The organism is Bacillus sp. CECT 9360, from assembly GCF_918741275.1.
Lineage (GTDB): Bacteria > Bacillota > Bacilli > Bacillales > DSM-1321 > Peribacillus.
On sequence record NZ_CAKKNA010000003.1, the window covers coordinates 230685 to 333983 of the forward strand.

Here is a 103299-nt window from a genome sequence, read left to right on the forward strand (position 1 = left end):
TAAGCTCGTTCGAACTTTTGAAACGATGCTGAAACATCTGTTCAACAAGCGGCTCTACGTCGGATAGGGCCGCCAGCACATTACGGATATCACCGGGTGCAGGAATGTCCAGCTCGTTCCTCAATCGGCCCGAGCTGCCGCCATCGTCCGCTACCGTAACAATTGCCGTGATATCAACCGGATATTTTTTTAACCCTCGCAGCAAAACAGGGAGGCCGGTGCCTCCTCCAATTATGACGATTCTTGGCTGTTGAGTTTTATTTGGTATCAATTTTGCTCTTCCTCTTCTCTATATCACGGTGAGAAACATGTGTCACATAATCGTCTTCAAAATATTTGGCAATATACTCAGCGAGCGCTACTGAACGGTGCTGTCCGCCTGTACATCCAATCGCGATAACAAGCTGCGCCTTACCCTCCCGTTTATAATGGGGAAGCATAAAACTTAGCAAATCGGTTACCTTCTCTAAAAACTTGGTCGTTTCATTCCACTTTAAAACATAGCCTGACACTTCTTCATCCAGACCGGTTTTCGGACGCATGTGTTCAATATAATGCGGATTCGGAAGGAAGCGAACGTCAAAAACAAGATCGGCGTCAATTGGTAGTCCATGCTTAAAGCCGAATGACATAACGTTTACTGAAAAGACAGGTTTATTTCCGTTAGCATACTCCGTTAAAATCTTTTCTCGCAATTCTCTTGGTTTTAATTTTGAAGTATTGTATATCGTCTGCGACCGCCCCTTTAGTTCCTCTAACAGGCTGCGTTCGAGATGAATACCCTCAAGAGGACGCTCTGAAGGCGCAAGCGGGTGCGTCCGTCTTGTTTCCTTGTATCGACGGACAAGGGCCTCATCATCGGCGTTCAGAAATAGAATTTGCGGGGTAACCCAAGAAGTCTCCGCGAGATTGTCGAGCGCCTTAAATAAATGGTCAAAAAACTCACGTCCACGCAAATCCATAACAAGGGCCACTTTATTCATCTTATTGCCGGATTCCTTCATTAACTCAAGAAATTTCGGCAGTAACGTCGGCGGCAAATTATCGACACAGAAAAACCCTAAATCTTCAAAACTTTGAATCGCTACCGTTTTACCGGCACCTGACATCCCCGTAATAATCACTAATTGCGTTCCGCTTACCGAACCTGTACTCATTTCACTTTTCCCCCTATCAAAAGAGCAAGCAGCATCTATTTTGAATTAACCTGGATCCAGTCTGTACGAAATCAAATCAAAATCAGGTGTATATGTAAACGTCCCGTAAATGATGCCGTTTCCATGAATCATATATTCCAAAATATGATGATCTCCTTCTGCCATCGGAAGCTTACTCACTTCTTCCACACGGTGCCAGAATAGTTCCCCTTCATCAGACTGATCAACATTCACTCCGTCAGCCTCTGTTGCCAGAAAGGTGAACATCATCCACTCGTTGAGAACTTTATCTCCCTCTTTTATGATGAAGGTAAAGATTCCTTTAATGGCAGGGTTCTTTATATATACTCCGGTTTCTTCGCGATATTCCCGGATACAGGCATCTCTTACTGATTCTCCCGGTTCCATTTTTCCACCCGGCGCGACCCACCAGCCGCGACGCGGTTTTTTTAATAGCAGGATTTGATCATCCTTAATCAAAACACAATTCGTTACACGCTGCATTTCCTTCACCTCTGGTCGCCCGAACTCGGCGTCTAAAACGTAATTTATCATGAACAAAGTATCTGCAATAAGCAAAAGACCAAGATGTATTCATGTTATTATACTATTTTTGCAAACCACCCACAATGAACAAAGACTGACAGATTACAAATACTGGTTTGATGCAAGTTTAGAGAAAATTGGCCGATTAAAGGAACCAGTCTCAGACTTCGTGGTAGAACCTTCAAATAATGTAGCGAGTATCCTGCTGATTGTAGCCCAGTTGAGGATTTTTGGAGCGAGAATCTTAATTTGTAACCCGTTTAAGATTTCGTAGCGAAGATTTCAATTTTGTAGCGAGTAGAGGGCATTTTGCTCTTATTCGCAAAAAAATAGGCACGGACTTTTGTCCGTGCCAGCCAAGGGTTATATTTATTAAAGGGGGTCAATTTCTATATCTACTATACCCAATCTTTATTTCACATATGTTACAGCATAATTAAAACAGAGTTACGAATTATTAAGCTTGTAATTTAATCTGTTCTTGTACTTCTTCCACATAATGCTGCGCGGCTTGAGCAGCGATGCTGCCGTCACCTGTGGCTGTTACAATCTGGCGAAGCGTTTTTTCACGGATGTCTCCCGCCGCAAAAATCCCAGGTATTTTCGTTTCCATTTTTTCGTTGGTTACGATATAGCCATTTTCGTTTGTGATTCCAAGGTTTACGAACGGTTTTGTCAATGGCAACATTCCGATGTAAATGAACACACCGTCGGCTTTGAATTCCTGTTCTTCGCCATTGATCGTGTTAACAAGCGTTACACTGCCGACTTTTCCGTCTTTGTCATTAATTTCTTTGATTGTATGATTCCAGATGAAATCAATTTTTTCATTTGCAAACGCACGATCCTGAAGAATTTTTTGCGCGCGAAGCTCATCCCGGCGATGCACAATGGTTACTTTTGAAGCGAAACGTGTCAGGTATACGCCTTCTTCCACGGCAGAATCCCCGCCGCCAATAACAACTAGCTCCCTTTGCTTAAAGAAAGCTCCGTCACAGACCGCACAATACGAAACACCGCGTCCTCCCAGTTCTTTTTCACCCGGCACACCGATTTTCTTGTACTCTGCACCAGCGCTTATGATAACGGAACGGGCTTTATATTCCTTTGAGCCAGCAACGAGCGTTTTATATTCTTCGCCATCAATGATTTCTTTTACATCGCCATACGCGTATTCCGCTCCGAATTTTTTCGCATGGTCGAACATCTTCGTAGAAAGCTCAGGTCCTAAAATGTGATCGAATCCGGGATAGTTTTCCACTTCCTCCGTATTCGCCATTTGACCACCCGGAACGCCGCGTTCAAGCATCAATGTTGAAAGGTTTGCGCGGGAGGTATAGACAGCGGCTGTCATACCTGCGGGTCCGGCACCGATTATAATTACATCATAAATTTTTTCTTCAGTCATGATGTTCACTCCTTCATTCAATCATTTCCACTAGCTCTTTACAGTTTTCTTTTACTAGTATTTCCTACCTACTATCCTATATAACAAATAAATCCTAGTCCAAATATTTGCTCATTGAAGCAGAGTATTGACTGATTTGATGTACTTGGAAAGAGTAGAGACCGATATGAAATGCTTTTCCGCGATTTCCGGCTGTGTTTTTCTTTCATTGCGAAGTCTTTGCCATACATATTCCAGCGCAGCCGCCCATCCTGCGGGGTTCGTCAGCTTAAGGTTAGCTTTCTCCGCTTCTACAAATACGGAGAACCACATTAAGTACAGCCCAGCCTCTGTATGCTGCACAGGTTGAAAATGATGGTACAGCATTTCCGCTGTCCGGTCAGCAAAATCAATCGCTGACTGCTTTCTTCCCTTGGCACTACCCTTAACGGCCGCAGCGTATTCCTTTTCAAACATTGTAAAGAGCGGATTTTTTTGGAATAAAGGATGGTTAAACACCTGCTCTTTTTGATTGGAATGCTTCGTTAAAAAGATCGCAAACAGCCTCTCTTCGATAAACTCGCTTTCCAGCCGTTTAATAATCGAAGGAAGATGGTGTTCAAAGCCATTAACTGCAGAATTCGCATCGCTCCACGGCTCCAACCCTTCTTTTTCGGGATTGGCTTCCAGCACTTTTTTCCATGCCCGTTTCGCGGTGCTTTCATGTCCTAAATGGAAGGCTGAATTACTAAGCCAGTAATAGAACGACCCGTCACCTTCGAATCCCTGCTTTTGCAGCTGCCGTAGCCACCTATAGGCGAGGGCATACTTCCCGACTAAAGCAAAGGTAGCTCCAAGCTTAAAGCGGTGATCTACTAAAATGGGGCGGATTTTTTCCAGACCCTTCACCAATTCTTCGACCTTCTCATCATTTTTCCGATAATAATGGAATACTGTCAGATTACAAAGGGCATGCAGATTGCCGGGGCTCTTAGCAAGAACGTCCTCCAAGGTACTGAAAGCCTCTTCTATTTCCCCTAAATAAAAGTAAGCGAGGGCCAGGTTATTATAAGCAGACCAAAACTCCGGATGCTCTTTAATCGTTTCATTCAGCACTTCAATCGCTTTCTGAAAATTACCTGCCTCCAGATATTCACGGGCTTCCTCTTGCTTAAAAATCAACCCGTCTTGCTCCGCAAGGCTTTCTTCCGTTTCATCAGCCTCAAAAGTGATTAAATCGAGCAAGTCTTCCGCATCTTCGCTGAATTCCCCATCTTCTTCTTTATCGAGGTACGCACTCGCATGGCGGTACGCTTCCTTGAACATACCCAAATGAGCATAATTATTAGCCAAAAAGTAATGGCATTCTGTCATATATGGATCAATTACATCCAAAATGTTCTGAAGCAAATGGTTAGAGCGGCTGTATTCGCCGATTTCCGTACAAGTAATCGCAAGCTGACACGCAATCATCGGTTCAGCGGGTTCCAGCTCAAGCGCTCTTTCGAAGTATTTCCTTGCTTTATATAAATCATGTCTATGATATGCTTTTAAACCCTTGGCGAAATAGTATTCTCCTGTCGGGTGAAATGATAGTATTTTGGCTGGCTTGCCAAGCTTAGAGTCTTTGCTCATGAAATCCTCCATCTTCAAGTTCTTTAACTATAGTAGTATACCATAACGGATGGGGTTTGCGTAACTTTGAGAACCCACAGGGGTTGTAGGGAAAAATTGTGTGTATAACTTATTAAAAATGTTCTATTGCTCATTATAGTGAGCTCGGTTAGTTTAAAATCAACTTTATATCTTTGTAATTATTTATTACAAAATTTATCTGATTCGATTATAAAAAACAAAAAATGTGTTATAATATTACAAAAGGAGGGGTTCTAATGTTAAATCAAGAGATTGGTTCAAAGATTAGTTTCCGCAGGAAAGCATTAAATTGGAGCCAAGAAGAACTTTCAAAAAAATTAGAAGAAAAAGGGCTTCCTTTGAGTAGAGAAGTCATAAGCAATATAGAAAAAGGCAAAAGAATTATTAATGTCGTTGAAATGAACGCCATCATGGATGTATTAGGATTAGACATTAACACGTTCTTGCATCAAGAAGAAGAAACAGATTTAATTACATTGTTTAGACAAAAAGAGGAGTTAGATCAGGAAGATGAATGGTTTTTGGAAGACCTACAAATGATAGCTGCTGCATTCATCGGACAGGAAAAAATAATTCAAGGGCTTTAGCCTAGTCTATAAATGGTGGTGAAAATATGAATAAAAAGAAGGCTACAGAGATCCCTCAATTCTTAGGTGAAAAAAAACGTTTAGATGCTAAAAAAATGGCACGACAAGTAAGCCTGGAAATCGCTCTATTAGGGATAACGGATATATTCGATGTTATTGAAGAAAAAGCATTACTTATAAAGTCTCCATATAAAAATTCAGAAGGAAAAGCAAGATTCTCCGGATTCTGCAGCTATATAGACAATCACTTTGTTGTATTTATTAACTCTGCATATTCACTTGGCCATCAACGCTACACGGCTGCTCACGAACTGTATCATGTGTACTTTGATACGGAAAAATTAAAAAAAAATAAATTGTTAAAAAGAGACGATAATAGCAATGAGGAATTGGCCCAAACTTTCGCAGCGGAACTGCTAATGCCGGAAGATCGCCTCAAAAGTAGCTTTCTAGAAGAAGTTGGCTCTAAGGAAATGGATGTTTATCATACTATCCGTCTTCATCAAACTTTCAAAGTTAGTTACCGGGCAATGGTTACAAGATGCCTTGAATTGGGATTAATCAATGAAAAAGCTTATTTAAAACTTACCGAATATGGAACAATTGAGAATAAGGAATTACTACAAACGCTGACAAAGGAAAGTGGATATAAAATCGATCTCCTTCTTGCAACTAATGAACGATATGTTTCAAGAAAGTTTGTTGATTTCGCAATTGATAATTTCTCCAATAATAAAATTTCTGAAGGACGACTTAAAAGTCTGCTAGAATATGCTGGTGTTGAGAATTTTGAATCCATTGTAACAAAACACAATAAGGAGAAAAATTCCTGATGAAATTGTCTGCGGCTATTTCTGATACAGATTTATTGATTCACCTATTTGAAACTGGGAATTTACATATTATTGAGACATTATTTGAAAAGATATATGTTCCCAGGCAAATTATGAGGGAATTACAATATAAGAACAAAGAGGTTGTTTTTCTTGTAAGAAAAAATCATAATTTAAAAAACATATATGTAAACACCGAAGATCAAGAATACGAGATATTTAATAGAACAGCTTCCATAAAAGCACGAGAAGTAGCTGCCTTCATTGATAACGGCGAAGCTCATTGTGTAGGCTATTCATTTGCTATGCAAATTCCCATTGTTATTTCAAACAATCGAAAGGAATTTGAAATAATGGAACAACATGTAGTCCCTTTGAACTTTGCTAGAATTCTTTTTATTTTGGAACAAAAAGAATTTATAAGTTTGGAGGAAGCAAAACGTCTATATACTGAAATTAACACAAATATGAGTTACCCTTCATCTTGGTCATATCAAAAATGGGCGGCTGAAATGAATCAAAAACTACAAAACCCCATCTGGAAAAAAGCATTGGACTTATAAACCTCATTTAGCTATGAAACTTCGCAATGTACACCTTAAGAGTTGATTTTATTTAAATGAAAAAACATCTAAGCGAAATATTCACCATTCAAATAAAAACGAGAAGGAGAGTTCTATCTCCTTCCCGTCTTTATTCTTTTACGGCGTGTCTTTGCTTAAGAACCGTTAGTACGGATTCCAGAGGCAATTCTTGTTCTTGAAGCAATACAAGCAAGTGGTATAATAAGTCCGCTGTTTCCAAAGACAATTCTTCGTGGCTTCTATTTTTAGCGGCAATAATGACCTCGGCTGCTTCCTCTCCGACTTTTTTCAGGATTTTATCGATTCCTTTTTCGAATAAATAGGTGGTGTATGAACCTTCCGGCAGCGATTTCTTTCGTTCGGCAATCAATGCCTCTAATTCTGATAAGAAGGTGGCATCGGTTTGATTATCAGAAGCGTTATCCGTTTGATACACTGTTTCTGTAAAGCAACTTGTCGTGCCGTTATGACAGGCTGGCCCAGTCGGCTTGACTAAGACAATCAAAGCATCACCGTCACAATCCAATTTCATTTCAACGATTTTCTGGGTATTACCGCTCGTTTCTCCTTTATGCCACAATTCATTCCTTGAGCGGCTAAAGAACCAGGTTTCCCCTTTCTCAAGCGAAAGCTGAAGTGATTCTTTGTTCATATACGCAAGAGTTAGGACTTCCTTTGAGTCCGCATCCTGAACGATAGCAGATATTAAGCCATTCTCATCAAATTTGACGTTATCTATATTCATCTCACTACCACTCCTTGGTGTTTAAGAAACGTTTTTACCTCTTTAACCGAAGTCTCTTTATAATGAAAAATGGACGCGGCAAGCGCAGCATCCGCTTTCCCCTCTTTAAAGGCATTTTCAAAATGTTCAGCGTTTCCGGCTCCGCCCGATGCAATAACCGGGACCGTTACCGCCTCGCTTACTGCTTTCGTTAAGTCTAAATTAAAGCCGCTTTTTTCGCCATCATTATCCATGCTCGTCAGCAATATTTCGCCGGCTCCCCGGTCAACCGCTTCCCTGGCCCAGCTAATCACATCCCGCTCCGTCGGTTGTCTGCCGCCATGTGTATAAACTCTCCAGGTGCCAATCGATTCGTCATATTTGGCATCTATCGCAATGACGATACACTGAGAGCCGAAATAGCCAGCTCCTTCATCTATTAAATCCGGACGCAATACGGCGGCTGTGTTCAAGGAAACTTTATCAGCTCCCGCCCGCAAAATCCGCTTCATATCCTCAAGCGAGTTGATTCCCCCGCCTACGGTAAACGGAATTGCCAGGCTTGCTGCAACAGCCCTTACAACTTCAACCATCGTCTGTCTGCCTTCATGCGATGCTGAAATATCAAGGAAAACCAGTTCATCTGCTCCTTCTTGATCGTAAAAAGCGGCGAGCTCAACTGGATCACCTGCGTCCCGAAGCGACACGAACTGAATCCCTTTTACGACACGTCCTTCTTTTACATCGAGGCAGGGAATGATTCGTTTAGTAAGCATTTAACCACGCACCTTTTCTAATGCCTCTTTAACCGTGAAACGATTCGAATAAATCGCTTTCCCGACAATTGCCCCGATAATTCCATGTGACTGGACAGCCTTCAGTGTGGTTAAATCCTCAAGACCGCTAATGCCACCTGATGCAATCACATGCTTTCCCGTTTCGTCTGCCATCCGAACAACTCCGTCTATATTCGGGCCCGACAACATGCCATCCGTTGCAATATCGGTTACGATAAATACCTCCGCCCCGGCATCAGCGACCGCTTTCCCAAGCTCATATGCATCGGTCTCAGATGTTTGCAGCCAACCGTGTGTTGCCGCTTTTCCATCCTTCGCATCGATTCCGATAGCGATTTGCTTCCCGTATTTTCGGATCATTTCCTTTGTGAAAATCGGATCCGAGACAGCAACACTGCCTAGGATTACTCGTGATATGCCATTTTCAAGATAATAGGCAACATCCTCTTCTGTCCGGATGCCGCCGCCAATCTGGATCTTAGCAGATAATTGCTTAGCCGCCTGAATCACGTATGCATCGTTCACGCGTCCACCTGCTTTAGCACCGTCCAGGTCAACCATATGAATCCATTCGGCCCCCTGATCTGCAAAGCTATTAGCCATATCAAAGGGAGAATCACCATAAACGGTTTCCTGATTATAATCTCCCTGAATCAAGCGGACGCATTTCCCCCCGCGCATATCAATTGCTGGATAGATGGTGAAATTGCTCATCGGCTAACCTTCCTTTCCACTAGTTCCAGGTAACTCTTTAAAAGTGATATCCCCATTTCTCCGCTTTTTTCAGGATGGAATTGCATGCCATACACTGAATCCTTGCCAACTATTGCGGGAACTTCTTCATAATAGCGGGCGGAAGCTTTAACTACACTTTCTTCTGCTGTTTTCACATAGTAGGAATGGACAAAATATACATAATCCTCTTTAAGACCTTTGAGCAATTCTGAGTCGTTCTTAAAATTTAGCAGGTTCCACCCCATATGCGGAACTTTATAGCGTTCTCCTTCGCCATCTGTTCCAGGAAAGCGGACAACCTTTCCAGGCAGCAAAGCAAGCCCTTTGGACAAACCATTCTCTTTACTTTCTTCGAATAGCAGCTGCATCCCAAGGCAAATCCCAAGTAAGGGCTTGCCACTGTTTGCATAATCTTTAATAAACCCTGTCAATTCCTGTCTGTCAAGCAAAGTCATCGCATCTTTAAAGGAACCGACACCCGGCAGGATGAGTCCCCTAGCATTTCCAAGCTCCTCGGGGTTATCGGAAATGAACCATTCCGTACCAAGCCGCTCCAATGCCTGGCTAACGCTAAACAAATTACCCATGCCGTAATCGATAATGCCAATCATCTACAACATTCCCTTCGTCGAAGGAATCCCCTTTACCCTCGGGTCAATCGACGTTGCCTCGTCAAGAGCGCGAGCCAACGCTTTAAAAATCGCCTCAATAATATGGTGTGTATTCTGGCCGTAATGGACAATTACATGCAGGTTCATTCTCGCTTCAAGCGCTAGCTTCCAGAGAAATTCATGCACAAGCTCCGTATCGAAGGTTCCCACTTTTTGCGATGGAAAAGAAGCACGGAACTCCAAGTGAGGCCGATTGCTTAAGTCAACAACAACCTGAGCTAAAGCTTCATCCATCGGTACGAAAGCATTCCCGTAGCGCCTGATTCCTTTTTTATCACCAAGCGCCTTTACAAGGGCCTGGCCAAGGCATATCCCAATATCCTCAGTCGTGTGATGGTCATCTACATCAATATCACCTTTAGCATCGACGGTCATATCGAAGTGCCCATGCTTTGTGAATAAATCGAGCATATGCGTCATGAAGGGAACGCCCGTCTCAATCACAGACTTGCCTTCCCCGTCTATCGAAAAATCCAATTTTATCTTTGTTTCATTTGTATTCCGCTCTATTTTAGCAACTCGTTCCATCTTGTCATACCTCCTATATAAGAACCCTCAAAACCCGTATTTATAGAAAACCCGTCCCGTTATTTCCTTGCTTCAACGGCCCGGGCGTGAGCCTCAAGGCCTTCCAATCGGGCAAAAGAAGCAATTTTTGCAGAGTTAGCCCTAAACGCTTCTTCACTATACATAATGATGCTTGATTTTTTTTGAAAGTCATCGACGTTCAAAGGACTCGAAAACCTGGCTGTCCCATTCGTCGGGAGCACATGATTCGGTCCGGCAAAGTAATCTCCCACCGGCTCTGTGCTGTATCGCCCAAGAAAAATCGCACCGGCATGGCGGATTTTCGCCATCACTTCCAACGGCTTTACAGTCAAGATTTCCAGATGTTCCGGTGCCAGCCCATTGACCGCATCAATCGCTTCATTCATATCGGCACAGAGAATTATCCGTCCGTAATCGACAATCGCTTGTTCTGCGATTTCCCGGCGCGGAAGCAACTCAAGCTGTCTTTCCACCTCAAGAGAAACTTCCTCTGCTAATTTTTGTGAAGTTGTTACCAATATACTGCATGCCCGCGGGTCATGCTCTGCCTGCGAAAGCAAATCTGCGGCAGCTTCCGAGGCTATCGCTGTCTCATCTGCAAGAACCGTGATCTCGCTGGGACCGGCGATCATATCAATGGCTACGTCGCCAAATACCTCCCGTTTTGCCAGCGCTACATAAATGTTTCCAGGCCCGACAATCTTATCGACCTTCTCAATCGATTCCGTTCCATACGCAAGGGCCGCAACTGCCTGTGCACCGCCTACCTTATAGATCTCTGTGACACCCGCTATTTTTGCAGCAGCGAGTACGGCTGGGGCCAGCTTGCCGTCTTTTCCAGGTGGTGAGACCATGACAATCCGCTTTACTCCGGCAACGAGCGCAGGCATGACATTCATCAAAACAGATGATGGATAAGCAGCCGTCCCCCCGGGAACATAAACTCCGACCGCATCAAGTGGCGTAACCTTTTGGCCGAGCATACTTCCTGTTTCATCCGTCGTCATCCAGGAATTGCGCTGCTGCTTTTGATGGAAGGATTGAATATTCGCAGCCGCTTCACGAATAATTTCGATATATTCTTCGCCAAGTGCCGCCATGCCTTCTTCTAGTTCATGATTGGTAACCCTAAGTCCAGACAATTCTACTCCATCAAAACGCTCCGTATATGTAAACAAAGCCGAATCGCCGTTATTTCTTACCTCTGAAATGATTTCCTGAACGGTCTTCCTTTGCTCTTCTGTACCGGAGTCAACCGATCGTTTCAAGGATATCCCTTCCGTATATCTCTCAATTTTCATACTCTCACCTCCAAGTCATTTATTCTCGGTCAACGATTCAATAACCGGCGTAAGCCGCTCGACAATTTCCGTTATTCGCTGCTCTTTAATCCGGTAGCTCACTGGATTCGCAATCAGTCTAGATGTAACATCCGCGATTCTGGCGTATTCGACTAAACCGTTGTCCCTCAACGTTTGTCCTGTCGATACAATATCGACGATTCGGTCAGCGAGGCCGATTAATGGCGCCAATTCGATGGAACCATTCAATTTAATGATTTCTACCTGCTCCCCCTGTTCACGAAAATAACCGGAGGCCACATTCGGATATTTGCTGGCAATTTTCGGAGCGACATCACTAAGCTTTGTGCCAGGAAGTCCCGCAACCGCTAAGTAACAGGCACTTATTTTCAAATCGAGGAGTTCATATACGTCCCTCTCCTCTTCCAGCATAACATCTTTTCCGGCAATTCCGATGTCCGCCACACCGTGTTCGACATAGGTAACGACATCCATCGGTTTCGCCAGCATGAAGCGGAGGTTTTCCTCCTCTACCTCAAGAATTAATTTCCGGGAATCATCAAACTCCGGAGGCAACCGGAAGTCCGCTTTTCTTAATAACTCTACCGCTTCCTCAAAAATTCTTCCCTTTGGCATCGCAATCGTTAAAAAGCTACTCATTTTCGTTACCTCCTTTGCCAATGAAGTGTTGCACTTTAGAGAATGTGGCGGTAAACGAATCCACATTTTGAACCGCATTTAAATCCTGAATCGTTATTCTTTTTCCTTCAAGACGTCTTTTCTGCGCATAAGCGAGCGCTTCTTTTCGATATTCAGAGGAAAATAGAACGCATTCAATCGGTTCCCCCCCGCTTTTCAATTCTCCTAGTGCTTCGGCCAATTGATCCATCCGGATCGCAAAACCGGTTGCCGGCACATTCCAGCCAAATTTTTGAAGCAGGCTGTCATATCTGCCGCCGTTGCCGATCGGCGATCCGATTTCCGCGGCATACACTTCAAACAGTGTCCCCGTATAATAGCTCATATGGCTGACAAGCGTTAAATCGAAGCTAATATATTGTTCGACGCCAAACTCTTTTAATTGGGCGAGTAATTCTTTTAATTCAAATAAAGTGTTTTTGCCCTTGTCATTTTCAAGGAGCTTCAGGGCACTGTCTATGGACTCCTCTCCGCCTCGGAGCGAAATGAACTGTATCAACCTTTGCTTATCAATAGAAGAAAGCGGAAGGGATTTTACATGTTCCCGGTAGCCCACGTAATTTTTTTCATATAAAAACTTCCGCAAATTTGCGGCTCTTTCTTCATTACCGAGAATGCTGATAAACAATTCCTGCAGAAAGCCTATATGTCCGATAGAAACCTTAAACCCATCCAGTCCAGCTGCCTTCAGCGCTGAGATCAATAAAGAGATAATTTCTGCATCTGCGCTAATTGAATCGTTGCCAATGCATTCAATGCCAATCTGCTCAAATTCTGCCGGCTTACCGCCTTCTCTTTGCTGGGCGCGATAGACATTTTCAGAGTACGCCAGGCGGATCGGAGTTTGCTGCTTTAATAACTTGGAAGCAGCCATTCTCGCGATCGGCGCCGTCATATCGGGACGCAGTACAAGGGTATTTCCCTGCTGATCCAGGAGCTTAAACAATTGAGCATCCAATATCGCCGAAGCCTCCCCAATCGTTTCATAGAACTCCAAGGCAGGCGTTTCAATAAATTGATAGCCCCACCTACTCATTTCCTCGCTCATCTTATTTCGAATGACTGCTTTTGTCTCATATAAAAGCGGAAGAGTGTCTCTCATTCCGAGTGGTTTTTCAAACATAAATGGCTTAGTCACTGCGACACGTCCTTTTTATTTCATTAATAGCTTCTATTTTATTATTTCTCATTGCACAATCTTTTTCCTATTAAAAAGAAAGAATTTTTCAAAACGCTTTAGTTCGCTAATAAAGTGAAGTTATAAAATAGTTTACCTTTGATGACTTTTTCAGTCAAGGGCAGTTACATTCAACAGCCGATTTTACGAGTATATTTTTAAAAAAATTCCAAATATTACTCTATTCCTTTTTCTGTAAATCGATTATAATCTTCTAGTAGATATTATTCATAGAGAACAAGGGGGATTAAGATGAAAAAGTTTTTGATGATTGTTATAAGTAGCGTTATCGTGCTCATGTCCAGTATCCCTGTTTTTGCTGCTGTTTCTGACCAAGAGCTGAATGATTATTTAGCTGGTACTATGACTAAATCAGAGTTCCTAATATATTTAGAAGATTATGATCTTAACTATCAAGATTATGAGTCCATTGATGCGTTGCGTGAAGAAATAGGGGACCCACTTACACGTGCGAATCTTGATATCTATTTAGAAGAAAATGGTATTACAGAGGAAGAACTTACAACCATTTTAATAGAAAGTGGTGAAATAGAAGAAGGCCAAAGTATTTTGGATGCTGAATATTTCCATTTCACTTTCGAGTTGGACTTCTATCTAGAAGAACCCCTTACGGATGAAGATTATGAAACTCTTAAACCAGAGGTCTACGCAGATTTGAAAGAAACCTTGGATGAATTAAGTATCACCCAGGAAGAATTTTATAAATTCTATGATCATGTAAATAATGTTCGTAAAGGAACAGACATTACGAGTGCATTAGAAGAACTGAACCTGCTTGCCGAAGACTTATTATCTGTCGGTGAATTTGAGTCCATTGATGATATTTCAGAAGAAGAGATTGCCGAGATGTTAGCCATCTATGAAGAAATACAACAAATCTTCCAAGTGGAATTTTCATATGCGCTTGTCCAAAATGGCACAGAGACAGATTTATCTCTTCAAGCATTATTGCAGCTGGATGAGTTAAGCAAGGATACTGTATTAAAGGTAAATGTTTACGCTCTTAATACAGGAGAGAAACTTCTGGATTTAATCATCACTCCTGAAATGTTTAATGACGACCTAATAGAAGATGTCGGAGATGACCTCAAGGATGCAACACAAACTGCACCAGTAAAGACAGAAAAAGGCGGCAAGCTTCCGAAAACAGCCGGTGACTATATGGCTGGAATGCTAATGGGACTGCTTCTAATTGGCGGATCCGTTGTATTCATGAAAAAAGCAGGGTCTGTTAAATAAGATGAAAACGAATAAAAAACAGCATTCAAAAAAGAAGACGGCGCTTATTGTTTGTGCAGTATTGCTGTTTTGCGGCGGTTTCTATTTTACGACAACCAACGCTTATACTTTTATTAAAGGGTATGCAATCTATAAGTTTAATAAGCCAGATGTTGCAGCTGAGACCAAGCCACAAAAGAGCGGCACAGTTTCTAGTGAAAAGAAGGATAAAGAAAAAGAAGAAGGCGTTCTTTATCCGGAACGTCCGAAAAAAGGGGATGTGGTAGGAGAGCTTTATATCCCTAAGCTTGAGAAAGGCCTGCCCATCTATCACGGCACAGATGAAGACGAATTGGAAAAAGGGGTTGGCCATTACGCGAAGTCGGTTCTCCCCGGCGAGAAAGACAACTCTGTCTTATCAGGCCACAGAGACACGGTTTTCCGCAAGCTAGGTGAAGTAGGCAAAGGTGACTTACTTGTAGCGAAAACAGAAGCCGGAACGTTTACCTATAAGGTCAGGAAAGTGCGCATTGTAGATGCGGACGACCGGACCGTGATCGTTCCGAAGCCTAAGGCTACGCTGACCGTTACGACCTGTTATCCATTTAACTTCATCGGCGATGCACCAGAACGTTATGTTTTAGTCGCTGATTTATTGAAAACAGAACTGAACTGAATTGCAAAGGCTGCTGAAGCGGCAGTCTTTGCAGATCATTCACCTTTTCGGTGATATATCCTGAATTTCGTTGATATATTTCAAACTTCGGTGATATATTTCTATTTTCGGCGATATATCTCAAATTTCGTTGATATATTTTCAATTTCGGTGATATTTCCTGAATCTCGTTGATATATTTCTATTTTCTGTGATATTCTAATTTTCGTTGATATATGTTTGAAAGACTACCAATCAGGGAAACTATCATTTGTAGCATCGATTATTTTGGAGGAAGAATAATGGACAAACAAAAACAAGAGAGCTTTTTTCAGCTGCTCCAAAGCACATATGAATCTACAGCGAATCGTGATGATGTTTCACTGGAAGATCTAATGACTACATTAAAAGATCAACTATCCATCTTATTTGCTGAAAAAAATTAAGGATTTGCCCAACAAAGGCAAATCCTTTTCTTTTACTCCAATAGTCCCCGCTGTGCTACTTCTTCTTTCGTATAAATCACTCTCATCGGGTTCCCTCCGACAAAAGCTCCTTCCGGCACATCTTTATGAACGAGGGTACCGGCCGACACGATCGCACCGTTGCCAATCGTTACTCCCGGCAGAATCGTTGAATTGGCGCCAATCATCACCTCGTCACCAATGTGGACCTCACCCAGACGATATTCCTTGATTAAATATTCATGCGCCAAAATCGTAGTGTTATATCCAATTACCGAATTCCGCCCGACCGAGATTTTTTCAGGGAACATGACATCCAGCATGACCATGAGTGCAAATGAGGTTTGCTCGCCGACCTTCATCCTCAGAAATGTGCGGTACAGCCAGCTTTTCGTCGCTAAAAATGGCGTATACCGCGCCAGTTGGATCACGATGAAGTTTTTGACAACCTTCCAGAACGGCACTGTTTTATAAACATGCCATAACGAATTTGCCCCCTCGACAAAATGCCTTTCGGTGCGTCTCATTTTCGTGAAGCCTCGGGAATCCGTAATAAGTCGCCCATGTGATCAAGCATATAATCCGGTTCAAAGCCTTCAAGATATTCACGGCCCTTTACTGTCCAAGCCACACCCGCAGTCAGTGTCCCGGCGTTTTTTCCAGCAAGAACATCGTGATGATTATCACCGACCATGATCGCCTCCGATGGAGATGATCCTAAAAGATGTAACGCTTTTAGTACAGGCTCCGGATCCGGTTTGGCGTTCTCAACATCGTCCAACGTGACAATCACTTCAAAGAACTCATCGAGCTTGCTGAGCTTCAGTCCTCTTAATACAACATCGCGTTTCTTTGTCGTAACGATGCCAAGCTTATATCCTTCTTCATGCAAAACCCTTATCGTTTCATACACGCCTTCATATTGTGTAACCATCACATCATGATTTTTAATATTGTGCTCGCGGTAACGGGCAATCATCTCCTCCACCCGTTCTTTGTCGATTGAATGGAAAGTTTCATAGAGAGATGGCCCAATAAACGGCAAGATATCTTCCCGTGTATATTGACCAGGATAATAATAATTCAGTGTTTCCGTGAAAGAAGCAATGATCAAGTCGTTTGTATTAATCAGTGTTCCGTCTAAATCAAAAAGTAATGTTGTAATCTTATTGCCCATAAGTGGCTTCCTTCCTTCTTGTAATATCAGCACGATTCCATAAGAACCCTACCGTTATCGTTAATATTAAAGCAACAGCAAGCCTAATAAGTAATAACGGCAAGACAGGAATGCCCAGGGGAACAAATATCAAGGTATCTTCCACAACGGCATGGCAGGCGACCAAAAAGATAAATGCCAATGTGATATCTTTTTTGCTTACATTGTCTTCTTTAACTGCCTGAATCATCACGCCCGCACCATATGCAAGGCCAATCGTCAAACCGGCCACGAGCGTCATTGAAGCGTTAGGTTTCATTCCAAGAACCCGCATAAATGGGGCGAGCAGCCGTGAAAAGGCATCAAGCCATTTCAAATCTTTCATAATTTGAATAATGACCATAAGCGGAATCACAATGATCGCCAGCTGAAGAATCCCCGCAAGCGCTTTTTCAATCCCGTACAAAACGATAGCTCCAGCACCCTCCAACTCCGGTGCAGCGCTACTTACAAAACCGTACTGTGCTGTTTCGCTCCCGCCGTTCCAGACAAGGTTGATCACAATAGCCGAAATCACCGCAAGGCCGATCCGCACCGCGAGGATCATCCAAAGCTTGACACCGACTTTCATGGCGACGCCGGATTCAATCAGCAAATTGTGGGAAAAAGAAAGCATAACGGCAATGATAAATACTTCTTTCACTGAGAGTTCGAGCGTCAATATTCCAGCAATCCCGGCGTATAGATTCAAGAAATTACCGAGTACAAGCGGGATCGCTGCTTCTCCCGGAAGTCCAAACAGATGCATCAATGGAGCGATGATTGTCGTAATCCAGCCCAGCACGGGTGTATATTGAAGTATTGAAATAATGAGTGTGACGGGGAAAATGACTTTCCCCAGTGTCCATGTCGTATGAAGCCCGGCAAGCAGTCCCTTTTTAACAGATTCCTTCGTCATTTCCCTTCCCCCTTGCCTGCTATATGCTTTATGATTCTAAATATCTCTTATCGGCATAGCCACGCATTCTTCTGACAATTATTAAACCTACCGCGACTACTAGTAAGACAACCGAGATTACCTGTGCGATCCGAAGTGTTTCCGTAAGCATTAAGCTGTCTGTACGAAGGCTCTCGATAAAGAAACGTCCAATAGAATACCAAATGACGTAGCCAAGAAAAAGTTCTCCCTGACGCAGGTTGGCTTTCCTTAATAGAATTAGAATGACAACCCCGACAATATTCCAGACAGATTCATATAAGAAAGTCGGATGATAATAGGCACCGTTTATGTACATTTGATTAATGATGAAATCCGGAAGAAAAAGACCTTCCAAAAACGCTCTGCTGACTTCCCCTCCATGCGCTTCCTGATTCATAAAGTTCCCCCAACGCCCAATTGCCTGCCCTAACAGGATACTTGGCGCCGCAATATCAGCGATTTTCCAAAAAGACAACTTTTTAATCCTGGCAAACACGATGGCGGTCACAACAGAACCAATGAGTGCTCCATGGATAGCAATTCCACCATTCCAAATGGCGATGATTTCCCCGGGATTCTGGCTATAATAATCCCATTCAAATAACACATAATAAATTCTAGCACTGACAATCGCAATAGGAACTGCATATAAAATTAAGTCCACAAACGTGTCCTTGTTGAGCCCTCTTCTTTCTGATTCCCTTACAGCCAGATAAAGCGCAAGCAGCACACCGGTACCGATAATCAAACCATACCAATGTACCTGAAGCGATCCCAATTCAAAGGCAATCGGATTTAAAGGCTTTATTCCTTCTTCCATTCAAACTCCCTCTTTTCGCTCGTTTCTTAATATCGATGTGTAGTTTATAGTTCCTCATGGTCTCCCTCGGCGATGGCATTGTTTAAGCGGCTCGAAAACTGCTCAGCCGCGTTGACGCCCATCCGCTTCAATCGGAAGTTCATCGCTGCAACCTCGATAATAACCGCCAGGTTCCGCCCGGGCCGGACAGGCACAGTCAATTTTGTGATGTCCGTGTCAATAATTTTCATCGTTTCCTCGTCCAGTCCAACCCGGTCGTACTGCTTATTTTTTTCCCATAGTTCAAGGTTGATCACGAGCGATATTTTCTTATTGCTGCGCACCGCCCCCGCCCCGAACAACGTCATGACGTTAATGATCCCAAGGCCACGAATCTCCAGCAGATGCTCAATCAACTCAGGAGCATTGCCAACCAGCGTATCCTGATCTTCCTGCCTGATTTCAACACAGTCATCGGCGACAAGCCGGTGTCCCCTTTTCACCAGTTCAAGAGCGGTCTCACTTTTACCAACGCCGCTTTTCCCGGTAATCAAGACACCCACTCCGTAAATATCAATCAAAACCCCATGTACCGCAGTAGTAGGAGCCAGCTTACTTTCGAGAAAATTTGTCAAGTGACTGAACAATCTGGTTGTCTTCATGTTCGATCTCATGACCGGCACCGATTCACGCTCTGATGCCTGAATCAATTCTACGGGGATATCCTGGCCGCGGGTAATGATAATCCCTGGAGTGATATCACGGCAAAGCTGTTCCATTCTGATCTTTTGTTCCGGTTCACTCAGCTTATCGTAAAAACTCATCTCCGTCATCCCAAGCAACTGAAGTCGTTCAGCCGGATAATAATCGAAAAAGCCGGCAATCTCAAGTCCCGGACGCGACAAATCACTGGTCACAATTGGTCTGTTGACCCCCTCTTCCCCGCTGATCAATTCTAAATGAAATGTATCGATGACATCTTTTACGCGTACTTTAGCCATTTATGTAATTCCTCCCATTGGAGTTGATTGTAAAGTTCCTTCTCTATTTTAGCATTTTTTGTGAAAGAACCAAATAAAGCAGTTCAAAAAACATTCTGACAAGATATACCTTACATATTCTAATAAGCCCTATATGAACATTTCTTAATAAAGACGCTACTTATTACGCATTCATTTATATGATATGGACGAGACAACGCTTTACAACAATTTTATGGAAAGGAGGAACGATAATGAAAATTATGCTAGATTCGGGCCACGGTTATCAGACGCCTGGAAAACGCACACCCGATGGGATGCGGGAGTATGAATTTAATCGCGCCGTCGCGTCCGAAGCTAAATCTTTGCTGGACAAGTATGCAGAAGTTACGGTCTACTTTGCTCATTCCGATCGCGAGGACATTCCCCTTCGCCGAAGAACCGACCAGGCAAATGCGCTAAAAGCTGATGTGTATATTTCCATTCATGCAAACGCATTTGGAAATGGCTCTTGGAACGATGCAGGCGGAATCGAGACGTTCGTGTACGAAACAAAACCGAAAGAGTCCTTTTCTCTCGCGAAAAAAATTCAAAATAATATGACAGACTTGACTGGCCTTTTAGACCGCGGTGTGAAAACAGGCAATTTCCATGTTCTTCGCGAAACAAAATGTCCTGCTGTTCTTGTCGAATGCGGCTTTATGACAAACCGCCATGAAGCGTCTCTCCTCCGTTCCGAAGATTATCGGAAGCTCTGCGCGAAAGCGATTGTCAAGAGCATTGTTCAGCATTTCCGACCTGAACTTTCCGAAAATCAAGGGAATACGCCCATTTACCGTGTTCAGACAGGTGCATTCAAGAGCAAGAGTAATGCCGAAGAACTTGTAAAAAGATTAAAAGCGGCTGGCTTTGAGAGCACGATTATCTAGAAAAAAAGTCCGGCAAAGCAGTTTCCCTTTGCCGGACTTGCCCTGGATGGGCTGGCATCGACGTAAGACATATCGATGTGGCAGGTCTTAGTCGATGTTCCTTACTTCCAGGGCTTGCGTTTTCTAATTTAGTTGATTGTTATAGAACCTGTCTTGGTATCAGCAAAAATATGCAGTGCCGGTTCATCGGGACGTGAAGTTTTAAACGTAAGCACCTTTTGGACCACTTCATTTTTTTCTTCTACAACTTCAATACCCGGAAGGTTCACATGCAAACTGCCGATATTGGACTTTAACTCTCCATGAACAGCCGTACCTGACTCCAGGTTCACGTATATTTTTCCGGTTACGGTTTTTGCATGAATATAGTCTCCCTGACGGCCTGGAAAGTCGCAGGATATATCACCTGAAAAAGATTGGGCATCTATTTTATTAAAATAACCATCAGTAACAATCGAACCGTTAAGTGTCTCAGCCTCGATTTTTTCTAAATGTGCATGTTCAACCGTAATTGCCCCGTTACCGGTTTCAAACTCGGCTTTTTCACCGGAAAGCTGGTTGAAAGTAATCGTTCCATTAGCTGTTTTTGCCTTCATTTTTTCAAACTGCAGATTTTTTCCGCTTATAGAACCATTGAATATCCTTATACTCACTTGGTCATAATGGGATTTCGGTACATAGATATTCGCTTCGATCTTCATTGACTTTTGTCTTGCAGCGAATTGAAAGCTATATTCGTTTGCTAAAAAAAGGACATCCCGCAAAAAGATGCTTCTCGCTTCATCCTGATTGTTTACCCTGTATATTTTCGCTTGGCATTCTACCCGCAAATCCTGCTGATCCCAAGGGATAAGATTAACTTTTCCGTTTGCTATTTCAATGTTGATTTCTTTAAAGAAGGTCTGATTTTGCTGGAATATATGGGCAATGTCTATGGAAGCTCCAAAGTTAAAATCCAAATCGGCTTCCTTCATTTTTTTGATGGCGCTATCGATAAAATCGATGACTTTGTCTTTTGAAGAGTGGATTTTTTTCTGAAAGGAATCATGAGATTTTTCGTCAGATTCTTCAAACTTAGTTACTGTTGCAAGCTCATGTACAAGGCTTTCTTCTTTTTTTCCGCTTTCCTGTTCGGCTTTATCCAATTCTGCCAGCAGAGCCAACGCGTCATCAGCTGATAATTTCCCTTCCTGAACTAATTTCAAAATCCGTTTCTTTTCCTCCTGCATTTACTTCCCCACCTTTACTATAAGTAAAAAAATGAATTCACTTATAATGTTTACGCTACCAGTTGCAAAAAGTTTCATATTGAATTTGTTTTATCATTGTATCAGGTAATTCGACAGTCGTGTCTCGACAACTTACTTCCGGGAATACATCCGAATTTCCCCGGAAATATTATCTTTCATATCGTTTCAATCAAACGATTGATTAAGAACCTAAGAGACATGAACAGACAGAAAACTCGTCGATTGACGAGCCGCAAGGCGGAAATTAGACGAAGTTGAGGCTCACAGGACAAGGAATTCTACGACAACGATGCATCACTAGCGCAGGATGCGCTGGCGTCGGTGTAAGACATAAGGACGTAGCAGGTTTTAGCCGACGTTTCGCCTTTCCTTGACAGCTTTTCGAGGATGTGGGTCACACAGGCGAAGACATAAGGACGTGGTGCACTTAGTCTGTGTTCGGCTTTCTGCCAAAAATAAAGCAAGCCCCATGGCTTGCTCTACTTTACATGTTCATGTTCTTTTTCTTCAATCCATTTTTCCATACGAATCTGGTCACGGGTTAAAACTGATTTTAGATATTTGCCTGTATATGATTCTTCTACCTTAATGATTTTCTCTGGTGTTCCCATTGCCACAATCGTTCCGCCTTTATCCCCACCTTCAGGACCAAGATCGACAATATAATCCGCTGCTTTAATCACATCGAGATTATGTTCGATCACAAGAACGGTATCGCCATTCTCGACAAGCCGTTGTAAAACAATCAACAGTCTGGAAATATCATCGACATGCAGCCCGGTCGTCGGTTCGTCCAAGATATAAAAGGAACGGCCATTTGATCGTTTATGCAACTCCGAAGCAAGCTTCACACGCTGAGCTTCTCCTCCGGAAAGCGTCGTAGCCGGCTGCCCAAGTGTAATGTATCCAAGACCGACATCATAAATCGTTTGTAGCTTCCTTCTGATTTTCGGAATATTTTCAAAGAATGGAAGAGCGTCTTCCACCGTCATTTCAAGAATTTCAGAAATATTTTTGCCTTTATATTTAACTTCCAGCGTCTCGCGGTTATAACGCTTTCCATGACAAACTTCACATGGAACGTAAACGTCAGGAAGAAAATGCATTTCAATCTTAATAATTCCATCGCCACGGCATGCTTCACAGCGGCCGCCTTTCACGTTAAAGCTAAAGCGTCCTTTTTTATAGCCGCGAATTTTCGCTTCGTTTGTGGAGGCATAGACATCACGCATATCATCGAAAACACCTATATAAGTAGCCGGATTGGAACGCGGTGTCCTGCCTATTGGCGATTGGTCTATATCGATGACCTTTTCAAGATGTTCAATGCCTTTAATCTCTTTAAACTGTCCTGGCTTTGCCTTTGCACGGTTCAGCTTTTGGGCAAGCGTCTTATGAAGGATTTCATTAACCAAGGTACTCTTACCCGAACCTGAAACACCAGTAACGGCTATAAAGTTACCAAGCGGGAATTTAACGTTAACATTCTTTAAGTTATTTTCATTTGCACCTTTAATTTCGACAAACCTTCCGTCGCTCTTGCGGCGCTCAAGTGGAAGTGGAATGAATTTCTTCCCTGATAGATATTGTCCCGTTATCGAGTTCGGATCTTCCATTACATGTTCAGGAGTTCCGGCGGAAATGATTTCTCCCCCATGCACACCCGCACCAGGACCGACATCAATAAGATAGTCGGCAGCCATCATCGTATCCTCATCATGTTCAACCACAATCAGAGTATTGCCGATATCGCGCATATTCTTTAACGTATCAATCAGCCGGTCGTTATCCCGTTGATGAAGGCCGATTGAAGGCTCATCGAGGATATAAAGAACTCCGGTCAGGCGGGAGCCGATCTGGGTGGCAAGGCGAATACGCTGAGCCTCCCCGCCGGAAAGTGTGCCTGCCGCACGGCTTAACGATAAATATTCAAGCCCTACATTCGAGAGGAAACCCAAGCGTTCTTCAATTTCCCGCAAAATCAGATTCGAAATTTTTCTTTCCTTTTCCGTTAACTCAAGATTATTATAAAAATCCAAAGCCTCTTTAATGGAAAGTGAAGTGGTCTGGCTAATATGCTTCCCTTGAATCAAGACAGCAAGACTTTCACGCTTCAGTCTGTATCCCTTACAGGTTTGGCAATCATGCTCAGCCATGTATTTCCCCATCTGCTCCCTAGTCCAATCAGAGCTCGTTTCCTTGTAACGGCGTTCTACATTTTTTAAGATGCCTTCAAATTGAAGATAATTTTCCCGGACCTGTCCAAAATCATTTTCATACCTGAAGTAGATTTTATCTTTTTTGGAACCGTATAATATTTTATCCAGAGCTGCTTCGGACATATCTTTAACCGGGACATCCATATCAATGCCAAAATGATTCGCGATCGCTTCGAGCAATTGCGGATAATACTGTGAGCTGGTCGGCTCCCATGGAGCAATTGCATGCTGGCGAAGGGTAAGACTCCTGTCCGGAATCACAAGTTCTATGTCTACCTCGAGTTTAGAACCAAGGCCGTCACAGTCGGTGCAAGCCCCAAAAGGACTGTTAAAAGAAAACATTCTCGGCTCAAGCTCTCCAATTGAAAAACCGCAGTATGGACAGGCGTGATGTTCACTGAAAAGAAGCTCTTCCTCACCGTTCACATCGATAATCACTTTCCCCTCGCCCAGCTTCAATGAATTTTCCAATGAATCGGCAAGACGCGCAGAAACACCCTCCTTTACAACGATTCGGTCGATGATCACCTCTATTGAATGCTTTTTATTCTTTTCAAGGTTGATTTCATCGCCTAGATCATGAATTTCTCCATTAATTCGAGCCCTGACATACCCTTGTTTCTTAATATCCTCAAGGACCTTAGCATGAGTGCCTTTTCTGCCGGATACCAGCGGAGCAAGTACTTGCAGCTTGGTGCGTTCAGGATATTCCATAATTCTGTCAACCATTTGCTCAATGGTTTGCGATGTGATTTCTATATGATGAATCGGGCATGTCGGCCGGCCAACACGCGCGTACAATAAACGTAAATAATCATAAATCTCCGTTACGGTTCCCACAGTAGAACGAGGATTCCGGCTCGTCGTTTTCTGGTCGATTGAAATCGCTGGCGATAAACCTTCAATCGAATCGACATCCGGTTTGTCCATTTGCCCCAGAAATTGGCGGGCGTAAGCAGACAACGACTCCACATAGCGTCGCTGCCCTTCCGCATATATCGTATCAAAAGCTAAAGACGATTTGCCAGAACCTGATAACCCTGTCAGAACGACCAGCTTATCTCTAGGAATGGTGACATCAATATTTTTTAGGTTATGCGCTCTGGCGCCTTTAACGATGAGTTTATCCATTACCATTGTCTCGTCATCCTTCCGCTTTTAACTCTAGCAGCAAATCACGAAGCTCTGCGGCGCGTTCGAAATCCAATGCTTTCGCCGCTTGCTTCATCTCTTTTTCCATACTAGCAATCATCTTCTCGCGTTCTTTTTTCGTCATATTAGCAAGGCTTGGTGCAGGATTATATTGTTCCTGTTCTTCCGCGGCATGGGTAGCCCTGATTCCTTCCCTAATATCCTTTTGGATCGTTTGTGGAACAATGCCATGCTCTTTATTGTGTTTCTCCTGTATCTCCCGGCGCCGTTTTGTTTCACTTATCGCCAGTTCCATCGAGTTCGTTATTCGGTCTGCATACATGATGACACGGCCATTTTCGTTCCGGGCAGCACGACCGATCGTCTGAATCAATGACCGCTCTGAGCGAAGGAAACCTTCCTTATCAGCATCCAAAATCGTAACTAGGGAAACCTCCGGGATATCCAATCCTTCCCTGAGCAGGTTGATTCCCACCAAAACATCATACTTCCCCATCCTGAGCTCGCGGATGATTTCAATCCGATCTAATGTCTTTACCTCAGAATGCAGATATTGAACTTTAATGCCGATTTCTTTTAAATAATCGGTCAGGTCTTCGGACATTTTCTTGGTTAAAGTCGTAACAAGCACGCGCTCATTCTTTTTAACCCGCTCCTGGATTTCGCCGATTAAATCATCAATCTGCCCTTCAATGGGGCGGACATCAATAATTGGATCCAATAAACCGGTAGGCCTGATGATCTGTTCAACCATCTCAGGGGAATGATCAATTTCATAAGGTCCTGGAGTCGCGGAAACATATACAGCTTGACCCACTTTTTTCTCAAACTCTTCAAATCTGAGCGGCCTGTTATCCATCGCGGAAGGCAAACGGAAGCCGTGATCAACAAGCACCTGCTTGCGGGCTTGGTCTCCATTGAACATCCCGCGTATTTGTGGAAGCGATACGTGCGACTCGTCCACGACAAGTAGGAAGTCTTCTGGAAAATAGTCCAACAGCGTATAAGGTGTCGAACCGGAAGGCCTTAATGTAAGATGGCGGGAATAGTTTTCAATGCCTGAACAAAAACCCATTTCGCTCATCATTTCAAGATCATATCTCGTTCTTTGTTCAATACGCTGGGCCTCAAGGAGCTTTTCGTCTTCCCGAAGATCGACTAAACGTTCTTCTAGTTCTTTTTCGATATTGGCAATTGCCAATTTCATTTTTTCTTCCCTGGTAACAAAGTGGGACGCCGGGAAAATCGCAATATGATCCCGCTCACCGATAATTTCTCCTGTCAGTGCATCCACTTCACGAATCCGGTCGATTTCATCGCCAAAGAATTCAACCCTCATGCAATGTTCATCACGTGAAGCAGGGAAGATTTCGACTACATCTCCTCGTACACGGAATGTCCCGCGTTGGAAGGCAATATCATTTCTTTCATATTGGATGTCGACCAGGCGATGCAGCAGCGTGTTTCTGTCCATTTCCATGCCGGTGCGGAGTGAAACGACCATCTCTCGGTACTCTTCCGGAGAACCGAGACCATAAATGCAGGATACACTGGCAATAATGATGACATCCTTGCGTTCGAATAAGGACGAAGTGGCTGAGTGCCGTAGCTTATCAATTTCATCATTGATGCTCGCGTCCTTTTCAATGAATGTGTCTGTAGATGGCACATACGCTTCCGGTTGGTAATAGTCATAATAGCTGACAAAGTATTCAACGGCGTTATTTGGGAAAAATTCTTTAAATTCACTGTACAGCTGGCCGGCCAGCGTTTTATTGTGGGCAATGACAAGCGTCGGCTTGTTCACTTCCTTTATAACATTCGACATAGTGAACGTTTTGCCCGTACCCGTCGCCCCAAGTAATGTCTGATGTTTTTTTCCTTTATTTAAACCATCAAGGATCTGCCGGATCGCTTCCGGCTGATCTCCTTGAGGTGAATATTTTGAGACTAGCTCAAATACGTCCTTCACTTGGTTAACCTCCCATCGTCTTTACCATATAACTTTATCTCTATTAAAAGAAGAAGGATCTTCTAGAATCCCTCTCTGCCTGTATCTATATATTTATAGCCATTTTCTTGACTTTCATATACACATTCTACCACATAGTCACAAAAACAAACCAGTAAAAAGCGAACATTTATTCGTTTTTCTTTCGACATTGGCTCATTCATTGAAGATAGGTTTCATAAAAAAAAGCACCTTACTAGGCGCTTGACGCGTTTTTCTCAATCATTCTTGAGGATAACCAAAAGCCAACAGTCAGTGAAAATGCGTCTATGATAATTAGCCACCACTCGTGCGTATACCCCTTATACGCAGATGCCGCAATTAATGCGACTGTCAACGCAAGGCCAATGACGCGATTATAGGTCACTCTGGTAAACAGCATAACGAGCAGAGCCGGAAGTATGAGTGCAGATAGTAGCTTAATCATTTCTCTATCTCCCTTCAGAGAACCAATCATATGAACTGAATATATCAAAAGGTAAAAACAGAACATACTTATTTTAACGGATTATTGCTTTTTTTGCCAGTAAATTGACCGACATATTTATGTATAAAAGGACCTTGCCAACCGTTACCGGAGTCAAGGTCCTTGCACTTTCAACCATTAAACTTAATAAGGATCCTGGGAGTGGCCTTTTTCTTCCGCTTTTCGAGGTGCGTCCTCCGCTCCTTCAAAGCCTATCGGTTCCCGGCTTGAAGTGTTAGCCGGATCAGCATGTCGCAGCCCTTCTTCCACTCTTCTTCCATAATCCTCATCGCACTTATAAAACATTTCGATCATTTTCGTTTTAATTCTTTCATCACACGGTGTCAACGTATTCACAAGGTTTGTGATCAATTCGTCTCTTTCCCAATCTTCAAAGTGTCTGTATGTCTCACCAGCTTGTCCAAAGTTGTTTTCGCGATCGATGCTTTCCTTAACAAGATTCCCTTCAATATGAGGCGTATGCGGCTTGCCACCTTCTTTTGCTTCTTTCAAGCCGTCAAGTGTTGATGGCTCATAGTTGATATGCGGATTGTGGTCTTCTCCGAGATCCACTTTATATTGCATCTGGCCCCCTCGTTGGTTGGTAGCCACACGTTTCTTTGGTGCATTGATCGGCAGCTGCAAATAGTTAGGTCCCACCCGGTAGCGCTGGGTATCAGAATAAGAGAATGTTCTTCCCTGGAGCATCTTATCATCAGAGAAATCCATTCCATCTACTAATACACCTGTCCCAAATGCTGCCTGCTCGACTTCAGTGAAGTAATCTTTCGGATTTCTATCCAGCACCATTTTCCCGACAGGTTTCCAAGGGAACTTATCTTCCGGCCACAGCTTTGTATCATCAAGCGGATCGAAATCCAATTCAGGATGCTCATCATCACTCATGATTTGTACAAGCAGCTCCCATTCCGGATAGTCGCCTTTTTCAATTGCTTCATATAAATCCTGGGTGGCGTGGTTGAAGTTTTTCGCCTGGATTTCTTCGGCGTCCTTCTGGGTCAAGTTTTTAATGCCTTGCTTCGGTTCCCAGTGATATTTTACAAGCACTGCTTTTCCTTCCTCATTGACCCAGCGGTACGTGTTTACTCCCGAACCCTGCATTTGCCGGTAATTGGACGGAATGCCCCACGGCGAGAAAAGGAAAGTAATCATGTGCATCGTTTCAGGGGAATTGGAAACAAAATCAAACTGCCTTTCTCCATCCTGGAGGTTCGTTACGGGATCCGGCTTAAAGGCATGAATAAAATCCGGAAACTTAATCGCATCACGGATAAAGAAAATTTTTAGATTGTTCCCTACTAAATCCCAGTTTCCGTCTTCTGTATAAAACTTGACTGCAAATCCGCGCGGGTCACGCAAGGTCTCCGGGGAATGCGTTCCATGAATAACTGTTGAGAAACGGACAAATAAAGGTGTTTTCTTGCCTTCTTCCTGAAAAAGCTTTGCGCGGGTATATGTTGACGGATGCTCATCCCCTACCTTTCCGTATGCTTCAAAGTACCCGTGAGCCCCTGCTCCTCTCCCGTGAACGACACGCTCAGGAATCCTTTCCCGGTCAAAATGACTGATCTTTTCAATAAAATCATAATTTTCTAACGTAGCGGGCCCTCTGTTGCCGACTGTTCGCATATTCTGGTTGTTTGAAACCGGATGACCCTGGCGGTTTGTTAAGGTTTCATCGGTTTCGCGCTCAGACTTTTTTTGGTTGTTGGATGATGGATCTTTTTCCACTTTTTCTCCTCCTTTTAGGTGATGTAGATACACTTACTACTTTTCCCTTATTTATATAAAAAATTCCAATTTTTTAAATGGAATTTAAAATAGGAAATAGGGAGCATTAAATTTCTTTTAAAGAAAAATAGACCTAAATTAAAAAACTATAAACCTAGTAAAATAATCCTATATTTCTACAAAATACTTAAAAATACGACAAGTAATCCGATAATTTCTATGTAACTTAAGGATCATACGCTAAAAAATAAGACAAAAGATTCTGGTTTTATTTGTCAAAATTCGACATATGAAATTTGTATCATTTTACTAAGTTTGTCTGATTTTTCAGTAGCTTTAAGTTATAGTATTTATGGAAGATGTCGTATATTGCTGTATTTGGAAAAAATTAAGGAAAGGGGGCGACAACATGACAAAGAGATTCGGAGCTCTCTTACTAGCTACCACACTCTTAATATCGTTATTCACTATCTCTGTTCCTCTGAATCAAGTATTTGCCTCTACAACGGCAAAAGTAAATGCAACTACTCTCAACATTCGGGAGAAGCCGACCACGTCGTCCAAGGTTATCGGGAAATACAAAAAAGGGCAGACGATTACCATCACACAACAACAAAATGGATGGTCCAAGGTTCCTGTCGGTAAAAAAACCGGTTGGGTATCCTCAAAATACGTCACGGTGATAAAGCCAACTGCATCTAAAGCAGCTGTCTCCACCGGTACCAAGTATTATGTGACAGCCACTACCTTAAATATTCGGAAATCACCAAGCACTTCTGCTGCTCGGGTTGATTTAGTGAAGAAAAATGCGGCGGTCACATTGTACGAAAAGAAAGGCTCATGGGGAAGGGTAAAGACGGCATCCGGCAAAATTGGATGGGCTTCACTTTCCTACCTTACAACGAAGGCACCTGTTGCACCTAAGCCTGCATCTAAACAGCCGGTTATTACTCCTTCTGGTAAATCGTATGTAGTTATTAGACAAAACAGTGTCAATATCCGGAAAAGTGCATCTACTTCTGCAGCTATCGTAGATAAAGTAAACCGAGGAACTAAACTTGAAAAGATTTCTACAGATAACGGATGGGTACAGGTCAAAACCAGTTCCGGACAAACAGGATGGGTAGCGAACTGGCTTGCTACTACAGCGGGTATAGGCGTTAGAGACAAAGTGATCGTTCTTGATCCTGGCCATGGAGGTACTGATCCTGGTGCCGTTGGAAGAACGCACAATGAAAAAACCATCAACTTGTCGACTGCCAATGAACTAAAGGCACTGCTTGAAAATGCCGGTGCAAAGGTCATCATGACCCGCACCTCTAATACGAGTCGCAAATTAGAGCTCAGTGAACGTGTCGCAATCAGCCATAAATACAAGCCGGATGTTTTCATCAGCATTCATTACAATTCCGGCGGAAATGCAACTGGAATAGATACCTTCTATGACACGAAATATGGCAATGAAAAAGAACTTGCTAGCAGTATTCAGAGTGAGCTTATCAAGAGTACTGGAAAGAAAAATCGGGGCGTGAAACCAGCGGAATTCTACGTTGTGAAATACAACGAAATGCCTTCCGTTCTTGTGGAGCTTGGCTTCATTTCAAACCCGACAGAAGAAAAAGAAATTGCCACAAAAGCCTACCAGCAAAAAGCTGCACGAGGCATTTATAACGGATTAACAAAATTTTTTAATCTATAAGAATATGAAAGAAACCTTCAACCTAGGGACCATTTCCCGAGATGAAGGTTTCTTTTTATTTAGGCAAAAAGCGTGGTATTCCCAGAACTTATTTGAACAAAAATCAAGAGTTATATAATGAATCCTTTATTTATGAGCAATAGTTTCCATAATCGTTGTTTTTTCACGCAACCGCTCGAGATTGCTCCTGAAATAATGAAACGATCGTTGAAAAATAGGGCTCTGAATGAAAGTATAAAGAAAGCTGACAACGAATACAGGACCGCCCAAAATGAAACCGATGACCAACACTACGCTTTCAACAATGATTCTTGCCTTGCTAACGGAAAGGCCGGTCTTATCTGAAATCGAAAGCATAAACCCGTCTCTCGGACCTGCACCAGCCCCGGAAGCGACATACAAACCTCCACCCGTACCTGCAAGCATTATGCCCCCAAAAATAATCAGATAATCAAGCCACGAATGCGTCGCCTTTGGCAGCATATCCGTCCATAGAAAAAAATCCATGATCGGACCAATCAGTAAAGCATTCAGAAAGGTTCCTAGACTAATATATTTCCGGTCCATGACAAGCGTGATCATCACAAGGAAAAAACCGCATAAGACTGACCAAGTTCCGATTGTGAAGCCAAATCTTTCAAACAAGGCGACATTCAATACCTCCCATGGATGGAGACCGAGAAATTGCACCTCTACAGCAATTGCATTCCCTAATCCAAAAAGGATTAATCCACCAAAAAACATAACCCACTTTACAAAGACATACATCCTCTTGCCCCCGCTGTTCTGTTTTAAAAAAATAATAAAACAAATATAACACATTATGCTTTGTTGTTTAATCCCTGCTTTGCGTAAACTTACCAATTACTAATGTTTCATTGTGAATCGAAGAAAGCCAACTACTTTAGCTGGGGGAGTATTAGCTCAACTTATCTCAGCTTTTTGCAGTCGGTCTGTTTCTTGAGAAACTGATGAAGGGGTTACTTAACGACTTATTGGGAGACCAACAGCTTTGTAGCTCACCTCGATTGCGATATACGCCAGTATCGCTATCTCTGTATTGTGGCGCTGGATCGGCTATGGTGTGGCGGCAACCATCATACTCGGCGGTTTGGCATTAGCGGTAAGAATTTTGCGGCAATATTTGTAAAAGCTGGGGAAATAGATTGAAAAAAACGACTGTGAATAAGAAATCGGAATCAAATTGGGCTCGATGATCTGAGTTTGTGTTCGAAGATATGAATTTGCGGTCGATGATCTGAGTTTCTGCTCGATAATTTGAATTTGTGCTCGATTTCCTGAATTTGTGCTCGTTAATCTGAATTTCTGCTCGATTTCCTGAATTTGTGCTCGTTAATCTGAATTTCTGCTCGATTTCCTGAATTTGTGCTCGTTAATCTGAATTTCTGCTCGATTATTTAAATTTGTGCTCGTTAATCCAGATTTCTGCTCGATGACCCTAATTTCTGCTTGATGACCTGAACTTCTGCTCGATGATCCTAACCGAATTTCCGCTCGACTATCTTTCTCATTACAAGGATAGACCTACTATTTAATATCATGATAAAGCTAGAGCCCGTCAGTTTAGGCCGGTTCTTTTTTTGGATTATACAAATATAAGTCCGGGACCATTTGATTGACTTCCTATTTTTGTATGACGTACAATGAGCAAATCATCTATACGGCCATTTCGTGGTCAAACAATTGAGAATTTTAGTATTAGTATCATGAAACGGCGGATACTAACTGCCAAAGAAAGTTTAAATAAAATGAATGAGGTATACATAATGCGGCTCCCATCAAAAAAGAAAAACCTGTCACTAATTTTATTATTAAGTAACCTATTTATCGCGTTTTTGGGAATTGGCTTAGTTGTCCCGATTATGCCTTCTTATATGAGAGCCTTGAATTTATCCGGCGAAATCATGGGGTACCTGGTGGCAGCTTTTGCCTTTGCTCAATTGGTCGTTTCGCCGATTGCCGGTGTTTGGGTTGATAAATTCGGAAGAAAAAAGCTGATTGTTTCGGGTCTATTCATTTTCGCTTTTTCGGAGCTGCTTTTCGGGTTAGGGAATCATGTTTCGGTTCTTTTTTTATCGAGAATTCTAGGTGGAATTGGTGCCGCGTTCATTACGCCAGCAGTTACCGCGTTTGTGGCAGATATAACCTCGCTTGAGGAAAGACCTAAAGCTCTCGGGTATGTCTCGGCCGCAATAAGCGCGGGCTTCATAATCGGGCCAGGGGTCGGCGGATTCATTGCTGATTTAGGTGTACGGGCTCCATTCTTCTTTGCTGCCGGCATTGCGCTTGTAGCTGCTATCTTCTCTTTAATCCTTCTGAAAGAGCCTTTATCGAAAGAACAATTAGCTGAAAATGGAAACACTAAAGTCAGGATAAGTTTTACGGGAGAGTTAAAAAAATCGTTTCACCCTTTATATTTTATCCCATTAATCATCGTCTTTGTTCTTGCTTTCGGATTAGCCGCCTATGAAACCATGTTCGGACTTTTTGTAGATGAGAAATTTGGTTTCACTCCGAAGGATATATCCATACTTATTACAGTAGGCGCGATTTTTGGGGTCATTGCACAGGTAGTCATATTTGGAAAGCTCGTTGAAAAAATAGGCGAGAAAAGACTCATTCAAATCACTCTTCTGGTAGCTGCCATCTTTATATCGCTCTCGGTGTTCATCAGTGGCTATTGGGTAGTTATGATCGTAACCTTTATTGTTTTTTTAGCTTGTGACTTACTACGCCCTGCATTAACAACCCTGCTTTCAAAGCTGGCAGGAGACGAGCAAGGCTTCGTCGCGGGAATGAACTCCACCTACACAAGCCTGGGAAATATCATCGGGCCCGCTTTAGCAGGGATCCTCTTTGACTTGAATATCAACTTGCCTTATATCTTTGCCTCAATTGTTCTCATGGCTGGATTTATCATGACCACAATATGGAGAGGGCAACAAAAAGTGGAAGCATAAATAAGAAAGTATAGCAGACACCATCCGGTTTTCGGATAATCCCCGCTGTTTTCGCTACCCTTTTGAGGAAATGGTTATTTTAGACATCTATAACCGAACAATGGGAAAATGGCTTTAATTACTTTTATCTTGCTCCTGATCACCATGGCACTGCCTATATAATTGGAGTCTCCATTAGCGGCGACTATACTAACTGGTTGTACTAACCTTAAACATCTGTAACCGCAGCAGTATTTAATCTTGTATGCTCTTTTGCAATCATGCCTCTAACCGTTGCGGCTTCTTGGTTTTATCTAATTCTCTTAAGGGTGGAAGGACCTCGCATTACACCATCTACAAGAGTGCGAAAGACGACTTTAAAAAGGATTGGTAAAATCTTCATCTTATCTAAACATATTTCTTAATGAAGATCCTTCCGAATATTCTTTATTGGTAAATCCAGCCAGATTAATCTGGTTGGTTTTTTTACTCTCCTTCAGATTTCTACCGATTTCGACAAAAAATTCCAAAAACCGCTTGCGAACCTATGTGCGTTGTGATAAAAATAAAGAATAATCCAATAATTAATAGGGTTATAATTTCTTTCTAAGGAGTTTTTAAAATGAACAAAACAGAATTCGTTGGTCAAGTTGCAAAAACAGCTGGTCTTTCACAAAAAGATGCAGCTAAAGCAGTAGATGCAGTATTCACAACAGTTTCAGGAGCATTAAAAAAAGGTGACAAAGTTTCACTTATAGGTTTTGGTAACTTTGAAGTTCGCAGCCGTGCTGCACGTAAAGGCCGTAACCCACAAACAGGTAAAGAGATTTCTATCGCTGCAAGCAAAGTACCTGCTTTCAAAGCTGGTAAAGCTCTTAAAGAAGCTGTAGCTGGTAAGAAGAAGTAATAGAATCGTATTCATTCATACGATCACAAAGTAAGAGGGTGTCCATTAGGACACCCTCTTACTTTTTCCCCGTCTATTTCCTGATCGTATAATTCCCATGGCGAACGACAGTATTTGGTGTTTCGTAATCCAAAACTTGGGCCATTTCCTTTGAGATTTCGACCAGAACACTATTTTCTCTTACTTGAAATACAGTTCCTTCACAAGAGATTTCTTTTCTTTCAAAAAGAATCGTATCGCCTACTTTTGCTTGTTTTTTGCTATATGGAATCTTATTTGCTTCTTGCATAATAGAATTCTCCTCATAATTTTCTTCTTTGGAGATTAACGAACCACAAGCTTTTCGCATGCGTTGGACAGATTTTGCAAGCATTCCACCCGATGTTTTTCGTCCCCTACGAAATCATACAAAATTTCATACTCCAATCCGGAATTTATGATAGATATATAATCTTCCCTAGTCAACGCTCTAATTTGGTTCTTTTCCAGATAACTTAGGATTTCACTTTCAAAGTACTCTACACTTCCGTATAACACAGTCAACTTCCGACTCACCTTTCAATTCGAATTTCTCTTTTTTATTAATAATTCTGTCATTTAAAATTAGATTGCTGTTTAGTGAATATCTATATATCTATTAATGATAAAACTTTAGAAGTGAAATTTCAACAATTTTCGCCATTTTTTAACAATTTTTTATCTTTACCCCTGGGATGAATCTCTAAACTTGCTAATATGCTGACTTCTAGCAAACAAAAAAAACCGTCCGGTGCTTAGACGGTCTGGAAATAGAAGGTTCCCAGATGACTTCCTAAGAGTTGGAATACACATAAACTTCCTGCTCTGTTAATATAATCTCCTTCTCACAGTTCATCCCTACTTCTCGTGATGCCAAATTTCCAGGTTGAATCAATGTAATCAATCTTTTTTTGCCTAGTTGATTGATTCCATGATCCCTGATGGCCTTCGCTGCTTCTGTCGCATAACCCTTACCCCAATAATCACGGACAATCCAGTACCCAATTTCGATTTCCTCCTCCCCATCGATTAACTGGGGAACTAGACCGACATGCCCAATTGGCATGTTTTCTTCTTTCCTGACTAGTACCATCAATCTCATATCCGGACCGGCTTCGTATGTACTATATATCCAATCCAAAAATTTCTTTGCACCATCACTATCTTTCGTTTGCTCATTCCCAATATATTGAACCATCTTCCGGCTCGGAAACAGGTACTCTGTATCGCTCATCTGAGCCGTATACTCCTCGATGTCTTCCCTCAGCTTCATCGGCAGCATAAATCGCTTCTGGTTATCTTGTTCAATTGAACATTTAAAAATTATTATTTTCCTACTGTATCGATTGTAGTAAATATTCTTGTGTAAACATCCTTGATATTTGTTTCATTAAAGGTATCATTATAAAGTCCATAATCCCAAGATTTATATATCTCTCCATCATGTAAATACCCTGATGCATAAGTTTGACTGTTTATTTCTGGAGCGTTCTCATAAGTTATATCCTCGTAAACAAAGGGTAAATATCCTTTTGAAGACTCTATAAAGAAAGTTGGGATACTTAAAATTTTGTACACATTTGCATATTTACTCTCGGCTGCTTGAGATAGATGTTCTTTCATAATAAAAACAGCATCAAATTCAGTTGAAATTTTTTCTGTATTTGTTTCTAATTCATCAAGGGTAATACTTTTAAATTTCACATTGTCTTCTCTTACATTAGGATTTTTTCCTACAACACCAATGTCCAGGTTTTTACCACTGTAAATAGGTGAGTCGGTTTCTTCTGAACTACATCCTGTCAAAATTATCATAATTACAAGGAAAAATAAAAATAGCTTATTCATATAAAAACTCCTTTACCTTAATATATATCTGAATTGTATCATTTCTCTATAAAGTAACCATCCATTCATTACATAAGAATAATTAAATAAGTTCTTTTGTTAAAGTAAATGAAAAATAACGCAAAACAACATAAATCGCTAAAAAAATTTCATACTCAATCCAAGATAGACAGTCTGATAAACTACTAAGAAAGATAAAGAAAAAACCAAGTAGTCTTTACACTTTAAAAACTACTTGGTTTTTTTACTTATTCAAGACTCATAAATAGTTCTACTTATTAGAGAAAATTAAAAATTTGTATACCCTTCTTTATAGAAATACTTGTAGAAATTAGATGAACTATATAAGTTGAACTATAGATTTTCCTGAATTGCACTTGATTCCATCCTTATACACAGTCGGTCAATGACTGTCATAGGATTTATATTCTTCATAAAAGCCTGGACGTTCTTGCGAATTTCAGCTGTGGTATAAAGAAAGGCGCCTGATTATGGAAAATCATCCCCTGACCAATTCATATAAGCAATAAAAGGCATTTCCTTCGTATCTTTACTACGAGAGGTTTAAAGCAATATTTTTGATGGCGTACATAATACTAATTCATATGACCTTCAACTAAGTCATAACATCTCTCTTCTGTAATCCGTGCTTGTATGCTTATATATTCTAATGATTCCATAGTGCCCCCTTCAAACTTCAATGATTCTTTCTGTGCCGTTTCATCTCTGTATATGATCCATTCTCGCTGTTCTTCTCTTAACCTATCCATTTCATTAGCAGAAAGTTGCTTCTCTAAAGTTCCATAGATATCATTTAAAGCATTATCCCATCTTGTGAAAATTTCCCCATAAGCCTGGCCCATTTCTACTTGTGTTCCAGTTTCCAATACTTTATCAAATTCACCTAAGCTTTTTTTTATTTCATTAAGTTTTATAATATATTTTGCCTTTTCACCTAACACAGGGGAGGATGTATTCTTTTTTGACGCATTGGTTTCTTCATTGTTTTTTGTATTAGGTGATTCAGTATTGTTTTTTTTACTTTCCGTACTTTGTGAATCTGCCTTGGTTTCTTTTTTGTTTTCCGTACTTTGTGAAACCGTTTTGGTATCTTCATTACTTTTTATATTTTGTGAATCTGTCTTAGTGTCTTGATTACTATCCGTATCATTTTCTGACACTGGCTTTTCCTCTTCCGCAGCCTGATCATTTGCTGTAGTTCCGCATCCCGCTAAAAGTAGAGAAATGCCGAGCAACATTACTATTAATTTCTGCATGATTTTTTCCTCCATATTGAAAGATTTAGATATCAGTCATGAGTGTTTCTTCTTATTCATTCCATTTAAAGGCAAGCAAACAAGTACCGTTGTTCCTGTACCATACTCGCTTTTCACTTCGATGGTTCCCCCATGTTTATCGACGATATTTCGGGTGATCGCTAATCCAAGCCCTGTCCCAATTGATTTTGAATCAATTTTGTAAAAAGAATCCATTATATATTTTAATTTTTCCTGTTTGATCCCAATACCATGATCTTGGATTTTCAGGACGACCATATCTTCTTTTAAGTACTGATATATTTCAATTTCGCTGCCTCTATCAGAAAACTTAATTGCGTTATCCAACAAATTTAATAATACCTGTCTTATCTTGTTGCCATCAGCATTAATTAAAACAGGGGTACATACTAGCTTCATCTGAACGTCCTTCTCGTTCGCCGTATTTTGAAGCTGTAGCGTTACATCTTTAATGAGTCCGTCAAATTCGATTACGGTTGGGACAATTGTGATTCGATTTGACTCGTACCTTGAGAAATCTAATAGATCTTCAACTAAATTCATGAGCCGTTCAGATTCACTGTTAAGCATACGCAGGCCGAATTTGTTTTCTTCTTCCGTTAAGCCCTCCGGTGATTCCATCGTCTCTACCCAACCCTTTATCCCCGTCAAAGGCGTTCGAAGCTCATGTGAAATCGAAGAGATGAAATCTGTTTTTAACCGATTCATTTTAACGATTTCTTCAGCCATATAATTAAGTGTTTGCGACATTTCTCCAAGTTCATGAGGAAACGTTTCTTCTATTCTTTTCTCAAACCGGCCCTTTGACATCTCCTGAGTGAATTGAATAATTTTATTAACCGGCCTGACAATGGAATCAGCAAGGCGAAGACTGACAAGAAAGACAATCGCTGCGACACTTAGACATATTAAGAATCCATAGCCTAGTAAACTGCTAATTAAATCCTGTACCTTACTTATAGAAGAAACATAACGAAGGACACCTACTGTTTGTCCATCAAACAGAAGAGGTGTGTACACAGCCAAAACTTTCCCTCCTGATTGTTCAAGTTCCTCTTTTTTATATATGGTCTGATAGGAAAAGACATCTGGATCGATGGAGTAGGTTTGATCTTCGTAAAAGCCTGTTGATGATTGGATAAGTTTGCCATCATAATTCAATAGCTGTAATTCGGCTCCATCATATTGATAGCTTTTAATTACAAGATCGCTATAATCGTCAAGACTCCGATAACCCTGCTCACTTCCCATTTCCCAAATCGGGTTGATGGCTTCAGCGTGGTTTTGAAAAGCATTGGCTATACCCTGGTAGTAATACTTTGTTAATGCTCCCCCATACACAGCCATTACCAATCCTAAAGTCAGGGTGATAATAATCATGAAATATAGAATGACTTTACGTTTCATCTTCTAACCCTTCCATAGATATCCACGTCCCCAATCGGTACATAAATAGACTGGGGAGGAAGGATTACTCTCTATTTTCTGGCGAATGCGCCGAATGTTGACGTCAACTACTTTTAAATCACCTACATAGTTTTGACCCCACACTTCATCTAACAGTTCGTCTCTTGAAAACACTCTGTTCTGATGAGTCATTAAAAAATGGAGAATCGAATATTCAGTTGGTGTTAAGTTGATTTCTCTGCCTGAGGATAGCAGTTTTTTGTTTTTTAATTCTAACTGGAAGGGACCTGAAGCAACCTTTGCACTGTCCTCTAATGAAACTCTGCCGCTTAGATTGATCCTGCGCAAAAGCGAGAAAATTCTTGCTTCTAACTCCACGATGCTGAAGGGCTTAAACAAGTAATCATCGGCTCCGAGTATAAGACCTTCCACCTTATCTTCCTCTTGAGTTCTTGCTGTAAGCATAATAATCCCAACCGTCTGATTTAACTTTCTAATTTCCTGACAAACTTCAAATCCGTCTATCCCCGGAAGCATGAGGTCAAGCAGCACGACATCATACTGTTCCTTTTGGAAAAAACTCAATGCATCTTCTCCTGTTTCCGCTTCCCGTACATCGTAACCTCTCTTTTTCAGATTTAAGCAAACGAAACTGCGTATAGATAGTTCATCTTCAACAACAAGGATTCTATTCATTTTTCCCCCTGACTTAAAACTCATCTTCCAACAAATGAAACTGACTAAAAGGAAACGTTTCATTTTCTTTGCGACCTGAATAAAAAACGGTATCCTTTGTTTTCTGTAAAACTACTTTTTCTTTTGATGGTTCAAGGGATTGTTTTTTTTTCCATTTCACCTCAAATACTGGTTTCTGATTAGAAACCGATAGTAATTGAATTCCATTTTTGATCTTTTTCACTGTAACCTTACCATGCCATTCAGAGGGAATCTCTATATAAAACCTGCGTACCCGCTCGGTAAACCGTTCGGTAATCTTTTTGGGAGCCCCCTCTATGGAATACGTTGAATAAAATTCGATAAATGGGATGTCCTCGAATAAAGCATCCTCCCAGCCTTGAGGGATATACATCCCGCCTACCTCTGTTATACCGTCATTATTTATATCCTTGCTGTACAGGGGATATTTTTTCATTTGTAAACTACCATGTTCCTCCCCGACTTTCACAAGTTTCCCATGATCATACGCTATTATTTCAGTGAGCATGGAATGGACGCCAATCATGCTATCAATAAATAATGCCTGATGGCCGTCGTTTAATTTACCGTTCACCATATGCTCATGAAAGGAAAATGCTTCTAAATCTACGGCCGAAAGAGACTCTAGATTACTGTCTTCATAACGGAACAAATCTGCTGTAAAGGATTCTCTTCTTTTTCCGTCTACAAGGAGAATATCCATTTTTGTATCGCCGTCGTAGTCCGCGATGTCTAATAAATGGTAGCTTCTCTTCATTTGTTTCATGAGCCCAGCCGTATCCCACTTATATATGACCAGCTGTTTCTCGGTTTCGAAATCCGAAGTCCCTAAACCCATGGTTACCTCCATTACTCCATCATCATCCAAATCGTGAAGCCCAAAATAATCAAGATTGATATAATCCATTTCGATATCTGATATTTGTATCCAATCTTGTTTTTTTTTCTGTAAAACGAGTAAATGAACTTGCTCGTTTTCCTTTAAATTTCTATATAAAATAAAGGCTTCTTGTTGTTTCCCGTCACCATTTACATCTTCAATGAATATGGACTGTTTTATCGCAGCTTGTTTGGGTGTTATAAACTCTATGCCAGATGGCAAAAGCTGATTGAGTGCAGCCCTGACTTTCAGCTGTTGCCCGTCATGCAGCTGAGGTGATTCAATTAAATCACCGGGTGATTTTACCATGCTACAGCCTGATAACATCAACCCAGTCAAGATATACATCAATATCTTCCATTTCGCTCTATTATCCACGCTGTATACTCCTATCATTTAGTCCATTATGGGTTAACTTTATTATAAAATTCCTTGACAGTTAAAAAGTTACAAAAAAATTACAATATTAGTAGTAATGAAGATTTAGATAAATAGATTTTTCCAAACCTTCTGCCACACTATAATGAGACTTTACCTGAAGAATCATTGATCATACTATTTTTTAACTCAATCGAGTGACACTTAAGTATAACACTTTCAGCGTATGCTGAGAGGTTCTTGCCCCTGAATACAATTGGAGGAATCTTGTTTTCTCTTTCGTCTCAGGGACAGCAAGTAAATGAAATCAAAGGTCATCTGAGTTATTGAAAAGAGATTATAAAGTAGCGAACCACAGATTTCATATCAATGTTCCTATCGACGCATTCTGTAACTATTTTGTAACCACTTACGGCATCCATGCTTTTATACTAATTTAAGTGCGATGAAATGGAAAAATATTAAAGACGTTCTGCACAACCAATTAGAACGACAATACAAAAAATGAAGTAAGAAGCAGGTGGAGAGAATGTGCGGTTTTGTAGGATGTTTAAGCAGTCATCCCTGGGCGCTGAATAACGAGATTCAAGAACAAGTAAGGGAAATGAATCATTCAATTATCCATAGGGGCCCCGATGATGAAGGGTATTTTTTCGAAGAATATGTGAATTTTGGTTTTAGAAGATTAAGTATCATAGACGTGGAGAAGGGCAGTCAGCCTCTCTCTTATGAAAATGAAAGATATTGGATTATATTTAATGGAGAAATATATAACTATGTCGAGCTTAAAGCAGAATTGATGAAATACGGGCACAAATTCAGCACGGATACCGATACGGAAGTCATCCTTGCTCTCTATAGCAGAATAAAGGAAGAAACCGCTCGTAAACTGCGCGGCATGTTTGCCTTTGTCATTTGGGACAAGCTCGAGGAGAGACTGTATGGTGCCAGGGACCATTTCGGGATCAAGCCTTTCTTTTATTGTGAACAGACTAATATCACTTATTTCGCTTCCGAGAAAAAATCGATATTAAAAGCCATTGAAGATGAGTTGGACATACATTCTTTCCAGCATTTTTTAAGCTTTCAATATGTTCCTGAACCTAACACGATGACTAAGTCTATTAAAAAATTGTCACCTGGTCATTATTTCACCCAAAAGCCTGGAGAAAGAATGAATTTTCACTCTTATTGGGAGCCGAAATTTAAACCATCTAACACGGAAAACTCTAAGTTAATAAAAGAAATCCAAGACACGTTAATAGATTCAGTAAACGTTCATATGAGAAGTGATGTACCTATTGGAGCCTTCCTTTCTGGAGGGATTGATTCTTCCTTTATCGTTTCTTTAGCAAAAGAAGTAAATCCAAAGATAAAAACCTTTTCTGTAGGCTTTGAAACGAAGGGGTTCAGTGAAATTGATATTGCCAAAAAAACAGCTCATCATTTAGATGTCGAAAATATATCATATTTAATCAGTCCGGAAGAATTTATGAATAAATTGCCGAAGATTATTTGGCATATGGATGATCCGCTAGCTGATCCTGCTGCTGTTCCTTTATTTTTCCTGGCCAGAGAAGCCCGGAAGCATGTAAAGGTAGCCTTATCCGGAGAAGGAGCAGACGAATTGTTCGGGGGATATAATATATACAGGGAACCCCAATCATTACAAGCGTTTACCTACATACCGTCTCCCATTAAAGCTCTATTAAAAATTGCCTCTAGTTGCATTCCGGATGGGGTCAGAGGGAAAAGCTTAATTGAGAGGGGCGTTACCCCCCTGAATAAACGGTATATCGGCAATGCTAATATATTTAATGAAAAAGAAAAGAAGCATCTATTAGTTCAATATCTATCTAATGCAGAAAATGAAAAAGTAACGGATCTGCTATACTCCAATTCTTTTTCCTATGATGATGTCACAAAAATGCAATATATTGATATCCAAACCTGGTTGAAAGGAGACATTTTATTAAAGGCAGATAAAATGTCAATGGCTAACTCATTGGAAGTAAGAGTGCCTTTCTTGGATAAAAAGGTGTTTAGCATCGCTTCAAAACTAACCAGCAACCAAAAAATAAAAGATGGTCAGACCAAATTCCTTCTGCGTGAAGCAGCAAAAGGAATAGTGCCACAACATGTATGGAACAGAAAAAAACTCGGGTTTCCAGTGCCTATTCGACATTGGCTAAAAAATGAAATGTATGATTGGGCTATCCAGTTAATCAATGACAGCCAAACAGACTCGCTATTTAACAAAGGTGAGATTTATAAATTACTTGCTGCTCATGTTAGCGACGAGAGAGATAACAGTCGAAAGCTATGGTCAATCTTCACATTCATGATATGGCATCAGATTTATATCGAAAAAGTATATCAATTTGATACACAAATAGTAAGCAAAGAAAGATTTACATTTGTGACATCATAAATAGAAACCAGCTCAAACCACCTAAAGGAAATTTGGAATGTTGTGGTTTCCTTTCCTTTTACATTATAGAATCGAACTCTTAAATCGCTAATCTATAACAAACCAAGGAATGAGCCACTCTTCTTTGAAAGAGTGGTTCATTCCTTTATTTAAAAACAAATCCTTAGAATTTCCTTTTTCTTCAAATAATGAAAGATTTGTTTTTCAACTAACCTGCCCCGTTAGCCACCCATGCAGCTCAAAATCGGCGCTGCACCACAGAGAATGAAAATGGATCAGGCAGTCTATACTGTTTTAATACTGGCGAAGAAGGTCTTTGAACTATGGTGCCTTTGAGCCCATCCGTTAGTCTGACTCCACCGACTGTCGCGCCCTGTAGGGTAGCACTCATGGGAGATTAATCCTTTTACTGGTTGTTGCGCCAGCTTTACTTGATTTCATTTTAAGTAGAAGGGTATGACAATTTGATTTTTATCAACCAATCCTATATTCCATTCTTCAAGAGGCTCAGCCGTTCCGCGAATTTCTGAAAATTAACACTCACACAACCCGCCCCTTACTCATTTTCGTCCCTTCCACAAACAAAATCCCAAGTTCGTGGTGCTCACCTTCAAAAAGCGCGCGCTGGGTGAAGCGGATTTGGCTGTTATTCCCGATGACTTCAAGCTTGCAATAGGCCCGATTGACTTGGAGGGCTTCATAGAATTCTCGATCGTCACGGACAATGACTCCGTTTACTTTCGTAACAATTTCGCCCATTTCAAGGCCCATCTTTTCTGCGGGAGACTGCGGAATGATGCCAAGAATACGGACCCCGAGATTGCTTCTTGAAAAATAGAGCGGCATTTGCTTATCATTGCCTTTAGAAAAATACGCAATCAGTTCCCTGACAAGCATTGCCAGCACCACTGCTGTTACCGTCAGGGCAGGATACCAGTTACCAACGATGGAAATCGCGGTGACCACTATGCCCAGAATCGTGACCTTCCTTCCATAAGCTGCGATGGCCCGCTTTGGAAGTTCACCCTTTACCTCAAGGGAAAAGCCGAGTAAAAACGGAACAAACAACGGCGATACGTGTATGCTACCTGCCGAAAATACAGGCCACCATTCAAACGGGGCAGGGAGGCTCCCGCCCGGCACAAGAATAAACATCGGAATCAGCCACAAACGTTTGGAAACATAAGCACCGACTGTAAAGCCCCGTTTCGAAATCAGCAGTTTCGGCGAAGCCTTCTTCTGCCCACTCCTGCTTATCAGAGAGCCTTCCGCTATCAACAACAGACCAAGCAGGACGGCTAGCGCCGGATAAACCGGTTGATCGAGACTAGCAAACGTTTCTTGAAATATTGGAAGCTGCAAATCACGGCCATAAAAAAAGAAAAGGAAGATGATAAAAAAGGCCAGTCCAAAGTTGTACGCCGGCGAGAGCAGCCTGAATTGCATCGTAACCGACAGGATAAGGGACAACAAGCCGATCAGCAGCAACGAAGCAAACGGGATGACAAGGCCCGCTCCGAGCGTAACCAGCGAAAGGATAAGTCCCCAAACAATTCCCAGGGGCAACAGAGAACGAAGCTCCTGAAGCATATCATGGACGCGGACATGGAAGTCGCTTCTTTCCCGTTTAATCCGAAGATAACCCATAATGATTGATAGTATGATAGAAAAATAAAAAACCGGATGAAGAAAAAATGTTCCCAATCCTTTTAAACACGCAAACAGCCACTCTTCAGTCAAGCTCCGTTCACCATCCTTTATCTATATTTTTAAAAATAATAAAAGAATCTATTATCTCATTTTAACAAACTGGTTCTGCCCTGCCTATATCTCCACAAAAGAAAAAAGTCTGGCCTGTATTCAGGTGCCAGACTTTCCCTATATTCAATTAAATACATTACTGATCATTTAACTTTGCGACAAATAAAAGCGCCGTTTTTAATTGAATGTCATTGTCTTCATCCTGTATCTTTTGTACAATGGCTGCTTCTAATTTTGTGGCTGTTTTTTGATCCATTTCACCAGTAATCTTTAAACCCTCTTGCTGTTGAAAAGCTTTTATGGCAATCTCGGTTTTCGCGTCATAATAGCCGTCATCTCTTCCCGGTTCAAGCCCCAGTCCTTTAAGCATCCCTTGAGCATATTGGATTTGCGGATTGGTCATATCGCGTTTAAATGTCTTTTCGACCTGTAATGGATGAACGTTGAAATAATCCGGCTGGTGGACTTCAATCGTTGGCTTTATGCCTTTTTTATGAATCCAATTGCCGTCTGGTGTCAGCCATTTGAATAACGTCAGCTTGATATCACTGCCGTCTCCCATTGGTACAGCTTGCTGGACCGTACCCTTTCCGAAAGTTTTTTCTCCGATTAACGGATAGTCCCCGGCTTCATTCAACGCGCCGGCCAAAATCTCCGCTGCAGAGGCACTTCCTTTGTCAGTCAATACAGCAATCGCATATTTCTTTTTTTCTGTTAATTCCGAAAAAAATGTCTCTGTGTCTCCATTCCGTTGCGCGATTTGCAGGTACGGCTTATCTTTTGTTACAAGTAAGCGAAGGATTTCCTGGGCGCTAGATAGCAGGCCGCCGGGATTTCCTCGTACATCTATGACCAGTCCTTCTACGCTCTTTTTCTCCATCGCTTCCAATTGCTTTTTGAAGTCGTTCGCTGTACCTTCCGAAAAGGTAGTCAATTCAATGTAACCGATATTCACATCATTTATCTTCTTAATCGAAGAAAAAACCGTTTCAACCGGAATCTCATCCCGAGTAACTTTCAAAGTCAGCGGCTCCGTTACGCCTGAGCGTTTGATTTCAAGCGTAACCTTGCTTCCCTTTTTCCCGCGTATCTTGAGGCTCATCTCATATAAATTCAGGCCATCCACGCTCTCCCCGTTTATCTTTAGCAACTCATCCTTAGGCTTGAGGCCTGCTTTTTCGGCTGGTGAATCCTTATAAGGAGAAACAATAATGATTTTGCCATCCTCCACGCCAATTTCAGTGCCAATACCTTCAAAGGAAGAACCCAACGCCTCTCCGAATTGCTCTGCCGTTTTTTTGTTCATATAAACAGAATAAGGATCCTTTAACGTGGAAAGCATCCCCTCTATGGCTCCTTCCACTAGCTGTTCATCTTTTACTTTTTCAATATATTGCCCGCGGATAAGTTCGTAGGCTTGTTCTACTTTTTTCAATTCTGTGCTTGTGGCTCCGTTTTCCTTTTTGGCAGCGTCCTCTTTACTTTCTGTTCCCACTAGCATTTGCTTGATATCCTGGTTCGGTGCCTGTGAGGTAAGATATACCCCTCCCGCAACCCCCATGATGAGTGAAAGTATCACAACCAGGGGGAATACCCACTTTTTTCCCATAACTTCGTCTCCTTCTTCCATAAGGAATCACCATGGATTACGATCATCCTGGTCCGTTTTACTCCATCATATGAAGGGCTTGTACGAAATATGCTGTGCTCTTTTTTTTGAGGGTAAGTTTATAAAGAGAAGGTAGGTTTTTCTATCAAATGTGTAGCATCTCTCGTAATTCGGGGTAATCGCTCGTAAATTTTGGTGATCGCTCGTAAATCTTGGTAGTCGCTCGTAAATTCGGATAAGCGCTCGTAAATTTGCATAATCGCTCGCAAATCTTGGTAAACGCTCGTAAATTTGTATTACCGCTCGCAAATCTCAATAATCGCTCGTAAATTTGTATTACCGCTCGCAAATCTCAATAATCGCTCATAAATACACATAACCGCTCACAAAAATTAAATACTGCCTATCGATTGAAATAACCTCATCCTTCCCTAAAGGATTATCCAAATAAATCAGGAATTTCGCAAAAAAACAAAGAGAAGTAATCAAAATGATTGCAAAAAAGTCGAGAACCACCGTCAACACTGGTAGGCCATAGAAAGACGACACCCCGCCTTATCCTAAGCAGCCACAAACCGAAAGAGTTCTCGATAAAAACAAAGCAGCCAAGGATCCATTCCCTGGCTGCTTTATCTAACTATTCATTTCTATGATTATTTCCCTACTAAAAGGGGTATATATTATTATAGATTCTTAATTAATAAGAAACATAATTCAATGGGTTTACGGCATTTGATTTAGAGACATTCCAAGATCCTTTGTGAATCTCGAAATGCAAATGCTGTCCTCTTGACGCTCCTGTGTTCCCCATAATGCCGATTTTTTGGCCTTTTGCAACGACTTGGCCGTTGCTGACATTCATGGAACGCAGATGTGCATAAAGAGTCGTATATTGTTGTCCATTGATGGAATGCGTGATCATGACGCAGTTACCATAAGATTGGGAAAAGTATGCGCGCATAACCACTCCGTCAGCCGCAGAAACGATAGGAACTGCACCAGCTTTGGCAATATCGATTCCAGCATGTTGTCTGCCCCCGCGTGGACCCATCGGGGATGTTAAACGACCTGCTGAAGGATTTGTGAATGCTCCAGACGAAATTTTCGGAGCCGCGCTTACACTTTCACCACCGCCGCCTGAACCGGATCTCGCTTCAGCCGCTGCGCGCTTTCTTGCTGCTTCAAGCTCTGCACGGCGTGATTGTTCCAGTTCAATCGCTTTCTGGATGGCTGATGCTTGAGCGGTAAGGTTTTCTGATTCTTCCTGAAGGCCCATTTTCAAATCATGTGTATGCTCTTCTTCTGCCTCTAATTTAGCCATCAAAGCATCTTTCTGTTGCTTTTGCTTTGTAAGGCCTGCTTGCATTTGTTTAAGCTCAGCCAGCATGTTTTGTAAATCAGCCATTTTTTGCTCAACGGCATTTTGGCTTTCTTCGAGTTCTTTTTTGTCCGCTTCATGCTGCTCCAGGATTTCTCGGTCAGCTTCGACGATCGTCGCAACGGCGTTTACACGTCCGACAAAGTCACTGAAGCTGCTGGACCCAAGCAGAACTTCAAGATAGCTAACGTCCCCGCCGCTTTCCTGGAAGGAAACAGCACGCTCTTTGAGAAGTTCATTCCGCTTTTCGATTCTTTCTATTAAAATAGCAATCTCTTCTTTTAACTTTTCAATCTCAGCTTCGGTTTCTTTAATTTGAATATCTTTTTCTTTAATCTTAGCTTCTGAATCACTAATTTCATTTTCAATGTGAGAAATCTGATCTTCCAGGCTTTCCTGTTGACCTTGTAATTTTTTAATAGTCTGTTCCGCATTATGTATGCCGGACTCCACACCTGAACGCTTCTCCTGGATTGCTTCTTTTTTCTCTTTCATATCCTGGATCGATTGGGCATCAACACCCGGAACTGCAAGTATACTGCTTAAGCCAAGCATAATCGTTGTATTAATCGCTACTATCTTTTTCTTCAAAATTCTCTTTCCCCTTTCATTCTCCCCATCGGACACAGACACAACATACGGTTATACTTCCCTGTAATGGTACTAGAAGAGAATGTGCAAAGCCGGTCGCCCGGCTTGCTTTAAATTTTCAAAAACTTTCTTACTGACATCAAGCTTCCCCAGACACCGATTAAACCGCCAAGCAATATAAGAATCGCTGAAATCTGGAAGATGAATGGGCTGACTGGCAATAGTTCAACAAAATTGATTTTAATTTGCGGGCCGATGGCTTCATACAAATAGTAATAGCCTGTCCCGATTAAGATAATCGGCAGTACAGCTCCAAGAACCCCCAGCCATAATCCTTCAAGGAAGAACGGCCAGCGGATAAAGCCGTTTGTCGCGCCTACCAGTCTCATAATCTCAATTTCTTTTCTTCTGGCGACAATTGTAATCTTGATTGTATTAGAAATGAGGAACATCGCCGTAAACAGAAGACCAAGGATTAACACAATTCCTACGTTTCTCGATACATTCACGACATCAAACAATTTTTCCACATATCCTTGTCCATAATTCACTTTCTGAATATAAGTTAAGCCTTCAATTTCTTCGGCTACCTTAATAACATCCTGGGGAGCTTTCGTTTTGACGATATAAACATCCCGGAGTGGGTTATCCTGTTCATAAAGCCGGAAGGCATCTCCGTCTTCCCCTAAATCTTCAATTAAGTTGGTTAATTCCTCTTCTTTTGGGGAAAAGACAACTGTATCGACCTCAGGGATTTGTTCAATTTGGTTGCCGATTGATTCCTGGTCTTGTCCGCTTGCCGCTGAATCAAGATGGGCCCGAATTTCCACGTCTTTCTCGACATTGCCGGCAATATGGTTCAAGTTCATCATAATGACAAAGAACACACCGACCAACAACAAAGTCACAGTAACGGCACTGATGGATGCGAACGTCATCCATCCATTCCGATTAAGGTTTTTTAAACTTTCCCGAAAATGGCGGCGAATTGTATTAGAATTCATAACCGTATTCACCTCGCTGCTCATCGCGGACAATCTTTCCATTTTCAATGGCTATAACACGATGTTTCATATTATTAACAATATCTTTATTATGGGTCGCCATAACGACGGTCGTCCCGCGTTTATTAATCTCTTCAAGCGTGTTCATGATTTCCCAGGATGTTTCGGGATCCAGATTACCTGTAGGCTCATCGGCAATGACCACTTTCGGTGAATTGACGATGGAGCGCGCGATGGACACACGCTGCTGTTCTCCGCCCGAAAGCTCATTTGGCATTGAACGAACCTTATGCTTCAATCCCACTAATTCGAGAACCTCCATCACACGTCGTTTAATCTCAGCCGGATGCTTTTCAATCACTTCCATGGCAAACGCTATATTCTCATAGACGCTCAGCGTAGGAAGCAATTTGAAATCCTGGAACACGACTCCGAGGTTTCTGCGGAACAAAGGGACCTTTGTATTACGAAGGCTGGATAGATTGATGCCATCGACCACAATAGTGCCTTTTGACGGCTTCTCTTCCCGGTACATCATTTTTATAAAAGTAGATTTCCCGGCACCGCTGGGACCTACAACATAGACGAACTCACCTGGCTCGATCTTGACATTCATACCACTAACAGCAACCACGCCATTTGGGTACGTTTTATGAACTTCAGACATTTCTATCATTTTAAAACCACCTAATTCGCTTCTAAAAAGTTTGCTTCTATCATAGTGTGTTGATTCTATTTCGAAGCTTGATATTCGACATAATTCTACAAAATCAATGAATAATTAACAGGTTTTTCAACCTGAACAAAAACATTATACCATCTCTATTTGTCAAAATACGCATTTTAATATTACAGTTTCATTTCAATTAGAGGGAAAAATTTAGAAAAGTCATGAGCATAAAGGTTTATTTTTTTAAAATGTAATGTTTCCGGAAGCGTTTCCATATAAAAATGCCCTGTCATTAATAAGACAGGGCATTTATCATGATCCATATTATTTTTGTTCGGATAGCCATTTAGCCATTTGTGATACTTGATCTCCTTCTATTAACCCACCAGGCATCGATCCTTTGCCTTCATTGATGATCTTTTCAATGTCTTCTTGAGACAAGCGGGATCCGACATTATTCAACTTAGGACCAAAGTCCCCTTCAAGATTATTCCCATGACAACTTGCACAGCTATTCACATAAATCTTCTCTGCATCCCCGGCACCGGCCGTTGTGGTATCTTGATCACCATTTCCCGATTCGTTCCCAGCATTCTCATCCTCGCCACCCCCACAGGCCGCCAGGATAAGTGATGTTCCCATCAACAATGCCAAAAGCTTTTTTTTCATAAAAAAACCTCCCAAACTATCGTTTTACATTTAAATTTTATACCTTTTTACGAATGTTTGAAACCTTCCCCCAATACCTCGGAAGCATCCATAACAATGACAAACGCCTTTGGATCAACCGTTTTCACCAATTGTTTCAATTTTGTGAATTCCGTCTGGTCAATCACGCACATCAGAATGGGACGGGCATCATCGGTATACCCTCCATAGCCTGACAGTCTCGTGACACCCCGATCTATCTCATGTATAATAGCATGTCTCACTTCCGGTTCATTATTCGTGATGATCATCGCCATCTTCGAGCGTCCCAAACCGATCTGCACCAAATCAATCGTTTTGCTCGTCACGTACAGGGCAATCAATGCGTACAACCCTCTTTCAATATCAAAAACAACAGCCGCACTTAAAACAATCAAACCGTCGATGAGCGCAACGCATGTGCCTAAAGATAAGTTCGTATACTTATGTATGATTTGCGCGGCCAAATCAGTGCCGCCGGTTGAGGCTTTTCCTCTAAAAACAATTCCCAGTCCCAATCCGACACCGATGCCGCCGAAAATCGAACCAAGTAAAGCATCATTCGTCCAAGGATCCCAGTCCTTGGTTAAAAATACGACAAACGGAAGAAACAAAGTCCCTGCCAGCGTTTTGGCACCGAATTGCATCCCCAGAAAAAAAAGACCCGCTATAAACAATGGAATATTCAATGCCCACTGCACATACGCAGGCTCAAAGCCGAACGTCGCATCCAATATCGTACTGATTCCGCTCACTCCGCCTGAAGCGATCCGATTAGGAAGCAAGAACATATTAAAAGAAATCGAGACACATGCCGAGCCGATCAGCACCAGCAAATATTCACTTATCTTCGCAATCATAGGAGGTTTTGGCTCCCTATATCTTCTTTTCATAAAAAAGCTCCTTTAATACTTGCATTTTTCCATAAACAGCTAATAGCCGACAGTAGTATAGCACCCCCATTGGAATTATGTAAATACCAGCAAGATAAAGCACTAAAGCGGATTTGAAAATATTATTATCAGGGGGTTTGGATTTACTAAAGTGAAGGCGAATCAAAGCAATTAGATTAGAGGACAATTTGGCCAGAAAAATATATTAGAGCTTCTCCATAAACTCCCGCTTCATTCAAATATAAAAGGGTCTAACTCTGATGAGTCAGACCCTCACAATTAATTCAATTTTGACCGCAAGTACGCATCAATGAACGGATCAATATCGCCGTCCATGACTGATTGTACATTACCTGTCTCTGTACTTGTGCGGTGGTCTTTCACCATCGAATATGGGTGGAAGACATACGAGCGGATCTGGCTTCCCCAGCCAATTTCCTTTTGCTCGCCGCGGATTTCATCCAAATCAGCCTGTTGCTGTTCAATTTCCCGTTGATAGAGCTTTGCTTTTAGCATATTCATCGCCTGAGCGCGGTTTTTAATTTGCGAGCGCTCAGATTGGCAGGTAACAACAACATTTGTCGGGATATGGGTGATCCGGACAGCAGAATCGGTCGTATTAATATGCTGACCGCCGGCACCGCTCGCACGGTACGTATCGATTTTCAGGTCTTCCGTACGAATATCAATCTCGATTTCATCATTAAATTCCGGCATAACTTCACAGGAAACAAATGAAGTATGACGGCGGCCCGAGGAGTCAAAAGGTGAAATACGCACCAAACGGTGGACGCCCTTTTCTGCTTTTAAATATCCGTAAGCATTGTGTCCCTTTATTAACAGCGTAACACTTTTTATCCCCGCTTCATCACCAGGCAAGTAATCGAGCGTCTCCACTTTAAAGCCTTTCTTCTCGCCCCAGCGGGTATACATGCGAAGCAGCATTGATCCCCAGTCCTGGGACTCGGTGCCGCCTGCACCCGGATGAAGTTCAAGGATCGCACTATTCTTGTCATATTCCTCGCTTAGAAGCAATTGCAGTTCAAAATCATTCATCTTTTGGGAAAGCTGGACAATTTCCGTTTCTAATTCGGTCTGCAGCTCCGCGTCGCTTTCTTCTTTTACAAGCTCATAGGTTAAATCGAGATTTTCAAAGCTGTCATTCAGCTCGGTTAACTGATTAACCTGGTCTTTCAAAGCATTCGCTTCATTGATGACCGTCTGCGCCTTTTGCTGACTGTTCCAAAAGTCAGGATCGGTCATGATGTTTTCCAGTTCCGCGATTCGGGCTTCCTTCTCTTCTAAGTCAAAGAGACCCCCTAAAGTCCGCTAAACGCTTAGCGGTTTTTTCAAGTTCATTTCTGATATCTGACAATTCCATTTTCCTTCACCTCATAGTATTAAAAATCGCTCATATATAAATACTTTATGCTAACCATTAACGTTCCGTATTCTCTTTTAAAACTATAAAGAAAAACCGGGGTAGAATCAATCTTTTTTGGATAGTTAAGAAACGCGCCCTTGCTTTGTCTGTAGAGGCAGTGCAGAGGCGTAGATATAGAAGTGTGATCTGCTAAAAATTCGCACGGAGCCTTCTGTTTTTGATTCAAACGATGATCTTGGGTATTTAAACGCTAATATAGTCGACTCAAACGAAAACTCAGTTCATTTAAACGAAACGTACATATTTTTATGAAACCCCAAGAAAAAGGCGGTAAAACCTGGAGTTTTACCGACCTTCATGGAACTGCTGTCCATTATGCTTCTAACTGGCCATGGCAGTTTTTGTACTTTTTGCCGCTGCCACATGGGCATAGGGCATTGCGGCCGACATCCGCTTTTTTACGAGCAGGCTTTTTCTTCACGGTTTCTCCGTCTTCCTTCGGATTAACTGCCTGTCCTTTCGCCACTTCCTGGCGCTCAAGATTATTTTGGATTTCCGCTTTCATGATATATTTCGCGACTTCATCCTCGATCGAAGCAATCATAGCCTCAAACATCGCAAATCCTTCATGCTGATATTCCTGAAGCGGATTGATCTGTCCATAGGCACGTAGGTGGATACCCTGACGCAATTGATCCATTGCATCGATATGGTCCATCCACTTGCTATCAACCGCACGAAGCACGATTACTTTTTCAAATTCACGCATTTGCTCAGCAGAAAGCTGCTCTTCTTTTTCATCATAGCGCTCTTTAATCTTGGCAAGGATACTATCAGCAATCTCACCGGCATCCTTATCTTTCAGGTCTTCCTCGGTAATATCGCCTTCATTTAAAAGATTGGCATTCACATAGTCAAGGGTTGCTTGAAGGTTCCAGTGTTCTTCGTCACCCATCGGTGCAAAGGAATCCACGCTGCGGCGGACAGAAGAATCAATCATGCGCTCGACGATGCTTCTTAGATTTTCACTTTCCAATACATCGAAACGCTGCTTATAAATGATTTCACGCTGTTGGCGCAATACATCATCATATTGCAGTAATTGTTTACGGGCATCAAAGTTGTTACCCTCCACACGTTTTTGTGCGGATTCAACTGCTCTTGTTACCATCCGGCTTTGAATTGGCTGGGTATCGTCCATCCCTAGCCTTGTCATCATTGCCTTCATATTATCGGAACCAAAGCGGCGCATTAATTCATCTTCCATGGAAAGATAGAATTGCGTAACACCTGGATCACCCTGACGCCCGGAACGTCCGCGCAGCTGGTTGTCAATCCGGCGGCTTTCATGACGTTCCGTCCCGATAACGGCAAGCCCGCCACGTTCAACCACACCTTCGCCCAGCTTAATGTCCGTACCACGGCCGGCCATGTTCGTCGCGATTGTCACCGAGCCCTGTTCACCGGCGTTCGCAATGATCTCTGCTTCACGTTCGTGGTTTTTGGCGTTTAACACGTCGTGACGGATGCCTTTTTTCTGTAAATATGTCGAAATGATTTCCGATGTTTCGATTGCCACCGTACCGACAAGAACAGGCTGCCCTTTCGCATTGCGCTCAGCGATATCCTCAACAACCGCGCGGAATTTTCCGTCCATCGAAGCATAGATTAAATCTGCCCGGTCATCACGGACGATTTCGCGATTGGTCGGAATCACGATAACATGCATATTATAGATATTACGGAATTCCTCTTCTTCCGTTTTCGCTGTACCGGTCATACCGGAAAGCTTTTCGTACATACGGAAGTAGTTCTGGAATGTGATCGTCGCAAGTGTCATGCTTTCGTTCTGGATCTCTAAGCCTTCCTTCGCTTCAATGGCCTGATGCAATCCATCGCTATAGCGGCGTCCCTTCATCAAACGTCCGGTAAATTGGTCAACGATAACCACTTCGCCGTCCTGTACCACATAGTCCACATCATTGAACATGGTGACATGTGCCTTTAATCCTTGATTAATATGGTGATTCAGTGCAACATGCCGGATATCGAATAAGTTGTCGATATTAAAAGCACGCTCAGACTTATTGATACCTTCTTCAGTAAGCTGAACACTTTTTGTTTTTTCATCATACGTATAATCGGTGTCTTTTTGCAGCGTCCGTACAAAGGCATTAGCTTGCATATACAGCTGTGCTGATTTTTGTGCAGACCCGGAAATAATCAACGGCGTACGTGCTTCATCAATCAGGATGGAGTCAACTTCATCAATAACCGCGTAATGAAGCGGGCGTTGAACCATTTGGTCTTTATAAAGAACCATGTTATCACGCAGATAATCAAAGCCAAGCTCATTGTTCGTGCTGTACGTAATGTCCGCATTATACGCTTCCTGCTTTTCTTCCTTGGATAAACCATTCAGGTTAAGGCCTACAGTTAAACCAAGGAATTCATAGAGCTTACCCATTTCAGTAGCATCACGGCTTGCAAGGTATTCGTTGACCGTAACGAGGTGAACGCCTTTACCGGTAAGCGCGTTTAAATAGACAGGCAATGTGGAGGTCAATGTTTTACCTTCCCCGGTCTTCATCTCGGAGATATTCCCGTCATGAAGCGAGATACCACCCATGAGCTGTACATAGAACGGATACAATCCAAGTGCGCGTTTCGCTCCTTCACGAACGACGGCGAAAGCTTCGACAAGCAGATCATCAACCGTTTCACCGTTTTGATAACGCTGCTTGAATTCATCCGTTTTCGCGCGCAATTCATCATCGGATAATGCCTCCATCCGTGACGCCAGCGCCTCGATCTGATCAGCAAGCTTTTCCAGGCGTTTCAATTCGCGCTTATTGGGATCAAACACTTTATTTAATATATTAAGCATTCTCAAACGCTCCTCTTAAAAAGTTATCGAAAAAAAATACTATCTGCCTTTAAATTTTTCACATAAAAAAGAATACATCTTCGGGTAAATACAATGCACTCTTAATTCTAACATTTCTATAGATTGGGTACAACTTCATGTATCTAAATTAAATATGGATAATCACATTGGAATCCTGCTAAAATAAATTATAACGAAAAACGATATTCAGGATGTGAAGCAATGATTGGCGACCGCGTTAAAAAGCTCAGAGAAGAAAGAAAGATGTCGATGACAGAACTTGCCGAAAAGGCCGGAGTGGCAAAATCTTATGTAAGTTCTCTCGAAAGAAATCTACAAACCAACCCCTCCATACAATTTCTTGAAAAAATTTCATCCGTGCTCGACGTTTCGATTGATTCTCTTCTGCATGACGAAATGGACACCGAGCACCTCGATGCAGATTGGCTGAAAATCGTTCAGGAAGCCATGGAATCAGGCGTGCCCAAAGAGCAGTTCCGAGAATTCATAGAGTTCAATAAATGGAGATTGAAGAAAGATTAATCCAAGCATGGAGAATGGCACTTCTTTATATTACCGGCTCGAGCCCCTTTCTCTAAGAAAGCAAATAAATCCCTTAAACAAAGCGCCAGCGATACTTGACGTCTTGTTTAAGGGATTTATTTCGTTCTGGCTATTATCACTTACACTGCTTTTGGTTTAACATTTGACTGCAAAAATTCTCTAACTTCAGTCACATTCAATCCGGTTTGCTTTGCCTGCGCAATTAGCTCGAGCCATTCCCGATCCAATTTCACCTGTTCTGCCATTTTTAATTCCATCCAGATAACCTCCCAAAATACCTAAAGTATTTCAGGCAGTCCAGCCGCCCTAGCAGGATACCCTACCGTAGACCCGTGACTTTGCGTCCTTATCTTTCAATAAGTTTGCCTTTTTCTGTATTACTGCAGATTATGTCCGCAAGTGTAATTATACAGATGATATATTAATGAATTTGTAGATTTATGTCAACAAATACGAAAAAGTTTCGACAAAAATCGAGACACGTCCCCCCTATGAAGAAGAGCCTCTGCTATTTTTTCACGATTTCTAACTGAGGTATTTTTTTATAATATCTCTCCATGCTCGTCGCATTGTAAGCTCTTTGTCCAGTCAGGTCATAGCCGCAAGTCGAACAAAGCCATTGCCCTCTCTTTGAACTGCTGTACGAAGGCCGCTGGCATTGGTAACAGGTTTTTAGGAACATACAACAACCCCCTTTTATCAGTAAAAGGAGCCTCCAGTTTTGGAAGCTCTTTGTCATCACAATACTTATTATTTACCAGTGAATGCAGGATATTTTGCAAGCTCTATTTTGATCTGGTCTTCAGCGGCCTCATTCACGCTTTTATTCGCTTCGGTTACTTTGCTGTCGACTTTGTTTGTTATCTTCGTTTTCCCTTCATCCACCGCTGTGTTGACGGTTGAATCGATATCGGCTTTCAATTGCTTATAATTGGTTTCTACAGCACCGTTCCCGCGAGTGATCTCTTTGCCGGCATGTCCCGCTAATTCATTCACGCCTCTATTTGCTGCATTCGTAACATCTACTCTAATCTTGTCTTCATAGGGTTGGCTGGTTACTGCTCTTCCTGTAGCATCCGCTGCCTTGTCTGTTGCAAAACCAAGTAATTTCGCCAACTCATTAATGAATCCGAAGCTGTTTGCCGCTACACCCCCGCCAAAAGCCAAAACGACTACTAATGATCCTGCTAAAATTCTACCTTTTACCGTTTTTAATAATTTCATATACCTTTCTCCTCTCCGGCTTACAGCCTGTTTACTTCTGGAAAGCATGCTTGCTTGCCCCAATTAAAATGGTCACACTTCTATTTATTTCAGCTACTTACCGACTTTTTTCTAAAGCTTTATCGATTAGGGCTTTCCCTTTGCCGATGTTTTCGTCAGTTTGAGTTTTGATATTCTTTTTACCTTCCTCAATCTCGGCATTTGCGGCATCATCGATTGATTTCATTTTTTCATCGCGGTATTTCTTTAATTCATCAATACCCCGGTAAATTTCAGCCTTTTTATAGTCAACAATTTCTTGTGTTATAACATTATTTGTTGTCTTTATATATTCAGTTATTTCTATACTGTATTGACTGCCAGCCTTTGAAATTTCTCTGTCAATTTCGGGTAACATCGGGTTTACTAGCGCTGTGACTAAGTTTTGAAATCCGGTTCTTAATTCATCAACCGTAGCAAAAGCTGTCGTTCCAGCCGAAAGAGATGTCGCCAATAAAATCGCGAAACTCAACTTTCTCATTTTGCTTTTTCTTTCAGCTCGTCTTTTATATTTTAAACTTTCCATCTCTTCCTCCTCCTTCTGCATATTTCGTTCTTTTTACTCTTGTTTTTGTTCTTTTTACAGAACACGTAGTTTAGTATAGTACAAAAGATATAGGATTGGAAAGTATTAAAATTGGTTATTTTTTCTATAAAAAGAGCATTTTACTTTCCCTTTCTTGAATTTACTTCTAATTCCTCTATTTCTAAAAAGAACAATTTGTTCTATATAAAGATGAAAAGCACCATCCAATAACTGGATAGTGCTTTTCATCTTTATCTTATTCTTACCAAGAAAAATTGTCTCGGCCATATGATACTTGGCCTGATGTTTTCCCAGGATTGTAGAGATCAAATTCTACGTAGCCGCTTACCCAGTTAAAGAAGCTGAGTCCAAATGGCCATTTGCTTAATCCTAGCCCAACACGGACTGTGAATAATGCCTTGTTTCCATTTAGCGCCTGTGAAGATGCTTCTATTTTAACAGGAAGCAATACGAAAAATTGTTTTTGAATTTCCGCTTTATTTCCTGCGGCGTCGGTTGCTTGAATCGTAAGGTTATACTTACCGGGTTTGCTTAAAGTTAGTCCTGCACCCTCTTCAACAACTCGTGGATCCCCAGTAGCATAAGGACTTGAAATAATCATTTTCCTATCGCCCAGACCAGACAATTGGTCTTCTAAAGAATACGTAAACTGAAGCGAATTCCAGAATTGATAACGGACTTTTCCGTCCATATTAATGACCGGGGCCGTTTTGTCAATCTTCACTTCCGCACTTTGTATTTCTTCTTTATTGCCAGCGTGGTCAACGGAGTAATAAGTGATTCGATTGATTCCTTCTGCATCAACAATGAAGGAAGTGCCTTCTTGATACTCCGATCCATTAATTGAGTAGTACGTCTTAGCTACTCCACTATGCGTGTCAGTTGCTGTTAATGTGACAGCCACATCTTCTTTGGTCCATGTGTCAGTCGCATTCGAATCAGTAACCGGCGCGGTTTTATCGGTCTTCACTTCAATCGTTTTTACTTCTTCCTTGTTGCCGGCTGCGTCAACAGAGTAAAAAGTAATTTCGCTGGCACCCTCTTTATCGACTGCTAAAGAAGTACCTTCCTGATACTCTGATCCATTAATAGAGTAATAGGTTTTCGCTACTCCACTACCCGCATCGGTTGTTATCAATGTTATAACTAAATCTTTGCTTGCCCATGTATCAGGAATAATCGTTTCGGTAACCGGTGCGGTTTTATCAATCTTTACTTCCGCAATCCGGACTTCTTCTTTGTTGCCAACCTCGTCTACTGAGTAATAAGAGACTTGGTTTACAGCCTCTTTATCGACTGTAAAGGACGTACCTTCCTGATACTCTGATCCATTAATAGAGTAATAGGTTTTCGCTATTCCACTGCCGCTATCAGTTGCCGTCAAGGTCACTGCTACGTCGCTATTTCCCCATGTATCAGGGACATTCGACTCGGTTACCGGCGCGGTCATGTCAATCTTTACTTCCGCAGTGCGGACTTCTTCTTTGTTTCCGGCCACATCAATGGAATAATACGTGACTTCGTTCACACCTTCTTTTTCTACTGTAAAAGAAGTACCTTCCGAATAATCCGAACCATTAACAGAGTAATAGGTTTTCGCTACTCCATTGCCGGCGTCAGTTGCCGTCAAAGTCACCGCTACTTCTCCATTTCCCCATGTGTCAGGGACATTCGATTCAGTAACGGGAGCGGTTTTGTCAATGTTAAATTTGACCGTTCTTACTGCTTCCTTGTTTCCGGCCTCATCCATGGAATAATACGAGACTTGGCTGGCGCCTTCTTTTTCAACCATTAGAAAAGTGCCTTCCTGATATTCAGAGCCATCAATAGAGTAATAGGTTTTCGCCACTCCGCTTTGCGCGTCAGTCGCTGTCAGTGCCACTTCTACATCTTTATTCGACCATGTATCAGTCGCATTAGATTCAGTAACCGGCGCTGTTTTATCAATCTTTACCTCTATTGTTTTTTTAGTTTCTGTATTACCAACCTTATCAACCGAATAGAAAGACAGTTTATTTACGCCTTCTTCTTCTACTGAAATGGTGTTCCCTTCTACAAATGGGCTATCGTTCAAGGAATAAAATGTTTTCGCCACTCCCGTCTCGTCATCGGTGGCATCTAATGTGATTTCTTGTATTTGATTGGTCCATTTTGTTGACGCATTAGCAACTGTTTCAGGCGCCTTTGTATCAACGATTAATTTCGCCAATACGACATTGGATGGTGCTGATTCGCCAAATGAATTACTGCTGGATGTAACGTAATATTCGTGATTGGCATACGTCAGATTTTGCAGCGTGTATGAAAGGTTATTAATGTTCTTTGCCACCAATACCGGCTGACCATCAACGATTTCATAGATATTATAACCGTTTGCGTACGTCGTAAAGCTCCAGCTGATCCGTGCACTTGTCGGGTTCAATACTGTCAGACTGGCTACTGGAGCCTGCATTTCAGGATACACAATGTCTTCGGTCACTATATTGGACGGTGCAGATTCACCAAAACGGGTATTGTATGCCGTGACTTCGTAAGAGTGAATATCTTCTGTTAGATTGTAGACTTTGTGATTCAGGGCTGTCCCTTTGTAGATTAGCTCCTTGTTACTATCCGTCACTTTATAAACTCTGTATTCATTTGCCCAAGTGACAGCTTTCCACGATAACGTAATGTTATTCGCATTAAACACACTTGCTTCTAATACAGGAGGCTGTACCACTGGCCAAATCAAGTTAAACTTAACTTCACTTGATTCCGGTGATTTCCCAAAGCGATTGCTGATGGAATGAACCGCGTAAGTATAATCACCCTCCGGCATATTCGTAAACGCTGTAGATGTTCCTGTCACAGCCCTTTTGAAGATCTTTTCACCATCAACAATTTGGTAAACGTTGTACCCTGTTGCATAGGTGGAAGCTGTCCATCTCAAGGTAATATCATTTCCACCAGTAATACTATGTGTTGGATTAACTGGTGCCTGCATGATCGGGAAAACCAATAACAAGCTTACGCTGCTGCTTTCTGCAGATTCTCCGAAACGGTCACTAAAAGCGTGGACTTCGAATGTATAATCGCCCTGAGGCATATTCGTAAATACCGTCGATGTTCCTGGTACAGTCCTATTTAAAACTTTTTCCCCATCAATAATCTGATAGACTTTATAGGATGTAGCATAGGTAACCGGATTCCATTTTAACGAAATATCGTTGCCGTTATTGATCGTTTGAACCAAATTTTCGGGTTTCTGCAAGAACGTGGAGCCTAATAAGATATTGATTTTACTTCCTTCTGCTGATTCCCCGAAACGATCGCTGAAAGCATGAACTTCGTATTTGTAATTACCCTCAGGCATATTCGTAAAGACATTGGATACACCGGTTACGGTTTTCTTCAGAACTTTTTCGTCATTAATAACCTGATAAATTTTGTAGCTTGTCGCGTATGGAACCGCAGTCCAGGTTAAGGATATGTCGTTACCATTATTAATTTTGAAAGAAGGATTGGCAGGCGCTCCTAATTTAGGATGAACCAACGATACTTTCAATTCCGCGCCATTCGGTGATTCGCCATAAAAAGGTGATACAGAATGAATGACGAAATCATAATCGCCTTCTGCCATATTAGTTAGAGCAGCAGTCGTACTTTGTACCGTGCGTGTTAGCACTTTTTCGCCATCGATTAAGCGATAGATTTTATAGCTGCTCGCATACTGGACGGCAGTCCATCTTAAGCTAATATCATTTCCGTTACCAATTGTGGAAGTCAGATTCGTTGGCGCTTCCATCGTTTGTCCGTTTAGCGTCACGTCAACTCTGGTACCCGCCTGTGATTCTCCGAAACGGGACGAATAGGAGTGAACCTGATATGTGTACTCACCAGGAAGTACATTACTATAAGAAATAGTTTTCCCAGACACTGTACTTTTTAAAATTTTCTCGCCATTCACAATCTGGTACACCTTATAATTTGTGGCATACTCAGCTACATCCCAGCTTAACGAAAATTCAGTTCCGCTTTTAACGGTTTGTATTACATTAATCGGAGCCTGCATTTCCGGTAAAACCACAGGGATAGAGAGGCGTTTGCCCTCTTGTGATTCCCCAAAACGAGTACTGTTTGAATGGATTACATATTCATAATCTCCTGCAGGCTGGTTAGCATAAGTTACGGTTGTGCCGGCAACCGTGCTTTTTAAAACTTTTTCGCCATTAATCACTTGGTACACTTTGTAATTGTTAGCATTTGGTGCTGCAGTCCATGTCAAAACAATATCATTTCCATTTTGGATCTTATAAGACGCTTCCGCTGGGGCTGTCATCGTTACAGATCCAACGTTAAAGGAAACTTTGCTTCCTTCCGCAGACTCTCCAAAACGAGTACTGTATGAATGGATTACATATTCATAATCTCCTACAGGCTGGTTAGCAAAAGTTACGGCTGTGCCAGTAACCGTGCTTTTTAAAGCTTTTTCGCCATTAATCACTTGATACACTTTATAATTGTTGGCATTTGGTGCAGCAGTCCAAGTCAAAGCAATATCATTTCCATTTTGGATCTTATAAGACACTTCCGCTGGGGCTGTTATCGTTACAGCTTCAACACTAAAGGAAACCTTACTTCCTTCCGCAGACTCTCCAAAACGGTCACTGTAAGAATAGACCTCATAAGAATAATCTCCGGCTGGCAGGTTTGTATACGTTACCGCAGTTCCGGTTACCGTGCTTTTCAGGACTTTTTCTCCATCAATCACTTGATAAATCTTATAACCGGTTGCGTTCGGCACACTTCCCCAGCTTAATACAGCATCATTGGTGTTTTGTAACTTAAAAGTCAAACTAGGCGGAGGTGTCATTGTTACCGCACTAACAGTTAATGCAATCGGAGTGCCTTCTAAGGATTCTCCGAAACGGCCGCTGTAGGAATAAACTTTATATTCATAATCCCCCGCCGGAAGATTTGTTAATTTTGCACTGGTACTGGTGACTGTGCTTTTTAACTCTTGTTGACCACCAATCACCTGGTAGATTTTATAGCTGGTAGCAAAGTTAACCGCTTGCCATTTAAGGTTTACATCACTACCGTTTGTAATAGAGAATGACAGGTTTGCCGGCTTTGCCATAACTGGGTGCGTTACATTCACATCCAATTTAGTAGACGGTGGAGATTCTCCATACAATTGATTGACTGCCGATACCGTGTAAGTATGTGATCCCTCTGCAGCATTAGCAACGGTGTATGTGCGTGATGAAGTGGATGTTACAAGCGTTTTTTCTCCTTCGGCCGAAATTTTATAAAGATTATAGCTTTCCGCATATTGAGAGGCCGTCCAACTCAAAACGATATCACTGCCGTTTTGAATCGTATGGGTCAAGCTTGTCGGAGCAGACATATCAGGATATGCAATGTCAACATCAATCGGTGCACCAGGACCTGATTCATCCTCTCCTGCTATTGTAGAAACAACATAGCTATATTTTCCTTCAGCAAGATTATTAAGACTGTAACTAGCTGTAGTTGTTTTTCCAAGTAAAGCTAGAGAACCTTCTTTAATTTCATAGACATTATAACCAGTAGCTCCAAATACTGAGCTCCATGTCAGTTTCCCGTCATCTGGTGTCGTCTTTTGAAAAGTCAAATTACTTGGAGGCAGAATACTGCCGGTATTCGCTAGTGCGCTTCCGAGTGGAACGGCCAATTGATACACGAAAATTGCAAAAACTAGAATGATACTTAATGAACGTTTTATCATGATTTCCCACCTTTTTCCGTGAAAAGGCCAAATAAAAAATGAACCTTAAGAACAAGGTTCATAGAATAACAACTATGTTTCCTTGTGGCTACCGGCTGCCGTTCACACTTTTTCCCGTGTGGGTAGGCCCTTGGCTTTGCGTCTCATAGTTTCCTATGATTTGCCCTTTTCACTTAGTATAGTATGACTTTATATCTAAAATATACCAATTAATAGGATGTTTGTCTAGTAAAATATGACTATCAATAAGAATAAATACCTATAAAACATACAGGGATTGTATCTGAAGTTTAGTTGTTTTTATCAAATTTGGTTCATCGCTCGTAAATTTGGATAATAGCTCTTAAATCTCAATAATCGTTCACAAAACAAATGCTGTCGATCGATTAAAACATCTTCATCTCTTATGCAGGATTATTGTAGTAAATAAAGAATTTTATCAAAGAACAGAAGGATAATGATACTTTTCACGATTTTTCTACCTCATTAAGCCTTTTACTGTAAATACCGAATTCAAAATTATCCCTTCTCCGCATATGACTAAAAGGATTCCCCATTCTATAGTGGGAACAGGAAAAAGCAAGATCTATCTCCAGCTAAATCACAGATAAATAGGGAACCCTCCACCACCATGAACGTACTGTGTGGGGTGAGGGTTCCCTTATCTTTATAAAAACATTGCGCCATAAATCAACGCACCCGCTATAACGTATGCGGGATGTACTTTCATCCTTTCCATCAACACGTAACTGAGCGCGCCGATGACGACAGTTTGAAGCCAGCCGACGCTTTCATAGGAAGAAAAGAAGAAATCGTAGGTCATCACGCCCAGCAAGACGGCAATAACAGGCCGTACTACAACGGTCATCCTTTTCACGCGCGGTGATTCTTTATGCTTCATCAGCAAGCCGAGCAAGCCAAGCATTAGAATTAATGATGGGGCAACAGACGCGAACACACCCATGAACGCTCCTATTATTCCGCCCTGTTCATAGCCGATATAACCTGCCATCTTCGTGGCAATCGGACCTGGCAGCGCATTCCCAATAGCGAGCACTTCACTGAATTCATTTACCGTCATCCAGCCGTAATGGTCCACCACTTCTTTTTTAACTAAAGGAATCGAAGATGGACCTCCCCCGTAACCGAGTATGCCCGGTACGAAAAACGCCCAGAAAATTTGCAAATAGATCATGATGTCGGATTCTCCTTTTCTTCTCCAGGAGAATTTCTTTTCAAAAGAGCCCCCAATAATAAGGCGAAAATAATAATCGCCGGATGAATGTTTACGGCTTGCATTAGCACCAAACTGACAACTACGAAAACAAACGTCCAAACCCGTCCCAAGCTCGAATTCATCGACTTCTTAAAGAATTCCCACGTCATCGTCAGCAGCATAACGGCAACAACCGGCACAACTGCAGCAGCCATCCCTTTCACCCAGGGTTGATCTTTATAGGAGTTCAATACATTTAAAAGCAAAATCATTAACAAAATCGTCGGCACCATTGTCGCGAGAAGCCCATTAAATAGGCCCCAAACCCCGCCGGCACGGTAGCCGATATATCCGGCAAGTTTAGTTGCAATCGGACCTGGCAACGCATTCGCCAAAGCAAGGATATCGCCGAACTCATCGGCTTCCATCCATTTATATTTCTCAACGACTTCTTTCTTAACGAGCGGAATCGATGACGGTCCCCCACCATACCCAAGTATCCCAACCCGAAAGAAAGCCATAAAAATATCAGCCTGCTTCAATTGAAATCTTCCTCTCTACCCTGCTCCCAAAAAAATCGAGGGAATAATAATACGAGGGCATCCCTTCATTACTTATCATTCTCTCCTATTTTATCATCCGGCGACACTTCCGTCAGTCCACGACCATTCCCGTCTTTTTCGACTAAAAGCTGTGACGGATAAGGATGATCGAGATAGTCCAATCCTCCCATTTTACAAAAAATATACTAGTATTATATAGAAACTTTGCTATATTTTTATATATACTAGAGTTGAACTTACTATTAGCATTACTTTTTCTCAGTAATCGATACGCAAATTATTATAGCAATAATATTTACTTGACACTTTTTCAAAAAGGGATAAGAAAGGAAAATTGAATGATCTACCCAACCTATCAAAGTAAAAACAACCAAGTCGTCCATATAGTAGAAGATCAACAAATTTGCTTATGCGGTCTTAAACACCATTCCTTTTATGAACTGAACAGAAAAGATTTACGAAGCATTGTGTTTAAGCCGGTTGATAACGTCACATGTGAAGATTGCCTTGATAAGTTTAAAGACTTTTCCTAATTCTATATCACTAAAAAAATAAAAACGCAGCCCGAAATTTTTCAGGACTGCGTTGATTTCATTTATCATCCATTTAGCTTGGCTCGATTAACCCATAGCGGCCATCCTTACGGCGGTACACTACATTAGTTGTACTTGTTTCAGCATTTGTGTAAACGAAGAAATTATGTCCCAGCATATTCATCTGCAGAATCGCTTCTTCGCTATCCATCGGCTTCAGGTCGAAGCGTTTATTACGGACAACCTCTAAGTCGTTATCCTCTTCTTCCTCGAAAGGAACTGTCTCAGTTTCTTCAAATGTTGTTGCGAACATTTCGGAAGTACTTCCAGTCGCCCTGAACTTGCGGTTAACCTTCGTCTTATGTTTACGAATTTGGCGCTCAAGCTTATCAGTAATCAGGTCAATCGCTGCGTACATATCAGCATTTGCTTCCTCGGCGCGCAATACCAAATTCGTCATGGGGACCGTCACTTCTACCTTGGACGTGTTATTAAGAACCTTCAAATTCACATGTGCATCAGCAGTTGGCGTATTACTGAAATACCGTTCCAATTTGCCGATTTTTTTCTCTACATACTCTCTAATTGCTGGAGTTACCTCAATGTTTTCACCGCGAACGTTGTAATTCATAAAGTGAGTCCTCCTTTAGAATAAGACTATATAGTTATATTCTACGATACCCTTAACAAACCCTTCACAAACAGTTGATAATTTGTGTCGAATTATGAAAAATGAGTCGAAAGTTGTAAATATGGATGGTATCGTATTTACATTATTATAACAATTCTTATGACTTAAGAAAACCAACCATGCCTGAAAAGTATGGTTGGTTTGAAAAATATTCTTTAATTTTTTTTATCATAAAACATTCCGTCGGTGGAAAGCGGTTGATAAGGGTTGGCGTACTTCTTATGATTTTCTTTTTTCTGCTTGATTTCTTTAAGGTCGAGGCCGATTTTTTGTTTAACAAGAAGCAGTTTCTCGTTTAATGATTTCTCCATTGCAATCAGCTTTCGTCCAAGTTCAACTTCCGCTTCTGTATAAGGCTGGTTGAAATCTTTCAGTAAGACCTGCCTTTCGTCGAGCATTGTTTCAATCACGCCAACGCCTTCATCCCTGTCATCAGCTTGCTGTATACTTTCGGCAAGATTTATCAGAATACTAGTCGATTCATAATAGGCCTGCAAACGATTCATTAAACAGACCCGCCCTGTGAGTATTGCTTCTGGCGGTTTATTAGGATGACCTGTTTCCAAGTGTCACGGAATTCTGTAATAAACTCTTCCACTTCATTTAAGATGCCGCTATCATTTTTGACATTTGCTTCAATTAACTGGCGGAGCAGATAATCGTAAAGGGTCATCATTTGTTTGGAAACTTCCAAATCCATGTTCAAAGTCACCATCAATTCCTGAATGATGTTCTGGGCTTTTTGAATATTTGTGTTTCTATTTTCAATAGATCCTTCTGTGATTGCTATCTTTGCCTGTGAAATAAATTTTAAACAGCCATTATAAAGCATTAGGGTCAAATCACCCGCTGAGGCTGTGTTTACTGAATTCTGTTGATAGGCTTGATATGGATTGCCAAGAGCCATCATTAGACACTTCCTTTATATTATGCTCCGCTAAATTGCTGCATTAAATAATTCATCTGTTCATTTGAACGCTGAATTGCTTTTTCCATTGCGGTGAACTGGCGCCAGTATCGGTCTTCTACCTGCAGCAAACGTCTTTCAAAACGGTCGATGCCGGAGTCTACATTATCCAGTTCCCGCCCAAGTGTAAACTGCTTCCGAGTTGAAAAGGAGTTCCCTGCTTTTGCCTTTAATCTATCCATACTGTCAGAAATGGAATCATATAACCTGTCGAGAATTCCCTTTTGATCGTTTGTATCTCCTGAAGCGTTAAACAGCGTTTCAATGCTCTTCGGGTCAACTTCAACTGCTTTTATCAGTTCAGCTTCATTAATAACTAGTTTTCCGCCTTCTAAATAATTAGCCGAGGTTTTGATACCAATTTCGGACAGCTGATCATAAGCCGAACTGATTGTATCATTACTAACCGGCGCATAGAAATCCAACCGCATCTTAGAAAGTACGCTGGATAAGGCAGAGTCCTTACGAAGCAACCCACTTTTTGCTTTTTCTTCCCATTGCTCTTGTTGCTTATCGGACAATCCTTCTCGCTGTTCATCAGTAAGCGGAGTATAGTCACGGTAGCGTTCTTCTCCAGTTTTCTTTTGGATCTTATCAATCATTTCATTGTATTTTTTAACAAATTCTTTAATATTCTCAACAACTTTACCTGCATCATTATTTACATTTACGCTGACTGCTCCTTCGCTTTCTGCGAATATCTTCTTAAGAGTGAAAGTTACCCCATCCATTTCAAATGAATTAGAGGTTCGCTCAGTATCCAAACCGTTAATTGTGAACATTGCATTTTGAGCCTGAGTTATATTTGCTGCAGGAATTGAACCTGTGCTTATATCATGAAAATTAAGAACATCAGTAACAAATTTACCGCTAGCGACCATTTCATAGCCGAAATTATTTGCAGCGTCAGTATTAAAATCGCCTGTTTCTGTTCTTGATAAGGACATTCTCTTCGTCTGTGAATCATAAAATAAAGATGCTCCTACATTGGAACTGTTGACCTTAACAATTACAGAATTGAGTGATTCACCGCCACTAATCAGGATATTCTCATGCTTTGCTCCCTTTGAAGTATGAGTATCCAATTGAAAATTCGAATACTGGTGGCTGTACGACATCTCTAATTTATAGCTATAAGTCTTTCCTGCCTCAGGCGTTGTCGGCGGTAAATGATTACCCATAGCTGGAGTAAACGTGATCAGTCCAGTGGCTTTGTCAAGTGTTCCAACTGTTCCTGTGGAATCAGTGATGTTTCCATTTATATCAATATCCAAAAACACATCAGTCGTAGTGTCCACTCCGCCCTCTGTGACGTTCTTGGTTAACTTTAGCTGTGAACCAGTAGCCACTACCGGTCCGTCCGCTAACTTCCATGTACTGGTAGTACTGCTTAATGAAGTTGAAACCGTTTTGTCCTGAGCTATATAATCAACCTTAACAACACTATTAGCAGCAAACTTTTTATTAAAGGTAAGTTTTCCATCGGTACCAACCAATACAGTATTATCGCTCAGTTGTGCCGGGTCCGTTGTGACCTTATACGAGGTTCCGTTAACTTTTACGGACCAGTCCAGTCTATGATCCGTAGCGTTAAGATTCGTCAGGCTGAGATCATATTCGAAATTCCCACCGGATGCTACTGCTGTATTATCTTGGACAGTTAAGGACTTTGATACTATCGCACCTGTTTTCCAATCACCCGTTCCAGCAGTCTGTGTATAAAGACCTCCAGCTGCATCGAGCGCTAGTGGATTTAAATTTAGCTGCGTCTCTCCCTTCGCCAGTTGAGTCACTTTTGAAATAGAGTTTGAAGTCTGATTAGCAGCACTGCTAGCCGTTATCGAGACTCGAGAATCATCTGTTGAACTTGTCGTCCTTGCCCGGAAATTCGAGCTTAGCTTCATTTGTGTCAATTCAGATCGAAAATTAAGCAATAAAGTATTCATTGATCGGTAATCGTCACGTTGCCATTCAAGTATTTGTTTTCTTTGCATTAATTTATTAAGCGGTAACCTCTCAGCCTTCATCAAGTCGCCGACGAGCTGGTCAATATCCATACCGCTTGCTAATCCGCCTATTCGTACCATTAATCATTCACCTACCTAAATTTTTCTATCCACTAACAAACCCATAAACTCTGTCATGGCCGCAAACATATCAAGCATTTTTTTCGGTGGTATTTCCCGAACCACCTCATGGGTAATATCATCCACTAACATTACATAATACTCATTTAACTTTTCATGAAATTCAAATTTCAAAGAAGTATTAGAGGGCTTTAAAAACCGATTTAAGCCTTCAACTATATTCTCTACTTGCTCCTTTGTCTTTTGTGCAACGGGGAATTCTCTTGCATCTTCAGAATTACTCGTCTTGGAAAAGATATCTATCTGGGGGACTTCTAGTCTTCCTTCTGAGATGGTTGTTCTAGGTTGAGAGGAAAGGTTAATTGTTGCTAAGCGATTAATCATCGTTTATTCCTCCCGCTATATATTATGTTATTAGTTATATCGACAGTTTCATTAAAATTTCTAGTTTCTAAGAGAAGTTAGTTAAATTAATAAGAGGGATTTTGGAGTTTTTGTAATGGATAAAAATTTATCATCTGCTTTTATTAAATACTTTTAAAAAACTAAAAAATGCCAAATATTGATCAACAAAAAGAGACTCTAGTAAACTAGAGTCCCTTTCGTGTAATTTAAAATTAACGTAATAATTGAAGTACTCCCTGCGGAGCCTGGTTTGCTTGAGCAAGCATCGCTTGAGCTGCTTGAGCAAGGATAGAGTTCTTAGTTTGTTCCATCATTTCTTTCGCCATGTCAACGTCACGGATACGTGATTCTGCAGCCGTTAGGTTTTCAGAAGCTGTGTTCAAGTTGTTGATTGTGTGCTCTAAGCGGTTTTGCTTGGCACCTAATTGAGAACGCTCGTCTGAAACTTTTCCAATAGCTGAATCAATTGTTGTGATTGCTGTTGCTGATGTCGGTGCATCTGCACCTAGATTTGGAAGAGTAGCGCCTAACAATGTTGCAGAGTCCATTTTACCAAACGTAACATCCAATTTTTGAGTATCATTTGCACCGATTTGGAAAGTGAATACACCATTAGTAGCAGCTCCACCTCCGCCATTCAATAGCTTTTGTGTATTGAACTCAGTAGTACCTGCAATACGATCAATTTCAGCAATCAAATCCACATTTTCTTTTTCAATCTGAGCTCTATCTGCTGTAGTGTTCGAATCAGAAGCAGATTGAACCGCTAATTCACGCATACGCTGCAGGATTGAGTGAGTTTCATTCAATGCACCCTCAGCAGTTTGAATCATTGAAATAGCATCTTGCGAGTTTTTAGATGCCATATCCAAACCGCGAATTTGTCCACGCATTTTTTCAGAGATTGCAAGACCAGCTGCGTCATCTCCGGCACGGTTGATACGTAGACCAGAAGATAACTTTTCCATTGATTTAGACTGTGAAGTATTTGCTGTTGATAACTGGCGGTGCGTGTTAAGAGCTGCGATATTGTGATTAATTCTCATTTCTTGTTTCCTCCTTGAAAGTAGAGTTCACATCCTTGTGAACTGTATAATATTGTTGAGAATGGGTGAGGTCGGCCGCCCTTCCCTGTCTCTCACAATATTAATATCGTCAAAAGTTTCCAAGTGTTTAATAGTTTTTGTTAATTATTTTTTATTAATTTTGTTAATTATCTGCTTTAGCTCCTCAATCCCTATTGAAGCCTCTTGATTCTCACTAAGAGTTTCCTCAAATAATTCATTTCTGACCACTTCAATTTCCTTTGGAGCCTTGATCCCTATCTTTACCTGGTCATTTTTTGCTGATACTATCGTTATTTCAATATTATCGCCAATTTTAATACTCTCTCCATTTTTCCTTGTTAATATCAGCATATTCTCACCCCTTTTTGGAAATCGACTTCTGATCGAAAATGCGGTGTTTCGTTGTAAAAGCAGGATTATTTAATATAACCTGCTTAGCTAGCTGATTAGATTTATTAATAATAACAGGAGATTGAAGGTTTGCTGTAGTCTTCCGGAACGGATCCTGTGCCGTCAGAATGTTAAATACTTCAACCTGTTCAGGTGCATCAAGTTTAAGCTGTTCAATTGAAGCATCATCTAAGGAGAAGTCGTAATCCTTGAAGAAATGGAAAGGATTCGTAATGACAAAAGCTAATTCCGGTGTTTTAACAGACTGCATAATCTGCAGAATGTCATCCTCGGAAAGTGGCAATATGATGAATTGTTTTTCTTCTGGAAACCCTGGGATACCTTTTTCAAATTTCAAAATCTTTTTTTCATCAATTTCAACTTTCCCGGAATATTTAGTTAATATGTTCATTTGCATCACCCTTTATATGTTTTGTTCATAGTTAAATCCTACAAACTTTAAATTTTCAAAATCTATCTTTAGTGATTGATATTGCTTTAACCGAACTGCGACCTCTCCAGGAGTATAAGAGTGCACTGGTTTTCTCACTTCACTATTGATAATTGGCTTATTGACTTTAACCTGAATATTAACCCTACCAGGTTCATAACTTAACTTTACTGAATTACCACCTGGAATCCAGCCAATATTAAATTCAGAAGGAGGTTTTTCGCTGTTTCTCTTTGCCTGAGCTGCAATTGGATTTCCTTTATATTCGATCCTCATCAATTCATCGCCATCCTGGCGGCGTCGGGCTATGCCAGCAAGAAAATCTTGATATCCCTGCTCAGCAAACTCTTCCTTTCTTTTTGCAATGCTTTTCAGGTCCACATCTTCTCTTGCTTTCGTTTGATCAATGGTCAACTTTGATGGAACACGCTCAATCGTCAACTCAGCCGGCGGTTGTTGAATATCAATTAATGGCCCTGGCTGTTCAATACTTTGGTTACTTGGCTTCGTTTGAATTTCAATTAGGGCCGGTTGGGATTGTAATCTAATTTGAGGGAATTGCATCGCGCTCACTCCTATTTAAATCCGTAAAGTCTTTGTCATTAATAATAAAGTAAATCGCTAAAGAAAAAAGCTATCCATGAAAGATAGCTTTATCTTAGAAAGTCCATGAGTGACGGCTGTATTATCCGTGCCCCTATTCCGAGCGCTGCACGGTGGACACTTTCTTGTGTTGTCAAATCTATTATCGCTCTTTCAATATCTATGTCTTCATTATCCGAGAGAATCCTTGTTGAAAATACTTCCTGCTGGGACAAGCGGTCATCCATTAAATCAACCCGGTTTTGACGGGCACCGATGCTGGCTCTCTCACTAAGAAAGTTATCAATATGTTTATCCATATTTGCCAATTCAGCGCTAATATTATCATCATTTTTTATTTTAGTGATCAGGGTATCTAAATAACCAGGACTCGCAGGAGTTATACTCGTATCACCTACTAATGGCTCAAACAGTTGTTTACCGGGGGTATTAATCTGTAATTTTATGCCATTGTATACCTCTAGCTCAATAACACCACCACTGAATCCCGTTGAAGATGGCCGTTGATTTGTTTTGGTTCCGTTAAAGATATATTTTCCGCCTACCTCTGTATCACCTAACGATTGAATTTGTTGTTTCATTTGCTCTATTTCTCGGGTTATATAGTCTCTTTGACTGGCATCCAACGTCCCGTTACTCGCCTGCACGGTAAGTTCGCGTATTTTCTGCAGAGCCAGTACGGTTTTATCCAGTGCATCATCCGTACTGTCCACCCAATTCCTCACTTCACCGATATTGCTCTGATATTGTAGAATTCTATTTAGATCAGTGCGATATCCCAATCCTTGCATTGCTGCTACTGGATCATCAGAAGGTTTTGTGAACTTTTTCTTTGAAGAAATCTGTTCCTGAAGTTTTCCTAAACGTTCATAGCTGTTGCTAATATTTCTTGTCATATTATTGGACAACATTGATTGTGTTACACGCATTTACTACTTCACCCCTTATCTTCCGACTACACCCATGCCATTGATTATTTTATCAAGCATTTCATCCACTACGGTTATATTTCTAGCAGACGCATTATAGGCATGTTGAAATTTAATCATATTGGTCATCTCTTCATCTAATGATACTGCGCTTACCGATTGGCGGTTTTTTTCAACGGAATCAGCAAGAATCGTCGCGTTTAAGTTGTTTTTTTGCATACTCTGTGAAAGAACGCCCAATTTTCCAATTACTCCGGAATAAAATGTATCCACACTTCCATTCAAGGTAGGTGCAGGTTGATATAGAGAAAAGTTTTTGGTCTTTAAATTTGCCAGTTCCAAGGCATTGAGGTTATTCCCTGAATCCCCGTTCCCCTGGCCTGCTGCTATTTTATTAGGGCTGTCCAAGATTACTTGATTTACTTTTATTGATTGTGCCGGATTTGGGTCTCCGGCAGTCACACCGTCAAAAAAATTAATTCCTGATGGCGCAGTGTCTCCAAGACCATAACCGAGTGCATGGATACGGTTAAATTCATTAGCAAATGCCCTTGTCATGTCGTTTAATTCCTTAAGCTTTTGAGGATAATGCACCTGGTAGCTTTCTATAAAGCCACCAAGCTCCCCGCCTATATCTGTAACAATCTGTCCGTTGAAATGCAGAGATGTAATTCCTCCGTTAGCATCCAAGTTAACTCCCATTGTATTACGTCCTACGACACCAACTGTTTTATTAGCTTCTACTAAAACTATTGGCGGGTTATAAGAATTGGAATTCTTATCAAGCAATTCAATATTGTACAACCCCTCTGCCATAGGCTTGGCATTTCCATAGTTATTAGGAGTCACCTTTGTTACTTTGATGTTTACCATTTTTGAAAGATTATCAACGAGCAAGTCCCGTTGGTCGTACAGATCATTTGTAATATAGCCATTCGGTTCAATTTGACTGATCTTATCATTAAGATCATGGATATCCCCAATAAGAGTGTTTATCTGGCTTTGTTTAACCTGTACTATTTCCTCATTTAGATCTCCTCTGATACGATCTAAAGAATTATAGTAGTAATTTAAGGTATCGGCTACCATTTGACCGGTTTCCGCGACCACATCTCTAGCCCCGGAGTTTTCGGTATGACTGGAAAGGGTCTGCAAAGAATTCCAAAACTTTTCCATCGTACTATGCAAGCCGCTCTCAGTTGGCTCATTCATAATCTCTTCCATCTTTGTGAGTGATTCACTTAAAGTCCCGTAGTACCCTACTTTCGTATTTTCCGTGCGGAACTGTAAATCAAGGAATCCTTCTCTGATCCTCTGCACCGTTCCCGCTTCCACTCCCGTCCCTATCTGCCCGGGAATTTGTGGTCTGTTCATCCCTACACCAGGATATGGTGTGGTTGTGGCGAAATTAACCCGTTGCCGAGAAAACCCCGGCGTATTCGCATTTGAAATATTATGCCCTGTCGTATATAAAGCACTTTGCTGCGTAGACATCCCGCGCTTTGCTGTTTCTAATCCCATAAAGGTTGAACGCATGTTTGGTTCCTCCGTTTCAAATAATGTAAAATCTATGCTCTTGAATCAAACATGCTGTTCGAACCTTGCTGCTTCGGCTTGGCAGGTTTGTCGTAGTTAAACTGCTTGTTTTGCGGCAGCAGCATGTCGAGAGTAACATTTACGAATTGTAGTGATTGATAGACTAGCTGTTGATTCAAATAATTTTGTTCCTTTAATGTCTCGGCTTCTAAGATAAGTTCTTCTTTTAATCTATTTAAAGCTTCCGCGTCAGTTGGTGATAATAATTCGATAACTCTTGTAATTGTCGACGGCTCAGCTTCCTGCCCTTCGATTTCAAGAAAGGTGGTCACAGCTGTTTGTCTTTCTTTCTCCGTCGCCTCGATTGCTTTAATATGTTTTTGCTCGTCCATCAGCAGCCGATTGAGGGCTTCGGTGTCCCCTTGTTTGACGATCTCTGTTTTTTTGAGCGCCAGTCCGTTCAGACTTTTATGCAGCTCAACCAGTTTTTCTAATGATGCTTGAATTTGTTCGGCGGACATTCCGTCACCCCCTCAGCTGTTGTAAACTTATGTATAGACGGTCAAATAACCGTCCGCTCTCTATTTTTTGAAGTAAAAGTCGATAATGCTTTTAGCTGTATCGTGCGCATTCACTTTGTACGTACCGTTCTCAACCTGAATCTTAAGCTCATCCACTTTAGCCTGCCTCTGAGCAGGAATTTGTAATGACTGCTGAAGCTCTTTAGCTGTGGAGGAAATCTCCAGCTTATCAGCATTCACATTGGCAGTTTTGGCTTGCTCTATCTTGTTGTATTCGCGATTGTAAGGGTTAACCCCTGAAGAACCAATATTATTAATTTTCATTTTGCAACCCTCTCTTTCGACTGAATTACAATTCTCTCTGATTTTATTATCGGCAACGGTTTCAATCTTTTAATTTTTTTATTGATTTTTTTATTGACAAATTTTTCAATCCGATTGTCGAATCAAAGACTTTTGTGCTATTTCAAGACGCTATTTTGAATTTTCATCCATCCAACGACCTATAAATCCGCATGAATTTCTTACCATTTAGTTCTTACGTGTATAATAAGTGGTACTTTTATCCCTTTTTTTAATCTCAAGACGGCGGGCTTCTTCTTTTTCGAATTGCTTTAATTCTGAACGAAGGCTGCCGCTGCATTCATCACACATTCTTCCGTTCTGTGTAATCTTTCCGCATTTCTCGCATGGCGTTCCCAAGTTGGGAAATTGCGAAACTCTTAGCTTGCCGGTTTTGATAAACTTAATAATCAAATCCTCATCGACACCTGTGGCTTCCACTACTTGCGGCATCAATGCCGAACGGTTTTCCCGCTTCCGGATGAATTGGTAAACCTTCTCGTATTTCTTTTCTTCTTCTTTATAGCAAGACTCGCAAACATCGCGGAATTTACTTTTCACAAAAAGCGTATCACAATTTGAACAGTTGGTTAACTCCATTGTTTAATCCCCCTTACGTGGAAAACCTTCATCTCTATCATCATTATATTATATCGAACAATCAATAGGAAAAATTTAGATATTTCACGATTTATTTTAAAAAAATTCAGCGAGCCAATGTTAATGAGGAAACTTCTGCTGCACCGGCCTTCACAAGAGCCTTCGCCGCCTGTCTCAACGTCGATCCTGTTGTATAAATATCATCGAGCAGCATAATCTTTTTATTTGTAATAGAATCTTGATTGCCTTTAACATGAAAAACTTGTGCCAGGCTAATTCGTTCTTTTCTCGACTTCTTCGATTGCTTTTCTGAGTGCATTCTCATTAAAATATCCTCGATTTCGAGATGAGCCATCTCTGCTAACGCCCTTGCCTGATTGAAGCCGCGTTCTTTTAATCGTTCTTCGCTCAGCGGTATGGGAACAATTAGATCAAAGTGGGCATTCAATAATTTCGTCTTCACATACGGGGCAAAAACTTCAGCAAGTGCATAATCTCCACGATACTTGAATTTGGCGATGAGCTCTTTCATAAACTCATTGTAGTTGAAGACGGAGGTATTCCTCATTAGATACCCACCCCATTCGCTGTCACCTTCCCACCTGACACAGTCAAAACAAAGCTCCCCCTGTCGATATTTCTCATCAAGAAGTTCCCTGGAACAAATCCGACACGTCGCTCCTGAAATAAAGGACAGCTTTCCTTTACATGTTTCACAAATAACCTCATCCTCCGTTTCAACCCATATGGTTTTCCATGTAAAAGGAGTCTTAATTTCTTCTGTACAAATTAAGCACTTTTTCTGCTTAAACATCGAGCAGCCCTCTCTTTTCGGCTTCTTTATTCATTCTGCCGATATGGCCGATGGCTCTTATCATGTTGTTGCTCTTTCCATAATGAAAAAATGTGATGTCACCTTCCGGATTTTTTTCACTCCTGCCGACCCTTCCCGCAATCTGAACAAGAGCACTTTCGCTAAATACCGGATGTTCCGAACCTATTACGGCCACATCCAGTTTTGGAATCGTTACGCCTCGTTCCAATATCGTAGTCGTCAGCAAACCCGAGATTCGCCCTTCTCTAAGCGCCGTAACTTTTTCTTTTCGTTCCGGATCCTGTGAGTGCACCGACTGCAATTCATTATCCAGGCTTTGTAATAAAGAGAGGGCTTGTTCCATCACCTTTATACTCGAAAAAAATAATAAGAACGGGGTTTTTAGTTGAAGGCGAAGGCTTACCCAATCTGCAATGACATTCGGAATTCTGTTTCTCTCGAATTCCCTTTTCCAGTTGCCGCACCATTTCATCAAAGGTGCAGGAATGGGATGTCGATGGTAGCGGGCTGGGATGGTGACACCTATTAGTTTTTGATTTTCATAGTCAGCTTGCATTTCTTTAGAAGGAGTTGCGGTTAAATAAATGATGATGGAAATGTTCTTTTTTGCTTTCCTTACGGCAAATTGAAGCGAACTGTCCATTGAATAGGGAAAGGCGTCTACTTCGTCAATAATGATCGTATCGAAGGCGTTGTGGAAGCGGAATAGCTGATGCGTCGTCGTGACTGTGAGTGGAGCCAGGAGATGGCGGTCATCACTTCCTCCATAGAGGGCAGCAACCTCAATTTGCGGGAAGGCGCTTTTCAAACGCGGCGCAAGTTCTAGTACCACATCCGTCCGGGGAGTTGCTATACAGACCCTTTTTCCTGAACGCAGAGCTGCTTCAACCCCCTCAAACAGAACCTCGGTTTTGCCCGCGCCGCATACTGCCCAGACTAGCAACTCTTCATTGTTGTTGACGGCGTCAATCACTCGCTCGGAGGCAATTTTCTGTCCCTCTGACAGAGAACCAGCCCATGCCATGACTTCTGTCAGAATCTCAAAAGAGAAACCGGGACCGCTCCAGAAATAAAGCTTGCTGCACTCACTTATCCTGCCCATCATGATACACGCCCGGCAATAGGCGCATTTCTTGCCACAGCAACTGCAGGGGAAACGGTAAAACATAGCATGATCATTATTGCCGCAGCGCGAGCAGTGATGCTGTGACTCAATTTGTTTAATTCCTGGCATTGTAGAGATATAACCGTTTTTGATGTGGTCAGAGAGTAATTCCTCAGGGAACGAGATTTCATCAAGAAGCAATAAGCGGCCGTATAGATGCTTTTGAAGTTCTTCAGAAAAGGAGTAGGAAGGATTTAGTGAAGTGGAGTTTGCCATAAATGAATAAGCCGATGGGGTTTTTATCGAAGAAAAAATACTTTCAAATAGGTTCAGAGTTTAACAGCCTCCTTAGAAATTCTTATTCATAATATTCGATTTCTAAGCTTAAAAACCTTTTTTCTTTTATCTTTCGGAGCAGAAAGTTGAAGAAGCAACAGTTCCTATGAATGATTTTTCATGAAAAAACGCCCCACCACTAGGGAGGAACGCTGCATATATTAATTAACCTTATACCAACCCAACCCCATCGCGCCTTCACCGAGATGAGTGCCGATGACGGGCCCGAAATAACCGATATCAAATTCTATATTCGGCAACTCCGCTTCGATTTCAGCTTGCCATTGCTTCGCTTCTTGTTCACGTTTGGCATGGATGATAACTGCTTTATATTGACCGCCTTCTGACGTAGCTTCTGTAAGCAAGTCCACAATACGCTTCATTGCTTTTTTGCGGGTACGTATTTTTTCAAAAGGAACAATGACCTTATCTTGAAAGTGAAGCAGTGGCTTGACCTGGAGCAGGCTCCCGATCAGAGCCTGGGCGCTGCTTAAGCGTCCTCCCCTTTGCAGGTTGGTAAGGTCATCGACCATGAAATATGCCCGTACAGATTTTTGGATTTCATCCAACCTCGCGATTATTTCTGATGGCTCTTTTCCGTCCAGTGCCATTTGAGCTGCTTCAATTGCGTAAAACCCCTGCACCATGCAGCTTATTTCTGAATCAAAAGCGCGGACTTCAAGCCCGTCGACCATTTCTCCTGCTGTAATCGCACCCTGGTATGTACCGCTAATGCCGCTCGACAAATGTACAGATATCACCGCATCATATTTCTTTGACAGTTCCTCAAACAGTTCGACAAACTGACCAACTGATGGCTGTGAAGTCGTCGGCAGCTTGTCAGCCCTTTTAATTTCTTCATAAAAATCATCTGCCGATAAATCGATTTCCTCTCTGTATGCCTCCTGGCCTATAATCACATTGAGTGGAATCATATGTATATGATACTTATCGCGAACTTCCTTAGGTATATATGCAGTACTGTCTGTTACGACTGCCGTTTTCATCAAATAAAAACCATCCTTATTAAAAGATTTTCTTCTAATAACATATTCATCATTTTAGCTGAAATTGCCCCGACTTGCATTAACTAGTTCTATTAATTATGTAAATATGTATTTGATTTCGTTGCTATATTGGTTTCGGTGATATATTTCAGTTTTCGGTGATAAATCCTCAATCTCGGTGATATATTTCAAATTTCGGTGATATCTCAAATTTCGGTGATATATCTCAAATTTCGGTGATAAATCCCCGATTTCGTTGATATATCTCAAATTCCGATGATAAATCCTCAATCTCGGTGATATTTCAAATTTCGGTGATATCCTAGATTTCGGTGATATATCTTAAATTCCGATGATAAATCCTCAATCTCGGTGATATCTTAAATTTCGGTGATATATCTCAAGTTTCGGTGATATATCCTAGATTTCGTTGATATATTTCAAATTTCGGTGATAAATCCCAGATTTCGGTGATATCTCAAATTCCGGTGATAAATCCCAGACTTCGGTGATATACCTCAAATTCCGATGATAAATCCCAGACTTCGGTGATATACCTCAAACTTCGATAATAAACATAGAAGGCCGCTTTCAAGATAACACTTCCTAGAAGACTTCCAGTCAAAAGTAACTCTCTATATATACTAATCACCTTAGCATCCCTTCGTAAAAAAAGAGTTGCACAAAACTGTGCAACTCTCTCTAATTATTTCACTTCGACCCAGCCATTTTTAATAGCCATGACAACAGCCTGTGTACGATCGTTCACATTCATTTTTTGCAAAATATTGCTGACGTGGTTCTTTACGGTTTTTTCACTTATGTATAAGGAGTCCCCGATGCCACGGTTGCTTTTTCCGTCTGCTAGAAGCTGGAGCACTTCGCATTCGCGGCGTGTCAGTAAGTGCAGCGGTCTTCTGATTTCTGGCGTTTTCAACGAATCGCCGCCGGAATTTTCGTCTGAAGCCAATCTGCGATATTCTCGGACCAAATTGTGGGTTACCCTTGGATGCAGATAGGAGCCCCCGTCTGCGACGACTTTTACCGCTTCAATCAGAGCGTCGGCATCCATTTCTTTTAAAAGATAACCGGAAGCACCTGTTTTTAATGCATGCTGCACATAGTTTTCATCATCATGAATAGATAGGATGATTACCTTTGTTTCCGGATGACGTTCAACGAGCATTTTCGTAGCCTCGACACCGTTTATGTTTGGCATGTTGATATCCATGATCACCACGTCCGGGTTATTTTGTTCTACGAGATCCATGGCCTCGCTTCCGTCGTCGCCTTCTGCAACCACTTGAAAAGATGATTCAAAATCCAAAATTCGCTTTACGCCTTCGCGAAAAAGTTGATGGTCATCAATAATAACAATATTAGTTCTCAACGAATGCGCCCCCTTACTTAGTTAGTACTTTTATTTTTCTTTTACTAGTAGGACTGATTTATTGTTCCAATGGCACTTTAATTGTTACGATTGTCCCCGCTCCGGGATGAGATATGATTGTCATTTCCCCATCGAGCAGTTCTACTCTTTCTTTCATTCCCATCAAACCGAAAGATCCTTCCTTTTCCATTGAAGAATCGAAACCTTTGCCATCATCCTTAACCGAAACTGTAATCAATTCCTTTGTCATGGATAATTTGACATGTATATAGCTTGGTTCCGCATGCTTGAGGGCATTTTGCACTGCTTCCTGAATCAGGCGGAACAGCGCAACCTCCATTTCCGAAGGCAGCCTTTTTTCCTCGCCAAGGTTTGTGAATTCCAGATCGATACCGTTGTTATACTCTTCGGTCGTCTGGAGATATTTTTTGAGGGTCGGAATTAACCCTAAGTCATCGAGAGCCATAGGGCGTAAGTCGTAAATAATTCTACGCACCTCATACAAGGCACTTCGAACCATCGTCTTCATACTGCGGATTTCACTTAAAGCCTCATCGCCTCCGCGCTCCCGGTATACGCGTTCTATCAAATCAGAGCGCATCATCACATTGGCCAGCATCTGTGCCGGTCCATCGTGAATCTCCCTCGAGAGTTTCTTTCTTTCCTCTTCCTGGGCTACGATGATTTTCAAACCAAAATCCTGCCTGCGCCGGGCATCCTCGAGAACTTCACCTACCTGCTTTAAATCCCTAGTCAGGTAATTCAAGACAACCGATATTTGGGAAACAAGCGTCTCTGCCCGTTCGATCGTCTGTTGTAGGCCTCTTAACCTCCGCTCCAATTCATCCCGGCGGCATCTTAAATCCTTTTCCAGCTGACGATTCATTTGCAGCTCTACTTGACGCTGATGCGCTTTTTCGTAGGCATCGCGGACTTCTTCTTCAGAGAATTGATTGAAATGCATACTCACTTCAGACAATTTTTTTCTGGAGTATCGTGCCTTAGCCTCAAGCGCATCTCCCTCACTGATAATAAATGCTACCTTTTTTCTGATATCTCCCAGTTCTTGTGTTAAATCGACATAATCACGGCGGCATTGTTCTTCAATTTCAAAAATCTCACTCTTACTATCGCCAACCGTTCCTACCATGGTTTCCAAAATTTCATCAAGCGCTTTGGCATCTACTTTTTTAACGGCCATACAGATTCCTCCGTTTTGGTCCAACAGAAGTCATTAATGTTGAATAATTGTTTTTGGCAAAAAGGAAAGAGTAAGCATTTTCCTCTCTGTATAGCTACACATCCGCCTTAATCAGCGAGTTCTTTTATAGTGACATCTGATAAAAATGTATGAACCTCCTGAGCCATGACAGCTGACTTTACACCTTTTTATGTAGTATTTATGTATTTACTCTATGATGTCAGGATGAGAAACATCCATTTGATAGCTGTTTATCTACCATACTTTTATCCTAATGCATACTACCTGAATGAGGCAAATGGTAGATTATTTCTTTTTCCGACAAAAAGAATGATCATACGAGCATAAAACTTTGAATGGTAGATGAACGAGGATAAATTTCCTGCGAAATTCATCAAAAAATATTCTTTTAAGTATATTTAACTATTGCAAAATAGTACTTAATACTTCAAGAGTGTACTAATTATAGCATGAAGATAGTCATTTTATATTAAAATTACTTTACAGCTCCTTACTGTTTTGTTACGAAAGACTGATATTTGTTTCCGCGCATGAATCCTTCTATAATATATTCTATGAATATGAGCAATCATGAGGAGGGCCGACATGCTTCCAAGTTATTTAACAGTCAAGGGAGACGGTATGCATGAAATCGTTATCCAAAAGTCTCGCTTCATCGCTCATGTCACCCGAGCTGAAACAGAAGAAGAGGCACAGCAATTCATTGCATCCATTAAGAAGAAGCATTATGATGCTAATCATAATTGCTCCGCGTACATGATCGGCGAAAATGACCAGATCCAGAAAGCAAACGATGATGGAGAACCGAGCGGCACAGCCGGGGTTCCGATTCTGGAAGTCATTAAGAAAAAAGGACTGAAGGATACAGCGGTCGTCATTACCCGCTATTTCGGCGGCATCAAGCTTGGAGCCGGCGGCCTAATTCGCGCTTACGGAAAATCTGCTTCTGAAGGAATCAACGCAACTGGCATCGTCGAGCGCAAACTAATGCGTGTGATGCATACAAAAGTGGATTATACATGGCTCGGAAAGCTGGAAAACGAGCTCCGTTCATCGACATATAACATAAAAGAAATAGAGTATCTGGATAACGTGATTATCCAAACATTTGCCGAAGAAGGCCAAAAGCAGCAGTTCATCGACTGGATGACGGAAATGACGAATGGTCAGGCCGTCATTGTCGAGGGAGATATGTTATATTTGGAAAACGACCATTAAGCCCATGATAACATTTTATTTACTTCAATATTATAATAAGCTAGAATTGTATGTTGTTTGGAATAATGCAAAAAATGCTTTTCCACTTATAAAGCGAGCGAGGAAAATATATGGTTAAAACGCGAATTGTAAGGACTAAAAAAAGGAAAAAGAAAAAAAAGCTAAGAAAATTCCTACTCTTAGTCTTACTTACTATAATCGGTGTCGGAGGCTATTGGGGATATGATGTTATTTCTAGTTCTAGATTAGCTTCAGATAAAATATATGAACAGTATCTCCCTGATCATAGAGATGAAGATGTGAAAATTTCTAAAGAACCTTTCTCCATTCTTTTAGCAGGCATTGAGAATCAGGACGGCGGTGAAGGCCGAGCCGATGTGCTGATGTTGATCACAATAAACCCGAAAACAAAGCAAATATTTATGCTTAGTATCCCGAGAGACTCCCGTGTGTACGTTCCTGAAAAAGGCTATAACACAAAAATCAATCATACCTATGGCTATAAGGGCGGAATTAGATCTACTATATCAATTACAGAAGATTTGATGGATGTTCCAATTGATTATTATGTGACTACCAATTTTGATGGCTTCGAAGACATCGTAGATTCATTAGGCGGCATAGAAGTCAACGTTCCTTTTACATTTACAGGCGTTTTAACAGGTTCACATAAGTTTAAAACCTTTAACAAGGGTCCAATGGAGCTTAACGGAAATGAAGCGCTGGCATATGTGCGCATGAGAAAAAATGATCCTAATAACGACAAAGGTAGAAATGAACGTCAGAAACAAGTGATTAAAGCCATTATCAGCAAAGGCACTTCTTTTAGTTCCCTTGTAAAAGTTGATGATGTAATGAATGACCTTGGCGAAAATGTAAAAACAAATATTCGACCTTCTAAAATGCTGCAATTTGCCAGACTGTATAAGAAAATAGAAGGTGGACAAATCCAAGATCTCAATCTCGAAGGCGAGAACCAAACGATAAATGGAGCAGCTTATTTTATACCTTATGAAAGTTCTATTGAAGAAAGCAGTAAGATAATGAAACGTTCCTTGCGAGGAGAAAAAGTAGATATTAATAGTGAAGCCTCTGAATAAAACGCTAAAATCCGATTTTATAATCGGGTTTTTTTATTATCTATCCCACTGACAAATCTTCCTCCAAAATTTTTGTAATCTATTAACAATTAATAATAAATTATTGTCGAATTATCAGGAAGGTGAGATAATTGAGATTACGGTGCATTTAATCAATGAGTTTTCTAAACTGTAAGTAAAAACGGCTTTTATAAAACAAACCAGAAGCTAGAGAGAACCTAGCTTGTTTATCATACCAATCCTTCATTTACAACTTACATTCTAAAATGAAAAGAGGGTAATGAATGCCTTACAATAGCAATAAAGAATCTACTACTCGTAGAGTCATTATAAGAAAAAGAAAGAAGAGAAAACGGAAACGTTTTATAAGACTGCTTCTTTTAGTTTCCATTATTTCCATAGTCGGATATACAGGATTTTTTATATTTAACACATACTCAGCAATAAGTAACTCGTACGCTGATGGTCGGGAAAAGTCAAATTTGCGGGACCAACAAGTCAAAGTTTCTAATGACCCATTCTCCGTTTTAATTCTTGGCATTGAAGACTATTCTGATGAACACGATCGGGGAAGATCGGACACCATTATGGTTGCGACCTTTAACCCCAAAAATCAAACCATGAAATTAGTAAGTATTCCTCGTGATACCTTAGTCGACATACCTGGAAAACAAAATCAGGATAAAATCAACCATGCTTACGCCTTTGGCGGCAGGGATGAAACAATTGAAACGGTTGAAGGCTTCCTTGATATACCCATTGATTATTTTGCTATGGTGAACTTTAAAGGATTCCAAAAGATTATTGACGAAGTGGGCGGCGTGAATGTAGAGGTCCCTTTCAGCTTTAATGATATTGACCGAGACTGGAATCGCTATTACTTTAAAAAAGGGGAGCAAAACCTGAACGGGGATGAAGCACTTGTTTATGCAAGAATGCGAAAAAAAGACCCTCAAGGAGATTTTGGGCGCAACTTTAGGCAAAGACAAATTGTAACAGGCTTAGTGGATAAGGTTGCTTCACCAAAAATAATAACTAAAATTGACAATATTTCCGAGGTAGTTGGAGAAAATATCGAAACGAATATGTCAATCGGAGAAGCACTCGCGTTTCGAAACAAATATGAAAACTTCAATAAGTCTAAAATTGATCAGCTCGAAATTAAAGGTGAAGATGACTATATGAATGGTGTATACTATTTCAAGCCTGACGAAGAAGAAGTGGAACTTCTAAAGGTTGAACTAAAGAAACACCTTGAATTGTTATCCGAAGACGCCTCAGGCACATCAGAAGATTCCACCGAAAGTGATGATACTAAAGAAGATGCTGAATTACAGTAAATAAATCAGCTAGCGATCACTTATACAAAAAGCACTTCCTGGATATAAAACAGGAAGTGCTTTTTCTTATTTCCTTCTGAAAATCTCAGGAAGGACTAAGATAGCTATATTTAGGAATAACCCTAAAATCAAACCTAAAATCGCCTTGTTCATAGGTGAAATAAAACTGACAGGAGATGATGTTACCTCTTTGAATAATACAGAGTTTTTCGAATTGTATTTATCCATCTGTACCTCATATAAATTACCTGTTGCAGTGCCTGGATCAGATAGTTGTCCCTGGGCAGCCTTTAAATCGTTAATTGTTTTATCCATTAATTCTTCTTTTTTCCTGAATAGTTCAGTTCCTTCTTTTAGAAACGCGTCTGTTACACTGCTCAACTTTCTTTCCGTTTCTTCCCTGTCATTCCCTATCAAAGTAAGATTAATGGTCTTATCTTCACCTTGTGTAACCGTAAGTGACCGGCTGGCTTCTGCTGGATTGATATCCAAATCATACTTCTCATTTAAATTGCTTAGAAAGTATTCGGACGGAATTAACTTCGGCAAGTATGTAGGGCTTGTAAACCCATCTGTATTCTCAAAATTGCCTAGCAGTATTGTTGTGCTTGCTTTATAAGAGGTCGGGGTGTTCGCAGAAAGCAAATATGCTACTCCCGCTGTTAAAATCGGCAATAAGATTAGTAGCCATACTAATTTTTTTGCACGTCTACCAATGTTGTGTATATATTGCTTGAATGAGTTATACATTCTATATAGCTCCTTCTGTTTTGAATTTTAGATCATTTTTGTAACGATAATTGATATATCCGATAGCAAAAGCCCATAGAACCCATGAATAATTTAATGTCATGATTGAGCTTGGGCTGACGCTCGCCAAAGAGAAAACAACTAGAGCTGTACAAAGAGCTTCCGAGAGTGCGCGATCTCGCTGGTTTGATGACTTAAAAAATAGTCTTAATAAAGTGACGATCATCCAAATATAAATAATCACATAACCAGCAAAAGGAATCAATCCATATTGAACGAGAATCTCAATCCACCAATTATGAAGATTTAATGTACCCGTGGTGGAGTATTTTGCATGGGAGTCTATAAAATGTTCAATATTCCCTGCTCCGATTCCTAAACCAATCGTGTTCGATAAAAATAACATAGCATTTTTAATTAAATTCACCCTGATGTCATTCGAACCGGAAGGATCTTGTGAAGGCTGAAACAGGCTAACAATTAATTGAAACATATCATTTGCTAGAAATAAGATCTTATCAGAAAAAAGCACAACACCAACTAAACCAGCCAATCCAACTGTGGATAGGACAAAACGCTTTTCCCTTTTTGAAGTAAAGAACAGAAACCAAAATGCAGCTCCTATTATTACGGCAAGCAAATTCGCTCTCGATAAGGTGGCGTTAATTAAATATAAGCTTGCAAGCAGCATAAAGACAGCAAATAATTTCGTAATCCATCTCTTGCTATAATGAAGCAATGGCAGGAGCAAAAAGACACTCAATGCAAGAAAGCTTGCAAGGTCATTTTCATTCTTAAATACAGCTGTCGGCCTTCCTCTTATATAAAGAGGCGCATCATACATTCTCGAAACAGGCAAAGCCTGCTTGGTAAAATGATTCCAAAATCCAAGTGCAATGATAAAAAGTAATGCTGTAATCCATATGTATAGTACCATTGTATAGTCTTTTTGCTGATTAAAAAATGTAGTAAACAGAAGAACTAACAATATTCCCAAGCCTAAAAATACTAATTCTTTTACTCCGTCTAGCGGTGATTCCGCCCACAGTAAACTAATCAAGCCATAACTTAACCAAGCTAGTAAAAAGAGGATAACAGGCGTGACAGGCTGTCTATGTATAATTGCATGTTCTTCTTTTTTAAATAACCAGTAGTAAAGCGCCGCAAGTACCGCAAACGGCAGTAATAGTCTATAAGGAAAAAGAGATATTGGCCCAAATTTAATGCTCAATATTCCCGGCCCGAGAAAAGACGAAAACACAAAAAGATAAATAATTAGTTTGCCGAGCAAGTCTCTATTTATTAACTCCTTAATAACAAATGGGATTACCAGGAGCAAGATTCCAGCAGCAAGCAAACCGATCGCCGTTACTAAAATTCCGAAGTGATATACCACACCCCAGCCTAGTGCAACTGATAAAATGAGCGCCACGAACATCTGTTGTATTAATTTCATTGGCAGTACATTTCCCATGCTCTGTCTCCTTTGAATCCGTTTAAAAATACACAAACATTAGTTATATCCTAATATAGGAGGATGAATAATTCATCCTCCTGCTATTATCTGTTATTGATTCCTCAATAGTTGTGTGTCAGGGACCTGACGAAATACCTTTGCAGGAGTGCCGACCACTAGCTGTTCCTTTTGAACATCTTTCGTAACCACACTCCCAGCACCAACCGCTCCATCCTCTTCAATCGTTTTTCCTGGTAAAATCGTTGAATTCGCTCCGATTCTTCCGCCATCTTTAATGGTAATTCCCTTAAATTTATCATATCGTTCCTTCGAACGCGCCATGAAATTATCATTAGTAGTGACAACACCCGGTGCAACAAATACAGAATCACCAAGCTTGGAGTAAGCAGTAATATAGCAGTTCGTTTCAAGCTTGCATTTTTGTCCGATTTCACAGTCGTTTTCTACCGCTACACCACGCCCGACAATTGTTTTCTCTCCAATTGTAACCCGCTCTCTAACAGTAGCTAAATCTGCAATGAACACATCATTTCCAATATTCGCATTCGCATAGATAATGGATGATGTCCCTATCGTACAGCCAGATCCGATATTAGCCGGTGGCAGTGTTTTCACATCAGGGAGAATAGAGTTTTTCGCTCTCGCAGGTTGTTTACCAATTACAACATTGTCCTGAATCATCACGTAGTCGCCGATAACCGTTCCATCATAGATAATGACATTGTGTCCAATTGTTACGTTTTTTCCAAACGTAACATTGTTCCCTATTACAACGTTATTTCCTTTTACAGCAGGCTCCATGAAAAATAACCCCCTTCTTATTTGTTATAGAATTCAGCAATTTTCTTCACAACATATACTTGCTGATCTTGCTTTAATTCCGGATACATAGGCAGGGAAATGGCTTCCGCACATGCTTTTTCCGTTTCAGGCAGGTCGCCCTCTTTATAGCCCAATTCATTAAATACCGGCTGTAAGTGTAAAGGCTTTGGATAGTAAATCATTGTCGCTACTCCATTTTCCTTCAAGAAAGCTTGTAGTTCGTCTCTTCTTTGAACCCGGATTGTGTACTGGTGGAATACATGATGGTTATGTTCCTCTATAAACGGAGTCACTACTTCATTATTAACCGCTTCATTTAGTAATTGTGTATAAGTATTCGCCTTCTCTTGACGAAGCTTGCTCCATGTATCCAAGTGAGGGAACTTCACATTCAGAATGGCAGCCTGAAGCTCGTCCAAACGGCTGTTATACCCTAATACATGGTGATGATACTTTGGTTTGCTTCCATGAACTCGGATGACGCGCATTTTTTCTGCCAGCTCAGCATCATCTGTGACGATCATTCCGGCGTCTCCATATGCTCCCAGGTTTTTAGTCGGGAAGAAACTGTAAGTTGCCGCAGTTCCTAATTCACCAACTGTTTTTCCTTTGTATTTAGAGCCGATAGCTTGTGCAGCATCTTCAATAACAACAAGATTATGTTTTTTGGCAACTTCATTTATGCCGTCCATATCAGCCATTTGTCCGTAAAGATGTACGACAACGACTGCTTTTGTTTTATCCGTTACAGCTTTTTCAAGACTTGCCGGGTCAAGATTGAATGTTCTTGGATCAATGTCAGCGAAAACAGGTGTAGCCCCCGCGCGCGCAACTGCTCCAGCTGTTGCAAAGAAAGTAAAAGAAGGACAAATTACTTCATCTCCAGGTCCCACTCCGGACGCCTGTAAGGCAATATGTATGGCATCGCTGCCATTAGCAACACCAATTCCATTGCTTACATTGCTGTATTTAGCTACGTCAGCTTCAAGTTTTTTAACGTTATCACCAAGGATAAAATGAGCCTTAGACATAACATCGTCCAGTGCCTTTAACATTTCATCGCGTAAACCTTGGTATTGCTCGGTTAAATCTAACATTGTCACTTTCATGGTAAAACCTCTTTTCAAATTTATTATTATAATGATTGATACAGTTGAATCAATTTTTCACTTTCATTTTCCCAATTATAAATGGAAGTAACCGCTTTTCGGCCGTTTTCTCCCATGATCTTTGCTTCTTCAGGGTTTGAAAGGATCCATTTAATCGCTTCCGAGATTTCTTCTATATTCATCGGATCGACACACAATCCACAGTTGTTTTTCTCAACAATTTCCTTCCATAGTGGGAAGTTAGAAGCAATAACAGGCAAGCCTGCTGACATGTATTCAAACATTTTAATAGGCAAGGAAACAACAAATCTAGGCTCAGGATGAAGTAAAACAAGGCCCATATTCGCCTCTGCCAGTACTTGTTTCACCTGCTGCCTGTCTAAAAATCCAAGATAGTCAGTAAACTCAAATCCACTCATACTCTTCACATTAGCTTCAAGGCTTTTTGGGGCAAATTCACCTGCAAGTGTTAGTCTACAATCAATTTCCTCATTCACTTTCTCTACTGATTGTATCATTTCTTTAATCCCTCTGAGTATATAGATTCCCCCAATATAAAGCGCATTATTTCTAGGAGAATCTATCATTTGGCGGCTTTCAACCGCCAGTTCATTGAGCAAAGGATAATTATGAAGCGTTATCGTCCGTTCATTGTATGTTTTGAAACGGTTGGCGATATGCGGTGTCGCCGTTACAATAGCATCAAATTTTCTGGAAGCATACTTCTCATAGCCTTTCACCGCTTTTGAAATGGTTTTTCGCATCGGTTTAGGTATCCATTGCTTCGAAAGAATCTGTTCCGGTACATCTTCATGAACATCATAAATCACTTTTTTACCATGTGATTTAAGCTTTAATCCTATTGGAATCAATTCTGGATCGTGAAAATGATACACATCCGCATCTACTTCCAGCGCTTTTTGGTATACTTTTTTGGTTGTGTTCCTCATCCTGTCCAGCTGTCCGCTTGCTTCGGAAGTTACGCTAAGAATCTTAACATTATTTCGAACAGCTTCTTCGGTGTTAGGGACAACATAGAAGACTTCATGACCCGCTTTACTCAAAGAACTGCTTTCTTTAATGAAGATTCTTGTGTCATTGGCTGAATGCACAGAGGTAATATGGCAAATTTTCATTTTTTCACTGCCTCTTTACGAATAATTAATGATTAATATTTTTTAGCAAATCATCCACAATGAACTTCCAAGAATATTCTTTTTCAACCCATTCTCGTCCAGAAGAAGAAAGTTCATGGTATTCCTGTTCATTCATCGAAACACAATGTTTAAACGCTTCGGCAATGGAGTCCGGGTCTTCAGGTTTGGCAAGGACACCGCAATGATTATTCTTGATTAGCTCGGCGCTTTCCCCTTCTCCGCAATAAACGACAGGAACTCCGCTTGAAAGTGCCGGGAAAATTTTAGAAGGCCTCGCGCCTTTAAACAGCTCAATGTTCCGTAAAGAAACAATAGAAAAATCGGTAACCGAAAAAATTGTCGGCATTTCAGTAACCGGGACCGCGTCATGAAAAACAAGGTTTTGGAGATTTAGCTTTTCTTTCAAAGCGATTAAATTTTCTTTTTCCGGTCCTTCTCCAATAATCAAAAACTTAGCCTTAATATTCTCCATTTCGAGAATTTTGGCTGCCTGTAGAATAGAATCAAGGCCCTGAGCATAACCAATCCTTCCGGCAAATGTGAAGACTGTGTGGTCTTGAAAACCTAATTTGTTGATCCAGCTCTGATCAGGCTCTTGGGGCGTAAATGTTTCTGTATTCACTCCATTAGGTAGCATAAACACATCTTCTTGTTTTTTGCCTTGCTTCATCATATATTGCTGAATCCCTTCAGTTGCAGTCGCAATTTTCCAGGAACGCTTATAAAGCCATTTTTCGAGAATTTCCGCCATTTTTATGAATTGTTTATTGGTGACAAGACCTAGTTCAACTGCAGATTCAGGCCAGATATCAGCAACATTAAATACAAATTTGGCTTTCTTCATTTTCGACGCAAAATAGCCTGTTATCCCTAAAAATAAAGGAGGTGAGGTACAAATGATAACATCCGTTTTATTAGCCTTTAAGACAGAGTAAAAAGCGCTAAACGTAAAGGAAAAATAGGAAAACAATCTTTTCCAAAAACTTCCCTTTGGACTTGGGTATATCCATGATCGATGGACAGGGATTCCTTCATAGTTTTCGAATTGATAGAATTTCCCTCGATACTCTTCTGGAATGATTCCGTTTGGATGGTGAGGAAACGCCGTGATCACTTCAACCTGGTAACCTCTTTTAATGAGTTCTTTACTTATTTCATATAATCTGATTTGTGGTGCGCCCGTCTCAGGTGGGAAGTTCTCGCTCAAAAGTGTAATTCTCATCTTATATCAACCTCATTTTAGAAATGCTCCAATATTTTCTTGGAAGCAAAACCATTCCCAAAATAGTCTTTATAAGCCGGGCTTACATTCTTGTGTATAGCGTTTACTATTTTCTGAACATCCGTACCCACTAAGATATTAGCGTTGTCTTCAAGTGTTTCTACCCATTCTGTCTGTTCACGAAGGGTGACACAAGGTATTTGCAAGAAGTATGCTTCCTTTTGCATTCCGCCGGAATCAGTCAATATTTTTTTGGCACTGCCTTCTAAAGCAAGAATATCCAAATAACCGACAGGTTCTATAACTTGAAGTCCCGGAATTGTCGCTAAGTCAATACCCATGTTGCTTAAGATATGTTTAGTGCGCGGGTGAATCGGCCACACCTTTTTTCCTTCAATTTGCGAAAATGCATGTAAGATATTTTTAATATTGGTTTCATTATCCGTATTCTCTGCTCGATGGATGGTTATCAGATAATAAGAATCCTTCTCCAATCCCAGCCTGTTTAAGATATCGGATTTGTCTTCAGATAATGCCCGGTTGTAGCTGACAGCGTCAAACATAACATCCCCTACATTAATCACCTTTTCACGGATGTTTTCATTATGCAGATTTTGCACAGCTGTGTCCGTTGGACAGAATAAATACTCGGAGATATGGTCTGTCATGATCCGATTTACTTCTTCAGGCATTTTTTTGTTAAAGCTTCTTAAACCAGCCTCTACGTGGACAACAGGGATATGAAGCTTTGCGGCTGCAAGTGCTCCCGCTAGGGTTGAATTTGTATCGCCGTACACCATCAGATAATCAGGTTTTTCATCCATAATTATTTGTTCAATTCCTCCGAGCATGGTTGCAGTCTGCTTACCGTGAGAAGAAGAACCGACATTTAAATGATAATCGGGCTTTGGTATATTCAATTCATCAAAGAAGATATCACTCATATTTTTGTCATAGTGCTGACCGGTATGAACATAGATTTCTTTATGTATGCTTCTTAATTCTCTAGAAACTGGAGCTGCTTTTATAAATTGTGGCCTGGCTCCGATTACGGTTAGAAATTTCATAACATCACCTTAACCTGTATAAGAATAAGCAGCATAGAAGAGTCTCTCTCCTATGCTACTTGTAACCCGCTATTATTTTACAGTTTTACGTATTTTTCTGGTTTTGTGTAGTTCTTCATCGCATTTCTTGTGTCGAACACTACTTTATTGCTTTTGCTGATTAATTCATAATCAAATCCGCTGTGATCTGTAAGGATTAATATTAAATCAGCATCATCAATGACTTCTTTTGTTAGAGAAGTTGTTTCCAACCGGTTTCCATCCACTTTAAATGATGTAACATGTGGATCGCAGATGGTTAGGTCTGCCCCTTCTTTAAGAAGCGTTTCAATAATCGGGAGTGACGGAGATTCCCTTACATCGTCAATATCTTTTTTGTATGCTACACCAAGTACGGCGATTTTTGAACCTCTTAGTGCAAGACCCTCGTTATTTAAGCTGTACATTGCTTTGTTTACTACGAATTCAGGCATTCCATTATTAATTTCACCTGCAAGCTCGATTAAACGAGTATGGTAGTTATACTCACGGGCTTTCCATGTTAAATAGAACGGATCGATTGGAATACAATGTCCGCCTAGTCCAGGACCTGGATAGAATGGCATAAATCCGTAAGGCTTAGTTGCCGCAGCGTCAATGACTTCCCATACATCAATACCCATTTTATTACATAAGATTGCCATTTCGTTTGCTAATGCAATATTAAGGTGGCGGAATGTGTTTTCAAGAATCTTTTCCATTTCTGCTACCGCAGGACTTGATACCTGGTGTACGTCTCCTTCAAGAACACTCTTATAGAGAGCTGCTGCAATATCTGTACATGCAGGAGTCATACCGCCAACTACCTTTGGTGTATTTTTCGTATTGTAATGTTTATTACCAGGGTCTACGCGTTCCGGTGAATAAGCAAGGAAGAAGTCCGTTCCCACTTTTAAGCCAGTGTTTTCAAGGATTGGTTTTAACACTTCTTCTGTAGTTCCTGGATACGTAGTACTTTCTAAGACAACAAGCATCCCCGCGTGGAGGTTTTTGGAAATCTCTTTCCCTGAACTTTCAACATATGAGGTGTCAGGCTGTTGGTACGTATCAAGCGGTGTTGGTACACAAATTGCAACTGCATCCACATCCTTAATTAAGGAATAATCAGTCGTCGCAATGAATTGGCCGGATGCAGTAATTTCAGCAAGCTCCTCATCAACAACATCACCAATATAGTTAATCCCTTGGTTTACTTGGTCTACACGGCTTTGCTGAACATCAAAACCAATGACCTTGTATCCAGCTTTAGCCTTTTCTACGGCAAGCGGAAGCCCAACATATCCAAGTCCTACAACACCAATGGTTGCTTGTCTGGTTTCAATTTTATTTAAAAGTTCTTTTGCTGTTTGGTTTAGTTCACTATTTTCTGTCATAAGGTTATCCTCTTTTCTCCTAATTCTTTGTTAGCCTATTCTTACAGGCTGATGAGATGCTGCTGATTCATACAGTGAAATGACGAGCTGTAACGCTCTTTTTCCATCTTCTCCTGTTACGACAGGCTCTCTATTTTCCTTAATAGCTAGTACCATATCCTCAATGATAGCTTGATGCCCCGGTGTTCCAAACGGATCTGCCTTGATTTCAGCTTTCATTGCTTCTACATCTTCTTGTGAAACACCTTCCATAACAAGATGTTCGATAAAGTTCGCGTTTTGTCCACTGATTTTAATTGTGCCCTGTTCCCCAAATATGCTGATAGATTCTTCGAAATTTTTCGGATAGATCGTTACAGCCGCTTCCACGACACCTAATGCACCGTTTTTAAATCGAACGACTCCGGCTGATACATCCTCTGCTTCAATATCTCGAAGTCGGGTTGCATCCATACTGAAGACCTCTTCTACATCACCCATTAACCATACTAACAAATCCAGGTTATGGATCGCCTGATTCATGAGAACTCCGCCATCTAATGACTTAGTACCTCTCCACGGAGCCTGGTCGTAGTATTCCTGGTTCCTATTCCAACGAACTGTAGCATTAGCATGGCTTAGTTTACCGAATCGCCCTTCTTTCATTAAATTTTTCAATTTAATAAGAGCGGGACGGAAACGGTTTGGATGTACCACCGCTAATTTTACATCATTGTCACTGCATGCACGAATAATTTTATCAGTATCTTCAATTGTTAAGGCTATAGGTTTTTCAACAACCACATGCTTCTTGGCTCTCGCAGCTTGCACAGCAATGTTCGCGTGATACCCACTCGGGGTACAAATATTTATTACATCGACTTCGGGATTTTCCAGCAGCTCTTCCAAGCTGGTATACCCTTTAATATTGTATTCTTCGACAAAAGGCTGCATTTTCTCTTCAATGGTATCACATACCGCTAATAGCGAAGCACCTTCACTGTTTATAATGGCTTCTGCGTGTTTTTTGGCAATGTGGCCACAACCTACGATTGCAAAACGAATCATGTCTTTCACCTTTGCTTTCAAATTTTGTCTATTTATATACAGAACTATCTTACACGAAATTTATATAGAAGTTAATATTGTAAATATTAACTTCGCGTCACATTCAGTTGACCGTTTTCTCAATAAAGGCTGCATATGTTTTTTCGAGCCCTTTTTCAAATGAATATTTGGGTTGCCAAGCAAGTTCTTTCGTGATTTGGCTATTATCCAAGCAGCTGCGATAAATGTCCCCTTTACGTGGCTCCATATATTGTTTATCCATGGATTCATCTGATAATGACGTTAAGACATCGATTAATTTATTTACTGATGTCTCAGTGTTCGTACCGACATTATATACACCGCCCGGATTCTTTAGAGCGGCCAGATGGGCAGAAGCAATGTCCTCGACATAAATAAAGTCTCTTGTTTGTCCACCATCCCCAAATATCTGGAGCGTTTCGTTTTTGCCCAGTTTATCTATGAATATTTTAATTACTCCGCCCTCTCCATCTTTAGACTGCTTAGGTCCAAACACGTTAGCATAACGAAGGATTGTCGCATCGATTCCATATTGCTTGGATAAAAGCTGCACATAACGTTCCCCGGTCATCTTAGATAATCCATATGGAGAAGTCGGCGCCAAAACTTCCGTTTCGTTCAAAGGACAGGCTGGATTTTCTCCATAGACAGCTGCTGAAGATGCAAAAATAAACTTCTTGGCATTTAACCGCTTAGCGAGCTGTAGCATTTTTACGGTACCCTCGATATTTTCACTCAAATCATATGCTGGGTCATCAATGGAATCCGGTACACTGGTTTGGGCGGCAAGATGGATAACCGAATCAATTTGAAAATCATTTAATTGCTCAAATAAGCCATCTTCCCTTATATCCTTTTCGATCAATATATCTTCTTTTTCAATGTTTTTTCTATCTCCGGTAATAAAATTATCGACAAGAATCACTTCATACCCATGCTCTTTCAGTACATTCTTCGTAAACGTTCCTATGAATCCGGCTCCTCCGGTGATTAAGACAGACATCGTTTTACACCTCAACTACGAATTATTTAAGCAGGCTTTCTTTTTAATCTTTTAGCTAAGTCCTTTACCATTGTAATATCTGCGCCTTTAATAAGCAAAAATTCTTTTATTGGCTGTTTTGTGACATTTTTATAAAGAATCACTTTTATTATGAAGCTGATGATATATGTAATAGAAGAAGAAACAGCAGCTCCTTGTATACCATATCTAGGAATTAAAAGTAGGTTAAGGACAACATTTAATGCCACATTGACAAAGGACACATACATATTCAAATCAGGCCGTCCCCTGCCGGCTAAATCGTTTGAGAGAATTTTTTCTACCGCCAATACCGTAAGCCCAGGTAAAAGCAGATTTAGTATATGGGCACTCGAGCGATAATCTTCACCAAATACATGAAAAATCAAGTCTGAAAAAAGGAAGATCACTAAGCTCACACAAACGATGAATATCATAATAAATCGGCTAACAATAGCGGTTATTTTATTTCGGTCCTCTTCCTGATTCGATGAGGCAATCCGGGGCAGCAATACTTGAGAAAAGGACTGGGAAAAAATCGATATCTTCTCACCAAGATTCACTGCTGCAACATAGATACCTACTGAAGCAGGCGAAACAAATACCCCCAATAATAATACCCCAAGCCGATAGTTCAAGAACGTCATTATATTACTAATATGGGCTTTAAGCCCATATGAAATGGACAACTTTATATATTTCCAAGAAAAGTAACGCAGTGAAAATTCAATTTCATATACTTTAAACAGCATAACAATGCTGTACATTACAGATAAAACATAGCCGAGAATAAAGGAGAGCAAGGCTCCTTTCAGACCTAATTGAAAAACAAACAATACCAGGATCAGGAGAAGCAAAGTTCCAAATTGCTGTACAACCAACACGGTATTAAACAATTTAAAGTTTTGCATTCCTTGAAAGATTGTTTGCAAAAAAATCATGAGAAACATAAAAGGCAAAGCACAAAGACTAAGATAGAGCAAACTGGAATCTACAGCTGAAAATTCACTGTCCCCCAAAAGAAAAATAGTGAAAAATCCGATCACAATACTAACTAAAGCAAGCACTATTGCGGATACAACGCTGGTAACAAATGCCTCTTTTAATTCTATCTCCTTTTTACTGACAAAATATATCGTCGATGTATTTAAACCTAAGTTAAGAAAAGTCATCAGCATTAGCGGCAGATAGGTTATTAATGTATACTTCCCATATCCACTTGACCCTAGAGCTCTAGCTATAATAATAAGCAAAAGCAGGCCTATGACAATACTAACAACCTGTCTGGTTAAGGTAATAATACTATTAGATAGAAAAGTATTTTTCTGTTCACTCATTTTGGAAAAACCTCTAATCTTTTAGCAAAGTTGCGAACTTCGTGTAATTTTTTTCTGCATTGTAGGAATGATCCCAGGTAGAATAAGCCGCTTTTCCCTTTTTAATCTTTTCTTCCAAAGAAAAGTTGTGAAAATGTGTAATCTGCGCTGCTATATCGAGTGGTTCAAGATCTTTTGGCAACAGAATCCCATTATCAGCATTCACAACCTCGGATGTACCACCTACATCCGTTGCCACAACTGGTATCCCAAAGCTAAAGGCTTCCATGATTGTCACGGGGATCCCTTCACTTTCACTAACGTTTACAAATACATCAAAATCAAGTGAGCGGTAAAGCTCCATTATTTCATCATTATTTTTATTCCCTAACAAGTTCACTTTTATCTGCTCGGGAAGTGTGGCCACAATTTTTTCGATGTTAGCACGCTCCGGACCATCTCCAATATGTGTCCATTCCACAGGAAAATGACAATGCTTCAACGCATCAGCTAACAAATGAATCCTTTTAACAGGCTTTAAATAAGAACAGCTCACTAATCGGAGAACAGCTGATTGCTTGTCCCAGTTAAGCTGATCATATTCAACTTTAGACTTTGTCCCCAGCCTTTGCACCGACAGCTTATCTTCTACATCACTATGTTTATTTATGAGATAATTCAACCCATTTTCAGAAATGGAATATGTTTGATCAAGGACAGAGATCACCTTACCCTGAAATGGGATATAAGCAGGGTTGTGCCGTTCCGCATATAAATCGCCGCCATGAACCCTTGATACGGCCTTGTCAATTTTCTCATCCTCTTTTAGCATGGCAAGAGCCAATGCAGAAGGGGTTAACCAATAAGAGTAAAAGATGTAATCATAACCATCAGGAATTGCTTTTTGAAGTTTGTTCTTTATCTCACAAGCGAGGGCAAGACGGTTGAGCATGATTAGCGGTGCCTTTAATCCATGACGAATGGAATGGGAAAGTTCTCCCCAGAACCATTTCATATTTTTGGTACTCTTCATAATGTCAATAACTCTCGATAGTGATGATCGTTTATCCCCTTTAAACAGGTGAATTACTTCTACATTATCAGGAACATCCTTGCGGGTTTTTTGATCGTATATAATCGAACGATTGGTTGGGATCAAAAAAATCCGTTTAAAATGTTTGGACAATACATCTAATTCCGCTTTTAAAAATTCCTCTCCAGGAGGGTATGGATATCTGTTAGATAGAATAACTAGAGTTGAATTCATAATAACTCCTTCTAAGATTTCCTAAAGTTGTTTAACTGAAAAAGCTGTAGGTTAGAATTACCTACAGCTCAGTTGTTTCTTCCACCAAATTTCTTATACACCTTGATAATAGGCTTATACTTCTCGCCTACCAGCCCGATTACCTCTGCTATCAGTGAAGTCACAAGCAATATGCCTACGATAATAAATATGGAACCCCATAGCGTTGCGTTGGAAAAAACAATTCCACAGACACTGAATATAATTCCCAAGGTATAAATAATTAGCACAGTTGCCCGATGCGAGAATCCAAGCGCCATTATTCTATGGTGAAGATGCGACTTATCCGGTGCCGATATCGGCTTTTTATTCACAATTCTTCTTATTATGGCAAAGGCTGTATCAAAAACAGGAACTCCGAGTATAATAATAGGGACTACAAAACTGAACAAGGTAACACTTTTATAAAGTCCTAATAAAGATAGGATAGAAATGATATATCCAAGGAATAATGAACCAGTATCACCCATGAATATTTTCGCTGGATGAAAATTGTAAAACAAGAACCCTAATGTGCTTGCTAATACAACCATCGCGATAGTAAAAATAAGTATATTCCCATTCATGGCAGCCATAAAAGCAATCGTTCCTATGCATATGGATGAAATTCCGGCCGCTAAGCCATCTAATCCGTCAATCAAATTAATTGCATTTGTAATGCCAACTATCCAGATAATTGTAAGTGGAATGGATAACATTCCAACATCAATTTTGTCTACAAAAGGAATGTGGATAAAATCAATTGTAAGTCCTGATTGAACAATGAGGGCAGCTACTGCAAGTTGTCCGGCCAATTTAACTTTGGCAGATATTTCGTATTTATCGTCCAGCACACCAAGGGCAATGATCAGGACTCCGCCCAAAGTAATGGAATAGATGTGTTCATTATATAATCCAGATATAAAGTAACCAACGGCAACACCAATAAAGATAGCTAAGCCACCTAACCTAGGCATAAGCTTGGTGTGAACTTTTCTAGAGTTTGGCTTATCCGTGGCTCCGATTTTTACAGCTAATTTCATCACAAGCGGAGTAACAAGAAGGACAGTGATAAATGAAGTAAAAACGGCAATGATTAAATTCTTGTCCATACCCAGCTCCTTAAAGTTTTAATTAAAATATCCTTTTTTAGTTTAACACAAAAACAACAACATTCAACAAAAATTATCGAAACGAGTGGTGTCAGATTTAGTCTTAATACTTGTAATTTGCTATTTCGCCCTGTTTTTAACTTGTATAAAGAGATGACATAAATCTTGCCTTTTCTACAAGACATTCATGATGTCAGCATTTCTATTCATCCTATATCCAAAATACATATTCGCAAACACATTGCTCCTGTACATAATAGGCTCTCAAAGATTATTTATGACCGCTAAGCTAAAGGAGTTACAACAATCTCGCGCACTTTACCTATGAACGATCTGATAAAAATAATAAAAAGAAAGCTCACCGATTGGTGGTCAAGACCCCAAAATGTGGAGATGTAAAAAAACCGGAGCTGTTTCCTTTAGGAAATGGCTCCCTATTTATTTATAGAGTTAGGTTCTTTGCATTTATTCACTTGACATAGAGCCTCGTCACGCATGATTCACGAGCTAGGAAGCAGTTGGCAACACCAACTAGCTTCCCCCAAAAGGGTATCATGCGTTGCTCCATATCAAGTGGTGTTTTACAAATTACTTTGTGCCTTCATCTGTAAGGGACCCATTTCCTTACGATGCAAGTTGCTGGTTGCGATAGTTTACTGGAGATTGTCGATTTAATCGTTTTTGTCTCCTCGTATGATTATAACGGTGGATATATTGATGTAATTTCACTTCTAAATCTTCTATACTTTGTACAGAATAAGGGTAGAACGCTTCCGTTTTTAAATGAGAAAAGAAACTTTCGATACAGGCGTTATCAAAAGGATTGCCTGATCGAGACATACTTGACCTAATATCGTAGGATTCCAGAGTGTCTTGATAAAGTTTGGATGTGTATTGTGTTCCCCGGTCGCTATGAAGGATGACACCTTGCACATCCTTTTCTTTTTGAATAGCTTGGTATACAGTTTTGATCACTAAAATTGTTTCTGTGTTTCTTCCCATTTCATAGGCAATGATTTCATTATTATACAGATCCAAAATGG

General features: G+C 40.9%; 98 protein-coding genes and 2 riboswitches (1 of these 100 cut by a window edge). Of the genes, 16 read left to right on the forward strand and 82 right to left on the reverse strand.

All coding sequences use genetic code 11. From position 1 onward, the window contains the following. The 5 genes from LQ216_RS05025 to LQ216_RS05045 form a co-directional block, all read right to left on the reverse strand. On the reverse strand, positions 1 to 271 hold the start of the coding sequence (locus tag LQ216_RS05025; protein ID WP_290369225.1) for a YvcK family protein. Its footprint begins 707 nt before the window's first position; only the first 271 of its 978 coding nucleotides appear in the window; it begins with the start codon at positions 269 to 271; its stop codon lies off the left edge, out of view. Further along, the gene (gene rapZ, locus LQ216_RS05030; RefSeq protein ID WP_230127307.1) at positions 258 to 1157 is read right to left on the reverse strand and encodes an RNase adapter RapZ; all 900 of its coding nucleotides are present in this window, start codon (positions 1155 to 1157) and stop codon (positions 258 to 260) included. Before rapZ ends, LQ216_RS05025 begins: the two co-directional genes overlap by 14 nt. A gap of 45 nt (positions 1158 to 1202) precedes the next feature. Further along, positions 1203 to 1661, reverse strand: a complete 459-nt coding sequence (locus LQ216_RS05035) for an 8-oxo-dGTP diphosphatase (protein WP_230127498.1) — start codon at positions 1659 to 1661, stop codon at positions 1203 to 1205. A 499-nt stretch (positions 1662 to 2160) separates the two neighbouring features. Next, complete coding sequence (trxB, locus tag LQ216_RS05040; protein WP_230127309.1) at positions 2161 to 3111, reverse strand: thioredoxin-disulfide reductase; 951 nt, start codon at positions 3109 to 3111, stop codon at positions 2161 to 2163. A 111-nt stretch (positions 3112 to 3222) separates the two neighbouring features. Further along, positions 3223 to 4725: a tetratricopeptide repeat protein gene (locus tag LQ216_RS05045; protein ID WP_230127310.1), complete on the reverse strand. Its 1503-nt coding sequence runs from the start codon at positions 4723 to 4725 to the stop codon at positions 3223 to 3225. A gap of 257 nt (positions 4726 to 4982) precedes the next feature. Between LQ216_RS05045 and LQ216_RS05050 the strand changes: the two genes are divergently transcribed. The 3 genes from LQ216_RS05050 to LQ216_RS05060 are packed head-to-tail and all read left to right on the forward strand — an operon-like array spanning position 4983 to position 6729. Beyond that, entirely contained in the window at positions 4983 to 5333 is a 351-nt protein-coding gene (locus LQ216_RS05050) for a helix-turn-helix transcriptional regulator (protein WP_230127312.1), read from the forward strand. A gap of 26 nt (positions 5334 to 5359) precedes the next feature. Continuing rightward, on the forward strand, positions 5360 to 6166 hold the full coding sequence (locus LQ216_RS05055; RefSeq protein ID WP_230127314.1) for an ImmA/IrrE family metallo-endopeptidase: 807 nt from the start codon (positions 5360 to 5362) through the stop codon (positions 6164 to 6166). Further along, positions 6166 to 6729 (forward strand): hypothetical protein, encoded by a 564-nt coding sequence (locus LQ216_RS05060; RefSeq protein WP_230127316.1) that lies wholly within the window; start codon positions 6166 to 6168, stop codon positions 6727 to 6729. The genes LQ216_RS05055 and LQ216_RS05060 overlap by 1 nt, the downstream gene beginning before the upstream one ends. 130 nt (positions 6730 to 6859) lie before the next feature. On the opposite strand, the gene hisIE is transcribed toward LQ216_RS05060, so the two are convergent. Genes hisIE through LQ216_RS05100 form a run of 8 tightly spaced genes read right to left on the reverse strand, consistent with a single transcriptional unit; the run spans position 6860 to position 13364 of the window. Next, complete coding sequence (hisIE, locus tag LQ216_RS05065; protein ID WP_230127318.1) at positions 6860 to 7495, reverse strand: bifunctional phosphoribosyl-AMP cyclohydrolase/phosphoribosyl-ATP diphosphatase HisIE; 636 nt, start codon at positions 7493 to 7495, stop codon at positions 6860 to 6862. Then, entirely contained in the window at positions 7492 to 8250 is a 759-nt protein-coding gene (gene hisF / locus LQ216_RS05070) for an imidazole glycerol phosphate synthase subunit HisF (protein ID WP_230127321.1), read from the reverse strand. Before hisF ends, hisIE begins: the two co-directional genes overlap by 4 nt. Continuing rightward, positions 8251 to 8985, reverse strand: a complete 735-nt coding sequence (hisA, locus tag LQ216_RS05075; RefSeq protein WP_230127322.1) for a 1-(5-phosphoribosyl)-5-[(5-phosphoribosylamino)methylideneamino]imidazole-4-carboxamide isomerase — start codon at positions 8983 to 8985, stop codon at positions 8251 to 8253. Next, positions 8982 to 9617, reverse strand: coding sequence for an imidazole glycerol phosphate synthase subunit HisH (gene hisH, locus LQ216_RS05080; RefSeq protein ID WP_230127324.1), 636 nt, complete (start codon positions 9615 to 9617; stop codon positions 8982 to 8984). The genes hisA and hisH overlap by 4 nt, the downstream gene beginning before the upstream one ends. Further along, positions 9618 to 10205, reverse strand: a complete 588-nt coding sequence (hisB, locus tag LQ216_RS05085) for an imidazoleglycerol-phosphate dehydratase HisB (protein WP_117306943.1) — start codon at positions 10203 to 10205, stop codon at positions 9618 to 9620. It abuts the gene before it with no gap. Positions 10206 to 10264: 59 nt separating this feature from the next. Continuing rightward, positions 10265 to 11527: a histidinol dehydrogenase gene (hisD, locus tag LQ216_RS05090; protein WP_230127326.1), complete on the reverse strand. Its 1263-nt coding sequence runs from the start codon at positions 11525 to 11527 to the stop codon at positions 10265 to 10267. Between the two features lie 15 nt (positions 11528 to 11542). After that, positions 11543 to 12187, reverse strand: a complete 645-nt coding sequence (gene hisG, locus LQ216_RS05095) for an ATP phosphoribosyltransferase (RefSeq protein ID WP_230127329.1) — start codon at positions 12185 to 12187, stop codon at positions 11543 to 11545. Continuing rightward, complete coding sequence (locus tag LQ216_RS05100; protein ID WP_230127331.1) at positions 12180 to 13364, reverse strand: ATP phosphoribosyltransferase regulatory subunit; 1185 nt, start codon at positions 13362 to 13364, stop codon at positions 12180 to 12182. Before LQ216_RS05100 ends, hisG begins: the two co-directional genes overlap by 8 nt. 291 nt (positions 13365 to 13655) lie before the next feature. Between LQ216_RS05100 and LQ216_RS05105 the strand changes: the two genes are divergently transcribed. The 3 genes from LQ216_RS05105 to LQ216_RS05115 all read left to right on the forward strand — a co-directional run bounded on the left by LQ216_RS05105 (position 13656) and on the right by LQ216_RS05115 (position 15743). Then, positions 13656 to 14663 carry a processed acidic surface protein gene (locus LQ216_RS05105; protein ID WP_230127333.1) on the forward strand — a complete coding sequence of 336 codons (1008 nt, stop codon included), beginning with the start codon at positions 13656 to 13658 and terminating at the stop codon, positions 14661 to 14663. 1 nt (position 14664) lies between these two features. Then, on the forward strand, positions 14665 to 15318 hold the full coding sequence (locus tag LQ216_RS05110) for a class D sortase (protein WP_230127335.1): 654 nt from the start codon (positions 14665 to 14667) through the stop codon (positions 15316 to 15318). A 281-nt stretch (positions 15319 to 15599) separates the two neighbouring features. Continuing rightward, on the forward strand, positions 15600 to 15743 hold the full coding sequence (locus LQ216_RS05115) for a hypothetical protein (RefSeq protein WP_160118383.1): 144 nt from the start codon (positions 15600 to 15602) through the stop codon (positions 15741 to 15743). A 32-nt stretch (positions 15744 to 15775) separates the two neighbouring features. Here LQ216_RS05115 and LQ216_RS05120 read toward each other — a convergent pair whose 3' ends face one another. Genes LQ216_RS05120 through hprK form a run of 5 tightly spaced genes read right to left on the reverse strand, consistent with a single transcriptional unit; the run spans position 15776 to position 19696 of the window. Then, positions 15776 to 16288, reverse strand: coding sequence for an acyltransferase (locus LQ216_RS05120; RefSeq protein WP_230127337.1), 513 nt, complete (start codon positions 16286 to 16288; stop codon positions 15776 to 15778). Further along, positions 16285 to 16938, reverse strand: a complete 654-nt coding sequence (gene ppaX, locus LQ216_RS05125; RefSeq protein WP_230127339.1) for a pyrophosphatase PpaX — start codon at positions 16936 to 16938, stop codon at positions 16285 to 16287. The genes LQ216_RS05120 and ppaX overlap by 4 nt, the downstream gene beginning before the upstream one ends. Beyond that, on the reverse strand, positions 16928 to 17875 hold the full coding sequence (locus LQ216_RS05130) for a nucleoside recognition domain-containing protein (protein ID WP_230127341.1): 948 nt from the start codon (positions 17873 to 17875) through the stop codon (positions 16928 to 16930). Before LQ216_RS05130 ends, ppaX begins: the two co-directional genes overlap by 11 nt. Before the next feature lie 28 nt (positions 17876 to 17903). Beyond that, entirely contained in the window at positions 17904 to 18716 is an 813-nt protein-coding gene (lgt, locus tag LQ216_RS05135) for a prolipoprotein diacylglyceryl transferase (RefSeq protein ID WP_230127343.1), read from the reverse strand. A 44-nt stretch (positions 18717 to 18760) separates the two neighbouring features. After that, positions 18761 to 19696 (reverse strand): HPr(Ser) kinase/phosphatase, encoded by a 936-nt coding sequence (gene hprK / locus LQ216_RS05140; protein WP_230127344.1) that lies wholly within the window; start codon positions 19694 to 19696, stop codon positions 18761 to 18763. Positions 19697 to 19929: 233 nt separating this feature from the next. On the opposite strand from hprK, the gene LQ216_RS05145 reads away from it, so the two are divergent. Continuing rightward, entirely contained in the window at positions 19930 to 20604 is a 675-nt protein-coding gene (locus LQ216_RS05145; RefSeq protein ID WP_230127346.1) for an N-acetylmuramoyl-L-alanine amidase, read from the forward strand. Between the two features lie 128 nt (positions 20605 to 20732). Here the strand turns inward: LQ216_RS05145 and LQ216_RS05150 are convergent, their stop codons facing one another. From LQ216_RS05150 to LQ216_RS05170, 5 genes are all read right to left on the reverse strand, one after another. Beyond that, positions 20733 to 21833 carry a DUF4097 domain-containing protein gene (locus tag LQ216_RS05150; protein WP_230127348.1) on the reverse strand — a complete coding sequence of 367 codons (1101 nt, stop codon included), beginning with the start codon at positions 21831 to 21833 and terminating at the stop codon, positions 20733 to 20735. Between the two features lie 500 nt (positions 21834 to 22333). Continuing rightward, positions 22334 to 25210, reverse strand: a complete 2877-nt coding sequence (gene uvrA, locus LQ216_RS05155) for an excinuclease ABC subunit UvrA (RefSeq protein ID WP_230127350.1) — start codon at positions 25208 to 25210, stop codon at positions 22334 to 22336. A gap of 7 nt (positions 25211 to 25217) precedes the next feature. Continuing rightward, positions 25218 to 27197 carry an excinuclease ABC subunit UvrB gene (gene uvrB, locus LQ216_RS05160; RefSeq protein ID WP_230127351.1) on the reverse strand — a complete coding sequence of 660 codons (1980 nt, stop codon included), beginning with the start codon at positions 27195 to 27197 and terminating at the stop codon, positions 25218 to 25220. Between the two features lie 235 nt (positions 27198 to 27432). Then, a complete protein-coding gene (locus LQ216_RS05165; RefSeq protein WP_230127354.1) occupies positions 27433 to 27663 on the reverse strand; it encodes a CsbA family protein in 231 nt (76 codons plus the stop codon). Between the two features lie 183 nt (positions 27664 to 27846). After that, positions 27847 to 29454 carry a catalase gene (locus LQ216_RS05170; RefSeq protein WP_290369226.1) on the reverse strand — a complete coding sequence of 536 codons (1608 nt, stop codon included), beginning with the start codon at positions 29452 to 29454 and terminating at the stop codon, positions 27847 to 27849. Between the two features lie 409 nt (positions 29455 to 29863). Between LQ216_RS05170 and LQ216_RS05175 the strand changes: the two genes are divergently transcribed. Continuing rightward, positions 29864 to 31153 carry an N-acetylmuramoyl-L-alanine amidase gene (locus LQ216_RS05175; protein ID WP_230127356.1) on the forward strand — a complete coding sequence of 430 codons (1290 nt, stop codon included), beginning with the start codon at positions 29864 to 29866 and terminating at the stop codon, positions 31151 to 31153. A gap of 126 nt (positions 31154 to 31279) precedes the next feature. Here the strand turns inward: LQ216_RS05175 and LQ216_RS05180 are convergent, their stop codons facing one another. Then, entirely contained in the window at positions 31280 to 31921 is a 642-nt protein-coding gene (locus LQ216_RS05180; protein ID WP_230127358.1) for a hypothetical protein, read from the reverse strand. Positions 31922 to 32940: 1019 nt separating this feature from the next. Between LQ216_RS05180 and LQ216_RS05185 the strand changes: the two genes are divergently transcribed. Next, on the forward strand, positions 32941 to 34134 hold the full coding sequence (locus LQ216_RS05185) for an MFS transporter (protein WP_230127360.1): 1194 nt from the start codon (positions 32941 to 32943) through the stop codon (positions 34132 to 34134). Positions 34135 to 34735: 601 nt separating this feature from the next. Continuing rightward, complete coding sequence (locus LQ216_RS05190) at positions 34736 to 35020, forward strand: HU family DNA-binding protein (protein WP_230127362.1); 285 nt, start codon at positions 34736 to 34738, stop codon at positions 35018 to 35020. Positions 35021 to 35093: 73 nt separating this feature from the next. Here LQ216_RS05190 and LQ216_RS05195 read toward each other — a convergent pair whose 3' ends face one another. The 8 genes from LQ216_RS05195 to LQ216_RS05230 all read right to left on the reverse strand — a co-directional run bounded on the left by LQ216_RS05195 (position 35094) and on the right by LQ216_RS05230 (position 41566). Then, positions 35094 to 35309, reverse strand: coding sequence for a DUF2187 family protein (locus LQ216_RS05195; RefSeq protein WP_230127363.1), 216 nt, complete (start codon positions 35307 to 35309; stop codon positions 35094 to 35096). 35 nt (positions 35310 to 35344) lie between these two features. Then, positions 35345 to 35557: a hypothetical protein gene (locus LQ216_RS05200; RefSeq protein ID WP_230127501.1), complete on the reverse strand. Its 213-nt coding sequence runs from the start codon at positions 35555 to 35557 to the stop codon at positions 35345 to 35347. 274 nt (positions 35558 to 35831) lie between these two features. Then, complete coding sequence (locus LQ216_RS05205) at positions 35832 to 36320, reverse strand: GNAT family N-acetyltransferase (protein WP_354958469.1); 489 nt, start codon at positions 36318 to 36320, stop codon at positions 35832 to 35834. Positions 36321 to 36364: 44 nt separating this feature from the next. Then, on the reverse strand, positions 36365 to 36886 hold the full coding sequence (locus LQ216_RS05210) for a hypothetical protein (RefSeq protein ID WP_230127367.1): 522 nt from the start codon (positions 36884 to 36886) through the stop codon (positions 36365 to 36367). A 596-nt stretch (positions 36887 to 37482) separates the two neighbouring features. Next, positions 37483 to 38163: a lysozyme inhibitor LprI family protein gene (locus LQ216_RS05215; protein ID WP_230127369.1), complete on the reverse strand. Its 681-nt coding sequence runs from the start codon at positions 38161 to 38163 to the stop codon at positions 37483 to 37485. A 36-nt stretch (positions 38164 to 38199) separates the two neighbouring features. After that, positions 38200 to 39591 carry a sensor histidine kinase gene (locus tag LQ216_RS05220; protein WP_230127371.1) on the reverse strand — a complete coding sequence of 464 codons (1392 nt, stop codon included), beginning with the start codon at positions 39589 to 39591 and terminating at the stop codon, positions 38200 to 38202. Positions 39592 to 39594: 3 nt separating this feature from the next. Further along, a complete protein-coding gene (locus LQ216_RS05225; RefSeq protein WP_230127372.1) occupies positions 39595 to 40287 on the reverse strand; it encodes a response regulator transcription factor in 693 nt (230 codons plus the stop codon). A 13-nt stretch (positions 40288 to 40300) separates the two neighbouring features. Next, positions 40301 to 41566 (reverse strand): VCBS repeat-containing protein, encoded by a 1266-nt coding sequence (locus LQ216_RS05230; RefSeq protein WP_230127374.1) that lies wholly within the window; start codon positions 41564 to 41566, stop codon positions 40301 to 40303. A gap of 529 nt (positions 41567 to 42095) precedes the next feature. Here LQ216_RS05230 and asnB point away from each other — a divergent pair. After that, a complete protein-coding gene (gene asnB, locus LQ216_RS05235; RefSeq protein WP_230127376.1) occupies positions 42096 to 43997 on the forward strand; it encodes an asparagine synthase (glutamine-hydrolyzing) in 1902 nt (633 codons plus the stop codon). A gap of 540 nt (positions 43998 to 44537) precedes the next feature. On the opposite strand, the gene LQ216_RS05240 is transcribed toward asnB, so the two are convergent. The 9 genes from LQ216_RS05240 to secA form a co-directional block, all read right to left on the reverse strand. Next, positions 44538 to 45737, reverse strand: coding sequence for a PDZ domain-containing protein (locus LQ216_RS05240; RefSeq protein WP_230127378.1), 1200 nt, complete (start codon positions 45735 to 45737; stop codon positions 44538 to 44540). A gap of 157 nt (positions 45738 to 45894) precedes the next feature. Beyond that, positions 45895 to 47367, reverse strand: coding sequence for a S41 family peptidase (locus LQ216_RS05245; RefSeq protein ID WP_230127380.1), 1473 nt, complete (start codon positions 47365 to 47367; stop codon positions 45895 to 45897). Positions 47368 to 48064: 697 nt separating this feature from the next. Further along, the gene (locus tag LQ216_RS05250) at positions 48065 to 49336 is read right to left on the reverse strand and encodes a M23 family metallopeptidase (protein ID WP_230127382.1); all 1272 of its coding nucleotides are present in this window, start codon (positions 49334 to 49336) and stop codon (positions 48065 to 48067) included. Positions 49337 to 49446: 110 nt separating this feature from the next. After that, the gene (gene ftsX, locus LQ216_RS05255) at positions 49447 to 50340 is read right to left on the reverse strand and encodes a permease-like cell division protein FtsX (protein ID WP_230127384.1); all 894 of its coding nucleotides are present in this window, start codon (positions 50338 to 50340) and stop codon (positions 49447 to 49449) included. Continuing rightward, on the reverse strand, positions 50330 to 51016 hold the full coding sequence (gene ftsE / locus LQ216_RS05260) for a cell division ATP-binding protein FtsE (RefSeq protein WP_230127386.1): 687 nt from the start codon (positions 51014 to 51016) through the stop codon (positions 50330 to 50332). The genes ftsX and ftsE overlap by 11 nt, the downstream gene beginning before the upstream one ends. Before the next feature lie 318 nt (positions 51017 to 51334). Continuing rightward, positions 51335 to 51679 carry a cytochrome c551 gene (gene cccB / locus LQ216_RS05265; RefSeq protein WP_230127388.1) on the reverse strand — a complete coding sequence of 115 codons (345 nt, stop codon included), beginning with the start codon at positions 51677 to 51679 and terminating at the stop codon, positions 51335 to 51337. Positions 51680 to 51726: 47 nt separating this feature from the next. Continuing rightward, a complete protein-coding gene (locus tag LQ216_RS05270; RefSeq protein ID WP_230127390.1) occupies positions 51727 to 52590 on the reverse strand; it encodes a YitT family protein in 864 nt (287 codons plus the stop codon). Positions 52591 to 52869: 279 nt separating this feature from the next. Beyond that, positions 52870 to 53971, reverse strand: a protein-coding gene (gene prfB, locus LQ216_RS05275) for a peptide chain release factor 2 (protein WP_230127391.1) whose coding sequence is annotated in 2 segments (ribosomal slippage) — positions 52870 to 53898 and positions 53900 to 53971 — 1101 coding nt in all. Because the reading frame shifts where the segments join, the coding sequence is not laid out codon by codon here. Positions 53972 to 54347: 376 nt separating this feature from the next. Further along, positions 54348 to 56861, reverse strand: a complete 2514-nt coding sequence (secA, locus tag LQ216_RS05280; protein WP_230127393.1) for a preprotein translocase subunit SecA — start codon at positions 56859 to 56861, stop codon at positions 54348 to 54350. Between the two features lie 222 nt (positions 56862 to 57083). On the opposite strand from secA, the gene LQ216_RS05285 reads away from it, so the two are divergent. Beyond that, positions 57084 to 57404: a helix-turn-helix domain-containing protein gene (locus LQ216_RS05285; protein WP_230127395.1), complete on the forward strand. Its 321-nt coding sequence runs from the start codon at positions 57084 to 57086 to the stop codon at positions 57402 to 57404. A 140-nt stretch (positions 57405 to 57544) separates the two neighbouring features. On the opposite strand, the gene sinI is transcribed toward LQ216_RS05285, so the two are convergent. From sinI to LQ216_RS05320, 7 genes are all read right to left on the reverse strand, one after another. Continuing rightward, positions 57545 to 57682 carry a DNA-binding anti-repressor SinI gene (gene sinI, locus LQ216_RS05290; RefSeq protein WP_230127397.1) on the reverse strand — a complete coding sequence of 46 codons (138 nt, stop codon included), beginning with the start codon at positions 57680 to 57682 and terminating at the stop codon, positions 57545 to 57547. A gap of 31 nt (positions 57683 to 57713) precedes the next feature. Next, positions 57714 to 57802, reverse strand: a riboswitch (cyclic di-GMP riboswitch). A gap of 131 nt (positions 57803 to 57933) precedes the next feature. Next, positions 57934 to 58107: a hypothetical protein gene (locus LQ216_RS05295; RefSeq protein ID WP_230127399.1), complete on the reverse strand. Its 174-nt coding sequence runs from the start codon at positions 58105 to 58107 to the stop codon at positions 57934 to 57936. 68 nt (positions 58108 to 58175) lie between these two features. Continuing rightward, complete coding sequence (locus tag LQ216_RS05300; protein ID WP_230127401.1) at positions 58176 to 58649, reverse strand: hypothetical protein; 474 nt, start codon at positions 58647 to 58649, stop codon at positions 58176 to 58178. A 97-nt stretch (positions 58650 to 58746) separates the two neighbouring features. Continuing rightward, a complete protein-coding gene (locus tag LQ216_RS05305; protein WP_230127403.1) occupies positions 58747 to 59214 on the reverse strand; it encodes a hypothetical protein in 468 nt (155 codons plus the stop codon). A gap of 262 nt (positions 59215 to 59476) precedes the next feature. Then, positions 59477 to 64984, reverse strand: a complete 5508-nt coding sequence (locus LQ216_RS05310; protein WP_230127404.1) for an Ig-like domain repeat protein — start codon at positions 64982 to 64984, stop codon at positions 59477 to 59479. A gap of 83 nt (positions 64985 to 65067) precedes the next feature. Next, positions 65068 to 65159, reverse strand: a riboswitch (cyclic di-GMP riboswitch). A gap of 492 nt (positions 65160 to 65651) precedes the next feature. Further along, on the reverse strand, positions 65652 to 66179 hold the full coding sequence (locus tag LQ216_RS05315) for a chromate transporter (protein WP_230127406.1): 528 nt from the start codon (positions 66177 to 66179) through the stop codon (positions 65652 to 65654). After that, positions 66176 to 66742: a chromate transporter gene (locus LQ216_RS05320; protein ID WP_230127408.1), complete on the reverse strand. Its 567-nt coding sequence runs from the start codon at positions 66740 to 66742 to the stop codon at positions 66176 to 66178. The genes LQ216_RS05315 and LQ216_RS05320 overlap by 4 nt, the downstream gene beginning before the upstream one ends. A 359-nt stretch (positions 66743 to 67101) precedes the next feature. Between LQ216_RS05320 and LQ216_RS05325 the strand changes: the two genes are divergently transcribed. Continuing rightward, entirely contained in the window at positions 67102 to 67296 is a 195-nt protein-coding gene (locus tag LQ216_RS05325; RefSeq protein WP_230127410.1) for a hypothetical protein, read from the forward strand. A gap of 73 nt (positions 67297 to 67369) precedes the next feature. Here LQ216_RS05325 and raiA read toward each other — a convergent pair whose 3' ends face one another. The 20 genes from raiA to LQ216_RS05420 form a co-directional block, all read right to left on the reverse strand. Then, the gene (gene raiA / locus LQ216_RS05330; RefSeq protein WP_230127411.1) at positions 67370 to 67927 is read right to left on the reverse strand and encodes a ribosome-associated translation inhibitor RaiA; all 558 of its coding nucleotides are present in this window, start codon (positions 67925 to 67927) and stop codon (positions 67370 to 67372) included. A 215-nt stretch (positions 67928 to 68142) separates the two neighbouring features. After that, positions 68143 to 68493 (reverse strand): flagellar protein FliT, encoded by a 351-nt coding sequence (locus LQ216_RS05335; RefSeq protein ID WP_230127413.1) that lies wholly within the window; start codon positions 68491 to 68493, stop codon positions 68143 to 68145. Further along, positions 68493 to 68894 carry a flagellar export chaperone FliS gene (fliS, locus tag LQ216_RS05340; protein ID WP_230127503.1) on the reverse strand — a complete coding sequence of 134 codons (402 nt, stop codon included), beginning with the start codon at positions 68892 to 68894 and terminating at the stop codon, positions 68493 to 68495. The genes LQ216_RS05335 and fliS overlap by 1 nt, the downstream gene beginning before the upstream one ends. Before the next feature lie 20 nt (positions 68895 to 68914). Beyond that, positions 68915 to 71041 carry a flagellar filament capping protein FliD gene (fliD, locus tag LQ216_RS05345; RefSeq protein ID WP_230127415.1) on the reverse strand — a complete coding sequence of 709 codons (2127 nt, stop codon included), beginning with the start codon at positions 71039 to 71041 and terminating at the stop codon, positions 68915 to 68917. Between the two features lie 15 nt (positions 71042 to 71056). Further along, on the reverse strand, positions 71057 to 71425 hold the full coding sequence (gene flaG / locus LQ216_RS05350) for a flagellar protein FlaG (RefSeq protein WP_230127417.1): 369 nt from the start codon (positions 71423 to 71425) through the stop codon (positions 71057 to 71059). A 233-nt stretch (positions 71426 to 71658) separates the two neighbouring features. Continuing rightward, positions 71659 to 72492: a flagellin Hag gene (gene hag / locus LQ216_RS05355; protein WP_230127419.1), complete on the reverse strand. Its 834-nt coding sequence runs from the start codon at positions 72490 to 72492 to the stop codon at positions 71659 to 71661. 144 nt (positions 72493 to 72636) lie between these two features. Next, a complete protein-coding gene (gene csrA / locus LQ216_RS05360) occupies positions 72637 to 72864 on the reverse strand; it encodes a carbon storage regulator CsrA (RefSeq protein WP_230127421.1) in 228 nt (75 codons plus the stop codon). Positions 72865 to 72868: 4 nt separating this feature from the next. Next, on the reverse strand, positions 72869 to 73315 hold the full coding sequence (gene fliW / locus LQ216_RS05365; RefSeq protein ID WP_230127423.1) for a flagellar assembly protein FliW: 447 nt from the start codon (positions 73313 to 73315) through the stop codon (positions 72869 to 72871). Positions 73316 to 73327: 12 nt separating this feature from the next. Next, positions 73328 to 73918, reverse strand: a complete 591-nt coding sequence (locus LQ216_RS05370; RefSeq protein WP_230127425.1) for a DUF6470 family protein — start codon at positions 73916 to 73918, stop codon at positions 73328 to 73330. 89 nt (positions 73919 to 74007) lie between these two features. Continuing rightward, on the reverse strand, positions 74008 to 74886 hold the full coding sequence (gene flgL, locus LQ216_RS05375) for a flagellar hook-associated protein FlgL (protein ID WP_230127427.1): 879 nt from the start codon (positions 74884 to 74886) through the stop codon (positions 74008 to 74010). A gap of 15 nt (positions 74887 to 74901) precedes the next feature. Then, on the reverse strand, positions 74902 to 76422 hold the full coding sequence (gene flgK / locus LQ216_RS05380) for a flagellar hook-associated protein FlgK (protein WP_230127429.1): 1521 nt from the start codon (positions 76420 to 76422) through the stop codon (positions 74902 to 74904). A 32-nt stretch (positions 76423 to 76454) separates the two neighbouring features. Beyond that, positions 76455 to 76943 (reverse strand): flagellar protein FlgN, encoded by a 489-nt coding sequence (locus tag LQ216_RS05385; protein ID WP_230127431.1) that lies wholly within the window; start codon positions 76941 to 76943, stop codon positions 76455 to 76457. 60 nt (positions 76944 to 77003) lie between these two features. Beyond that, the gene (gene flgM, locus LQ216_RS05390; RefSeq protein WP_230127432.1) at positions 77004 to 77267 is read right to left on the reverse strand and encodes a flagellar biosynthesis anti-sigma factor FlgM; all 264 of its coding nucleotides are present in this window, start codon (positions 77265 to 77267) and stop codon (positions 77004 to 77006) included. A 207-nt stretch (positions 77268 to 77474) separates the two neighbouring features. After that, entirely contained in the window at positions 77475 to 77885 is a 411-nt protein-coding gene (locus LQ216_RS05395) for a TIGR03826 family flagellar region protein (protein WP_230127434.1), read from the reverse strand. Positions 77886 to 77991: 106 nt separating this feature from the next. Beyond that, a complete protein-coding gene (locus tag LQ216_RS05400) occupies positions 77992 to 78453 on the reverse strand; it encodes a ComF family protein (RefSeq protein ID WP_354958485.1) in 462 nt (153 codons plus the stop codon). Further along, complete coding sequence (locus tag LQ216_RS20465; RefSeq protein ID WP_354958487.1) at positions 78453 to 78602, reverse strand: hypothetical protein; 150 nt, start codon at positions 78600 to 78602, stop codon at positions 78453 to 78455. Before LQ216_RS20465 ends, LQ216_RS05400 begins: the two co-directional genes overlap by 1 nt. Before the next feature lie 89 nt (positions 78603 to 78691). Next, positions 78692 to 80101 (reverse strand): DEAD/DEAH box helicase, encoded by a 1410-nt coding sequence (locus LQ216_RS05405; RefSeq protein WP_230127437.1) that lies wholly within the window; start codon positions 80099 to 80101, stop codon positions 78692 to 78694. Positions 80102 to 80322: 221 nt separating this feature from the next. Beyond that, complete coding sequence (locus tag LQ216_RS05410) at positions 80323 to 81168, reverse strand: DegV family protein (RefSeq protein ID WP_230127505.1); 846 nt, start codon at positions 81166 to 81168, stop codon at positions 80323 to 80325. A 706-nt stretch (positions 81169 to 81874) separates the two neighbouring features. After that, positions 81875 to 82558: a response regulator transcription factor gene (locus LQ216_RS05415; protein ID WP_230127439.1), complete on the reverse strand. Its 684-nt coding sequence runs from the start codon at positions 82556 to 82558 to the stop codon at positions 81875 to 81877. A gap of 58 nt (positions 82559 to 82616) precedes the next feature. After that, positions 82617 to 83759: a sensor histidine kinase gene (locus tag LQ216_RS05420; RefSeq protein WP_230127441.1), complete on the reverse strand. Its 1143-nt coding sequence runs from the start codon at positions 83757 to 83759 to the stop codon at positions 82617 to 82619. A gap of 606 nt (positions 83760 to 84365) precedes the next feature. On the opposite strand from LQ216_RS05420, the gene LQ216_RS05425 reads away from it, so the two are divergent. The 3 genes from LQ216_RS05425 to LQ216_RS05435 all read left to right on the forward strand — a co-directional run bounded on the left by LQ216_RS05425 (position 84366) and on the right by LQ216_RS05435 (position 87438). Further along, complete coding sequence (locus LQ216_RS05425) at positions 84366 to 84998, forward strand: YigZ family protein (RefSeq protein WP_230127443.1); 633 nt, start codon at positions 84366 to 84368, stop codon at positions 84996 to 84998. A gap of 110 nt (positions 84999 to 85108) precedes the next feature. Continuing rightward, the gene (locus LQ216_RS05430; protein ID WP_230127445.1) at positions 85109 to 86098 is read left to right on the forward strand and encodes an LCP family protein; all 990 of its coding nucleotides are present in this window, start codon (positions 85109 to 85111) and stop codon (positions 86096 to 86098) included. Between the two features lie 284 nt (positions 86099 to 86382). Further along, positions 86383 to 87438: an LCP family protein gene (locus LQ216_RS05435; protein ID WP_230127446.1), complete on the forward strand. Its 1056-nt coding sequence runs from the start codon at positions 86383 to 86385 to the stop codon at positions 87436 to 87438. Positions 87439 to 87504: 66 nt separating this feature from the next. Here LQ216_RS05435 and LQ216_RS05440 read toward each other — a convergent pair whose 3' ends face one another. The 14 genes from LQ216_RS05440 to LQ216_RS05505 form a co-directional block, all read right to left on the reverse strand. Continuing rightward, a complete protein-coding gene (locus LQ216_RS05440) occupies positions 87505 to 88188 on the reverse strand; it encodes a hypothetical protein (protein ID WP_230127448.1) in 684 nt (227 codons plus the stop codon). Position 88189: 1 nt separating this feature from the next. After that, on the reverse strand, positions 88190 to 89662 hold the full coding sequence (locus tag LQ216_RS05445) for an O-antigen ligase family protein (RefSeq protein WP_230127450.1): 1473 nt from the start codon (positions 89660 to 89662) through the stop codon (positions 88190 to 88192). Positions 89663 to 89755: 93 nt separating this feature from the next. After that, positions 89756 to 90466 (reverse strand): acyltransferase, encoded by a 711-nt coding sequence (locus LQ216_RS05450; protein WP_230127452.1) that lies wholly within the window; start codon positions 90464 to 90466, stop codon positions 89756 to 89758. A 17-nt stretch (positions 90467 to 90483) separates the two neighbouring features. Beyond that, positions 90484 to 91596, reverse strand: coding sequence for a DegT/DnrJ/EryC1/StrS family aminotransferase (locus tag LQ216_RS05455; RefSeq protein ID WP_230127454.1), 1113 nt, complete (start codon positions 91594 to 91596; stop codon positions 90484 to 90486). Between the two features lie 26 nt (positions 91597 to 91622). Beyond that, positions 91623 to 92732: a glycosyltransferase family 4 protein gene (locus LQ216_RS05460; protein WP_230127455.1), complete on the reverse strand. Its 1110-nt coding sequence runs from the start codon at positions 92730 to 92732 to the stop codon at positions 91623 to 91625. Positions 92733 to 92757: 25 nt separating this feature from the next. Beyond that, positions 92758 to 93975, reverse strand: a complete 1218-nt coding sequence (locus tag LQ216_RS05465) for a glycosyltransferase family 4 protein (RefSeq protein ID WP_230127457.1) — start codon at positions 93973 to 93975, stop codon at positions 92758 to 92760. 17 nt (positions 93976 to 93992) lie between these two features. Further along, entirely contained in the window at positions 93993 to 95042 is a 1050-nt protein-coding gene (gene wecB, locus LQ216_RS05470; protein WP_230127459.1) for a UDP-N-acetylglucosamine 2-epimerase (non-hydrolyzing), read from the reverse strand. A gap of 77 nt (positions 95043 to 95119) precedes the next feature. After that, positions 95120 to 96454, reverse strand: a complete 1335-nt coding sequence (locus tag LQ216_RS05475) for a nucleotide sugar dehydrogenase (RefSeq protein ID WP_230127461.1) — start codon at positions 96452 to 96454, stop codon at positions 95120 to 95122. A 30-nt stretch (positions 96455 to 96484) separates the two neighbouring features. Further along, on the reverse strand, positions 96485 to 97501 hold the full coding sequence (locus tag LQ216_RS05480) for a Gfo/Idh/MocA family oxidoreductase (RefSeq protein ID WP_230127463.1): 1017 nt from the start codon (positions 97499 to 97501) through the stop codon (positions 96485 to 96487). A 103-nt stretch (positions 97502 to 97604) separates the two neighbouring features. Beyond that, entirely contained in the window at positions 97605 to 98525 is a 921-nt protein-coding gene (locus tag LQ216_RS05485; RefSeq protein ID WP_230127465.1) for an NAD-dependent epimerase/dehydratase family protein, read from the reverse strand. 26 nt (positions 98526 to 98551) lie between these two features. Continuing rightward, on the reverse strand, positions 98552 to 99880 hold the full coding sequence (locus tag LQ216_RS05490; protein ID WP_230127467.1) for an oligosaccharide flippase family protein: 1329 nt from the start codon (positions 99878 to 99880) through the stop codon (positions 98552 to 98554). Positions 99881 to 99893: 13 nt separating this feature from the next. After that, positions 99894 to 101126 (reverse strand): glycosyltransferase, encoded by a 1233-nt coding sequence (locus LQ216_RS05495; RefSeq protein ID WP_230127469.1) that lies wholly within the window; start codon positions 101124 to 101126, stop codon positions 99894 to 99896. A gap of 68 nt (positions 101127 to 101194) precedes the next feature. Beyond that, the gene (locus LQ216_RS05500) at positions 101195 to 102256 is read right to left on the reverse strand and encodes an MraY family glycosyltransferase (protein WP_230127471.1); all 1062 of its coding nucleotides are present in this window, start codon (positions 102254 to 102256) and stop codon (positions 101195 to 101197) included. Positions 102257 to 102880: 624 nt separating this feature from the next. Next, the coding region (locus LQ216_RS05505) for an IS3 family transposase (protein WP_230127473.1) at positions 102881 to 103299 on the reverse strand (419 nt) is incomplete at its 5' end.

What these genes read in the sequence shown, in the direction of transcription:
- LQ216_RS05220 (WP_230127371.1), bottom strand. Translation starts at nt 39,591, where the DNA reads ATGAAACGTAAAGTCATTCTATATTTCATGATTATTATCACCCTGACT.
- LQ216_RS05445 (WP_230127450.1), bottom strand. Translation starts at nt 89,662, where the DNA reads ATGGGAAATGTACTGCCAATGAAATTAATACAACAGATGTTCGTGGCG.
- LQ216_RS05130 (WP_230127341.1), bottom strand. Translation starts at nt 17,875, where the DNA reads ATGACGAAGGAATCTGTTAAAAAGGGACTGCTTGCCGGGCTTCATACG.
- fliD (WP_230127415.1), bottom strand. Translation starts at nt 71,041, where the DNA reads ATGGTACGAATAGGCGGATTAGCAAGCGGTATGGATATTGACCAGCTC.
- LQ216_RS05150 (WP_230127348.1), bottom strand. Translation starts at nt 21,833, where the DNA reads ATGCAGGAGGAAAAGAAACGGATTTTGAAATTAGTTCAGGAAGGGAAA.
- LQ216_RS05425 (WP_230127443.1), top strand. Translation starts at nt 84,366, where the DNA reads ATGCTTCCAAGTTATTTAACAGTCAAGGGAGACGGTATGCATGAAATC.
- sinI (WP_230127397.1), bottom strand. Translation starts at nt 57,682, where the DNA reads ATGGAATTAAAAATGGCAGAACAGGTGAAATTGGATCGGGAATGGCTC.
- LQ216_RS05385 (WP_230127431.1), bottom strand. Translation starts at nt 76,943, where the DNA reads ATGTCCGCCGAACAAATTCAAGCATCATTAGAAAAACTGGTTGAGCTG.
- hisB (WP_117306943.1), bottom strand. Translation starts at nt 10,205, where the DNA reads ATGGAACGAGTTGCTAAAATAGAGCGGAATACAAATGAAACAAAGATA.
- LQ216_RS05400 (WP_354958485.1), bottom strand. Translation starts at nt 78,453, where the DNA reads ATGAGGAATACCTCCGTCTTCAACTACAATGAGTTTATGAAAGAGCTC.
- LQ216_RS05410 (WP_230127505.1), bottom strand. Translation starts at nt 81,168, where the DNA reads ATGAAAACGGCAGTCGTAACAGACAGTACTGCATATATACCTAAGGAA.
- fliW (WP_230127423.1), bottom strand. Translation starts at nt 73,315, where the DNA reads ATGAACATATTAACTAAATATTCCGGGAAAGTTGAAATTGATGAAAAA.
- LQ216_RS05225 (WP_230127372.1), bottom strand. Translation starts at nt 40,287, where the DNA reads ATGAATAGAATCCTTGTTGTTGAAGATGAACTATCTATACGCAGTTTC.
- LQ216_RS05210 (WP_230127367.1), bottom strand. Translation starts at nt 36,886, where the DNA reads ATGAATAAGCTATTTTTATTTTTCCTTGTAATTATGATAATTTTGACA.
- LQ216_RS05300 (WP_230127401.1), bottom strand. Translation starts at nt 58,649, where the DNA reads ATGAAATTATTAAAAACGGTAAAAGGTAGAATTTTAGCAGGATCATTA.
- LQ216_RS05465 (WP_230127457.1), bottom strand. Translation starts at nt 93,975, where the DNA reads ATGAGAATTACACTTTTGAGCGAGAACTTCCCACCTGAGACGGGCGCA.
- LQ216_RS05370 (WP_230127425.1), bottom strand. Translation starts at nt 73,918, where the DNA reads ATGCAATTCCCTCAAATTAGATTACAATCCCAACCGGCCCTAATTGAA.
- LQ216_RS05430 (WP_230127445.1), top strand. Translation starts at nt 85,109, where the DNA reads ATGGTTAAAACGCGAATTGTAAGGACTAAAAAAAGGAAAAAGAAAAAA.
- LQ216_RS05305 (WP_230127403.1), bottom strand. Translation starts at nt 59,214, where the DNA reads ATGGAAAGTTTAAAATATAAAAGACGAGCTGAAAGAAAAAGCAAAATG.
- hprK (WP_230127344.1), bottom strand. Translation starts at nt 19,696, where the DNA reads ATGGCTAAAGTACGCGTAAAAGATGTCATCGATACATTTCATTTAGAA.
- LQ216_RS05110 (WP_230127335.1), top strand. Translation starts at nt 14,665, where the DNA reads ATGAAAACGAATAAAAAACAGCATTCAAAAAAGAAGACGGCGCTTATT.
- trxB (WP_230127309.1), bottom strand. Translation starts at nt 3,111, where the DNA reads ATGACTGAAGAAAAAATTTATGATGTAATTATAATCGGTGCCGGACCC.
- ppaX (WP_230127339.1), bottom strand. Translation starts at nt 16,938, where the DNA reads ATGGGCAATAAGATTACAACATTACTTTTTGATTTAGACGGAACACTG.
- LQ216_RS05145 (WP_230127346.1), top strand. Translation starts at nt 19,930, where the DNA reads ATGAAAATTATGCTAGATTCGGGCCACGGTTATCAGACGCCTGGAAAA.
- LQ216_RS05435 (WP_230127446.1), top strand. Translation starts at nt 86,383, where the DNA reads ATGCCTTACAATAGCAATAAAGAATCTACTACTCGTAGAGTCATTATA.
- LQ216_RS05185 (WP_230127360.1), top strand. Translation starts at nt 32,941, where the DNA reads ATGCGGCTCCCATCAAAAAAGAAAAACCTGTCACTAATTTTATTATTA.
- LQ216_RS05310 (WP_230127404.1), bottom strand. Translation starts at nt 64,984, where the DNA reads ATGATAAAACGTTCATTAAGTATCATTCTAGTTTTTGCAATTTTCGTG.
- LQ216_RS05495 (WP_230127469.1), bottom strand. Translation starts at nt 101,126, where the DNA reads ATGAATTCAACTCTAGTTATTCTATCTAACAGATATCCATACCCTCCT.
- flgM (WP_230127432.1), bottom strand. Translation starts at nt 77,267, where the DNA reads ATGAAAATTAATAATATTGGTTCTTCAGGGGTTAACCCTTACAATCGC.
- ftsE (WP_230127386.1), bottom strand. Translation starts at nt 51,016, where the DNA reads ATGATAGAAATGTCTGAAGTTCATAAAACGTACCCAAATGGCGTGGTT.
- asnB (WP_230127376.1), top strand. Translation starts at nt 42,096, where the DNA reads ATGTGCGGTTTTGTAGGATGTTTAAGCAGTCATCCCTGGGCGCTGAAT.
- LQ216_RS05190 (WP_230127362.1), top strand. Translation starts at nt 34,736, where the DNA reads ATGAACAAAACAGAATTCGTTGGTCAAGTTGCAAAAACAGCTGGTCTT.
- LQ216_RS05500 (WP_230127471.1), bottom strand. Translation starts at nt 102,256, where the DNA reads ATGGACAAGAATTTAATCATTGCCGTTTTTACTTCATTTATCACTGTC.
- LQ216_RS05420 (WP_230127441.1), bottom strand. Translation starts at nt 83,759, where the DNA reads ATGGCCGTTAAAAAAGTAGATGCCAAAGCGCTTGATGAAATTTTGGAA.
- hisA (WP_230127322.1), bottom strand. Translation starts at nt 8,985, where the DNA reads ATGAGCAATTTCACCATCTATCCAGCAATTGATATGCGCGGGGGGAAA.
- LQ216_RS05035 (WP_230127498.1), bottom strand. Translation starts at nt 1,661, where the DNA reads ATGCAGCGTGTAACGAATTGTGTTTTGATTAAGGATGATCAAATCCTG.
- rapZ (WP_230127307.1), bottom strand. Translation starts at nt 1,157, where the DNA reads ATGAGTACAGGTTCGGTAAGCGGAACGCAATTAGTGATTATTACGGGG.
- LQ216_RS05045 (WP_230127310.1), bottom strand. Translation starts at nt 4,725, where the DNA reads ATGAGCAAAGACTCTAAGCTTGGCAAGCCAGCCAAAATACTATCATTT.
- LQ216_RS05450 (WP_230127452.1), bottom strand. Translation starts at nt 90,466, where the DNA reads ATGGAGCCTGCTGTAAAAGGAAATAACGTTGTAATAGGGAACAATGTT.
- LQ216_RS05460 (WP_230127455.1), bottom strand. Translation starts at nt 92,732, where the DNA reads ATGAAAATTTGCCATATTACCTCTGTGCATTCAGCCAATGACACAAGA.
- LQ216_RS05205 (WP_354958469.1), bottom strand. Translation starts at nt 36,320, where the DNA reads ATGCTGCCGATGAAGCTGAGGGAAGACATCGAGGAGTATACGGCTCAG.
- hisH (WP_230127324.1), bottom strand. Translation starts at nt 9,617, where the DNA reads ATGATTGGCATTATCGATTACGGCATGGGTAATTTGTTTAGCGTTAGC.
- LQ216_RS05455 (WP_230127454.1), bottom strand. Translation starts at nt 91,596, where the DNA reads ATGAAAGTGACAATGTTAGATTTAACCGAGCAATACCAAGGTTTACGC.
- LQ216_RS05215 (WP_230127369.1), bottom strand. Translation starts at nt 38,163, where the DNA reads ATGCAGAAATTAATAGTAATGTTGCTCGGCATTTCTCTACTTTTAGCG.
- LQ216_RS05055 (WP_230127314.1), top strand. Translation starts at nt 5,360, where the DNA reads ATGAATAAAAAGAAGGCTACAGAGATCCCTCAATTCTTAGGTGAAAAA.
- LQ216_RS05405 (WP_230127437.1), bottom strand. Translation starts at nt 80,101, where the DNA reads ATGGCAAACTCCACTTCACTAAATCCTTCCTACTCCTTTTCTGAAGAA.
- hisIE (WP_230127318.1), bottom strand. Translation starts at nt 7,495, where the DNA reads ATGAATATAGATAACGTCAAATTTGATGAGAATGGCTTAATATCTGCT.
- LQ216_RS05475 (WP_230127461.1), bottom strand. Translation starts at nt 96,454, where the DNA reads ATGACAGAAAATAGTGAACTAAACCAAACAGCAAAAGAACTTTTAAAT.
- LQ216_RS05285 (WP_230127395.1), top strand. Translation starts at nt 57,084, where the DNA reads ATGATTGGCGACCGCGTTAAAAAGCTCAGAGAAGAAAGAAAGATGTCG.
- fliS (WP_230127503.1), bottom strand. Translation starts at nt 68,894, where the DNA reads ATGGCTCTTGGCAATCCATATCAAGCCTATCAACAGAATTCAGTAAAC.
- hisG (WP_230127329.1), bottom strand. Translation starts at nt 12,187, where the DNA reads ATGAGTAGCTTTTTAACGATTGCGATGCCAAAGGGAAGAATTTTTGAG.
- cccB (WP_230127388.1), bottom strand. Translation starts at nt 51,679, where the DNA reads ATGAAAAAAAAGCTTTTGGCATTGTTGATGGGAACATCACTTATCCTG.
- LQ216_RS05440 (WP_230127448.1), bottom strand. Translation starts at nt 88,188, where the DNA reads ATGTATAACTCATTCAAGCAATATATACACAACATTGGTAGACGTGCA.
- LQ216_RS05485 (WP_230127465.1), bottom strand. Translation starts at nt 98,525, where the DNA reads ATGTCTGTCTTAATCACCGGAGGAGCCGGATTCATAGGAACGTTTACG.
- flgL (WP_230127427.1), bottom strand. Translation starts at nt 74,886, where the DNA reads ATGCGTGTAACACAATCAATGTTGTCCAATAATATGACAAGAAATATT.
- raiA (WP_230127411.1), bottom strand. Translation starts at nt 67,927, where the DNA reads ATGAATTACAACGTTCGCGGTGAAAACATTGAGGTAACTCCAGCAATT.
- LQ216_RS05315 (WP_230127406.1), bottom strand. Translation starts at nt 66,179, where the DNA reads ATGATCTATTTGCAAATTTTCTGGGCGTTTTTCGTACCGGGCATACTC.
- ftsX (WP_230127384.1), bottom strand. Translation starts at nt 50,340, where the DNA reads ATGAATTCTAATACAATTCGCCGCCATTTTCGGGAAAGTTTAAAAAAC.
- LQ216_RS05245 (WP_230127380.1), bottom strand. Translation starts at nt 47,367, where the DNA reads ATGGGAAAAAAGTGGGTATTCCCCCTGGTTGTGATACTTTCACTCATC.
- secA (WP_230127393.1), bottom strand. Translation starts at nt 56,861, where the DNA reads ATGCTTAATATATTAAATAAAGTGTTTGATCCCAATAAGCGCGAATTG.
- LQ216_RS05180 (WP_230127358.1), bottom strand. Translation starts at nt 31,921, where the DNA reads ATGTATGTCTTTGTAAAGTGGGTTATGTTTTTTGGTGGATTAATCCTT.
- hag (WP_230127419.1), bottom strand. Translation starts at nt 72,492, where the DNA reads ATGAGAATTAATCACAATATCGCAGCTCTTAACACGCACCGCCAGTTA.
- LQ216_RS05050 (WP_230127312.1), top strand. Translation starts at nt 4,983, where the DNA reads ATGTTAAATCAAGAGATTGGTTCAAAGATTAGTTTCCGCAGGAAAGCA.
- csrA (WP_230127421.1), bottom strand. Translation starts at nt 72,864, where the DNA reads ATGCTGATATTAACAAGGAAAAATGGAGAGAGTATTAAAATTGGCGAT.
- LQ216_RS05325 (WP_230127410.1), top strand. Translation starts at nt 67,102, where the DNA reads ATGATCTACCCAACCTATCAAAGTAAAAACAACCAAGTCGTCCATATA.
- LQ216_RS05270 (WP_230127390.1), bottom strand. Translation starts at nt 52,590, where the DNA reads ATGAAAAGAAGATATAGGGAGCCAAAACCTCCTATGATTGCGAAGATA.
- LQ216_RS05175 (WP_230127356.1), top strand. Translation starts at nt 29,864, where the DNA reads ATGACAAAGAGATTCGGAGCTCTCTTACTAGCTACCACACTCTTAATA.
- flgK (WP_230127429.1), bottom strand. Translation starts at nt 76,422, where the DNA reads ATGCGTTCAACCTTTATGGGATTAGAAACAGCAAAGCGCGGGATGTCT.
- hisF (WP_230127321.1), bottom strand. Translation starts at nt 8,250, where the DNA reads ATGCTTACTAAACGAATCATTCCCTGCCTCGATGTAAAAGAAGGACGT.
- LQ216_RS05480 (WP_230127463.1), bottom strand. Translation starts at nt 97,501, where the DNA reads ATGATTCGTTTTGCAATCGTAGGTTGTGGCCACATTGCCAAAAAACAC.
- LQ216_RS05295 (WP_230127399.1), bottom strand. Translation starts at nt 58,107, where the DNA reads ATGTTCCTAAAAACCTGTTACCAATGCCAGCGGCCTTCGTACAGCAGT.
- LQ216_RS05105 (WP_230127333.1), top strand. Translation starts at nt 13,656, where the DNA reads ATGAAAAAGTTTTTGATGATTGTTATAAGTAGCGTTATCGTGCTCATG.
- LQ216_RS05335 (WP_230127413.1), bottom strand. Translation starts at nt 68,493, where the DNA reads ATGAATCGTTTGCAGGCCTATTATGAATCGACTAGTATTCTGATAAAT.
- flaG (WP_230127417.1), bottom strand. Translation starts at nt 71,425, where the DNA reads ATGATTAATCGCTTAGCAACAATTAACCTTTCCTCTCAACCTAGAACA.
- wecB (WP_230127459.1), bottom strand. Translation starts at nt 95,042, where the DNA reads ATGAAATTTCTAACCGTAATCGGAGCCAGGCCACAATTTATAAAAGCA.
- uvrA (WP_230127350.1), bottom strand. Translation starts at nt 25,210, where the DNA reads ATGGTAATGGATAAACTCATCGTTAAAGGCGCCAGAGCGCATAACCTA.
- LQ216_RS05060 (WP_230127316.1), top strand. Translation starts at nt 6,166, where the DNA reads ATGAAATTGTCTGCGGCTATTTCTGATACAGATTTATTGATTCACCTA.
- LQ216_RS05195 (WP_230127363.1), bottom strand. Translation starts at nt 35,309, where the DNA reads ATGCAAGAAGCAAATAAGATTCCATATAGCAAAAAACAAGCAAAAGTA.
- hisD (WP_230127326.1), bottom strand. Translation starts at nt 11,527, where the DNA reads ATGAAAATTGAGAGATATACGGAAGGGATATCCTTGAAACGATCGGTT.
- LQ216_RS05115 (WP_160118383.1), top strand. Translation starts at nt 15,600, where the DNA reads ATGGACAAACAAAAACAAGAGAGCTTTTTTCAGCTGCTCCAAAGCACA.
- LQ216_RS05165 (WP_230127354.1), bottom strand. Translation starts at nt 27,663, where the DNA reads ATGATTAAGCTACTATCTGCACTCATACTTCCGGCTCTGCTCGTTATG.
- LQ216_RS05490 (WP_230127467.1), bottom strand. Translation starts at nt 99,880, where the DNA reads ATGAGTGAACAGAAAAATACTTTTCTATCTAATAGTATTATTACCTTA.
- LQ216_RS05120 (WP_230127337.1), bottom strand. Translation starts at nt 16,288, where the DNA reads ATGAGACGCACCGAAAGGCATTTTGTCGAGGGGGCAAATTCGTTATGG.
- LQ216_RS05395 (WP_230127434.1), bottom strand. Translation starts at nt 77,885, where the DNA reads ATGGAGTTAACCAACTGTTCAAATTGTGATACGCTTTTTGTGAAAAGT.
- lgt (WP_230127343.1), bottom strand. Translation starts at nt 18,716, where the DNA reads ATGGAAGAAGGAATAAAGCCTTTAAATCCGATTGCCTTTGAATTGGGA.